Origin of the sequence: Ensifer sp. LC163, from assembly GCF_001695855.1 — a bacterium.
In the GTDB taxonomy this organism is placed as follows: domain Bacteria; phylum Pseudomonadota; class Alphaproteobacteria; order Rhizobiales; family Rhizobiaceae; genus Ensifer.
This window is the reverse complement of the sequence record NZ_MBSS01000023.1, coordinates 287,204-401,877: the sequence shown is the minus strand read 5'-3', so window position 1 is coordinate 401,877 and position 114,674 is coordinate 287,204. Positions and strand designations below refer to the sequence as shown.

Genomic DNA, 114,674 nt, shown 5'->3' with positions numbered 1-114,674 from the left:
CATCCCGCGGCGCTCTTAACCGCCAACGTCTGAACAGGGCAGAGCGACGCGTGGAAAGCCGAACCGACACCGGCGGCTTGAAACAACTTTTCAGATCACTTTTCGCCTTGGCCCTTATCAAGGGTCGGCCGATGGTCCACATATGTCTCGGCGTTTCGAGGCCAGGCTTCTCCGGAGCTTCCGCTTCGAGAGCAGCAAGGCCGCCAAAACAGAGTGGAGAATTGCGATGCAGACTTCATCCGAGGCAATGGCCGGACCGCTGGATGACAGTGGCGCCCGTCCCATCGAAAGTAAGGGTATTCTCGACTGGCTGGTCACCGAGACCCGCGACCAGCGCTTCATCGACAATATCTTCGTGGATCTGTGCGAACGACTGGTCGAGGCCGGCGTTCCGCTTGCACGAGCCACCCTGCATTTCCGGATCCATCACCCGCAGTGGCTCGGCGCCCGTATCCTTTGGCGCAAGGGCCTGACCGAGGCCGATATCCGCATGTTCGACTATGGCGTCGAAGACACGACGCAGTATCTCAATAGCCCGCTATACGCCGTCAACAACGGCGCCAGCCAGGTTCGCAAGAACCTCGAGGCGGCAGCCGACGATGAGGTGCCGAACTCGCTCTATGACGAGCTGCGCGCCGACGGTCTTACCGACTACATCGCCTTGCCGCTGGAACACACGCTCGGCAAGCGCCATGTGGCGACCTTCGCCAGCGACCGAAAGGGCGGCTTCGAGGCAGCACATATCGAGGTTCTCACCGGTCTGTTGCCGGTTCTGGCCCTTGTCAGCGAAATCCGGCTGAAGAACCGGATGGCGCGAACGCTGCTGGAAACCTATGTCGGGCCGCATGCAAGCGAGCAGATCCTTGCCGGCGCGACGACGCGTGGGAGCGGTGTAACCGTCAGTGCCGCGATCCTGATCTGCGACCTTCGCGACTTTACCAAGCTGTCCGACCTCTGGCCGCGCGATGATGTGATCGAGTTACTCAACGGCTATTTCGATGCCATGTCCGAGCCGATCGAGCGACATGGCGGCGAGATCCTCAAATTCATGGGCGATGGCCTGCTGGCGATTTTTCCGCTCAGCAATCCGCAGGCCTGCGAAAACCTGCTGCAGGCAATCGGCGAGGCGGAGGCCGCAATCGCTGCGCTGAACCAGGAAAACCTGGCAAGAGGACGCGAAGCCCTGGGCTACGGCATCGGCGTTAACGTCGGCGATGTGATGTACGGCAATATCGGCTCCCGCCGTCGACTCGACTTCACGGTGATCGGACCGGCCGTCAACATCGCTTCACGTCTGGAAAACCTGACCAAGCAGGCGAAGCGCCCGGTGCTGCTGTCACGCGCCTTCGTCGAGTTGGCGGGACGCACGCGCGACATGGAGCATCTGGGCGCTTTTCCGGTGAAGGGTCTCGATGACCCGATCGAGGTCTTCGCATTTTCGTCGGGCACCGCGCAGGCGGCGGAATGATCGGATTGGACCTCGATCCTCGATAACCGGACGGCCTTCCCCTTGGGAAGGCCGCAGCCACTCACTTCAGTCGATCGTCCGCCCAGCGCGCGACGGTCTGCGCCATCGTTTTGAGATGATCCGCAGCCGAATAGCCGGAGATCGTCTTGCGCGGTTTGAGATCGTGGTCGCCATCCTCGAGCCATAGGAGTTCTATCGCGTCGGACAACAGGTATCCGGGAACCTCTCCACGCGTGCCGAATTCGTCGCGCGTGCCCTGGCAAATCAGCGTTGGCGTCTTCAGTTCCTCGAGATGTTTGGTGCGCAGCTGGTCGGGCTTTCCCGGTGGGTGGAAGGGATAGCCAAGGCAAAGCAAGCCGACGATTTTCTCTTCGGCATAGAGCTCGTCGGCAATCATGCTGGCGACGCGTCCACCCATCGATTTGCCGCCGATCAGCAAGGGGCCGGTCGCGTCAAGGGCCGCCACCGCGGCCCTGAACTCAGGATTTAGCGTTTCCGCGCGCGGTGGCGGTTTGCGGCCTCCCGACCGACGCGCGGCCATGTAGCCGAATTCGAACCGGGCGACACGAAAGCCTTCAGCAGCAAGCGCTTTGGCAGAGGCCGCCATGGAGGCCGAATCCATCGGCGCCCCGGCGCCATGCGCCAGCAAGATGGTTACGGGCGCGTTCTGTGGCCCATCGAACAGCATGGTCTTCTCCATCTCGCTACCTTCTGGCCGAACCGCCACCAAATTGCAGAACTCCTCAAGGAGCACGCGCTTCACCGGAGGATTTCGAATACCCTCAGCAAGAAGCACAAACGGCAAACCGATCCGGCGGCTTGCGGCGACGCGTCGTCGTGCCTCCCCTAACCGCTCGACGCATGCATCTAACCAAGCGGACTTGGCGCGAATTGCGCCACCAATTCATGCCGATCACCCGGATAGGTCAATCTGACATGGGTAACCGGGGCGCGGCCGCTCCAGGTGCGCCGCTCGATGACGAGACAAGCCGCCCCTGTCGAAATGTCGAGTGCCTGCGCTGCACTGCGCCCTGCCGAAACGGCCCGGATGCGATGCTCGGCCGTGCTCCACGGCACCTTTCCCAGCAGCCAGGAACCGGGCGCCGACGTCTCGAAAAGCTCCGTCTCTGCCTCGGGAACGGCCGCCAGGCTGATAAGCCGCTCCTCGAAACAGAAGGGCCGGCCGCCTGCGAAATGCCGGCAGCTGACCTCAAGCAGTCTTGCAGACGGCGGCAGGTCAAGCCGACCGGCATCCCTTCCCTCGGCCTTGCGGATGCTGCGCTCATCCAGATGGAAACTGTAATCCAGCCCAAGGGACTGAACCTCCAGTTTGACATCGTGGATTTCCATGACCGCCGACTGCACATGCGGAAAGGTGACGTAGCTCCCGGACTTCCGTCGACGCTCGATCAGTCCACGTTTGACCAAATCCGTCAGCGCCTTGTTCACAGTCATGCGCGAGCAACCATATTGCTCGGTCAACTCGTGCTCGAACGGGATACGGTGGCCAGGCGGCCACGCGCCGGAGAGAATATGACCTTCCACATCCCCGAGGATTCTCTGGTGCAACGAAAGCGACTGAGGCTGGTTGCCCGTTTCGTCGGCTGGCTGATCGCTCGGAATGTTGGCACCCTCAATGGTTTGCTGTTGTCGGCAAGCTTAAACATTTCCCAGCTTCGCGACAGCCCTCCCCTCACCCTTTCCTGTTTTTCCACCAAAGCTTCCCAGCCGTCGGATCACCACGGGAACGCCGCCGCTTGCGTAATCAGCGCCAGCGCTTGTGGCCACGGACCCAAGTCCTCGCAATGCACCTGACGGCCGCGTGAAGGGCACTTGCCGGGTTCCACCCAACCGCCAACCTCGCTCCAGCGGCAGCCACCGCCCGACACCGGCCGGTGGCTGCTCCGCGGTCCCACGCCGGGCGTCGCCTGCCGGCGACCATCTAACACATTGTATTTTATGGAATTTTTTTCCGCTTCGAATCTCGTTTCGAGGCGGAATGTTCGTTGCGTCGCCGAGCTGGCTCAAGATCGTTCTTGAGCAGGAAACGCGTATGGGCAGTTGACAGCTGTCAACGTTGACGGCCCAGCGTATCGGCGCGCTGCAAAGAGCGGCGCCACAGGCCACTGCTTCACGCCAAGCAGACACAACTAAGCCAAGTCCAACGGCATGCCGGACGAAGTTGCGCAGCGGTTTTGGGATAACGACTTGTCCAAAAACAAGAGCTTAATGCGCAGCAAGCGTGATCTGAAAGATCGCGACGCGTTTGCCGTGGAAGCGAGGTTCGCTTCAGACCATACGCCGCGGTGGCGTCAACCACCGCGCGTCTTTGGCGGCAGCGTTCGTATCAGTAAAACAGATGCCAAGGCGTTAGAAAGGCGCGAGCCCATTCCTGGTCGCGCTCCCGTTCGAGATCGTTCGCCGGCTCACGAGGCGTCAATTCGATGCGCGGCTTAACCGACTGTACGACGGCCTTCGGCGCTGGTGGCTCGAGGTAACCAAGTGTCATCCCGCCGAGATAGAACATGCTGCATCCCTTCCAGTCCGCCCGACACCATCGTCGTTGCACCACGATCTTGCCACAATTCACCTCCCTGTCAATAGTACACTAAATCCATATTCTAATAGTGATCATCTGGAGCCGGTGGGCGAGGCAGCCGAGGCAACGTCCTTTGCCGCGTCATCTCCAAAAGAAGCACGCGTGCCGCTCGCGAGGCGTTACATTTTTGGTGTTGGAATCGCATCCCCATGACAACAGTCTGGTCGGCCATCACATGAGTTGTCCGCGGACAACTGGTGCCGGCTGCGCACCCTCCCCGCTCATCGAGGCGACAAGACAGCCGTTCGGCTATCCATTTGTACATTCACGCCGAATCGGATCATAGTGCATCTGCGCATATTGCCCCGATATGACAATTTTTGCGCAGTTTTTGGAGAACTCGATGTTGCAGCAGAAAATTCAGGGCCTCGATGTGCAGGAGCATTTGCCAACGCTCCTGGCTGCCGATGCCTTGGAACTCGCGCACCAACTCCAGCAGCATCAGAAGAAAATCTTCCCGCCGCAAGCACAAAAGACATTACGCCTTTTCAGCCCAGCTGAGGCGGCAGCCTTCATCGGGATCGCGGAAGGCTACTTACGCCAGATCGCATCGGAGGGTCATGGCCCCGAGCCGTTGTCAAACGGGCGCCGCATGTATGCGATCTCCGACATCGAGCGCATTCGCCGCGTTCTGGACGAAGGCGGCAAGTCGGGAAAATACATTCCGCATCGTCGCGGCGACGAGAGGCTGCAGGTCATCTCGGTGATGAACTTCAAGGGCGGATCGGCGAAGACGACGACCTCGGCGCATCTTGCACAATATCTCGCGCTTCGAGGCTACCGGACGCTGGCGATCGATCTCGACCCGCAGGCGTCGCTTTCGGCCCTGTTCGGTCATCAGCCAGAGATGGACGTCGGCGAAGCGGAAACGCTCTACGGCGCCATTCGCTACGAAAACCCGCGACCGATCGCAGAGATTGTCCGTTCCACCCATCTGCCCAACCTGCATCTGATCCCCGGCAACCTCGAACTCATGGAGTTCGAGCACGAAACGCCGAAGGCCATGACCAGTGGCTCGGCGGAAACCATGTTTTTCGCGCGTATCGGCGATGTGCTTGCCGATATCGAGAGCTTTTACGACATCGTCATCATCGATTGCCCGCCGCAGCTCGGCTTTCTCACCATGTCGGCGCTGTGCGCGGCGACATCGGTGCTGATCACCGTGCACCCGCAGATGCTCGACGTCATGTCCATGTCCCAGTTTCTCTCAATGACCAGCGAGTTGATGCGCGTCGTCGAGAATGCCGGCGGCCGCACGAGCTACGACTGGATGCGCTACCTCGTCACCCGGTTCGAGCCGAATGACGGCCCGCAAAGCCAGATGACCGGTTTCATGCGGTCGATCTTCGGCAATCGCATGCTGCACAACGCCATGGTCAAATCGACGGCCGTGTCCGACGCCGGCGTGACAAAGCAAACACTCTATGAGGTGGAACGCTCGCAATTTGTCCGCGGCACCTACGACCGCGCGATGGATTCCCTGACGCTCGTCAATGGCGAGATCGAGGAACTCCTGCGCAAAGTGTGGGGAAGGAAGTAAGCCTTGGCCCGCAAGAACCTGATCGGTGTTTCAGACAGCCATGCCACAGACGGCGAGGATGATCGTCCGCTTGCCGGACGGCCAATCGTTGGTCTCAATCCCGGCCAACGGCCATTGAGCCCGATCGGCGGCATCACTCGATCCCTGTCAAACATTACGCAGAAAGTGGAGCGCGCTCAGGAGCTGGAACGCCAGCTCGCCGAGGGCCTGGCAATTATCGAGCTCGATCCAGCGCTCGTCGATGCTTCCTTCGTCGCAGATCGCCTTGGCGTCGCAGCCGACGCCGAGCAGTCGCTTCTTCAACAGATCCGGGATCACGGACAACAGGTGCCTATCCTGGTTCGACCCCATCCAAGCGAAGACGGGCGCTACCAGGTCGCTTACGGTCACCGTCGTCTTGCCGCCACGCGTGAGCTTGGCAGCAAAGTCAGGGCTGTCGTTCGTGACCTCAGCGACGAACAGCTGGTGATCTCGCAAGGGCAGGAAAATAACGCCCGCACGGACTTGTCTTTCATCGAGCGGTCGCTGTTTGCCACCCGTCTCGAAGACCGCGAATTCTCGCGTGATGTCATCATGTCGGCGCTGGGCGTCGACAAGGCGGCCCTGTCGAAGATGATTGCCATTGTCCGCCGGCTGCCGGTCGTCGTTATTGAGGCGATCGGCGCCGCACCCTCCATCGGGCGGCGGCGCTGGACGGAACTCGCTGATCTCATGGGAAACGATGACAAGCTCGCCGGGGCCCATGAGTTTGTGCGTCGATCCGAATTTCGGGCCCGGGAGAGCGATCAACGGTTTGAGACGCTGTTTTCCTTCCTGAGCACCGTCAAGGCCGGGAGCCAGGCAGTCGCTTGGGTAGCGCCGGATGATACGCGCCCCGTGCGCATCCGAGAAACAAACAGCGAAACCACGCTTTCCTTCAGCAAGAAGGCCGCGCCGGGTTTTGCAGATTTCGTGAGGCAGAGGCTCAAATCTCTGTACCTCGAATTTCAAGAGGAAACAGGAGACTAACAGAGCAAAAGAAAAAGGCTTCCGAACGACTAGCGCTGCGGAAACCCTTCTCTCGTGTAGCAACTAGAGAATCCCATTTCCGCGAATCACTGTCAAGCGTTTTTAGCGTCGTTTCGGCGAACGGACTTCTTTTGCCTTTGAAAAGGTAAAGAGAGATGGAGCGTGGAAATGTGACGACGCCCTTTGGGCGGCGCGCGATGACGCTTGGCATGTTCGCAAGCCAAGTCACCGCGAGCGAAATCGATTCGCATCAGCAGATCGATAAATGGAAACTGTTTCGTACCGTCTGCGAAGCAAAGGCTGTCGTCGGCGTGTCCGATCGGGCCTTAGCCGTGCTGAATGCGCTGCTCAGCTTCTACCCGAAGGTGGAGCTGACCTCCGGCAAAGGTTTGGTGGTATTCCCTTCAAACAACCAACTCGCGCTGCGCACCCATGGGATGGCGGGCACGACGCTGCGCCGGCATCTGGCAGCATTGGTGGACGCGGGCCTCATCCTTCGCAAGGATAGTCCCAATGGCAAGCGTTATGCACGCAGGGACAGCAAGGGCTCGATCGGCGATGCCTTCGGGTTCGATCTGTCGCCGCTGCTTGCACGCGCCCATGAACTGCAAACGGCCGCAGCCGCAGTCGCACTGGCCCGTCAGGAGGCGCAACTCGCTCGCGAGCGTCTCAGCCTTTGCCGTCGCGATCTAACCAAACTCATCGACGTGCTGCGCGAAACCGATGGAACTTCTGACTGGAGTGACTTTCAAAGTCGTTATCTGCTCGCCGTCGACATTCTTCCAAGAAAGCCTGGACTTGCTGAAATCGAGCCTGTGCTCAAGCAGCTCGACGCCTTGCGCGTGGAAGTGCTCAACCAATTGGAAAAACAGCTAAATCTTTCGAAAACGGCCACCAATGATAGCCAAAATGGTTGCCACATACAGAGTTCACATCCAGACTCTTCTACTGAATCTGAACCGGGCTTTGGAAGTGAAGCGGTGGCGAGTTTGAGCACGAGCCGGAGCAGCAGTGTCCCCGTTGTGCAGCCAAATCATCGGGAGGCAATTACAACGGATGCTGCCTCTCGAGCAGAAATGCCGAAGCTGATGCCGGGTGAAATGCGTCAATCTACCCAAGCTTTCCCGCTCTCGACCGTGCTGAAAGCTTGCCCTGACATCGTCGATTATGGCCCGGGCGGTAAGGTGCAGTCCTGGCGCGATCTGATGCTGGCTGCCGTTGTGGTCCGCTCGATGCTCAATGTCAGCCAGGGAGCGCATGATGAAGCCTGCAGGGTACTCGGTCCAGAAGTGGCCGCGGCCGTGCTCGCATGTATTCTGCAGCGCTCGCCGTACATCACGTCCGCCGGTGGTTACCTACGGGATCTGACACGGCGGTCTCTTCGACAGGAATTTGCAGTTGGACCCATGATCATGGCGCTGTTGCGAGCCAATACCGGGGATCTTGCGTTAGCCAGCTGACCTACTGCATGTTTCCATAAATCGTAGTCCATTTATGGACAAAAACATGCAGCAATTCAAAGTGCTACAGCGACCTTTGCGCGTCTGAGAAGACGCGCGGCGCTATAGGACAACTCGACTGTTTCGACGGACGTTGACAGCTGTCAACTGCGGCTGGCTGCGAGCATCCGTCAGCAATCAAGGCCGAGTGAGATGCAGCGAGCCGGACTGATGCCGAGCTCCGCCGGGAGAGAGCTGAGCACGGCACCTCGATCAGCGTTGACTACCACGATAGGATTTGCCTGCCTGTGGTGAGGACAGGGTGATCCCGGCAAGCCGTTGTTCCTGGCGAGTGCCAATCATGTAGTGCAAGCCAAATGGCCAATAATTTCCTCCACCGCGTTTCCCCGCTCAGAACAACAAATTAACGGCTTAACTGCGTGACGTTTTAATCCTCGTCTAACCAGCAACCTTCGCCGAAGGGCAACTCTCATAGGGAACGATCATCTCTCCGCAGATGCATGCAAAGTGGGAGTTGTTCTTGTCAAATTGCGCGATGCGATGCGGAGCATCGGGTGCTGAGTTGACAGCTGTCAACAGACAGCGCGCCTGGGTATGCCCTTCTTCGGTCGCCTTCTAGGCTTGGCTGGGCGCACGCGGTGTGTCGTTCTGCGAACGACCGAGATGTTGACAGCTGTCAACTTATGAAGGGATCTTGCGCGGCGCCTGAAAATCGCGCACCTGTTCGATTGAACAGCAGGCATGGATACAAGCTTCGATGGGCCACATCGCCGGTCGGGCTATATGGTAACAACCTAGTTTACGGGGTTGGCCGACACAGCCAGGATTGCTGCCATGCAGCTTCCGCCAGCGTCTTCAGCATCGGGAACGCAGGCAAGCTGGTGGCGATGGTGGGCGATATGTCCGATTCTTGGCGGTATACGGTCTGCCGACTTACCTGGGCGCCGTCACTACCGACTGCGACCCCTCAACGTTGGGCATGCCTGTCTTCGGGTAAGAGGCGCCCTGATCCCGTTTGTCAGAGGCTGGTAGCATCACGGGACCGACCCGTGATTATCTCGATCATTGGCTCTTTGGCTAGGCAGGTGGCGCGCTTCTTGCCAGATCGGGTGAATGCCTCGGCGATCACACCGAGGCATTGCGCGTAAGGATCAGGCGGGGGATGAATATGCGCCGGGGCCGATGACGACAGTGCAGGTCACGGGGCGGCGTCGTGCCTGTGCTTCGGTCGGCCAGAGGAGGGCGGGGTGCCGTGGCGGTGGCATCGCCAAGGCTAGTATCCAATTGCAGCATCGATGCTGGTTGACAGCTGTCAACACGTGGGCCTCGGTCGGCATCCGACCTGCGATGCCATGCGGGTTATGGCTTCTTCCAGGACGTGTTGTCCTGGTCGCGATGCTGCCTGGCCTGACTATGGTCTTCGACGTCTAAAAGACTTCGCGGTCGCCTTTCGGCCTGTTATCGGAATGGAAAGGAAATGTTGCTATGTTGGTGACGCCGGCCTTCATGCGTTGCGAATGGCCCTCAAGAGCGTACAATGGCGTGGTCAATTTCGTCGATTCGCGCCCATTTTGCGCTCAGTTGACACGCGGAGAAGGCCAGTTTGGTCCTCCATATTGACCGATGCAGAAACCCGACGACAATCACCGCGGTATCCGCTAAAACGACACCTCTCATGTGTCGGAAGGAAAGCATGTTTTTTCTTCCGTTTGCCAGAAATAGCGTGTGATTGTAATGCGATACGACATCCCGGATTTGCTCCTGCAGACGCTGTTTTCCGCGACGATCGAAGTTGAAGATCGCCTTGCGCGGCTGGATGAGCGCGCCGGTCGCCATCCCGTTGCCGAGGGCTTTCGCGAGCGTGGTCAGTTCTTCGATGCGGCCGGTGCCCTCTGGGTCGCCGGCGAGTTGGTTCATGTCGAGGACCTGGTGCTGCATGACGCGCATATGGACGCACGTGCGCCGACGCATGAGTTGACGATTGCGCACGCAGTCTTGCGCGCCCGCCGGAGGATCTGGCTTTCTGACCCGGATTGGGCGCTGTCGACCGCCGGCCTCGCTGTCCTTCGCGGAGAACAGGGGGGTGGAGACACACCACCCACGGAGATCGACCGGGACGTTTCCTCCGGGGCTGCGGATGAGGACGATGTCGTCGCTGACGGCGATGACGACGACAACCCGCTTTCCCTCGAGTTCGCGGAGATCGACGCGGCGATCGCGCGATCGCAGCGTTTGCTGGATGAACAAACCGGTGAGTTCGGCGACAGTGGGTTTGGCGGGCTGGAGCGCCCGTCCGCCTCAGAGCCCAAGGGGCAACTGGGGTTGCTTTTCGATGACGAATGGGACGAGGGCGCGCGGCTCGACGCGTGGCGATCCTTGATCTCGACGGCGGATCGACTGCCGGCCTGTCTCGGTGCCGCGATCCTCTTCGATGCCTGGGAGCAGATCGAGCCGCTTCGCAGGCAGCATTGGCTGGGCGGATTGCTCGTTGGCGCCTACCTGCGCGCGCGCGGCAAGGTGACGTCGCATTTGCTCTGCTTCCATACCGGCCTGAAGACAATCCGCCACGAGCGGCGTCGAGCGAAGGATCAGGAGGTGCGGCTTAGGGCGTTTCTGGAGGGCCTGGCTCTGACTGGCGAACTCGGCCTCAAGGAACTGGATCGACTGTTTCTTGCCAAGACCCAGATGGAAATGCGCGTGCGCGACCGTCGTTCAAACAGCAGCCTGCCAAGCCTGATCGAGCTTCTGCTGTCCCGGCCGATCGTTTCCGCCGGACTGGTGGCACGCCATGTCGGCGTCACCCAACGGGGTGCACTCAATCTGGTTCGGGAACTCGGGGCCAAGGAAATGACGGGCAGGGGGCGTTACCGCGGCTGGGGCATATTGTAGCCGGTCGCGCACTGAGGCGATTGACAGATACGCTGCCAATGCGCCGTCGCGCGTTGCGCCACTTGGCGATGCGACTCAACCTGTGCCGAGCGTCAAATATGACGCGCAAAGGACGCTGTAACGCTTGAAATCTGTTGCATAATTCTCTCCTCAGATCGTTTCCGATTTAAGGAATTATGCAGTAGCCCAGCAGGTTACGGATCGTCCGCATGAAAGCGCGCGCACCCACCTCGATCAGTGCGTCGGGAAAATCATAGTCCGGATTGTGCAGGCGAGGATGGTTCTCACCTGCCCCGAGAAAGAACATGGCCGAGGGGGCGACACGGCCGAAGAGGCCGAAATCTTCCGACGCTTTCATCGGCAGCGCCGTCGGGCCCGCATCCTGGCTGATCCCTTCCTCGCGAAGGGCGCGACGCAGTTCGTCGACGGTCAACGGTGCATTGCTGCAATGATGGAAGATGTCTTCGTAGCTGATTGACGGCGTGAGCCGACTTGCGGTCGCGTGTTTGTGGACCAACACTTCGGCGCGCTGCATCAGGTCGCCCATGCGGTCGTCGGTCAGGGTCCGCAGTGTTGCCCAGATCTCGGCATGGCTGGGGCTGATGCCGAAGGCGGGTTCGCCGAGGCGGGCATGGGTAACGGTAACGAGGGTGAAATCAGCATCCAGTGAGCCACCGCTGCCAAGCCCGGTCAGATCAGCCAGGAGGTGGGCCATGGCGAAAGTCGGCGCTATGCCGTCTTCGGGGCAGGACGCATGTGCCGTCTTGCCGGAGAGCGTGATCTTCATGCCGCGCGACGCGCAATTGACCGGCCCTTCGGCCAAGGCGACGTGACCGAGCGGCAGGCCGGGAAAGTTATGCAGCGAGAACACGAAGTCAGGCTTCAGCGTCGCGAATTTCGCGTCAGCCAATACGGCCGCGGCACCGGCGCCGTTCTCTTCGGCGGGTTGGAAAAGCAGGATTGTCCGTCCGCGTGCCGGCCTTTTGTGGGCGAGCCCTTTGGCCAGAGCCATCAGGATTGCCGTGTGGCCGTCATGTCCGCAGAGATGTCCCTTGCCGGCGATTTCGGATCGGTGGGGTACGGTGGAAAGCTCCTCGATCGGCAACGCGTCGAGTTCGGCGCGGATCATCACCGTCGGACCGTCGGCCGTTCCCTGATAGATGGCAGCAACCCCGTGCCCGCCCAGGCCGGTGACGATCGCGTCCGGTTCGCTCGACTGCAGCGCCCGTGTCACCATCGCGGCTGTCTCGATCTCTTCGCCCGAAAGCTCCGGCTTGCGGTGAAGCTCGCGCCGAAACGTGATGATCTCGTCCAGTTCGCCACCATTCAAAAACATGCCCAACATCCCACAGCAGAAAGTTTGCCCGCGGCGCGCCGCCGATCGAGCTTTGATATTGGCAGGGAATGTGAAGGCGCGCTCCGGCTGTGTCCAGCTACTAAAATACAAAAGACGGGAGATGTTCGCGTCGCTACAGCGCCGCGCGTCGTACCAGACGCGCAAAGGTCGCTGTAGCACTTTGAATGCTGCATGTTTTCATCCTTAAATCGGATAGGATTTAAGGAAACAGGCAGTAGCGCGGCTGGTGCCGCCTGCAGGTCGGTCGACGTTCTCCACCGCCCTGGAGGACAGGCGGTGGAGACAACGCGGCGAACCTCCGGACTTTGCATTACCTTGACAAGGCGGCGTCCGTCGTCAGGCGCACCAGCATCTTGCCGTGGTTTGCGCCCTTGAAGAGGTCGATGAAGGCGGACGGTGCATTTTCGAGGCCATCGGCCACGGTTTCGCGGATCTTGACCTGTCCTGCTTTCAGCCAACCGATCATATCGCGATTGAAATCCGCCGACAGGTCGAAATGGTCGGCGCCGATGAGACCTTGCAAACGAATGCGTTTTTCGATGGCGGCGAAGATGTTCGATGGCCCTGCCTGCGGCTGTTCGGCATTGTAACCGGAGATCATTCCGCAGAGCACAAACCGCGCATTGACATTGGCGATCGCTAGCGCGGCTTCCAGATGGTTGCCGCCGACATTGTCGAAGTAGATGTCGATGCCTTCCGGGGCCGCCTGCGCCAGCGCCGCAACCAGATCCGGCGTTTCGCGGTAGTTGATGACGGCGTCGACGCCGACCTCGTCGATGAGCCACTTCGCCTTGTCGGCTGAACCAACCGAGGCAACGACACGCAAGCCTTTGCTCTTGGCGATCTGGGCGACGATGCTGCCGACCGCGCCGCTCGCCGCGGAAACGAAGATCGTTTCGCCCGCCTTGACCTCGGCGATCCGCATGAGCCCGGCATAGGCGGTGAGACCGGGAAAGCCGAGTGCGCTCAGATAGGTCTGCGGCGCGATGTCCGTGCCGGTGATCCTGGTTGCGTCACTTGCTGTGACGATGGCGTGATCGCGCCAGCCGGAGAAATGTACCACCCGATCACCAATGGAAAATGCCGGATCGTTCGAACGTTCGACGACGCCGACGGCGGCACCTTCCAGCGCTTCGCCGAGCTTGAAGGGAGGGATATAGGTTTCGCGATCGACCATGCGGCCACGCATATAGGGGTCGACCGACATCCAGGTGTTTCGCACAAGCAGCTGGCCGGGCGAGGGCGCTGCCAATGTCGTCTCGACAAGATCAAAATTATCGGGGGTCGGCAGGCCATGCGGCCGGCTCTTCAGGCGGATTTCGCGCGTGGTGGTGCTCATTGTCATTCCTTTCGTAAGGGAGGTTGATTGGGGAAGGAGGATCAGGAAGCCGTGGTGCGAATGCGGGTGCTGTATCCTGCGCCGAGCCCTTGCCCGAGTTCTACAGCGCCGCGCGTCAAATATGACGCGCAAAGGACGCTGTAAGGCTTTAAACTTGCTGCATAATTTTGTCCTTAAATCGGATCCGATTTAAGGAATTATGCAGTAAGGCGGTCGCGAGGTTGCGCAGATGGGCCGATCCCTCGCTGCGATAGAGCGCCAGATCTGCTTCCGCCATCCGAGGGTCGAAAGCCTCGCCAAAAAGATCGGCTCGTTCGACGGCCGGCGTGGCATGGCTTTGCATGCCTGCCAGGTAGCGCTCTGCCAGTGACGCTGCGAAGGAGCGGTTGCCCGGATCGGCTGTTACGACGAGAACATGCATGGCGATCTCCTGTCTGCTGTATGACAGCTATACAACCAGCCAGTGAATCGATAAAAAAGTTCGATTTTTCGATCAAAATGATCGAATGGATAGATGTATGTTGCCACGTATTTCCCTGGATCAATGGAAGGCGCTGGTCGCGGTCGTGGAGGCCGGAGGCTTCGCACAGGCGGCCGAAGCGCTGCACAAATCGCAATCGACGATCAGCTACGCGATCCGGCAGATTGAGGAGCGTCTGGGTGTTTCGGTGTTCGAGATCGAGGGCCGCAAGGCCCTGCTCACGCGCCAGGGCCATGTTCTCTACCGGCGCGGCAAATCGCTCGTCGATGAAGCGCTGAGGCTTGAGCGGGCGGCGAGGAACCTCGCCAAGGGTCAGGAGCAGGAACTCCGCCTCGCGGTCGAGGGGCTGTTTCCCACCTGGCTCCTGCTGCGCTGTCTGGATCAGTTCGGGGCCGAATACCCGGAGACGCGCATCGAGTTCTTCGAAACGGTCATGGGCGGCACGGACGAACTGTTGCTCTCAGGCGCCGTCGACCTTGCCATCTGCGCCGATACTCTTCCGGCAGGCCATAGGGGCGAGGTGCTGATGCGCTATCGGGCGATCGCGGCCGCCGCCCCGTTCCATCCGCTGCATCAGATCGGCCGCGAGCTGGCGATGGAAGATCTGAAGGGGCATCGCCATCTCGTCATCCGCGACAGCGGGCTGCAACGGGTGCGCCATAGTGTCTGGAACGTGACCGAGCAGAGGCTCACGGTCAGCCACAAATCGACATCCATCCGCGCCGCCTGCATGGGCATGGGCTTTGCCTGGTATCCGGAAGACTGGATCCGCGAAGAACTGGCCGCGGGCCAGCTCAAGCCCCTGCCGCTTCGGGAAGGGGCGGAGCGGTGGGGCGCGATGTATCTGGTCTATCCCGACCCCGATGGGGCCGGACCGGGTGCCCGCCGGTTGGGAGATATCATCGGGCACGAGGCGAAGAGCGTCGTCTGAGACACGGCCCCACGCTGGATAGCTATCTGCGCGCGCCGCCAACCAGCGAGATCGAACGCGCGGCAGCGGTCACCAGCGAGGCGAAGCGTTCTTCGGTTTCTTCCGGCGTGTAGCGGCTGCGGGATACCGCGATGTTGATCGCGCCGTAGGGCGTGCCGTTGGCGTCCAGCACCGGCGCGGCGATCGACAGGTCGCCGTGGAAGTATTCCTCGAATGCGGTGGCGTAGCCCTTGGTCGCGGATTGCTTCAGCTTTTTCTTCAGCGCGTCGATGTCCCATGTCGTATGGGGCGTAAACGGATAGAGATCCGACTTTTCCAGGATCGCGTGCGCGACGTCCTCCGGCAGGCACGAGAGGATGGCGATGCCCGGCGCCGTACAATAGGCCGGCAGCCGAGTGCCGGTGATGACGTCGTTGTTGAGCACGTGACGGCTCATGAAGCGCGATACGAACACAATGTCCGTATCGTCGAGCACGGTCAGGTTGACCGTTTCTTCGGTCGCTTTGCTTAAGTGCAGGAGATAGGGCATGCCGCGTTCGACGAAGCCGCTGGCGCGCGTGTAGTGGTAACCGAAATCGAGCGCCTTGACCGTCAGCTCAAAGCGCTTGGTGTCAGGATTCTTGCCGAGATAACCGAGCTTGGCGAGCGTGTGCGTGAAGCGCTGGGCGGCGCTCATGTCGAGCCCCGTTTCTTCCGCTATCTGTGACAGGCTGAGGTTCGGGCGGCGGCCATCGAAGGCTCTGAGAACCCTGAAGGCTTTCTCGACCGATTGCACCAGCAAGGGATCGCGGTCTTCTCCCGACGTTTCGCGTTCGTCTGCTGCAGCCTTGTTCGCCTTGCGCGCCATGTATCCCCGATTCCCGCGGTTTCCCACATATCGATAACAGAATCGCCAAGCATCGGAAAAGGTGCTTGACAGCTAAAATAAACATAATCACACTATGACATAACAATTATCGCATTGCAATAGTTGTTTGATTGCAACGGAGAAAATCATGGACCGCTTCATCCTGACAGAACGGCGTGGCGAGGTCGGCGTCATCACGCTGAACCGCCCCGAAATCCTCAATGCCTGGCACAGCCCGATGCGCCAGCAACTGGTTGCTGCCTTCAAGACTTTCGAAGAAGACGAGGCGGTCCGCGCCATTATCCTCACCGGCGCCGGCGACCGTGCGTTTAGTGCGGGACAGGATCTGAACGAGACCCGCACGTTCGACGCCGCCCGTGGCCAGGAGTGGGTGGGCGAATGGGAGCGGCTCTATGATGCGATGCGCGCGCTGTCGAAGCCGTTGATCGCCGCGCTGAACGGCGTCGCGGCCGGTTCCGCGTTTCAGGTGGCACTTCTCTGCGATTTCCGCATCGCTCATCCGGGCGTGCGCATGGGGCAACCGGAAATCAACTCCGGCATCGCCAGCACCACGGGTCCGTGGATGATGCGCGAGATGATCGGCCTTTCCCGCACCATCGACCTGACGCTCAGCGGCCGTCTGATGCAGTCGGATGAATGCCACGCCATCGGCATCATCAACCGCGTCGTGCCGCAGGAACGCGTCATGGACGAAGCGCTCTCGCTCGCGCGCGAACTCGCCGCCAAGCCGCCGGTCGCCATGCGGCTTGACAAACAGCGCTTCAGGGAGATGACAGAGGCTGGTTTCCGCGACTGCCTCGAAGCCGGCGCTCGCATCCAGCGCGAAGCCTACGCCTCCGGCGAACCGGCGCGGATGATGGAACAGTTTCTCGCACGGCGTGCAGCAAGCAAGGCCTGACGAAGGTCAAGCCGCTTATGGGAGGCGGCATGCAATCCAAAACAAGAGGGTAGAACAATGACCAACAACAAACGAATTCTGATTGACCGCCGCAGCCTGCTGAAAATCGGCGGAGGCCTTGGCGTTGCCCTGGCCGCGCCTGCCGTGTTCACACGATCGGCCTTTGCCGCCGAAGCGCTGACCGTCGCCGATCCCGGCGGCCCCTACAGCCCCGGCTACCGCAAGGCATTCTACGACCCCTTCGAACAGGCGACCGGCATCAAGGTCATCAATGTCGCCCGCGATGCCGAACCGACCGCGCAGTTCCGGGCGATGGCCGAGACCCAGTCCTATAGCTGGGACGTCTGCACGCTAACGCTTTCGGCTCGCGACATTCTGGAAAAGCGCGACCTGCTTGAGCCGATCAACCTGCCGGCAGCCGATGTGCCCGGGTTGATGCCCGATGCCCTGACTGAACTGTGGCTCGGCGTCGATGTCTATTCCACCATCATGGCCTATCGCACCGACCGCTTCGACGCGGCCAAGGGCCCGAGTTCCTGGGCCGATTTCTGGAATGTCGAGAAATTCCCCGGCCGTCGCGCCCTGCGCAAGAACCCGATCGATACGTTGGAGCAGGCGCTGCTTGCCGATGGCGTGCCGCTCGCCGAACTCTACCCGCTCGACATCGAGCGCGCCTATGCCAGCCTCGAAAAGATCAAGCCGCATGTCGATGTCTGGTGGACCGGCGGCGCGCAGTCGAGCCAGTTGATCCAGAGCGGCGAAGTCGACCTGATCGCCCTGTGGAACGCCCGGGCTCAGGCGGTCATCGATGGCGGTGCGCCGGTCAAGATCGGCTGGAACCAGGGGCTCTACTCGATCGAGGGATGGGGCATTCCCAAGGGGTCGCCGCGCGCCGACATCGCCCGGCAGTTCGTCAGGTTCTGCGCCGACCCGAAGCAGCAGGCGCTCTTTACCGAATTCCTCGCCTACGGTCCGACGAACCTGAGGGCCTATGAGCATATCCCGGCAGAACGCGCCGCGGCTCTCCCGACTTCCGAGGCCAATCTGAAGGTCATGACCATTGCGCGGGAAGACTGGTGGAGCGCCAACCGTTCCGAAATGACCGAGCGGTTCAACGCCTGGATCCTGGGTTAAGGGGAAATCTGATGCTCGCGAAGCCCGAACAAGCCACTCGCCCCAAACTTCTCGTCGATGGATTGGCCAAGAGCTACGGCGCCACCGTTGCTCTGAAACCCACTCACGTCGCCGTCCAGACCGGCGAGTTCCTGACGCTTCTCGGGCCTTCGGGTTCCGGCAAGACCACATTGCTACAGATGATCAGCGGGCTGGTCCTGCCGACTGAGGGCCGCCTGTTCATCGACGGCAGCAACGAGACGAACACGCCGGTGCACAAGCGCGACATCGGCCTGGTGTTCCAGCACTACGCCCTGTTCCCGCACCTGACGGTGGCCGAGAACATCGGCTTTCCCCTGAAGATGCGGGGAAAAAGCACGGCCGAGATCGACAGGCAGGTCAACGGCGCCCTGGACATGGTTCAGCTCGGCCATCTGGCCGGGCGGTTCCCGCGCGAGCTTTCGGGCGGGCAGCAGCAGCGCGTGGCGCTTGCCCGCTGCTTCGTCTACCAGCCATCGATTATTCTGATGGACGAGCCGCTCGGAGCACTCGACAAGAAGCTTCGCGAGCACATGCAGTTCGAGATCAAGCGGCTGCACCGGCAGACCGGCGCGACGATCATCTATGTGACGCATGATCAGGAGGAGGCGCTGGCGCTCTCCGACCGCATCTGCCTTATGAACCACGCCATGGTCGAGCAGATCGGTCCGCCGCAGGAAATCTACGCCCGGCCGCGCACCGCCTTTGCCGCCGATTTCATCGGCATCTCCAACATCTTCCGCGGTCGGGTCGAGCTCGGCTCGGGCGGTGCCGCACACCTTTCGACCGCAAGCGGCCGTTACCGGATCGATGGCGCCAGCCTTTCCAACAATGCCGAGATGGCACTGGTCGTGCGGCCGGAGCATCTCGAGCTCGGCTCGACCGGTGCAAACGAAATCAGCGGTCGTGTTGCCGAGGTCGTCTATGCCGGATCGGAAACCCGCCTGCTCGTCGACATCGCGGCCGAACAGATGGTCACCGTGCGTGTCCTTCCCGGCAAGCTGCTGCCGAGCCTCGGCGAAAACATCACGCTGAGCTGGGCGCCCGAAGCGGCTGTTCTGGTGACGCCATGAACGCCACGGCTGTTACCACCACGCGTGCTCACCGCCCCGACCGCTTCCGCCTTGGGCCGCTTTGGCTGGCGGCCCCCGGCATCGCCTTTCTCCTGATTTTCTTCCTTGTCCCCGTCGCAAGGCTGATGGGCCTCAGCCTGGAGGATGCGGACACCGGAGCCATGACCGCCAGCCACTATTCCAGGATTTTTGAGACGGACGTCTATTTCCGTGTCCTGTTGATCACGTTCCGCATCGCCGGGCTGACGACGCTCTTCTCCCTGCTGCTCGGCTATCCCCTGGCCTACTGGCTGTCGCGCCTGCCGGACCGGACGCGCGGCACCATGATCCTGCTCGTCATGGTTCCGTTCTGGACGAGCTACCTCGTCAAGAGTTTTGCCTGGGTCATCGTGCTGGGCCGCACCGGCATCATCAACCAGATCGGTCTTGGAACCGGCGTGCTCAGCCAGCCGCTCGAGCTATTGCACAACGAACTCGGCGTGATGATCGGCATGATCCATGCCATGGTTCCGCTTGCCATCCTCACCATGCTGCCCGTGATGACCGGCATCGATCGCCGGCTGACGCAGGCGTCGGGGACGCTGGGCGCGACGCCTGCAAAGGGCTTCTGGCTCGTCTATTTCCCGCTTTCGCTTCCGGGTGCTGCGGCTGCCGGCCTGCTGACGTTCATATCCTCGCTCGGCTTCTTCATCGTTCCGGCGCTGCTTGGCGGACGCCAGCAGACGATGCTCGCGCAGCTGATCATCGTGCAGGTTCAGGAGATCCTGAACTGGGCTTTCGCCGGGGCTCTCGCCGCCATGATGCTGGCGGCGGCACTGGTGACGTGCTGGCTTTACGACCGGGTGTTCGGTCTCTCCAGCCTGTCGGGCGAACCGTCCGACGGCAAGGCCGGCGGCACGGGTTTCCTACGCGCCCTTGGCCTAGCGATCCTCGATCGGGTGGCAAGCGTCAGCAGCGCCATTTCGGCCGGCAGCCACCGGCTGCTGGGGGCCGCGGTTTCAAGCCGCATGCTCGGCATCTACAGCCTCCTGATGTTCGCCTTTCTGATGCTGCCGACGCTTGTCGTCCTGCCGATCGCCTTTACCAGTTCGCAGTTCCTCGAGTTCCCGCCGCCGGGTTATGGCCTGGAATGGTTCAGGACCTACTTCACCTCGGATCTCTGGGTTGCGGCAACGATCCGCTCGTTCGGCGTCGCCTTCGCGACGGCCATCGTTGCAACGGTGATCGGTGGCTTTGCGGCGCTGGCGCTTGCCCGCTCGCGCTCGCGCTGGCGGGGCGTCATCTTTGCCTTTTTCCTGGCGCCGATGATCGTGCCGCGCATCGTCATCGCCGTCGGCCTGTTCTATCTCTTCGCCCAGATGGGACTGGTCGCCACCGACGTCGGTCTGGTGATCGGCCACACGGTGCTGGCGCTGCCCTTCGCCTTCGTCGCCATCGCCGCGGTCCTGAAGAGCTATGACTGGCGGCTCGATCAGGCGGCCGCGACGCTCGGAGCAAACCGCGTCCAGGCGCTGCGCTTCGTCACGGTGCCGCTGATCAAGAGCGGCCTGACGGCGGCGTTCCTCTTTGCCTTCATCACCTCGTTCGATGAGCTGACCGTGGCAATTTTCGTCAGCGGCGGCGTCAAGACGACCCTGCCGAAGCAGATGTGGGATGACATGATCCTTCAGCTCAACCCGACGCTCGCGGCGGTTTCGGTCGTCGTCTTCATCGTCGTGACAACCCTTCTCCTGGCGGCGGAAAAACTCCGCCGCTCCTCCTGACACACCATCCGAGATCCTCCCATGACCGTATCTCTCGAAGGCTTCCTCGGAAGCTTCACGACCAAGGCTGCCCGCAAACCGGAACAGGTGTTCGCCCGTTTCAACGGCGAACCGATCACCTTTGCGACCCTCGACGCGATGTCGGGCGCGCTTGCCGCGGATCTCCGCCAGCGCGGGCTGAAAGCCGGCGATCGCGTTGCCGTCATGATGCGCAATTCGCGCCTCTCGCTTGCCGTCCTGTTCGGCCTTGCCAAGGCCGGTGTCGTCTGGGTGCCGCTCAATGCGCAACTGCGCGGCGAGGGCCTGCGCTACATCCTGGAACATTGCGAGCCGGGCGCCGTCATCTGCGACGCCGAGCTTGCCGAAACCATCGCCGAAAGCGGTGCCGCTCTGCCTGCGGCCGGGTTGATTCTCGCGGGTCAACAAACCGGCCCGACGTCGCTGGAAACAATCCTGACTTCAGGTGCCGCCTTCAACGAAGAGCCGCCCGCCGCCGACGATCTGTTTGCGATCATGTACACTTCCGGGACGACAGGCCGGCCGAAGGGCGTGCTGGTCACCCACGGCATGATCCGGCTCGCCGGCGAGGCGGTGCGCACCCTTTCGGTGGCGGGCCCGGGCGATGTCTTCTTCGTCTGGGAGCCGCTCTACCATATCGGTGGCGCGCAGCTCATCGTGCTGCCGATCATCGAGGACCTGTCGCTCGCCATGGTCGACCGGTTCAGCGCCAGCCGCTTCTGGGACCAGGTGCGCAGCTACGGCGCCACCCACATCCACTATCTCGGCGGCATCCTGCAGATCCTGCTGAAGCAGCCGGAAAGCGAGCTCGACCGCAAGCATCCGGTGCGTGTCGCCTGGGGCGGCGGTTGCCCGAAGGAGGTTTGGCCGCTGTTCAAGGAGCGCTTCGGCGTCGAGATGCGCGAATGCTACGGCATGACGGAGGCCTCCAGCATCACCACCTGCAACACCACCGATGTCGTCGGCGCCGTCGGGCGGCCGATGCCCTGGTTCTCGGTCGATATCCTCGATGAAAAGGGCGAACCGGTGCCGGTTGGCGACAAGGGCGAGATCGTCGTGCGTTCCTCGCTCAAGGGCGCGCTGTTCCAGGGATATCTGCGCAATCCCGAAGCGACGGAAAAGACCCTTCGCAGCGGCGCGCTTCACACCGGCGATTGCGGTTCCTTCGATGCCGACGGCAATCTCTGGTTCCATGGCCGGTTGACCGACAGCGTCCGGTGCAAGGGCGAGAACGTTTCCGCCTGGGAGGTCGAGCATGTTGCCGCCGCCTACCCGGCGGTCGAGGATTGCGCCATGATCGGCGTCGCCGCCGATGTCGGCGAGCAGGACATCAAGCTCTTCGTCAAGCCCAAGCCGGGCAGCGCCATCGATCCGATCGACCTGTCGGGATGGCTGGCGCATCGGCTCGCGCCCTACCAGAACCCGCGCTACATTGCCGTTGTCGACGACTTCGAACGCACGCCGAGCCAGCGCATCATGAAACACCGGCTGCCCGTCGGTCTTACCGATTGCTGGGATCGGCTGGCGCGGCAATAAACCGTCACCAATGAGAGGAGACGCGCAGATGCAACAGTCCGGAGACATCCTGCTTGTCGGCTGCGGCAACATGGGCTTCGCCCTGCTCGAAGGCTGGCTCGAGCGGGCCGATCTTCCTGCGAGCCGCATTCACGTGGTCGAGCCGGCGGAACCTCTGCGCGGCCGCGCGGCCGCGCGTGGCGCCACGGTTTACGCCGATGCAGCCGGCTTGCCGGAGGCGTTACGGCCACGCGCCGTCATTATCGCCGTCAAGCCGCAGATCGTCGGCTCGATTCTTGCGACTTACCGCCGGCTCAGTGGCACCGCCGTGTTCGTCAGCATCGCCGCCGGCGTGCCGATCTCGACCTTCGAGGCCACACTGGGCGCGACCGCGATCGTGCGCGCCATGCCAAACATGCCGGCGTCCATCGGCATGGGGGTGACTGCCGCCTTTGGCAACGTCCAAACCGGCGAAGTGCAAGCAGGCTGTGTGACAGATCTCTTGGCGGCCGTCGGCAGTGTTCATTGGCTGGCGGAGGAGAGGCTTGTCGATGCGGCAACGGCGATATCCGGTTCGGGGCCGGCCTATCTCTTTCATTTTATCGAGTGTTTGACCGACGCGGGAGTTGCTGTCGGCCTACCGGCGGAGACCGCTCTTGCCCTGGCAAAGCAGACGGTCAATGGCGCCGCCGCTCTCGCGGCGACAAGCGCGTTTTCTCCGGCAGAATTGCGCCAGCAGGTGACCAGCCCGAACGGCACCACGGCTGCTGCCCTCGAAGTGCTCACGGCCGAGCCAGGCTTGGCCGATCTGGTGAAGCGGGCCGCCGCGGCTGCGCATCGCCGGGCGTTGGAACTCGCCGCGACCGGCTGACCGCCGGTCGGAGATGTATCAGCGTCAGGGCGCGGTAAACGATGCGTCGCGCACACCCGGAATATGAAAGGTCTGCTGGAAATAGGACCGCAGCGCCTGCATCGGCGGCGTGAATTCCGCGCCACGCCGCCAGGCCAGGCCGACATCCATGGCCGGGACGGGGTCACGCACGTTGATCGTCTCGATGCGCCGGCCCTCGAGCGACCAGGGGCGGTGTACCATGTCGGACAGAATGGCCACGCCCTGGCCGTTGGCGACCAGCGAGCGCACCGCCTCGACCGACGACGTTCGGAGAATGACGCGCGGCTGGTAGGTCGATGTGCTCCAGTATTTCAGCGAAGAATGCGCCGCTTCGTCGACCGTCAGCATGATGTAGGGCTCCTCCGAGATCTCGCGAAAGCCGACGCTGTCGCGCTGAAGCAGCGGATGCTGGGCCGGCACCCAGAGCCGGCGCGTCGAGCTCATCAGCTTTTCGGTCGTCAGTGCCGGGTTGAGGATGTTCGAGGTCAAAAGCACCGCCATGTCGTAGCGGTTGGTGAGCAGGCCTTCCTCGATCGATTCCCGCTTGAGTTCGAACAGCTGCAGCTCGAGTTTCGGAAACAGGCGTCGCAGCCGCTCGATGTGCTGCGGCAGGAAATAGCCGATGACGGTATAGGTGGCGGCGATCGCCAGCGTGCCTTCGACGGCGCTGCTGACGACGTTCAGGTGGGTCGCCTCGTCCACCTTCTTCAGGATCTCGTAGGCGTGCGACAGGAACTGCCGTCCTGCCATCGTCAGGTCCATGCCGCTTGGCGTGCGCAGGAACAGATTGGTGCCGACGATGCGCTCCAGCTCCTTGATCGCCGTGGTCACCGCCGACTGGGAGATCGAAAGATCGACCGCCGCCTGCGATATCTGGCCAAGTTCAGCCGTTGCGACGAAATAGCGAAGCTGGCGAAGGCTGATCGACATAGCGCATCTCCCATCTGATTTTTTTATACCTTGACTGAGAAAATCAGAAAGTCTGCCGCGTCTTTGAGCAGCCAACTGGTCATCCCTCAGGCATTGCAGCGTAAACCACTCTAAAGACGCTAATTTTTGCCGGAGTTTTTTGCAACTGCGAATTCTGAAATTCAGATACGTGATATGTGAAAATAGAATTTTTCAAATGCTCTGTTTCGCCCTAGCGTTCTCTGGAGGTCAGGGTTGCCGGGAGAGCAATCTCCAGGAGAGCGACCTGCAACAGAGGGATGAGGCATTGCTCGACGTCGTCGACATCAATTGCGACATGGGAGAAGCGTTCGGCCGCTGGCGCATCGGCGACACCGACGATGCGGCACTGATGCCGCTGATCAGTTCTGCCAATATCGCTGCCGGCTTCCATGGCGGCGATCCCAACCTGATGGATGAAACGGTTCGGCTCGCGGCCGAACATGGCGTCGGCATCGGCGCCCATCCCGGCTACCGCGATCTGCAGGGTTTCGGCCGCCGCAAGATTGCGGGCACCGCCCGCGAGCTTGTCAACGATATCGTCTACCAGGTCGGCGCAATCCGCGAATTCGCCCGCCGTCACGGCGCGCCCCTGCAACATGTGAAGCCGCACGGTGCGCTCTACATGGAGATGGCGGTCAATCGCGAACTCTCCCAGATCTTCATGCAATATATGCGAACGGTCGCGCCGAACGCCTTTGTCTTCTGCATGGCCGGTTCGGCGACGGAGCTTGCCGCCGAGGAGGTTGGCCAGCCGGTTATCCGCGAGTTCTATGCCGATCGCGACTATGACGATAGCGGCTCGATCGTCTTTACCCGCGATGCCGGCCGGCCGGATGCCACGGCAATCGCGCGCAAGGTCGTCCGCGCCTGTCGGGAAGGACGCGTGCGCACGGTCACGGGCGCCGACGTCGAGGTCCCGTTCGAATCCATCTGTTTTCATTCCGATACGCTGGGCGCGCTCGATATCGTGCGCCTCATGCGGGAGGCGCTGAGTGCCGAGGGTATCCGCATCGCTCCCGTCTCTCAGGTCAAAACCAAATAACATAGCGGAGGCAACCATGAGCAAGCACGAAATCCGATCGCCCCTTCCAGGAACCTTCTATCGCTCGTCTGCTCCGGATGTCCCGCCGTTCAAAACGGATGGCGATGCCGTTTCCTCCAGCGACGCCATCGGCCTGATCGAAGTCATGAAGACCTTTCAGGAGATCCAGGCCGGCGTGGCCGGCGGCGGCATCCGCTTTCTCGTCGACAACGAAGAGCCCGTGATGGCCGGCCAGGTGATCGCCGAGGTCGACCAATGACGATCCGTTCGGTTCTCGTTGCCAATCGCGGCGAAATCGCCGTCCGCATCATCCGCGCCGCCAAGGCGCTCGGTATCCGCACTGTCCAGGTCTACAGTGCCGCCGACGCCGATATGCTGGCGGTCAAGCTCGCCGACGAGGCGATCGAGATCGGACCGCCGGCGCCGAAGAAATCCTATCTCGACATCGCGGCGGTGATCTCGGTTGCCAAGCGCGCCAATGTCGATGCTGTTCATCCCGGGTACGGCTTCCTGTCGGAGAACGGCGATTTCGCCGATGCGGTGGTCGCCGCCGGCCTCATCTTCATCGGCCCGTCCGGCGATGCGATCCGCCTGTTGGGCGACAAGGTTGCCGCCCGCGCCGTCGCCGAGAAGGCCGGCGTGCCGACGGTGCCGGGCAGCGACGGCCGCATCTCCAGCCTTGCCGGCGCACTTGAGGTGACCGAGCGCACCGGCTTTCCGGTGATGATCAAGGCGGCAGCCGGCGGCGGCGGCCGTGGCATCCGCATCGTCAACACTGCGGCCGAACTGGAGACCCAGTTTCCCCAGGCGTCCGCCGAGGCGCTGGCATCCTTCGGCGATGGCGGCCTCTATCTGGAAAAGGTCATCACCCGCGCCCGCCACGTTGAGGTCCAGATTCTCGGTGACGGCAACAATGTCGTGCATTGCTTCGAGCGCGAATGCTCGCTGCAGCGGCGCCGGCAGAAGGTTTGGGAAGAGGCGCCATCGTTCCTGCTTCCGCCTGAAGTGCGGCAGAAGCTCTGCGACAGCGCCGTGGCGCTGGCGCGCTCCGTCGGCTACCGCGGGGCGGGCACGGTGGAATACCTTTACGACGACGAGACCCGCCAGTTCTATTTCATCGAGGTCAACACCCGTATCCAGGTGGAGCACCCGGTGACCGAGATGATCACCGGCATCGATCTGGTCGAGGAGATGTTCCGCATTGCCGCCGGCGCCTCGCTCTCGGTTCGCCAGGCCGACATCGCCGTCAAGGGCCATGCCATCGAATGCCGGATCAATGCCGAGGATCCTGCGCGTGGGTTTATGCCGGCGCCGGGCAGGATCGAACGGCTCGAGGTGCCTGAAGGCAAGGGCATCCGTTTCGATACGATGCTCTACGAGGGCTACGTCATCCCACCGTTCTACGATTCATTGCTCGGCAAGCTGATCGTTTGGGGTGAGGACCGGGCGGCCTGTCTGGTCCGTCTCTCGCAGGCGCTGGCGCAGCTGAAGATCGAAGGCGTGCCGACGACGATCCCGTTGCATCGGGCGTTGGCTGCAGACCGGCAGATCGCCACGGGTGCCTTCCATACCCGCTTTCTCGAGACATGGCTTGAAACTGAATTTGCCGCCGATGGCGGCCGTGCCGCGGAGGTCGCGTGATGCCGACACGATATACGTTCGGAGGCGACGAGCACCTGTTCGTCGAATGCAGCGACGAGATGTCGTTGGAAGCCTTCTTCAAGAGCCTCTCCATGGCCAACGGCGTCAAGGAGAGCGGCATCAAGGGCATCACCGAAATCTGCCCGGCCAATGCGTCCTTCCAGATCAAGTTCGATCCGGACCTGATCAAGCCGGATGACGTGCTGAGGGAAGTCCGGGCGATCGAGGGCGCAGCCGAGCGGGCCGAACCCGTCATCCGCACCCGCATCGTCGAAATCCCGGTCTTCTACAACGACCCCTGGACGCACGAGACGCTGATGCGTTTTCGCGAGCGCCACCAGGAACCGTCCGGAACCGATCTCGACTATGCCACCCGGATCAACGGCTACGTCGACGTCGACGATTTCGTCGCCGCCCATTCCGGATCGCCCTGGTTCGTATCGATGGTCGGATTCGTTGCCGGCCTGCCGTTCATGTACCAGATGGTCGAGCGGCAACGGCAGATCCAGGTGCCGAAATATCTCCGCCCACGCACGGACACGCCGCGGCTGACCGTCGGCCATGGCGGCTGCTTCGGCTGCATCTATTCCGTTCGCGGTGCCGGCGGCTACCAGATGTTCGGCATCACGCCGATGCCGATCTTCGACCCGACGCAGACCACCAGCTATCTCCGCAATTTCATGGTGTTCTTCCGGCCGGGCGATGTCGTCAAGTTCAAGCCGATCGACCGGGATGCCTATGATCAGGCGGTCGAGGATGTCGACAAGGGGCGCTTCAGCCCGCCGGTCCGCGAGGTCAGCTTCGATCTGCGTGAATTCCAGAAGGATATCACTGGCTACAACACCCGGCTGGAGGGCATGATCAATGGCCATTAAGGTGCTGCATCACGGTCTTGCGACCACCGTCCAGGACCTTGGCCGTCCCGGCTACTTCCATCTCGGCATTCCGCTCGGCGGGGCGATGGATCGCTACGCGATGCGCGCCGCCAATCTGCTGGTTGGAAACGATGAGGGCGCGGCCGGCCTGGAGGCGGTGTTCCTCGGGCCCAAGCTCGAATTTACCGAAGACACGGTGGTTGCCGTCACCGGTGCCGATATGCCGGCGAGGGTTGATGGGGTGGAGCAACCGGGGTGGACAGCTTTCCCTGTTCGCGCCGGGCAGACCCTGACCTTCGATTTCCTCAAGTCCGGCGCCCGCATCTATATCGCCGTTGCAGGCGGTATCGATGTGCCGGTGGCACTCGGCAGCCGCTCGACCTACCCGATCGGCGCGCTCGGTGGCTACAAGGGCCGGCCGCTTGCGGCCGGCGATGAACTGCCGATCGGTGCCGGCAACGGTTCCGGTGAGGGCCGCTCGGTCGGCGAGCCCCTGCGGCGCCTGCCAGCGGCACCCGTGGCGCTGCGTGTCCTGCCCGGTCTCTACTGGGATCGCTTGGCCGACGCGGCAAAGCAGAGCTTCTTTGCCGACGAATGGAAAGTGGCGCCCGAAGCAGATCGCATGGGTTACCGCTTCCGCGGCGGCCGCAAACTCTCCTTCATCGAGCGCCAGCAGCCGTTCGGTGCCGGTTCCGACCCGTCCAACATCGTCGACAGTTGCTACCCCTATGGCTCGATCCAGGTTCCCGGCGGAACCGAGCCGATCATCCTGCATCGCGATGCGGTTTCGGGCGGCGGCTACTTCATGCTCGGAACCGTGATTTCTGCCGACATGGACCTGATCGGGCAGATGCAGCCGCATACGCCGACCCGGTTCGTCGAGGTGACGATGGATGAGGCGCTGGCGGCGCGGGCTGAGGAAAACGCCCGGCTGGAAGCGCTGCGCACATCGCTGAGCTGACGGGTTCCGGGGAAACGGAGGGCAAGATGAAGCGCGGGCAAAAGGATAAGGGACCAACAGCCGCGCTCAGCCACCTGAGCCGGCTATGCAACGATGCCGGGCGTTTTTACCTATTCGACGACGCGCGTCAGATAGGCGGCGGTGACGCTCGGGCCTGGAATGATCGCGACGATCTTCATCTGCGCGATCGTCCGGTTCATCGAGGCGTCGATGTGGTTCTCCAGCATCGCTGCCGCCGCCGCGGTCGCACCGCGCGTCATCAGCTCCACGATCAGTCGGATTTCCGCAATCACCGCCGGGTCGCCGGGCAGGCCGAGCTGGCGCAGCAGCCGCTCGGTCGCCGTCACCGGCAGCAGGTTGTTGCGGATCAGTTCGCGCAGCCGTTCGTTCGGCAAGGCCAGCACGCAGCACTCGGTAAACTGCGTGCGGATGTCCTCGAGGTCTTGCCAGGCGTCCGCCGATTGCGCGCTGTCGAGCTCGCTGAGCCGGTTGAACAGGGCGGCAAGCCGGTCCCGGTCGATACGGCTCGCGCCAAGCGCAAGCGCCTGCGGCTCAAGCAGCCGGCGCAGCATGAAATGGTCCTTGACGGTCTGGGCCGTCAGCGGGCCGGCAATCCAGTGCGAACTTTGGTTCTTGCGCACCAGCCCGCGCTCGCGCAACCGGGTGAGCACGTCGCGCACCACCGTGCGGCTGACGCTGAAGTGGTTGGCGAGTTCGTTTTCGATGATGCGGTACTGACCGAAGATCACGCAGCCGGCCACGTCGTTCTCGATTTCGGTGTAGATGCGCTCCCAGGACGAGCGGCTTTGCAGCGCTTCGTCGGCATGTTGCGGGATGGTGAGCCCGAGCGACTTGATGTCGGTCCGGTTGGGCTCGATCGCGCGGCCCGGCGGCCCGACGAGATAGCCGCGCCCCTTGAAGCGGTGGACGAGGCCGTCGCTTTCCAATTGCAACAGCGCCCGCTGAACCGGCGCGCGCGATATCTGCAGGATCTCGGCAATCGGCCCCTCGAGCAGGACAAGTCCGGGCGGCAGAATGCCATCGGCGATATTGCTGCGCAGAACGTCCTCGGCAATTTCGTAGCGGCGCTGGGTATTCTGGCCGAGGCGTGGCTCGCTCATGCGATCGGGCGTCTTCCGTTTGGCTGGCAATTTTGTCCTCTTTCTTTACGCCACTTGCCGGGGAATGTGACAGCTGAAAATAAATGCATTTTGCATACCAGTTGGCAAATTAAATGTGCGTTTGTTCATCGCTTTTGGTGTCGAAGAGCGGAATGCAGAACGTCGGATGACGGAATCGGTGATGAATTGGTCGCTGCCCTCCTGCTGCTACACGGAAGGGTGGAGTTGATTGATGCCCCGGATTGCACGGCGTTACCGACCAAGGGATATACTTTGTGATCTGGAACGGCGTCAGTAGCGCGCGAGTGCGTGATGGCGCATTTCGCGATGACCTAAAAGACGAATAAAAGTCTATTGCATACAAAAATCATTCATGTCATTGTTCGTGACATGCAAGCGCTCAGAAGAAGCGTGCAGGTGGAACTTATTTTTTGAACCGCAAAGGACCTTCATCCCCGACGCGCATATGACCATGCGCGAACGCAATCGCCTGTCCGTTCGGATGCCTCCTCGGCTCCGGCGAAGGCGAAGCTTTGGGTGGTGGGTGTCTGGACGGCAAACTGGCAGGAAACCAATGTCGACGGTCCTTCAGCTCAAGAACATCACCAAAACCTACGGCGACATGCGCGCGCTCAACGGCATCGATCTCGCTTTGCCCGGCGACGCCTATATCTCGCTTCTCGGGCCGAGCGGATCCGGCAAGACGACGCTCTTAAGGGTCATTGCCGGTTTCGAACAACCGGATGGCGGCGCGATCCTGTTTGATGGCAAGCGCATCGACACTATGGCGCCGGATAAGCGCGGCATCGGCTTCGTCTTCCAGAACTTCGCGCTTTTCCCGCATCTTTCCGTCGCGCAAAACATCGCCTTCGGCCTGGAAAACAGGGATGTCGAGCCGTCGACCGACCGGCGTCTCATCGACGCGAAGGTGCGCGACATCATCAGCCTCGTCGGCCTTTCCGGTCTCGAAGGTCGCGCGGTCACCCAGATCTCCGGCGGCCAGCGCCAGCGCGTCGCCTTGGCGCGCACGCTGGTTACCGAACCGCGCATGGTGCTTCTCGATGAGCCGCTCGGCGCGCTCGACGCCAATCTGCGCGCCCGGATGCGGGCGGAACTCAGGGCAATCCGGGAGCGCTGCGGCGTCACCTTCCTGCATGTCACCGGCAGCGAGGCCGAGGCGCTGGCCATGGGCGACACCGTGCTGGTGCTGGAAAGCGGCCGCATCGCCCAATCGGCGGATTCCGACACCGTCTACAATCGCCCGGCGTCGCCGGCCGTTGCCCGCTTTCTCAATTGCTACAACCTCTTTCCAGGGCGGATCGAAGGCGGCGCCTTCGTCGGCGGCGTCGGCCGGTTTGCGCTTGGCCCCGCGGTGACGGCGCGCTCGGCGTCGCCCGCCTATGCGATCCGCTACGACCGGGTTTCCGTCCGGCCGCGCGACGCCGCCATCACTGAGGATGAGATCCGGATCGAGGCGAATTTCGTCGCCAGCGAATATTCCGGTGCCGCGGTCAATTCCTTCTTCGCGCTCGATGACGGCCGGGTTTTCGAGGTCGAAAGCCATCTCAGCCACGCAGCGCCCGAGACCTATGCCGAACAGGGCCGCTACGCGCTCGTTTGGAAGCGGGAGGATGCCCTTGTCTATGCCTGAAACCGCTTTTGCAAAACCCGGCGCTAAGGCGCCGCACCGTTCCCGCCCGGAGAATGAGAGATGAGCATGATGGCCGTTGCGGAGCAGACGGAAACAGAGACCGTCGCCGAGAAGAAATCACCGGGAAAGGCGCTTTGGCTGCTTGCCCCCGGCGTCATCTGGATGACCCTCTTCCTCGTCCTGCCCATCCTGATGATGGTCTACGTGTCCTTCTGGACGCAGACGACCTTCACGATCGAACCGACACTGACGCTGAAAAGCTGGATCACATTCTTCACCAGCGACACCTATCTGGGTGCCTTGTGGACGACGGTGCGCATCTGGCTGATCGTTCTCGTCGCCACCGTGCTGGTCGGCTATCCCGCTGCTCTTTTCGTCGGGCTGTTCGTCAAGAACAAGGCGCTGCAGACGGTGCTTCTGGTGCTTTGCGTCATCCCCTTCTGGACGTCGTTCCTGATCCGCGTCCTTGCCTGGCGGCCGATGCTCGGCAAGGAAGGTGCGATCAACATGATCCTGATGAACCTCGGCATCACCGACGCCCCGATCGAAGTGCTGCTGTTTTCCGAACTGTCGGTCATCATCGGCATGACCCAGATCTACTGCGTCTTCATGGTCGGCCCGATCGCGTTCATGCTCGGCCGCATCGACACCTCCATCATCGAGGCCGCCCAGGATCTCGGCGCCGGCTTCTGGCGCATTTTCCGCACGATCATCCTGCCGTTGTCGATGCCGGGCGTGGTCGTCGGTGCGATCTTCGTCTCGGTCATGGTTCTCGGTGAATTCGCAACTTCGGCCGCGCTCTCCGGCCGCAAGGTCAACCTGCTCGGAAACATCATCGTCACCCAGGTCGGTTCGCTGAAATGGGCCTTCGCGGCGGTCGCGGGCGTCGTCCTTACCATCCTGATGGGCGCGGTCGTAGCCGCACTCCTGAGGGTCGTCGATCTCAGGAAGGAGCTCTGATCATGAATGCCAGCGGCATGAAACTCAGCCTCGGCGCCTATACCGCGCTCTTCCTCGTCTTTCTCTATGGCCCGCTCGTCGTGCTTGCCATCCTGTCCTTCCAGACGGGGCCGGAAGGCGGGCCGCAGTTCCCGATCATCGAGTGGTCGACCTATTGGTACAAGCACCTCTTCGGCCTGACGCCGCCGTCGCGCATCGCGCCGCTGCCGATCGAGCAGGCGCTGGTCCGCTCGCTCGGGCTTGCGGTGATGACCATGATCGTCTCGACGGTGCTGGGCGTCACGGCAGCGCAAGCCTTCCGCCGCAAGTTCCGTGGCTCGGGTGTGGTCTTCTACCTCATCGTCCTCGGCATGATGGTGCCGGGCGTGCTCGTCGGTCTCGGCATGGCGCTCGTTGCCAACACGCTCGGCATCGACCGCCATTGGTGGAGCACCGCCTTCGTTCTCCACGTGGTCTACACCTTCCCCTTTGCCTTCCTGGTGATGCTGGCAATCTTCAACCGCTTCGACCCCAGCATGGAGGAGGCGTCCTGGTCGCTCGGCGTCACGCCGGCGCGCACCTTCCGCAAGGTGACCTTCCCGCTGATCTTCCCCGGCGTGCTCTCCGCCATGCTCTTTGCCTTCACGCTCTCCTATGACGAGTTTTCCCGCACGCTTTTCGCCTCGGGTCGCGACCTGACGCTGCCTCTGGCGATCTACGGCACCTTCTCCGTCGAAGTGCATCCGAACGTCTTTGCCTTCGGCGTGCTGACGACGCTGTTCTCCTTTGCGCTGCTTGGCACCTATGCGGCGCTGATGATGCTTTCCGTGCGTCGTGCCAAGCGCATCGCGATCCAGGAGGAGGCGTGATGGCCGGCTCTGCTCTTGGCTCTGCGATCGTCACCGGCGCCGGTTCCGGCATCGGCCGGGCCATCGCGTTGCGGCTGGCGGCTGATGGTTATGCCGTCGTCGTCAACGACCTGTCGCCGGAACGCTGCCAGGCGGTTGCAGGCGAGATCGCTGCTGCCGGCGGCGTGGCAACAGCGATATCAGGCGACGTTTCGAGCGAAGCCGATGTCAAGGCGACGGCGGAAAGGGCGGCGCAGCTGCGTGGCCCCGTGGTGCTGCTCGTCAACAATGCCGGCATCGCGCATCAGGCGCTGTTCGAAAATCTCGAGGTCGCCGATTTCGACCGGATGTTTGCGGTGCATGTGCGCGGTACCTTCCTGATGACCAAGGCGGTGCTGCCGGCCATGCTTGCCCGGGGCGAGGGCGTGATCGTCAACATGGCCTCGCAGCTCGGCCAGATCGGCGGCGTCGAGCTCGTTCATTATTCGTCCGCCAAGGCCGCGATCATCGGCATGACCAAGGCGCTCGCCCGCGAGGTTTCGAGCCGCGGCGTGCGCGTCAATGCGGTCGCGCCCGGTCCGATCAATACGCCGCTGGTCATGGGGCTTTCCGAGGATTGGCGAGCAGCCAAGAAGGCGCAGCTGCCGCTCGGGCGCTTCGGCGAGCCGGACGAAATCGCCGCGACCGTTTCATTCCTGGCTTCGCCATCGGCGAGCCTGTTCGTCGGCCAGACGCTCGGCCCCAACTCCGGCGACGTGATGCTCTGACAGGAAAGATGGAAATGACAAATCCTCCCAAGACGTCCCGCATTGTCATCGTCACCGGTGCCGGCATCGGCATCGGTCAGGCGACCGCCAGGGCCTTTGCCGCGAAGGGCGATCATGTCGTCGTCACCGATATTCTCGAGCGCGAAGCATCAGCCACGGTCGATGCCATCCAAGAGGCCGGCGGCTCTGCCGAGTTTGCCTATTACGACGTCCGCTCGACGTCGGCGACCGACGCGCTGGTTACTGACCTGGAAAAGCGGCACGGCCACATCGACGTCGTCGTCGCCAATGCCGGCATTGCCCATCGCACGCCGCTTGCCGAGCTGACCGACGACAAATGGGACCTGACCTTCGATATCGACCTCAAGGGCATTTTCCGTCTCGCGCGCGCCGTCGCGCCCGGCATGCGCCGGCGCGGCGAAGGCAGCATCATCGCGCTCTCCTCGATCATGGGCGTTGCCTATGGCTGGGACGAGCATGTGCACTACTCCGCCGCCAAGTCCGGTGTGGTCGGTCTGGTGCGTGGGCTTGCGGTCGAGCTTGCCGGCGACGGGGTTCGCGTCAACGGCGTTGCGCCCGGCTACATCCGCACGGCGCAATTGCTTTCAAAGGAAAACTCGCTGGGACCTGATGGTGCCGAGGCGGCTGCCGATTTCATCCCGATGAAAAGGCTCGGGACGCCGGAGGACATCGCCGACGTCATCGCGTTCCTGGCGTCCGACAGCGCGAGATACATGACCGGCCAGGTGCTGGTCGTGGATGGAGGCCTCCTGGTGGGGCGGTACTGAAGCTGCACTACGCGGCGAAGAAACAAGGGGCGCGTGTCAAACGGGCTCCGGGGAACAACAACAACTGGAGAAGAGACAATGCCAAATCTGGAACTCAATCGCCGCTCCCTCCTCAAACGGTCCGCCGGGATGATGGCGCTTGCAATGGGGGGCGGCACGCCGTTCCTGTCGTCGCGCGCCGCCTTCGCGCAGGTCGCCGATCTCGCGGGCCAGCAGTTGCGCACCATCGGCCTCTCGGTCACCGTCCAGGAGCGCATCCTCGAGCAGTTCAAGGCGGCTGCCGGCGTCGGCGGTACCTCCGGAACGGCGGCGACCTTCCCGGACGCCCAGACGAAGATCCTCTCCGGCTCCAAGGATTATGATTGCTGGGAAATCATTGCCGAGCGCCTGCCGTCGATCGTCATGACCAACAATGTCGAGCCCATCCCGGCCTCGGCGCTGAAGAACTGGGCCAACATCCGCGATACCTTCACGACCCCCAGCGACAAGTGGGATCGTGGCGCCCAGATCATCGGCCAGATCTGGACCGACGAAAGCCAGACGGCGCTGAACATGGTGCCGGCCGTCTATAACTACGATTCGATCGGCTACAATCCGGATGTGCTGTCGGCCGAGGAAGCCAACAGCTGGACCGCGATCTTTGATCCGAAGTGGAAGGGCAAGTCCGGCATCAACACCGACCCGCTGATCGCGATCGGCCAGGCGATCATGGCGATGAACTCGCTCGGTCTTTCCGACGTCAAGAACCCCGGCAATGCGACGGCGGCCGAAATCGACGAGGCTGCAGCCTTCCTGATTTCCAAGAAGAAAGAGGGCCAGTTCCGCGCGCTTTGGGGCGATTTCGGCGAACTCGTCAATCTCATGGCTTCGGGCGAGATGGTGGTCTGCGATGCCTGGCAGCCGGCCGTCATGGCGGTCAAGGCGCAGGGTAAGCCGTGCCGCTACGCCGTGCCGAAGGAAGGCTATCGCGGCTGGGCGATCGGCCCGGCGATGATTGCCGGAACGGCCAACAAGGAGGCGGTCATCGCCTATGCCGACTACTGGCTCTCGGGCGAGCCGGGCATCACCGTTTCCGAGCAGGGCTATTACTCGCCATCGACCAACATCAAGAACGTCATGGCGCCGGAGAAATATGCCTTCTGGTATGAGGGCAAGCCCTGGGTCGGCGCCGAAGAGCGCGGTATCAAGGAGGGCGACCTGCGCGACGGCGGCTCGCTCGAAGAGCGCGCCAAGAACGTCGCCTACTGGCACCAGTGGCCGGACGAATACGACCATCTGATCCAGAAGTGGGACGAATTCCTCAACGCCTGATCGGACATGCCGGGAGGCAGGCGCTTCCCGGCATCTTTAGACATCGTGCGTGGCCCTTGCACAAACGACCGTGCGGTCGGGGCCACGCGCCCGATACCAGCGATTTCAGCAAGCTCCGGAGAGCCACGATGATCTTCGACCTCGAACTCAACAATGTCGGCAAGGTCTACGACAACGGCACGCCCGCCGTGATCGATTTCAACCTGTCGGTTTCCAAGGGCGAGTTCATCGCGTTCCTCGGTCCCTCCGGCTGCGGCAAGACGACGACGCTGCGCATGATCGCTGGCTTCGAGTCGATCTCCTCCGGCGAGATGCTGATCAAGGGCAAACGCATGAACGACATCCGGCCGGAACATCGGCCGACGTCGATGATCTTCCAGAGCTACGCGCTCTTCCCCCATATGACCGTGCGCCGCAATGTCGGCTACGGGCTCGACGTCAAGGGCATGGCGAAAGCCGAGCGCGACGCCAAGGTCGACCGTATCCTGGCGACGCTCGGGCTCGAGGACATCGCCGAGAAGAAGCCGGACAGGCTCTCCGGCGGCCAGCGCCAGCGCATCGCGCTGGCCCGCGGGCTCGTCGTCGAGCCGGACATTCTTCTGCTCGACGAACCGCTTGGGGCACTTGACGCCAACCTGCGCAAGGCGATCCAGAACGAGCTGAAACTGCTGCAGAAAACGCTCGGCGTCACCTTCGTCTTCGTGACCCATGCGCAGTCGGAGGCGCTGGCGCTCTCCGACCGCATCGTGGTGATGAACCAGGGCAAGGTCGAGCAGATCAGTCCGCCGCACCAGCTCTACACCCGGCCGAACACCGCCTTCGTCGCCCAGTTCATCGGCAACAACACGATCTTCCAGGGCGAAGTCGATGGTGCCTCCGACGACCGGACGCTCGTTTCGACGCCGCTCGGCCAGCTTTGCGGCCGGCCGAACGGCGTGCTTTCCACGCGGTCGCGGGTCAATGTCGTCATTCCGGCCGAAGCGATCGAGGTGCACCCGGCCGCCCGGGTGTCGCGTGACCAGATTGCACAGACGGTCGGTGGCAATGTCGTCAGCGCCAGCGTGCGTCGTTTCGACGTCGTCGGCCACGTGTCCCACCTGACGGCGGCGCTTGGCGACGGGCGCACCGTCTCGCTCGAAGCCCATGTCGACAAGTACCAGCCAGACGCCTTCCCCGTCGGCGCCGACATTCTTCTCAGCTGGCAGCCGGGCGAAGCCACCGTCATTCCAGCATGATCACTGGAGCGGGATGAGGAAAAGTGTGTGCGGTTTTCCGCCCGCATCCCGCTCTGACTTATGAGCAGAAAACACGAAGGAGACATACATGGCCAAGGAAATCCTCTGCAGCTTCGGCATCGACGTCGACGCGGTCGCCGGCTGGCTCGGTTCCTATGGGGGCGAGGATTCGCCTGATGACATTTCGCGCGGCCTTTTTGCCGGCGAGGTCGGCAGCCCGCGCTTGCTGAAGCTGTTCGAGCGCTTCGGCATCAAGACCACCTGGTTCATCCCCGGCCATTCGATCGAGACCTTCCCGGAACAGATGCAGGCCGTCGCCGATGCCGGTCACGAGATCGGCATTCATGGCTATACCCATGAGAACCCGATCGCCATGACACGCGAGCAGGAAACGGAGGTCCTCGACAAGTGCATCGATCTGGTCACCAAGCTTTCGGGCAAGCGCCCGACCGGCTATGTCGCTCCGTGGTGGGAGTTTTCCAATGTCACCAACGAGCTCTTGCTCGAGCGCGGGATCAAGTACGACCACTCGCTGATGCACAACGACTTCACGCCCTATTATGTCCGCGTCGGCGACAAGTGGACCAAGATCGATTATTCCAAGAAACCCTCCGACTGGATGGTGCCGCTGCAGCGCGGCAAGGAGACCGATCTGATCGAAATTCCGGCCTCCTGGTACCTCGACGACCTGCCGCCGATGATGTTCATCAAGAAGTCGCCGAACAGCCACGGCTTCGTCAATCCGCATGACATCGAACAGATCTGGCGCGACCAGTTCGACTGGGTCTATCGCGAGATGGACTATGCGGTGTTTCCGATTACCATCCACCCTGATGTTGCCGGGCGCCCGCAGGTGCTGATGATGTTGGAGCGGCTCTATGCCCACATGATCAAGCATCCGGGCGTGAAGTTCGTGACGATGAACGAGATAGCCGACGATTTCGCCAAGCGCTTTCCGCGCAAGAAGTGATCCACCGACAGGGGCGGTTTGACCGCCCCGTCTATCAGACAGGTTGGATGAACGATGTGCTCTCTCTGCGGTGTCCTTGGAGGCAACGAACACTGGGCCGATGCCGTGGCGCGGCCGGGTGTCTACACCCGCAATGTCGAGCGCATCGATCGCAGGCGCGAACGCGCCAACCGCGTGCGGATCGCCAATGCGATGCTGGCGCGTTTCGGCCTGACCATCTCGGATTGGCAGGGTGCATCCTTCGTGTTGTCGACGCGTACGGGAAAAAGCGAGATCATCGAAGATCTGGGCCATCTCTGGCCCGCCGCCGAACGGCTTTGCGGCCGCGCCTGCGACCCGCTCGATCCGGCGCTGATTGACGCCGCGGAGGCCGCGATCGATGACTGAACCGCAAGTCCCATTGTTGACCCCGATCAACCTGCTCACGGGCTTTCTCGGCTCCGGCAAGACGACGCTGCTTGCGCGCCTGCTCGCTGATCCCGCGCTTTCGGACGCCGCCGTTCTCATCAACGAGTTCGGGGAAGTGGGGCTCGACCATCATCTGGTCGAGCGCATCGACGACACGATGGTGCTCTTACAATCGGGCTGTCTCTGCTGCACGGTGCGCGGCGAGCTTGCCGATGCGATCAAGGATCTGCATTCGAAGCGGGAACGCGGGCTGGTCCCGCCCTTTCGCCGCATCGTCGTCGAAAGCACCGGACTTGCCGACCCGTTCCCGGTGCTGTCGACGATCAAATCCGACCCGGTTCTGCGCCACCATTTTCGCCCCGGCAACGTGATCACCACCGTCGATGCAGTCAACGGGCCCGGCCAACTCGGCACCTATGTCGAATCCAACCGCCAGGTAGCCGTTGCCGATAGGCTGGTCGTCACCAAGGCCGATCTGACGCCCGCGGCCGATATCGCCAGTCTTGGCGAGAAACTGCGCACCATCAATCCGGATGCGCCGCTTCTGACGGCGACCGATCCGTCCTTCGTTGTCGCCGACCTCGTCGATGAGAACCTCAGCCTGCGTGCAGCGGCACTGCAATCGACAAGCGGCTTCTACTGTGAGGCGCCGGTTCAACTGGCAACGGCGGGAGGTGCCGCGCATCAGTCGGCGGTGACATCCTTCGTGATGACGGTGGAGCGTGCCATAGACTGGACGGCCTTCGGTATCTGGCTAACGATGCTGTTGAACCGCCACGGCGAAAAGGTGCTGCGCGTGAAGGGCATTCTCAATATTGCCGGCGAGGAGCGGCCGGTCGCCATTCATGGCGTTCAGCATCTGGTGCACACGCCGGTGCACATGGAGCGGTGGCCGGACGAGGATCGTCGCTCGCACATCGTGTTTATCGTTGACGGTCTGGACGTTGGCCTGCTGAAACGATCGTTCGAGGCATTCGCCCTCGACCAGTCGCCAGTCGAAACGGCGGCCGTCCCGAAACGCAGTCTGCAGGAACATCAGTCGTTTTCATGAGCAAACACCAGCCTGACCAAGCGACAATAGCGACACCGTCCCTTCATCTCTCCGGTCGCCCACGTCTGCGCGTGCTCGGCACGGCGATCTCGCTGCTCGAAGAGTTGCGGGTCCGCGCCGAGGCGGATCTCGGCATCGATGTCGTGTTCGACAACAACGACTTCCTGACGACCCAGCACAAGGCGGCACAGGAGCCTGATAGTTACGACATCTACGACCAGTGTTTCCATAACCTCGATATCGTCTGGTACTGGCGGGCGATCCAGCCGATCGATATCGCGCGTATCGCGCTTTGGGACGAGATCAACGATCTGACGAAGACGGGCCATATCGGCCCGAATGCCCGCCTCGGGCAGGGGGATGCGCCGGTCAAGAAGCTGTTCGTGCAGCCCAATCTCGAGCTGGGTGACACGCCGTCAAGCACGATCTCGATGTTGCCGACGACGCATAATTTCGACAGCTTCGCCTATCGAACCGATGTTGCGCCCAATACGGTGTCGATGAACAGCTGGGCGGCGCTGCTCGACGAGCGCTGGGCCGGGCGCGCGGCCCTCGTCGACGAGCCGGCGATCGGCATCTTCGATGCCGCCCTTGCCGCACAGGCATCCGGGCTCATGTCGTTCGACAACATCGGCAGCATGACGGTCGACGAGATCGACCGGCTGATCGGGCTCTTGGAGGAGCGCAAGAAGAACGGCTATTTCCGCGCCTTCTGGCGCACGGCGGAGGATGCGGCGCGGTTGATGGTGCGCGGCGAGACCGATATCCAGAGCATGTGGTCGACCGGCATCAGCATCCTCAACGGCCAGGGCGTTCCGGTGGAACAAGCGGTGCCGGCCGAGGGCTATCGCGCCTGGCATGGCGGGTTGTGTCTGGCGCGGCATCTGTCAGGCCGCATGCGCGACGTCGCCTATGACTATCTCAACTGGTGGATCTCCGGCTGGCCGGGCGCGGTCGTGGCGCGGCAGGGTTATTACATCTCAACCCCGGAGCGCTCGCGGCAATTCATGTCGGTGGCCGAGTGGGACTATTGGTATGGCGGCCTGCCTGCGGCATGCGACCTGCCGGGACCGGATGGCACCATGCGTATTCGGGCCGGATCGGTCAGGAGCGGCGGCTCCTATTGGCAGCGCGCCAACTGCATCGCGGTCTGGAACACCACCATGGACGAGCACAATTACCTGGTTCGCCGCTGGATGCAGCTGGTCGAGAGATAGTGGGAAACGGGGATGACGCAGAATCTTGCTGGACGGTCGATCGCGCAGCTTTCGGTACTCGTGCAATCCGGTGCGCTCGATCCACGCGATCTGGCAGGCTGGACGCTTGAGCGGATCCGCAGCCACGACGACCAGGTCATCTTCACCACGGTCCTGCCGGAGCGGGCGATGCGCGAAGCGGACGCTTCCGCGAAACGTGTTGCAGCCGGCCGCCCGCTCGGTCTTCTCGACGGGATTCCCGTCGCCTGGAAGGACCTGTTTGCCATCGCAGGCATCCCGACGACGGCCGGGTCGGTGGTTCTGAAGGACGCGCCGGTAGCGCAAGCGGACGCGGCGGTAGTGGCGGCACTCGCCAGCGCCGGCATGGTCAGTGTCGGGCGGGTCAACATGAGCGAGTTCGCTTTCTCCGGGCTCGGCATCAACCCGCATTACGGCACGCCGCGCAATCCGCGCGCGCAGGATGTCGATCGATTGCCGGGCGGCTCGTCGTCCGGCTCCGGCGTTGCTGTCGCCGCCGACCTCGTGCCGGTGTCGATCGGCACGGATACGGGCGGGTCCATCCGCATCCCTGCCGCCTTCAACGGCATCGTCGGCTACAAGGCGACGCGGGGTCGCTATTCCATGCGCGGTGTCTTTCCGTTGGCCAAGAGCCTCGATTCGCTCGGCCCGCTCTGCCGGACGGTGCAGGATGCCGTCTGGGTCGACGCCGCAATGCGCGGCCTGCCGGCGCCGGAGATCCGACGCGGCAGTCTCGACTGCCTGTCGATCGTGGTGCCGACAACGGTGGTTTTCGACGGTGCCGAAGACGGTGTCGTCTCAAGCTTCGAAGCCGCGCTCGGTCGGCTGGAACGGGTTGGCGCCCATGTGCGCCGCCAGCCGTTTCCGGCGTTCGAACGCATCTTCGAGGCCCTGGCGCGGCATGGGCCGCTGGTCACGGCCGAGGCCTTCGCGCTGCATCGCGAGCGGCTGGAAGGCCCGCAGGCCGCATCGATGGACCAGCGCGTCGTGGCACGGGCACGGCTTGGGCGAGGGATCAGCCTTTCCGACTATGTCGAGACGCTTGAGTTACGCGAGGCACTGATCGCCGAGATCGCCGCCAATATCGGGCCAAACGAGCTTATCGCCTATCCCACCGTCGCGCATGTGGCGCCTCCCACTGCGCCGCTTCTCACTGACGATGCTTTGTTCGTCGAAACCAACGCCAAAACCTTGCGAAACACATCGATCGGCAACTTCCTCGACTGGTGCGGCGTCTCGCTGCCCTGCGGCCACGGGGCCGCCGGCATGCCCGTTGGCCTGCTCCTTTCCGCCCAGCCGCATCACGACGCGCATCTCTTGTCGATGGCGCTTGCGGCGGAAGCGGTCGTCCGTGCCGATTGAAGGGCTGGTCGCCCCGACACTACGCCCACCGACAAGAGCGAGCGCACTTTGCGACTAGCCGAGGCGGGAAAGGCGTAGTCTACTGCTCGGCGACCTTCCGGAAACGCCGGTCGCAAAGGCCCTGAAGAGGCTGCGACGTTCAAGGCGACCGGTCGGGAAAAATGGGCCGCGATCGGCCGTCGCCTCGGCAACACGGGAACAGCCGAAGCGAACGGACGGCGGACTGGATGGGAGCTTCGCATGGACGTGAGTTATTCCACGGCAGGCACGGTTGCGTTCGAGCGCAAGCGCTATTGGGACGAAGCGGTATCGAGCACCTACTTCCCGCTCGACCTGCGCTTCCAGAACTCGGCGGAATTCTCCGGTGAGCTGAACGTCTGGGATCTCGGCGCGGTGTCGCTGTCGCGGCTTGAATCCGACGGCCTGCTCTATCGCCGGCAGAAGCGGCACCTGCTGCACGAACGCGAAGAAAGCTACCTGATCACGGTGCCGGAGACGGCGGAGATCAGTTTCGAGCAGAGCGGCAAGGCAGTGCGCTGCAAGCCGGGCGCCTTCCTCGTCGAGCGCAGCCATCTGCCTTACGAATTCAGTTACGCGGCCAAGAACACGCTTTGGGTGCTGAAGGTGCCGATCGCCACGCTGCGGCCGCGTGTCGGCCTTCCCGAACGTATCGCGTCGCTGAGCTTCGATTCGACCCGGGGCACCGGCGCGTTGTTCGTCGATATGATCCGGCTGATCGCGCCGCGGCTCGTCGAGATGGATGCTCCCGCCCGCGACATGACGGGCAAACATCTGGTCGATATTCTTGCGATGTCGCTCAGCTCCGACGAGCGCATGCTGACGTCGGATGCCGGCTCGGTGCAGGTCGGCCACCTGCATCGCGTCGAGAGTTACATCCGTGCCAACCTGGCCCGGGCCGATCTCGGGCCGCAGACGATCGCCGATGCCTGCGGCATCTCGGTGCGCTACCTGCATCAGCTGATGAAGCGGCAGGGCACTTCCGTGTGCCACTGGATCCGTGTCCAGCGGCTTTTGCGCTGCGACGAGATGCTGCGCGATCCGTCCTGCCGCAAGCTGGTTTCGGAAATCGCCTATGCGCTTGGCTTCAGCGACCATGCGCAGTTGAGCCGCCACTACAGGGCCCATTTCGGCTACAGCCCGACAGAAGCGCGCGAGCGCTACAATCTGACGAGCCCGAGCGGACCCGGCTGAGCCGGGCGACAGACAACTCCAGACAGACATCAGGTGATCGCACGCCCGTCCGGGCGAAGGGCGAAGCCTTGCCCGATTTTGAACGGATACCCGCTTTTCAACGGATGAAAGACAGGAGAGGGATTTTGCAGAACCTTCGCGTTGCGGTCGATGTCGGTGGCACCTTTACCGACATCTGCATCATGGACGAGACCACGGGCCGGATCCGGGTCGAAAAGACGTCGTCCTCCGCCGACCCGATCGACGGGATCATGTCCGGGGTAGAGAAAGCCGGTATCGACCTGTCGAAGGTGGCGCTGTTTTCGCACGGCACCACCGTTGCCACCAACGCCCTGATCACAAGGCGCCTGCCGCGCACGGCGATGGTTTGTACCCGCGGCTTCCGCGATGTGATCGAGATCCGTCGCGCCAACAAGGAAGACCTCTGGGATACCTACAAGGATGTGGTGCCGCCCTATGTGCCGCGGCGCGACCGGCTGGTGGTCTCCGAGCGCGTCGATGCGCAAGGCGGGATCGTCGCCACGCTCGACGAGGACGAGGCCCGCGAGGTCGCGCGCATTCTCAAGCGCCGCAAGGTCGCGGCCGTCGCCGTCTGCTTCATGAACGCCTTCATGAACGGAGCGAACGAGCGCCGGATGAAGGAGATCCTGATGGAGGTGATGCCCGGCGTGCCGGTGTCGACCTCGTCCGAAGTCCTGCCCGAGATCTTCGAACATGAGCGTTTCTCGACGACCGTTGCCAACGCGGCGCTCAGCCCCGTCGTCGTCGACTATACATCGCGGCTCGGCAAGCGGCTGCAGCAGGACGGCTATGAGCGCGACCTTCTGTTGCTGCACACCGGCGGCGGGGTGATGACGCCCAAGAGCGTCGAGGACTTTGCCGCCCGTCTTGCCGGTTCCGGCATCGCCGCCGGCGCGATCGCCAGCAAATATATCGCCGAGCTTTGTGGCTTCAAAAATTCCATCGGCCTCGATATGGGCGGCACGTCGACCGACGTGTCGCTCGCCTATGACGGCCAGTCGCGCATCACCAAGGACTGGTTCATCGAGTTCGGCTATCCGATCCGTTTCTCCTCGATCGAGGTTCTGACGATCGGCGCCGGCGGCGGGTCGCTTGCCTGGACCGATGAGGCCGGATCGCTGCGCAACGGGCCGCAATCGGCCGGCGCCAATCCGGGCCCGGCCTGCTACTCCAAGGGCAACCGGCAGCCGACCAATACTGATGCCAATGTCGTGCTCGGCCGACTCGGCACCAGCCTTGCCGGGGGCAAGATCACGCTCGACGCGGGCCTTGCGCTTGAGGCGGTGCGCGAGGGTGTGGCCGAGCCGTTCGGGCTCGAGCCGCATGCGGCCGCCGATGCCATCATCCGCGTCGCCAATGCCAACATGTCGGACGCGGTGCGGCTGATCTCGATCAGCCGTGGTTATGATCCGCGCGACTTCGCGCTCGTCGCCTTCGGCGGTGCAGGCGCGCTGCATGGCGCGGCGATTGCCCGCGAACTGTCGATCCCCGCCGTCATCGTTCCGCCGAACCCCGGCGTCACTTCGGCACTCGGCTGCCTGCTCGTCGACATGCAGCACGACTTCTCGGAAAGCTACCTGAAGCCGGCCGCCGACGCCGACGCGACGGCGATCGAGGAGGCGTTCCTCCGCCTCGAACAGGAAGCGTCCGAGCGGCTTGCCCATGAAGGTGTCGCGGCCAAGGACGTGGTGCTCCAGCGCAGCATCGACATGATGTATCTCGGGCAGTGGCGATCTCTGGCCGTCTCGGCGCCTGCGCCGGTCGCCGACATCGCGCCGCTGGTCGAGGCCTTCCACCGCGAACATCAGCGTGAATACAATTTCCGTCGCGACGAGACGCCGGTCAGCCTGTTCCGCATCAACTTGAAGGCGGTCGGCATGGTGCCGAAGGCGTCGCTGGCACGCCACGAGCCGACGGCGCTCACCCCCGAGCCGAAGACGCGGCGGAGCGTCTGGTTTGCAGCCGACGCGGCGCTCGATACGCCCGTCTACTCCCGCGAAACTCTGCCTGCCGGCTTCGTCTTCAAGGGACCCGCCATCGTCGAGCAGCTCGATTCCACCGTTGTCGTTCCGCCGGGAACGACCGCGGAGGTGGACACCTATCTCAACATCATCATCCGTATCGAAGGTGAAGCGAATGTCTGAACAGCAAAACCTTGACCCGGTGACCTTCGAGGTCCTGAAGAACTCCTTCATCACCAGCGTCGATCAGATGGCCGAGCAGATCCTGAGAACCTGCTACTCCTTCGTCATCTACAACAGAGACTTCTCCAGCGCCCTTCACGATGCCGAAGGCAATTCGGCCGCGCAAGGCAACCAGGATATCGCGGTCCATGTCGGTACGCTGCATTTCACCTGCAAGGACGTCATCCGCGCCTTTGACGGCGATATGCATCCGGGCGACGTCTACGCGATCAACGACCCCTATGCCGGCGGCACCCATTTCAACGACGTTCGGCTCATCCGGCCGATTTTCGTCGACGGCAGGATCATTGCCTTCAGCCAGTCGAACGGACATTGGTCGGATCTCGGCGGCAGTGTGCCCGGCTCCTTCGATGTCGCCGCCAAGGAGATGTTCAGGGAGGGTATGCGCATCACGCCGATCCGGCTCTACGACAAGGGGCGATTCTGCAAGGACGTCGCCCATCTGATCGCCTCCAACACCCGCGACCCCGCCTCGATCATCGGCGACATTCACGCCCAGGCGCAGGCGACCCAGGTCTGCGAGCGCGAGATCCTGCGGCTCGTCGGAAAATACGGCGAGGGCACGGTGAAGCAGGGGCTTGGCGCCGTGCAGGATTATGTCGAGCGGGCCATGCGCCAGCGCATCGCCGCACTGCCCGACGGCGAATGGGAGACGCAGGACTTCATCGACCGCGACCCGGCCGGCAACGAGGGCATGATCCCGATCAAGGTCAAGCTGACGATCAAGGGCGACCGGGCGATCTACGACTTTACCGGCAGCCACCCGACCATCGGCTCGATCTACAATTCGGCCTTTGGCGCGACCTTCTCGGCGGTTGCGGCCGGGATGAAGACCTTCTTTCCCGACCTGCCGCTCAACAGCGGCTTCTACCGGGTGTTCGAAATCATCGCGCCGGAAGGCTCGATCGTCGATGCCAAGTGGCCGGTCGCCGTCACCGGTTTCCTCATGCCCTTCGAGAAGATCATGAACGCGATCTACGAGATCTGGTCGAAGATCATCCCGGAGCGCGCCATCGCCTGCGCCTTCAACCTCGAATATCTTTTGACCGGCGGACGCGACGCACGGGCAGCGGAAAAGCCGATCTTCATGTTCTACGACTGGCTGCCCGGCGGTTGGGGCGGGCGCAACGGCATGGACGGCTGCAACGTGACGACCGCCTGCTTTGGAACCGGCTTGATGGCCCAGCCGGTCGAGGGGCAGGAGCGCGCAAACCCGATCCTGACCACCGAGTTCGAGGTGCTGACGGATTCGGCCGGCCCCGGGAAATGGCGCGGCGGCGCCGGAGTGCTCAAGACCTCCCGCATGCTCGAAGCCGAAAACACGGTCATTTCCTATATCTGCGATCGAGAGCGCGCCATCGTCTGGGGCATCGAGGGCGGCTTGCCCTCCATGCCGCATGGGCTGACGCTGACGCGCGAAAAGACTGGCGAAAAGGAATGGCTCGGCGCCACCTTCTCCGATGTCGCAATCGAAGCCGGGGACGTTTTCTCGCGTCCGACGGCCGGCGGCGGCGGCTTCGGCGATCCGCTCGAGCGCGATCCGCAACGGGTTCTTGCCGATGTGATCGACGATTACGTCTCGGTCGAGCGGGCGGCGAAGGACTACGGCGTCGTCATCGACCCCGTCGATCCCGAAATCTGCGCTTACGAGATCGATGCCGCCGCGACGGCCGAGTTGAGGCGACAGATCCGAACCGAGCGCCTGGGGTGGTTGGAGACGGATCCGGCTGAGGTTTCAGAGAAATTCAAGGCCGGCGAGATCGATGCGCTCGATGCCGTGCGCCGCCATGCGGTGATCCTCGACTGGGACACGGGCGACCTGCTGCCCGCGTCAACCGAACAGTTCCGCGACATGTATCGCAAACGGTCGGCCGCCGCCTGGCAGTAAGGGTGGAAACGATTGGTGGGTGGGCGGCTCGCCCACCCGAAATTGGGGGTAGGTATGACAGACATCACGATCGTCGCCGCGGGAGAAGCGGACAGGCCCGCATGGAACGAACTTCATGCGGGATTTGCCGCCTTCTATGGGGTTCAGCAGACCGACGAGATGCGGGATCGGGTGTGGGGCTGGATCCGCGACGGTGAGCTCGAATGCCGGCTGGCGTTCGATCGCTCTGGCCGCCCGATCGGGCTGACCCATTTTCGCGAATACATAAGGCCACTGATGGCGGCACGCGGCGGTTTTCTCGACGATCTCTTCGTTGCGCCCGAGGCCCGCGGCAGTGGCGCGGCACCCGCCCTGATCCGCGCCGTCGCTGACATTGGGCGCGAACGCGGCTGGTCCGTCATCCGCTGGATCACGCGCGACAACAATTACAGGGCCCGCGGCCTTTACGATCAACTGGCCACCAGAACGGATTGGCTGACTTATGATATTGCCCTGTGAGCACGCATCAGAGTGATCACGCATCAGACCGGGAGACGCCGATGACCGCACAGCCTAATTCCACCGAAGCGCGGGACATGGCCTACCATCTCCATTCCTATACCAACCCGCGGCGGCTGGAGCGAGAGGGGCCGCTGATCATCGACCGGGGTGAGGGCATCCACGTCTTCGACAGCAGCGGCAAGCGCTATATCGAGGGCATGGCCGGGCTTTGGAGCGTGGCGGTCGGCTTCGGCGAGAAACGGCTGGTCGAGGCGGCGCGCAGCCAGATGGAGAGGCTGCCCTACTATCATACCTTCTCGCAGAAATCGCACGGGCCGGTCGCCGATCTGGCGGAGAAGCTGATCACCATGGCGCCGGTGCCGATGTCCAAGGCCTATTTCGCCAACTCCGGATCCGAAGCGAACGATACCGCGATCAAGCTGGTCTGGTATCGTTCCAACGCGCTTGGCAAGCCGGAGAAGAAAAAGATCATTTCGCGCATCAAGGGCTATCATGGTGTCACAGCGTTGAGCGCCAGCCTGACGGGCCTGCCCAACAACCATCGCTCCTTCGATCTGCCGTTTCCCAACATCCTGCACACGACCTGCCCGCACTACCGCACCGGTGCAGAACCCGGGCAGGACGAGCTTGCCTTTTCGCGCTGCTGCGCCGAAGAGCTGGAGGCCCTCATCCTCGAGGAGGGACCGGAGACGATCGCTGCCTTCATCGGCGAGCCGGTGATGGGCGCCGGCGGCGTCATCGTTCCGCCGGAGGGCTATTGGGCGGCCATCCAGGACGTGCTGCGGAAATACGACATCCTGCTGATTGCCGACGAAGTGATCTGCGGTTTCGGGCGCACCGGCAACATGTTCGGATCTGAGACCTTCGGCATGCGGCCGGATATCATGACGCTTTCCAAGCAGCTGTCCTCGTCCTATCAGCCGATCGCTGCCCTTGTCATCAACGACACCGTCTATGAGCCGCTCGCCAATGAGGCGAACCGGATCGGAGCGCTCGGGCATGGATTTACGGCCAGCGGACATCCGGTCGCCGCTGCCGTGTCGCTCGAAAACCTTGAAATCATCGAGGAAAAGGACCTGGTCGGCAACGTCCGCCGTCTTGCGCCCCAATTCCTTGGCCGGCTCAACGCGCTCGAACGGCATCCGCTTGCGGTCGAAGCGCGGGGCGTCGGCCTCATCGGCGCGCTCGAACTCGAGCCGGCGGATGGTGCTGCCGCCGGGGCGACGGGCGCGCGGGCTGCTGCGATCCTGCAGAAGAATGGCCTGATCTGCCGCAATATCGGCGACTCGATCGCCTTTTGCCCACCGATGATCATCACGGCGGCGGAGATCGACGAGATGTTTGATATCGTCGAGGCGAGCCTTGGCGAGCTCGGCCGGCAGGCGGCGGCATAAGTATCCCGGTGCCGGGCTCGCATCATAGTGCGGGCTTCCGGTACACCGGGCCGTCGGCGCCTTCACGGCGGCGATAAACGGCGACCTCCGCGACAATCCAGTTGGGAACGGAGCAAAGAAAGGAGATGGCGCCGTATCCGTCTTCAATGGGGACAGGCAGGAAATCGGGCAGGATGAGGTCGAGGCGCACCGTGACCGCGACGAAGGTCAACGCGAAGGAGCGGATCATCCACGCCCTGTGAGCGACAAATCGGCGTTGAAAGACGGAGATTGACACGCCTTCGATCCTTGACATTAATAAGTCAAGTTGCTTGACTTATTAATGAAATTGAAACCTGGAGGGGAGGTCGTGATGTCGGCAGTTGAGCAGCGTTTCGGTTAGGTTGTCGGCGGGATCATGGCCACCTAGTTCCAACGTCACAGGTTTCCCAATGGATTATCTCGTCAATCTATCGCTGCTTCGACCAAAGCCCGACCTCGACCAGCGGATGGATGCCGCCGGGGTGACGATCAGGCGCGCTCTGGCGCCCGAGTTCGAACGGGTGACCGGCTGGGTGCGGCAGAAATTCGGGTCCGGTTGGGCCGGTGAGACCGCCGTCGCATTCGCCCGCCAGCCGCCAACCTGCTTTCTCGCCACGCGCGACGGAAACCTCATCGGCTTTGCCTGCCACGAGTCGATCGCGCGAGGCTTCTTCGGTCCGACCGGCGTCGATGAAGCGGCCCGCGGCGAAGGTATCGGGCATGCTTTGCTGCTTGCTTCTTTGTTCGACTTGAAGACGATGGGCTACGCCTATGCCATCATCGGCGACGTCGGACCGTCGGAGTTCTACGAGCGGACCGTCGGCGCCATGCCAATCCCCAATTCCGCGCCCGGCATCTATGCCGGCATGCTCAAGATCGACGACTAAACCTCCTGGAGATGATGATGACGATCGCCACCAAACCGGAATTTCGGCTGGAAACGCTCTGGACGCCGGCAAAGACGGATACCCAAGCGGTTTATTCGCTGACACTGACGAACGCCTCCGATCGCCCGCTGAAGGGTTTTCGCCTTTGCGTCTCCGGGCCAGCACGCATCGACCCCGCAGCGGTCGTCGAAGGCGGGACATTATTGAGCCGGCTTTCCAACCATTCCGAGTTCGCGCCGCCGGCTGAGCTGGTGCTTCAGCCGGGCAGCGCGTGGACAGTGAAAGCGCATGGAATGAGTTTCGAGCCGCAGCACTGGACCGATGGCGCCAACTCCGCCTATCTCGTTCTTGCCGACGGCAGCACCGCGCCAATCTCGGTCTTGCCGTCGCGCGCCCACGGCGACAATGCCGAACTGAAACGCGGTGCTGTCATCTATCCCGTACCGAAGGTCGCACCCGTCGCCGTTTCGGTCGTGCCCTGGCCGCAGGACGTGTCCGTCTCCGGCCGTATGACACCGCCGCTCGGGCTCGATCTTGCGCCGGAAGGGGCGGAAGCCGGGGCCGCAGCACTTGCCTTTGCCGAGCTGACGGGCAGCCTGTTTCCGGTCGAAGGCATTGTCCGGCCGGTGGCGGAAGGTGGCCTTCCGGCAACCCTCTCACTCTCCGGCGATCTTGCGGAGGAAGCCTATGTCATCCGCTTCTCGCCAGCGGGAGTGGCGGTGACCGGCGGCACGCGCACCGGCCTCCTCTACGGCCTGATCACGCTCGGGCAGATCCTGCGCGGCGCGAGGCTTCACCCCGGCACATTCCTGTTTCCGGCCGGCGGCGAGATCCGGGACGAGCCCGCGCTCGGCTGGCGCGGCACCCATCTCGACGTTGCCCGGCAGTTCTACAGCACTGCCGAGGTCTCCCGGTTCCTGCGGCTGATGGCCTGGAACAAACTCAACCGCTTCCACTGGCATCTGTCGGATGACGAAGCCTGGCGGATCGAGATCGACGCCTATCCGGCGCTGACCGATATCGGCGCCTGGCGCGGTCATGGCCGCAAGATCCCGCCGCTGCTCGGCTCCGGCCCGCAGGTCACTGGCGGCTACTACACCAAGGCTGCCGTTCGCGAGATCGTCGCCTTGGCGCAGACCCTCGGCATCGAGGTGATGCCGGAGATCGATGTCCCCGGACATTCCTTTGCCATGCTGCAGGCCATTCCCGAGCTGCGCGATCCCAACGAAGCCGGCAGCTATTATTCCGTGCAGGGTTTCCCGGACAATTGCCTCAACCCGGCGCGCGAAGAAACCTATCGGGTGCTCGAGGTCGTCTTCGACGAACTGATCGAACTCTTCCCGTCGAAGATCATCCATGTCGGTGCCGACGAGGTGCCGCTCGGCGCCTGGTCGGGTTCGCCGCAGGCGCTCGAGCGGTTGCGCGCCATGGCCGGCGATGAGATGGCGGCGACCCACGCTCGACGGCTGAATGTCGTCACCAACACCCATGGGGCCGACGAGATCGACGGATCGGGGGCGGCGGTGCTGCAGGCGGAGTTCCTCGCCCGTGTCCAGGGGTTCCTCGCAAGCCGCGGCTGCGTTACCGGCGGCTGGCAGGAGGCCGCCCATGGCAACGTCATCGACAAGGAAAAATCGCTGCTCTTCGGTTGGCGAACGGTCGAGGCCAATGCGGAGCTTGCCGGCGAAGGCTACGATATCGTCGTTTGCCCGGGCCAGGTCTACTATCTCGACATGGCCAACAGCCCGGCCTGGTCCGAGCCCGGCGCCAGCTGGGCGGGGTGGTCGGATCCGGAAAAACTGTACCTGTTCGATCCGATCGAAGGCTGGACCGACAGCCAGAAGAAGCATCTGCGCGGGCTGCAGTGCTGCATCTGGTCCGAGCCGATGACCGATCGAGGGGTGTTCGATCGCCTGGTGTTCCCGCGGCTGTCGGCTCTGGCCGAAACCGGCTGGACCCGCCCGGAGCGCAAGAATTTCAAACGCTTCGAGGCATTGGTCGGGCTGATGCCGGTTCTCTACGGCTTCTATTCCGAGCAGTAATCCTGTGGCTGAACGGGGCGTCAAAGCGACTTGATGCCTCGTTCCCCGTGCATTTTTGGGTGGGCAGACGCCGCGAATCAGCGTTTGCCGCCGAGCCGCTACCCGTGACATAAGGGCGCCGCAACGTTTCGGGCCCCTAAAATATGATTCGTATCGAGAATATCAGCAAGCAGCTCAGCCACCGGATTCTCTTCATCGAGGCATCCGCAGCCCTCAACAAGGGCGAGAAGGTCGGCCTTGTCGGCCCCAATGGTGCGGGCAAGACGTCGCTCTTCCGGATGATCACCGGGGAAGAGATGCCGGACGAGGGCCAGGTCGCCGTCGATAAGGGCGTGACGATCGGTTACTTCAACCAGGATGTCGGCGAGATGTCGGGCGGCAGCGCTGTGGCTGAGGTGATGAACGGTGCCGGTCCGGTGAGCACCGTTGCCGCCGAACTGCACGAGCTTGAAGCCGCCATGGTCGATCCCGATCGTCTCGATGAGATGGACGCGATCATCGAGCGCTACGGCGAGGTGCAGGCACGCTACGAGGAACTCGACGGCTACGCGCTGGAGGGTCGCGCGCGGGAAGTGCTGGCTGGCTTGAGCTTCTCCCAGGAGATGATGGACGGCGACGTCGGCGCGCTTTCGGGCGGCTGGAAGATGCGCGTCGCGCTCGCCCGCATCCTGCTGATGCGCCCCGATGTGATGCTGCTCGACGAACCGAGCAACCACCTGGATCTCGAAAGCCTGATCTGGCTTGAAGCCTTCCTCAAGGGTTATGAAGGCGCGCTGCTGATGACCTCGCACGATCGCGAGTTCATGAACCGGATCATCACCAAGGTGGTCGAGATCGACGGCGGCTCGCTCAACAGCTATTCCGGCGACTACGGGTTCTATGAGCAGCAGCGGGCGCAGAACGAAAAGCACCAGCTGGCCCAGTTCGAACGCCAGCAGGCGATGCTCGCCAAGGAGATCAAGTTCATCGAGCGCTTCAAGGCGCGCGCTTCGCACGCAGCCCAGGTGCAAAGCCGGGTCAAGAAACTCGAAAAGATCGACCGGGTCGAGCCGCCGAAGCGCCGGCAGACCGTGTCGTTCGAGTTCCGGCCGGCGCCGCGGTCGGGCGAAGACGTCGTCAACCTCAAGAACGTGCACAAGAAATACGGCGAGCGCAGCATCTATGAGGGCCTGGACTTTATGGTACGCCGCCGCGAGCGCTGGTGCATCATGGGCATCAACGGCGCCGGCAAGTCCACGCTTTTGAAGCTGGTGACGGGCTCGACCGATCCGGACGAGGGCAGCGTTGCGCTCGGAGCCAGCGTGAAGATGGGCTACTTCGCCCAGCACGCCATGGATCTGCTCGATGGCGAGCGCACGGTGTTCCAGTCGCTGGAAGATACGTTCCCGCAGGCAGGCCAGGGGCCGCTCCGGGCGCTTGCCGGCTGCTTCGGCTTTTCCGGCGACGACGTCGAGAAGCGCTGCCGTGTGCTTTCGGGCGGCGAGAAGGCGCGGCTGGTGATGGCGATGATGCTGTTCGATCCGCCGAACCTGCTGGTGCTCGACGAGCCCACCAACCACCTCGATCTCGACACCAAGGAAATGCTGATCAAGGCGTTGGCGCAGTACGAAGGCACGATGTTGTTCGTCTCGCACGACCGCCATTTCCTGGCGGCGCTGTCCAATCGCGTCCTGGAATTGACGCCCGACGGCGTGCATCAATATGGCGGTGGCTATACCGAATATGTCGCGCGCACCGGCCAGGAGGCGCCGGGCCTGCGCAGCTAATTTCGATCGGTCGCGGTTCTGCCGCGACCGATGCCTGTAACGACAAGAGCCGAAGCACGTCACGTGCTTCGGCTCTTGTCGTTTTTCGATGCTCTATCCCGAAATGGCAGCGCCGGTTCGGGCGAACGGCGTCAGGCGCGCTCTTCCCAGACCTTCGCCAGCTCGACCAGCGTCTTGACGGCCCGCTCCATGTCCTGGCGGCTCACCCATTCCAGCGGCGAATGAAAGGCATGGCCGCCGGCGAAGATGTTGGGGCAGGGCAGACCCATGAACGACAGGCGCGAGCCGTCGGTGCCGCCGCGGATGCTGCCGCGCACCGGCGTCATGCCGGCGCGGCGCACCGCCTCGAGCGCATTGTCGGCAATCTCGGGATTGCGGGCAAGGATCGCCTTCATGTTGCGATACTGCTGCTTGACCTCGAAGGTGTAGGAAGAGCCGGGATAGGCGGCGATCACTTGCCTGACGATGCCCTCGATCATGGCCTCTTTGGTCGCCAGGCTCTCGTCCTCGAAATCGCGGACGATCAGGCTGAGGCTGGCTTTTTCCATCGTGCCGGTCACGCCGGTCGGGTGAATGAATCCTTCGCGGCCTTCAGTACTTTCAGGGGCGATGTCCCTCGGCAGGCGGTCGATGATGGCGCCGGCGATCTTGATGGCGTTCTCCATCTTGCCCTTGGCAAAGCCCGGATGGATGGCGACGCCTGATATGGTGATCTCGACACCGTCGGCGGAGAAGGTCTCGTCTTCGATATGGCCGGCAGTTTCGCCGTCGATGGTGTAGCCGAACTGGGCGCCGAGCTTCTTGAGGTCGACCGTGTCGGCGCCGCGACCGACTTCTTCGTCGGGGGTGAACAGGATACGGATGGTGCCGTGCCTGACATCAGGATTGTCCATCAGGAACTGTGCCGCCGACATGATCTCGGCAACGCCGGCCTTATCGTCCGCACCCAAAAGCGTGGTGCCGTCGGTTGTGATGATGTCATTGCCGATCTGGTCGAGCAGAACCGGGTGCTCGCTGACGCGAATGACCTGCTGCGGATCGCCGGTGAGCCGGATGTCGCCGCCCTGGTAGTTCCTGACGATCTGCGGCTTGACATTGGTGCCGGTAAAATCGGGTGCCGTGTCCATGTGCGAGCAGAAGCAGATGACCGGGACCGGCTTGTCGACGTTTGACGGAATGGTTGCATAGACATAGCCGTATTCGTCGAGATGCGCGTCCGATACGCCCATCGCCAGCAGCTCTTCGACCAGAAGCCGGCCGAGGGTCTTCTGTTTCTCGGTTGTGGGCTGGGTCTTCGATTTGGCATCCGATTGGGTGTCGATAACGACGTAGCGAAGAAAGCGGTCGATAACAGTGTCGGTCATGGGCAAAGCGTCCAATATATCTGCGTCAACGATAGTCCCGCTATAGCCTTCGCCGGTGCCGCCGTGAATGGACTTTTCGCCGCGCCGACGGGTTTTGTCGACGCGGCAGAGGTCGATCGGGTCGCTGGAACCGCTATTCGGGCCTATCGACCTGACTTGTTCGGCGCGATGCGCCTATCAGCCGCCGGTCGCTGGTTGGCGGCGTCGGTCACAACGATTTTGCGGTCGAACACTCGAGTGCGGTTTCCGCCTTGGCGCGCAGGCCGAAGACGAGCAGGCTTGCTGCGGCCGAGAGCCAGACGCCGATCGCGCCGTAGAGCATGACCCAGCCAAAACCGTCCCGCAGCGCCGTCTGGATGACGGTTTCCGACAGGCCGTCGTCGGACGACAGCATGCCGCCGGCCGAGATTTTCTCGGCGAGCGTGCGCAGCCCGGTGTCGGCTGTCTGCCCGAAAAGCGAGCTTTGCAGCGAAGACAGGACGCCTTCGACCAGGATCAGGCCCATGAGCGCAATGTTGATCGCCAGCGAAATCATCCGTGCGCTGGTGTCGATGCCCGAGGCCATGCCGGCGCGCTCAGCGGCGACCGCGCCGGTCGCGGCGTTGGTGACTGTCGTGTTGGTGAAGCCGAGGCCGATACCCGCCACCACGCATCCCGGCAGCATCGTCAGCCAGCTGGCGTTGGCGACGCTGCTGCCGATCTTCATCATGAGGAAGCCGAGACCGATGGTGAACAGCCCGGCCGGGATGACGATCCCGGGACGAAGGCGAAGCATCAGGCGCTCGGCAAAGGGCGGGACCACGAGCGGGGGAAGCGTGTAGGCCAGCAGTGCGATGCTCGCGGTCACGCCGTCATAGCCGAGTCCTGCCTGAAACCAGATCGGCAGATAGATCATGAACGGCCAGAAGCTGATGTTCATGCCCATCGAACCGAACAGCGCGCCGGAGAAGCTGCGGATGCGGAACGCCGAAAAATCGAACATCGGCCGGGCGCTGACTTTTTCGGCAATGACGAAGCCGATCAGGCTGACGATGGCAATGCCGAGGATCGACAGTGCGGTCGGGCTGGTAAAGCCGAGTTCAGGGCCTTGTGTGATAAAATAAGCGAGGCAGAAGACCGCGGCCGACAACGTCACGATGCCGGCGATGTCGAGGCTCTCGGCTTCAGGGTCACGCGACTCCTGTACGCCCGCGAGCGCAAGCGCCATCGTGATGCCTGAAAGCACGACGTGGACCAGAAACACCCATTCCCAGCTTAACAGCGCGACGGTCGCGCCACCGACGATCGGACCAAAGCCGAGCCCGATGCCGAAGATGATGCCCCACCAGCTGAACGCGATCCCGCGCTGGCGGCCGGATTGGAACTGGTGCGACAGGACGGCGATCTGGCAGATGAGCATCACGCCGCCGGCCATGCCCTGGATGAAGCGAGCGACGATCAATACCGAGGTGTTGTCGGTCAATCCGCAGATCAGCGAGGCGATGCCGAAGGCGATGATACCAACGACGAAGACGCGCTTGCGGCCGTAGCGATCGGCCAGTGTTCCGGCCGCCATCAGAACCGCCGTGACGGCGATGGTATAGGCGTTCATGATCCATTGCAGCTGCTTGAAATCTGCGCCCAGCACCTGCTCCAGCGTCGGCAGGATTGCCGGAATGCTCGAAATCTCCAGGCCGAACATCAGCGAGGACAGGCAGACGGCTGCTAGTGCCAGCGCACTGCGGCGGGTTATGGGTTCGTTCATGCTCATGGTCTTTCGATGCTGCGGCGGGTCGCGTGGAAATCCGGGTAAGGCCTTTCGACACGCTCCGCCCGAATTGATATCGCTTGGGGACCGGGGCACCATAGTCGGGCCTTGATCACAACTGAATTGTATGCGTAGCTATTTCAGAGATAACAAAATCGGATGATTGGAATGACGACGCTGGATGTGGACGCGGTTCAGGCATTTGTCGCGATTGCCGATTTCCAGAGTTTTACCCGCGCGGCGGAGTTCCTCGGCAGCACGCAAGGGGCGATCAGCGTCAAGTTGAAACGGCTCGAAGATCGGCTCGGGGTCAGGCTGCTCGAGCGGACGCCGAGACAGGTCCGGCTTTCGGCACAGGGCGCCGTCTTCATCGAGGGCGCGCGCGAATTCCTTGCCGCCCATGAGCGAGCCCTGGCCGGGCTGTCGTCCACGCGTCGCCGCTTCGGCCTTGGCATCGCCGCCCATGTCGCCGGGCCCGAAGTGCCGACCTTGCTGGCGCGTCTTTATGCCCATGACCCGGGATTGTGCATCGAGGTCAGGCTCGAGACATCGCGAAACCTGCTTGGCGCCTTTGATCGTGGCGAGCTCGATGCCGTCATCATCCGCCGCGACGAGGACCGGCGCGACGGCGAGACGCTTGGACCGGAACACTTCGGCTGGTTCGCTTCACCGGGCTTCGCACGCGCGCCGGGTGAACCGCTTCGCTTGGCGGCGCTTGCGCCGCTCTGCGGCGTGCGCGATATCGCCACCCGCGCGCTCGATGCGGCTGGCGTTCCCTGGGTCGAGGTGTTCGTCGGCGTGTCGACTGCCGTCAACGCGGCAGTTTCGGCGGGGCTCGCCGTTGCCCCCTTCTCATGCCGCCTTGCACCCTCCGATACGGTCGAAGTCAGCAAGCGGTTCGGCCTGCCGCCGCTTCCGTCCTCGGAGATCGTTCTGCATTCGACCTTGACCGATGCGCGATCCCGCAAGGCCCTGCAAACCCTTGCCGCCGCCTTTAGGGAGCGGCATTCGGCTTCGAGCGAAACCGAGACGTCGGCGCAAAAGACGTGGCCGAAGATCGAGCTGTCAGCGTCCTGAATGCCGCGGGCGCGGCACATGGATGTCCTGCCCGCTGCCGTTGCTTAGTCTGAGGCGCAGTTCCCTAAAACAAAAGCGATTCCGGGGACGCCGTGCGGGGATGTTTAGCGCGCGGCGCCTACGCGCCGTTGTTCCAAACCGATCCTGCGCGCCGGCGCCGCGGGCGCCTTGACCCAGCCTTGGCCGGTCGGCGGCTTTCTATCGGGTCTGCTGGCGCTCGGTCCCTTCAGCCAGCGAATGATGGCCTCGAAGCCGTGCTTGGCGAGGCGTTTCGTGATCCGCAGACTGTCGTCGTCGAGATCGCAGGCGACGCCGATTTCCTTCCAGTCGAGCTTGTTGCCGGTCTGGGGTGGCATCGTACGCCGGGTCACGAAGTCCAGCATGTAGTGACGGAGGTTTTCGTAGTCGTGCTTGGGAAGGGCGCGGGCGAGCCGGAGCTCGCAAAACGATTCAATCTTTTGATGAAAACTGTGAACCGGGGCAGTCAATGGGGGCATGTCACTTGCAACTCATACGTGGTTAACCGGCGAGACGCCGGGGTACGGGCAGCTAAGTGAATCGCGTTAATGAAGCGTTTCGCTAGCTGGGTGCTCATCGACGGCCGCGCCGAGGAGCCTGTAAAAAAATGGCGGAAGCCCAATCACTTCGTGATGATTGGGCCTCGCTTCTGCCTCTGTAGACCGTTCGATATGACGGCTTACTGAGATAGTCGGCTCTGTTCGCTTAGGAGAAGGTCAACGCGCGGTCGCCGTCCGCATCCCTGATGCGGGTGGGAAGCCCGATCCGGTTGAGGATGTCGAGGAACGGGCGCGGCGGCAGCTCCTCGACGTTGACCATCCGCTTCACATCCCATTCGCCCGAAGCGATCAGCATGGCGGCGGCGACCGGCGGCACGCCGGCGGTGTAGGAAATGCCCTGCGAACCCACTTCTTCGAAGGCTTCCCGGTGGTCGGCGACGTTGTAGATGAAGACTTCGCGTTCCTCGCCGTCCTTCACGCCCTTGACGAAATCGCCGATGCAGGTCTTGCCCTGATAGTTCGGCGCCAGCGAAGACGGATCCGGCAGGACCGCCTTGACCACCTTCAACGGGACGACCTCGAGACCTTCGGCCGTTTTCACCGGCTGTTCCGACAGCAGGCCGAGGTTTTTCAAGACGGTGAAGACGTTGATGTAGTGATCGCCAAAACCCATCCAGAAGCGGACGTCGGCGCCGTCCATGTGCTTGGCCAGCGAATGAACTTCGTCGTGGCCGGTCATATAGGCCTTGCATTTGCCGACGACCGGCAGGTCGTATTCCTTGCCGATCTCGAACATCGAATTGGTCTGCCACTGGCCGTTCTGCCAGGAATAGACGACGCCGGTAAATTCGCGGAAGTTGATCTCCGGGTCGAAGTTGGTGGCGAAATATTTGCCGTGGCTGCCGGCATTGATGTCGACGATGTCGACGGCGGTGACCTTGTCGAAATACTGATCCTTGGCGAGGCGCGCATAGGCGTTGACCACGCCGGGGTCGAAGCCGATGCCGAGAATGGCGGTGATGCCCTTCTCCTTGCATTCCTGCGCACGCTTCCATTCGTAGTTGCCGTACCAAGGCGGCGTCTCGCAGATCTTTTTCGGATCCTCGTGGATCGCGGTGTCCATGTAGGCAGCACCCGTATCCATGCAGGCGCGCAGCACCGACATGTTGACGAAGGCGGAGCCGACATTGATGACGATGCCGGCCTTGGTCTTTTCGATCAGCGCCTTTGTCGCCTCGACATCCATGGCGTCGAGCGCCTGGGCTTCGAGCGTCACATCGGTCTTGAGGCTCTTCTTTTCGCGGATCGAGTCGACGATCGCGCGGCACTTTTCGACCGTTCTGGATGCGATATGGATGTCTCCCAGTACATCGCAGTTCTGTGCGCACTTGTGCGCCACGACCTGAGCCACGCCACCGGCGCCGATGATGAGAACGTTCTTTTTCATTTCGGGGGATTTCTCCTTTTCCCTTGGGGACGTGACGGGCCTGGAGCGCCGTGCGTTCAGAAGAACGCACTAAGGACGCTCCAGCCCTTTGATTCCAAAGCATCTTGTCCGCCTTCAGTGGCATCACTTGAAGGCGGGATGCTCTAGGAGAGGCTCTGTTCGTAGTCGGCGAAGGTGAATTCGCGGACAAGCCTGACGCTGCCGTCAAGGTCCCGGATGGCGATCGAAGGCATGCCGACGCCGTTGAACCAGTTCTTCTTGACCATGGTGTAGCCGGCCGCGTCCTGGAACGAGACGCGGTCGCCGACCTCAAGCGGCTCGGGAAAGCGGAACTCGCCGAAGATATCGCCAGCCAGGCAGGACTTGCCGCAGATCATGACGCTGTGCGGCCCTGCATTCGGCTCGACCTTTGCGCTTTCGCGGTAGATCAGCAGGTCGAGCATGTGCGCCTCGATCGAGCTGTCGACGATGGCGAGATCCTTGCCGTTGTTGAGCGTGTCGAGAACGGTGGTCTCGAGCGTCGTGCTCCTGGTGATCGCGGCTTCGCCCGGCTCGAGGTAGACCTGAACGCCATGGCGGCCCGAAAAGGCTTTCAGGCGCTCGCAGAAGGCATCGACCGGATAATCGTCGCCGGTGAAGTGAATGCCGCCGCCGAGGCTGATCCACTCGGCGCAGGCAAGCAACGCGCCGAACTTTTCCTCGATCTCCGACAGCATCCGGTCGAACAGGCCAAAATCCTTGTTCTCGCAATTGTTGTGGATCATGAAGCCGTTGATGCGGTCCATGACCGCCTCGACCCTGGCCGCATCCCATTCGCCAAGCCGGCTGAAGGGGCGGGCGGGATCGGCGAGGTCGAAACTGGACGAGCTCATGCCCGGGTTGAGGCGCAGGCCGCGTGCAATGCCCGATGCCTTGTCAGTGAAGCGATCGAGCTGGCCGATCGAGTTGAAGATGATCTTGTCGGCATGGCCGATCACCTCGTCGATTTCGCCGTCGCCATAGGCGACGCTGTAGGCGTGGGTTTCGCCGCCGAATTTCTCGCGCCCGAGCCGCACCTCGTAGAGCGAGGAAGAGGTCGTGCCATCCATGTATTCGCGCATCAGATCGAACACCGACCAGGTGGCGAAACATTTGAGCGCGAGCAGCGCCTTGGCGCCTGATCGTTCGCGCACATAGGCAATCTTCTCCATGTTGCGAAGCAGCTTTGCCTTGTCGATCAGATAATAGGGGGTCTGGATCATGATGTGCCTTGTGTCTTCAAAAGCTTGCGCTGTCGGTGGAAAGGAGGAGGGTTATCTGACGGTCAGCCCGAGCGCCCGCCGTTTCATGACGCGGGCGGCAAGCGAGATATTGACCGAGCGTTTAGAGCGGTAGTTCGTGGCCAATGTCGCCGCGCTGCCTGCTTCGGCCATCAGGGTTTCCGTGGGCAAGCGCTCGGGAGCGTGAGGGCCGCTTGACGCCGACGTCGGGCGGAACAGCTCGTCCCTCGTCGAGCCCAACCAGATCAACTCGTGCTCGGCCGGCCGCCTGAGAAAGCCGGCAGCCTCCAGAAAATGCGCTTGAGCGGCTGCGTCCTGCGGGTCGAGAAGAAGGCGCTCTTGGCTGGCGTGGATCGCGGCCGCGATCCCGTGCGAACCATGCTTCGGTTTCCGCCACAGCAGAAATCGCGCGTCGATCAGGTCGATATATTCGTCGACCGCGGCGACGGGCAGACTTTCTTCGGCAAACGGCCCGAAGAACTGGAAGGGATCCGCATGGGCCGGTTCCCAGCTTGCGCTATTGTCCTGAGAAGCTTCGGGCTCGAAGTCGACAACGCGGGCGACCGACACGACGACTTGCGGCCAGTTGGAAAGCGCCTGCTCGGCCACGCGAAGCGTCAGGCCGGCGTGGCGCCAGAGGGCGTGGATGATGGCGAGGCTGACACGCGCCGTCGAGCACAGTTCGAAGCGCTCAGGTTTGCCCGCGCTGGCCGAGCGTCGTGCGCTCATCAGCATGTCGCAATCGAACAGTTCGCCGAGCGCTGCCCGGCTTTCTCCGAATGCGGTTACGATGTCGAACTCGGTGAACAGGCCCGAGCGCCAGCTGTCAGTTTGCGGGATATTTTTCATTTACGCTGTCGAGAACTAAGGGCCTGCTCGCTATCAGGAAGTCCGCTGGAGGCGGTACGAGCCGGCAATCGATTTCATCGTCTCAGCTAGAAGGGAGATAGCTGGGATGGAGTGACATGCCCCGGACGCGTACGACAAAAGCCGCGGCCGGGTTACGATCCCGCTTTGAGGCGCACGGGTTCTCGAAGGGCATATGAAGTCACGATCAGCATGCCACTATCGTAAATGCGACGGAGCATATGTCAAGGCGATGGGCCCGATGCGCTGAGCCGTCGCAGTCTCCAGGTGCTTCCGTCGTCGGTGCCAGCGGCTTCTGTTCGGCTCAGCCAAGCAAGATCGCCGACCGCGGCGCAGTCGCCGAATTGAACGGAACCACGGCGAACCCCGCGCTGTCCGTCACCCGGGTCCAAAGGCGGTTTCAAGCCGGGGCGCCTTCCACAGAGCCAACACAGGCGATGCCTTCCCGAGTAGGAAAAAATCCCGGCGGCTACCCGAATATTGGAAGAGCGATCCCACTCCGGCTTTGGTTCTGGTTTTGCATTGATTGAGAACCGGGCGCGGAGCTGTCACATTATCAGGGTCGCTTGATGTGCAGCCATCCTCCCGGCTGCGATAGCGATGTTCCCTCTGGAGGCTATACCTCTCACCTTGAGGCCGCCGTCTGAATGGTGGCCTTTTTCTTTTCAACGTCTCGACTGCTGGCAAAACCACACCCGAAAAGGGGCGGACTTGCGGACTCGAAATCGCCGTGGTAACGTTCCCACGAGTTCATGCCATGGGAGAGCGTGTCTGATGCAGCGGAGGCGACCGACGATCATTGACGTCGCGCGCAAGGCAGGGGTGTCCAAGAGCACCGCCGGCCGGGCACTCTCCGGCGCGTCCAATGTTACGGATGAGGCGCGAGAGCGGGTTCTCGATGCTGCCCGTGCCGTCGGCTATGAGCGCAACGATCTCGCCGTCGGCATGCGATCCGGCCGTACCGGTCTGCTCGGCCTTGTCATTCCAGACATCACCAACCCGTTCTGGGCCGAGGTGGCGCGCGGCGCGCAGGACCGCGCCGCCGAAAACGGGACCTCGCTCCTGGTGTTTTCTTCCGATTGGGATCACAGCCGCGAAGCCAGCCATCTCCGGGCCCTGCGGCAGGCGCGGGTCGATGGCGCCATCATCAATCCGGTCGCCGACAATTTCGACGATCTCGACCGGTTCGGGCTGCCCTTCGTGCTGATCGGCTCGAGTGCCGAGCGTTTTCCGGCGACCTCCAGCGTCGGTTCCGATATCGCCCAGGCCGTACGGCTCGGCATGGACCACTTGGTTTCCAAGGGGCATCATGCACCGGCACTGATCCTGGGGCCGAAGTCGCGCATCGCGCGCGCCCGGTTTCTGCGGACCTTCCATGAGCATTGCGTCGATCGCGACATCGACCCGGCGGCATTGCCGATGGAGGATGGCGAATACACCGTTGAAGGTGGGCGCACGGCGATGATGCGGCTCCTGCAACGCGACCGGGTCGGCCATCTCGCTGTATTCGCCGCCAACGATCTCATGGCGCTCGGCGCCATGGTCGCCGTGCGCGAAGCCGGGTTGCGCTGCCCTGAGGATGTCTCGATCCTGGGGTTCGACGGCATTCCCGCCGGGGCGTTTTCCTGGCCGGGACTGACGACGGTCGCCAAGCCCGGGCGGGAGATCGGCGTGCGCGCCGTCGACTGCCTGTTCGACGAAATCGCCGGCCGCCCCGAGCATGGCCGGGTGTTCATGCCATGCCGGCTTATCGAGCGCGGCTCGTTGGCCGATCTGTCGCTCAACCAGCCCAGACGCGCAGCCAGCTCCGGGAGGGGGTAAGGGAATGACCAATCGCGAGGAGGCGATGATTTCGCCTAAGTTTGGGAACGTTCCCAAATCGAGCGCACGCCGCAGGCTGGGACGCCTCGCGCTCGCCGCCGATGGCTGGCGTCGCTGGTGGCCCTATTACGTCATGATGGCGCCGGGCATCCTGTTCTTCCTCGTCTTCCATTACCTGCCGATCTGGGAAGCGCGCATCGCCTTCGAACAGGTCAGGATCGTCCCGCCCAACATCTGGGTGGGCATCAAGCATTTCCAGGTGCTGTTCTCCTCGCCGGTGTTCTGGCAGGTGCTGGCCAATACGCTGATCATCTCGGCGATGAAGATGGTGTTCTTCCTGCCGGTGCCGATCATCGTCGCGCTGTTGCTGAACGAGGTCCGCGGCGGTTCGCTGCGCAAGTTCATCCAGTCGGCGATTTACCTGCCGCATTTCCTGTCCTGGGTGGTGATCGCCGGCATCTTCATCGCCGCGCTGTCGCCGACCGACGGTGCCGTCAACAATCTCATGGGCATGGCCGGCATGGCGCCGCGGTCGTTCATGACCGATACCGGCGCCATCCGCTGGGTGCTCGTTTTTACCGAAATCTGGCGTTCGGCCGGTTGGGACAGCCTGCTCTATCTCGCCGCCATCATCGCCATCGACCAGCAGCTTTATGATGCCGCCGAGATCGACGGCGCCAACCGCTGGCAGAAGATCCGCCACGTCACCCTGCCGGGCATCGTGCCGACGATTGCGACGCTGTTCATCCTCAATGCCGGCATGTTCCTCAACGCCGACCTCAACCAGGTGATCAACCTCTCCAACGACGTGGTGCGCAGCAAGATCGATATCGTCGACACCTATGTCTACCGCATCGGGTTGCAGACCGGCGAGTATTCGCTGGCAACGGCGGCCGGCCTGTTCAAGGCCGTGCTCGGCACGATGATGATCGTGATCGCCCACTTCGTCTCCAAGCGCCTGACCGGAAAGGGAGTCTGGTAATGGCCCTGTCGCGCAAGACTCCGCTCGAACGCATCGAATATGCGATCATCGTTTCGACGCTGCTGCTGCTCGTCGTCGTCACGGTCCAGCCGATCCTGAACCTTCTGGCCATCTCGCTTTCGGAACCCGGCAAGGTGCCGGGCATGAGCGGCTTGACGATCGTGCCGGACGGGCTTTCGTTTGAGGTCTGGAGCGTTCTGCTGCAGCACCCCAATGTGCAGCGTGGCATCTTCAACTCGATCTTCATCACCGCCGTCAGCACCGTGATCGGCGTCGTCGGCACCGCGTTGATGGCCTGGGGCCTTTCGCGACCGGGTCTGCCCGGCCGCAAGGCGTTGTTCATCCTCGTACTCGTCACCATCGTCTTCGAGCCGGGCATCATTCCCGATTACTTCGTCAACAAGCGCTTGGGCCTGCTCGACAGCTACTGGTCGGTGATCCTCTTCAAGGCGGTCAATGCCTGGTACCTGATCATCCTCATCCGCTTCTTCGAGGAGATCCCGAAGGAGCTGCTGGAAGCCGCCGAACTCGATGGTGCCAACCCTTTCCAGGTCTTCTGGCATCTGGTCCTGCCGCTGGCCAAGCCGGCGCTCGCGACCATCTCGCTGTTCTACCTCGTTTTTCACTGGAACGAGTTCTTCCGCGCGATGATCTACCTGAACGACCAGGAGAAATGGCCGCTGCAGGTGGTGCTGCGCCAGTTCGTCATCGACGGCGACAAGGTCGCGATCGTCGGTGCCAACAACGCCAGCAACAACACCGGCGCCAGCCAGATCAACCTGCGCGCGCTCAAGGCCGGCATGATCCTTCTGACCATCGTGCCGATCCTCGCGATCTACCCGCTGATCCTGAAATTCTTCACCAAGGGAACCATGAGCGGCGCGCTCAAGGGCTGAACACGACAGGAATTCAAACAAAGAAGCCTATCTAAACGGAGGAGACGAAATGCTTAGAAAAATGGTCCTGCTGGCATCGACAGCCCTGGCGCTCAGCCTCGGCGCGGCCGCCCCGACAATGGCCGAACCGATCAAGATCCGGGTGGTGTCCAAGGACTTCACCCCATCCAATCCTGACGACGTCAAGCACCTGCAGCGCATTGAGGACGCGCTCAGGGCGCAGGGCACCGATCTCGACATCGAACTCGTCGACCTGCCGTCTTCCGGCTACGCCGACAAATTGTCGGTCATGCTGCTGTCGGGCGACATTCCGGACCTGATCTATTTCCAGGGCGGCGACGCCAAGATGGTCGAGCAGGGCGTGCTTGAAGACCTCGGCCCGATGCTTGCCGACACGAAATATCTCAAAGACGCGCTGTGGCCGCACAATGTCGAGCGGCTGAAGAACTATCCCTACCTGCTCTATGTCTATCCCGTGCGTGGTCCCCAGCCGGTGATCCGCAAGGACTGGCTGGAAAAGACCGGCCTCAAGGCGCCTGAAACCGTCGAAGACTACGTCACCCTGTTCAAGGCCATCAAGGACGGCGATCTCGACGGCAACGGCGTCGCCGACAGCTACGGCGTGACCACCGCCGACAACACAAACGAGCTCGATTCTATCTTCAACCAGGCATTCGGCATCACCGGCACCTGGATGAAGAACGCAGGCGGCGAGTGGGTGCATGCGCGCGTCACCGCTGAGGAGAAGGACAAGATCGCCTTCTACGCCTCGCTGCGCGAACAGGGCCTCTACGATCCAGAGTACATCACCACCAAGTTCGACGTGAAGGAAGACAAGTTCTACACCGGCAAGGCAGGGGTGATCTTCGGCTCCTCCGGCGAGGTCATCGACATCTATGGCGGCAAGATGCGCCAGGTCCATCCGGGCGCCGAGCTCGTGCTTCTGGCGCCGCCGAAGGGACCGGGAGGCCAGGGCCTCGCCGCCGTCGACGTCTCCAAGGAATCGCGCGGCCTGGCGATCTCGACCATCTCCGAGCACAAGGCCGAAGTGATGAAGCTGCTGGACTTCATGGCAAGTCCCGAAGGCCAGATGTTCGACCGCCTCGGCTTCGAGGGCCAGGAATACACCAAGGACGGCGATGCCTATAAGGTCACCGACAAGATCGCCACCTGGTACGCCCGCTTCATGGTTGCGGCCAACTGGACCCCGCCCGTCGTCTGGCAGTCGCAAGCAGCCCAGCAGTCGCTGGCGACGATCCAGGAAGACTTCAAGCCGGACAACACCTTCGTATGGCCGGCCGACTACGCCGCCGATCTCGATGCGACCGAAAACGTCTATCGGTCCTGGGTCTACAAGTTCATTTCCGGCGCCGCCAAGATGGATCAGTGGGACCAGTATGTCGCGGAGTGGGAAGCGGCCGGCGGCAAACGTCTCAATGACTATGCAAGGACGGTTCTAGATGCAGAAAAGTAGCGTTCAAGGGCTCTCCCTGAAGGGGAGGGTCCGCGCGCTCATCCATGGCGTCGCTCTCGGCGACGCCATGGGGGCGCCGGTCGAAAAACTGTCGGCCGCCGAGATCGCGGCGCGATATGGGCGGGTGACGTCGCTTAACACCGAGTGGCACAAGATGTCGCTCGACGCCACGGCCCGCAACGGCCGGGTGCGCGGCAACGGCATTGTCACCGACGACACGCTGATGACGCTCTGCCTGATGGATATCTATGGCGAGGTCGGCAGGCATCTCGATGCCTGGGACATGGCCGACGGCATGGTCAAACAGATCGCCTGGGTGTCGCGCTACGTGCCGGAACTGCAGCGCGAAGCGATGCTGATCGAGCGGCTGTTCTATCCGGAAAAATGGATCTTCCAGCGCCATCAGCTGGCATCTTGCGATCCGCGCCAGGGCGGCATCGGCAACATGGTCAATTGCGGCGCGGCGATGTATGTGGCGCCGATCGGTGTCGTCAACGCCTGCGATCCGAAGGCTGCCTATGACGAGGCGATCGCGTTCGCCTCCGGCCACCAGGAAAGTTTTGGCCTCGAAGCAGCAGGCGTTTTCGCCGCCGCGGTTGCCGCCGCCTTCATTCCGGCCACCGATATCGAAGGCGTGATCGGTACCGTTCTGGCGCTGGCCAAGGACGGCACGCGCAACGCCATTGCCGACATCGCCGAAGTGGCCCGCAAGCTCAAGGCACAGGGCGCCGACTATGCGACGGTTGTCGCCGCTTTCCATGCGGCCATCGCGCCCTATTCTCCCATGGGCGACGACGTCAACCACACCGCTGCCAAGGCCGGACGGCTGACTGGCGCCTATCAGCCCAACCGCCTCGGCTCGATCGAAGAACTGCCCTTGGCGCTCGGATTTTGCCTGTTCAACGACGGCGATTTCCGCCGCTCGATCGAGGACGGCATCAATTCCGGCCGCGATACGGATTCCATCGGCGTCATGGCCGGTGCGATCCTCGGCGCGATGCACGGCGAAGGCGTCATCGACGCTGCCGACTGCGCCTTGCTCGACCAGGTCAACAGGCTCGACCTCACCGTCTCCGCCGATCGGTTCACCGAAACGGCAACAGCCATCCTGGCCGCCGACCAGGCGACCGCCGACAGGCGGGCCAGCTTCCGCGCCGCCCTCACATTTTGATTGATAACGAAAGACGCATGATGCCCAAGCTCAGCAAAGAGATGATTTACGAGAAGATCTATGCCGGTTTCATCGGCAAGGCCATTGGCGTTCGCCTTGGCGCGCCGGTCGAGCCGACGATCTGGAGCTATGAGCGCATCCAGAAGACCTACGGGGAAGTCACTCAGTACCTGCGCGATTTCAAGAATTTCGCCGCAGACGACGACACCAATGGCCCGGTCTATTTCATCCGCGCGCTGCGCGACTACGGGCTCAAGGCCAGCGCCGCCGACGTCGGCAAGACCTGGGTGAACTATGCCGCCGAAGAGCACGGCATGTACTGGTGGGGCGGCTTCGGCGTCTCGACCGAACACACCGCCTATCGCAACCTGCGCGCCGGCATTCCGGCACCGCAATCCGGCTCGATCGCTCAGAACGGCGCGACGGTCGCCGAGCAGATCGGCGGCCAGATCTTCATCGACAGCTGGGGCTGGGTGCATCCGGGCGAGCCGCAAAAGGCGGCCGACGCCTCCGCCCGCGCGGCAAGTGTTGCTCACGACGGCGACGGGCTGAACGGCGCCCGCTTCTGCGCCGCCGCCATCGCCAAGGCATTCGAGGCGACGTCGATCGCCGAGGTGATCGCCGCTGCCATGGCGACCATCGACGCGAAATCGACCTATGCCCGCGTGGCGCAGGCCGTCATCGACTTCCACAAGGCCAACCCCGGCAACTGGCGGGCCTGCCGCGACATGCTGACCGCTGAATGGGGCTATGACCGCTATCCCGGCGTCTGCCACATCATCCCGAATGCCGGCGTCACGGTTATGGCGATCCTCTATGGCGAAGGCGATCTGCCGCGCACGGCCGAGATCGCGACCATGGCCGGCTGGGACACCGACTGCAATGCCGGCAATGCGGGCGCCATTGTCGGCACGTTCCAGGGGCTCCAGCCGAACTGGGACAAATACCGCAAACCCATCAACGACTTCATCGTTGCCTCCGGCATCGTCGGCTCGATCAACATCGTCGACATCCCGTCCTTTGCCCGGGAACTGACGGTGCTTGCGCTGCAACTGCGCGGCGACGACGTGCCGGCCCTTTGGCTGGAAGACTTCACCCGCCGCGGCGTCCGTTTCGATTTCGACCTGCCCGGTTCGACCCATGGTTTCCGCACCGAGGGCTTCAACCAGATCAGCCTCAAGGGCTCGAGCGAAAGGCAGACCGAAGGATCGCGCGGTTCGCTCGAAATCCAGCTCGATCGGCTCGAGCGCGGCCAGGGCGGACGGATCTTTTGGAAGCCGTTCTATCGCCGCTCCGATTTCGACGACGAGCGTTATCGCCCGATGTTCTCGCCGCTCGTCGATGCTGGCCAGAAGGTGTCGTTCAAGCTGTGGCTCGACCCGTGGAACGGTGACGGAAACCTGCGCGTCGCGCCCTATATCCGCCGGGCGATGTCTGGCGCGATCGAGGAGACCGGCGCGTGGCACCTGCCCAATCATGAAGGCTGGCAGGACTATGGATTTACCGTACCTGAGGGCGTGGAGGCGATCGACGAGATCGGCATTCAGGTCGAATATTTCGGCCGACTGAAATTCCTCGGCCGCCTGTTCCTCGCCGATTTCAAGGTGGAAGGCCCGGGCAAGGCCGTCATCGATCCCAAGGCGGAAGTGCAGGAGTGGGGCGCGATCTCGCGCTTTACCTGGAACCGTGGCCACTGGACCCTGCAGGATGGCCATATTCACGCCCATACGGCCAATGATGCCGATATGTGGACGGGCCATTACTACGCCCGCGACGTCAAGGTCCTGGCGGATGTCCGGCCGCTCGCCGGCCCGTCGCAACTTGTTACGGCCCGCGTGCAGGGCACGAGCCGGTTCTATGCCGCAGGCTTCGACGGCGACGACGTGGTTATCCTCAAGGAGGATTTCGGCACCACCGTTCTCGCGCGTGCCCCGTTCAAGCGCGAGAACGGAAAGGACTACGGTTTCGCGTTTTCCGTTGAGGGCAATGCCTTGTCCTTCGCGATCGACGGCAAGCCGCTGATCGAGGCAAGCGACGACCAGTTTGCCTATGGCATGGCCGGCCTTCGCCTCGGTGCGCTCGGTCGCATGAGCGTCGGAACGATCGAGATTGTCGAGACCGCCTGAGCGGCTTTGATCCCGCCTGCCGGTCCGTGAAACGGGCCGGTGGGCGAGCAAGGAGCGCATCGGCCTATCAAGTGGGAGGAGAGACCATGTCCGAGATTGAACTGCGGAGTGTGGGCAAGAGCTACGGCAGCCTGTCGGTGCTCGATGATATTTCGCTGGACATGGGCAGCGGCGAATTCGTGGTCCTGGTCGGCCCGTCCGGCTGCGGGAAGTCGACGCTGCTGCGGATGATTGCTGGGCTGGAAGACATCAGCGCCGGCGAAATCACCATCGGTGGCCGCATCGTCAACGACATGCCGGCCAAGGAGCGCGACCTTGCGATGGTGTTCCAGAGCTACGCGCTCTATCCGCACATGAAGGTCGCCGACAACATGAGCTTCGCGCTGAAGCTTGCGGGCGTTTCGAAGACCGAGATCAATCGTCGCGTCAACGAGGCCGCCGATATTCTAGGGCTCGAGCATCTGCTCGAACGGCTTCCGCGCGAGCTGTCGGGCGGCCAGCGTCAGCGCGTGGCCATGGGGCGCGCCATCGTCCGCGATCCCCGCGCCTTCCTCTTCGACGAGCCGCTTTCCAACCTCGACGCCAAACTCCGGGTGAAGATGCGCGGCGAGATCAAGAAGCTGCACCAGCGCCTGGGCAAGACGACCATCTATGTCACCCACGACCAGACGGAAGCCATGACCATGGCCGACAAGATCGTGGTTCTGAACGGCGGCAAGATCGAGCAGATGGGGCCACCGCTGGACCTCTACAGAAATCCTCAGAACCTGTTCGTCGCCAGTTTCATCGGATCGCCCGAGATCAACTTGCATCGCGGCGAGATCGACGGCCAGATGCTGCGGCTTGCCGATGGCGCCCGTCTGCCGTTGCCGCCCGGTCATGGGCTCGCAGAGGGTCGCAAGGTGGTCTATGGGATACGTCCGCAGCATATCCATCCTGCCGACAGCGGCATCGCCGCCGAGGTCGTGCTGGTCGAGCCGACCGGGGAGGCGCAGGAGGTGATGCTGCGGGTTGGGGCCACCGATTTCACCATGGTTCTCGGCGAAAGCGCGCTGTTGCAATCGGGCGCAAACGTGACGATCGGCTTCGACACCGCCAACTTGCTACTGTTCGACGACAAGACGGGCGGACGCATCCAATGAGCGAATTTGCCAGAAAACACTGGGACCCGAGCGCCGAAGGCCCTCTCGAAGGGATTAGGGTTCTCGACCTTTCGCGTCTGGTCGCCGGCAACATGCTGTCGCTGCAGCTTGCCGATTTCGGCGCCGACGTGATCAAGATCGAACCGCCGGCCGGCGACCCGCTGCGCGAGTGGAAAGACGAAGGGCTGTCGCTGTTCTGGAAGACCTACGGGCGCAACAAACGTTCGGTGGTCCTCAACCTGCGCGAAACGGCTGACCGCGAGGCGCTCTGGGCGCTGGTGGCGAGTGCCGACGTCCTCATCGAGAATTTTCGCCCGGGTACCTTGGAGCAAATGGGTTTTGGCCCGGAGGCGCTCTTGGCGCGCAATCCCGATCTCGTCGTCGTGCGCATTTCCGGCTTCGGCCAGACCGGGCCCTATGCGGCATTTCCCGGCTTCGGAACCATCGTCGAAGGCATGAGCGGCTATGCGTACCGCACCGGCTTTCCCGATCGGGAGCCTGTCTTGCCGCCGCTGGCGCTCGCCGACATGATCGCCGGTGTCTACGGCATGTCGGCGACGATGACGGCGCTCTTTGCGCGCCAACAGGGCAGGGCGCGCGGGCAGGTCATCGACCTGTCGCTGCTGGAGCCGATCTTTTCCGTGCTTGGCCCCGAGGCCGGTATCTATGCGCTCAACGGCACGGTCAAGGAGCGCATCGGCAGCGCCTCGAACACCGCCTGCCCGCGCAACGTCTACCGATGCGCCGATGGCAAATACGTCGCGCTCTCCGGTTCGACGCCGGCCGTCGCCCGGCGGATATTCGAGATCATCGGCCGCGCCGACATGAACGACGATCCACGCTTCCGCTCCAACAGCGAGCGCCTCAAACACCGCGATCTGGTTGATGAGGCGATCGGCGCCTGGTTTGCCGTCCGTTCTCATGACGAAGCGCTTGCCATCATGCGCGACAGTGGCGCAACGGTCGGGCCAATCTACAATATTGCCGACGCCACTGACGACGCGCATTTCGCCGAGCGCGAGGTCATCGTGTCGCTGGACGATGCGGAGCACGGGGCGCTGCCGATGCACAATATCGTGCCGCGCATGTCCGAAACACCGGGGCGCTTCCGGCGCCCGGCGCCGGCGCTTGGGGAGCATACGGCCGAGGTGCTGGCAGAGGTGGAGCTTTCCCCGGCGACGGTCGCTGCGGTCGTTGCAGCGACTGCCCGATAAGGCTGCGACACGACTGCATAATTCCTTTAGTCGGAATCGACTTAAGGATAAAATTATGCAGCAAGTTCAAAGTGCTACAGCGTCCTTTGCGCGTCATATTTGACGCGCGGCGCTGTAGGCGGGCTGAAGGTCGCCTCGAAAGACGAGATGGATTTTGTTGCCATCGGGATCGCGCAGATATGCGCCGTAGTAGCCGTCTCCATAATGCGGGCGTGGACCGGGAGCGCCCTCGTCCGTACCGCCGGCAGCGAGGCCCGCAGCGTAGGCTCGGTCGACCGCCGCAGAAGCCGGCGCGAGAAAGGCGACCATGCTGCCGTTTCCGACGCTGGCGGGTTTCCTGTCGAACGGTTCATAGACGTAAAAGCGGGGCAATGCCTGACCCGGCGCGATCCAGCAGGACGATGCCGGCCCGCCATCGGGAGAAACTGGCCGCTGGACGAGGCCGAGAGGTTCGAGAACGGCGTCATAGAAGAGGGTGGCGCGGCCGAGGTCGCTGCAGCCGACCGTGACGTGGCTGAACATGCTCATGCCCTGCCGACCGTTGGCGCATCACCCGCCAGTATCCCGCCCGCAAGGTCCAGATCGACGTTCCGGCCGGATAGCGTGACGGCAAATGTTCTGCCTTCGAGCGGTATCTTGCCGGCGAGCACGGCCGCCAACGCCACGGCGCTTCCCGGCTCTAGTGCGAGGCCGAATTCGCTGAAGGCGACGCGCATCGCCTCCTTTGCCTCGTCATCCGTGACAGCGAACGTGCCGGCCAAATCAGGCTTGATGATCTCGAAGGGGATCTCTGCCATATAGAGCCCGCTGATGGCATCGCAGATCGAATGGCCGCCTGGTGCCAGGTTGATGCGGTTGCCGGCGGCGAGCGATTTTGCCATCTTCTCGAAACCGACGGCCTCGACGCCATAGACCTTGGTGGCCGGAGACATCTTGCTCAGGCCCAGCAGGCAACCGGCGGTCAGTCCACCACCGGAGCAGCAGGTAAGCAGCACGTCGATCCGGGCGTTCAGCTTTGCGGCTTGCTTGGCCATTTCAAGCGCGACGGTGCCGGCGCCGGCAACCACCCAGAAATCGTCGGCCGGCGGAATAAGCACCCGATTCTCGCGTTCGGTGATTTTGGCGGCAACGTCGGCGAGGTCCTTCATCGGAACCATGACGACGCGTGCCCCATAGGCCGCGATCCGTTCGACCTTTGCCGCCGGTGCGGTCTCAGGTACGACAACCACGGCTGATGTGCCCATCAGGCCGGCGCAATAGGCAATCGCAAGGCCGTGATTTCCGGAAGAGCGGGCAACGACGCCACGGCGCCGCTCGTCGTCGGTCAGCGACCCGACCCTGTTGACCGCCCCACGCAGCTTGAACGAACCGGTGACCTGCAAGTTTTCAGCCTTGAGCAGCAACCGGCCTCCATATTTCCGGTTGAGGTAGGACGATTCCAGCAGCGGCGTCTCGATGCAGTAGCTGCCGATCAGCCGAGCGGCGGCTTCGACGTCTTGCAACGTCGGCAAGGAAGGTGCGGAGGAGGCGGGAAAGGTCATGAGATGATCCGGTGCTGCAATTTGATTTACAAATGCACCGATGGCATAAGAGTGCAATTGATATATTGCCCTCGGAGCATTTGAGATGCTGGATTACCGCGCCGTCGCCGACGCCGTTGCCGCCGAGATCGCCTCCGGAAAACTGCCGGCCGGTGCGCGACTTCAGCCGCAGCGAGCCTTTGCCTATCAAAGAGGAATAGCGGTCTCGACCGCGAGCCGCGTCTATGCCGAACTTGTCCGCCGCGGTCTGGTTGTCGGCGAAGTCGGGCGCGGAACCTTCGTCAGGACACCGGACCGGCCGCAGTCCACGCGGATCAGCGAGATCGCCGACGCGCCGATCGATTTGCAACTGGCGACGTCGGGTTCCCTGGAGCAGGCGGCCCTGATGGCGCCGGCGTTCGAGAGCCTGGCCAACCCGGCAGTGCTCCTTGGCGCCATGGACGCTCTCGGTCCCTTCGGGCCAAAGGGAGCAGGCGCGATCGTTTCGCACTACCTCGGGCACGATCACTGGACCCCCAGGCCCGATGGCATCCTCTTTGCCGGTGGTGGGCGTCAGGCGATCGCGTGCGTGATGGCGGCCCTTTGCAAGCCCGGCGATCGCGTCGGCGTCGAGCCGCTGACCTACCCTTCGATCATCCGTATGGCGGCGCGGCTCGGCTTGCAGCTCGTGGCACTTGAGGTCGACAATGACGGTGTCGATATCGCGGCCCTTGCCAGGGCGCATCGCACCAAGCCGCTTGACGCGATCTACATCCAGCCGACGATCCATAACCCGCTCGGCTTCTCGATGTCGCACGCGCGGCGGGCTGCTCTCGCCGAAGTGCTTGAAGAGACCGGGATCTTCTGCATCGAGGACGCGGCCTTTGCCTTCCTTTCCGACGCGACACCGCTTGCGGCCTATGCGCCGGAGCAGGTCATCTATGTTAACAGCATGCAAAAGCGACTTGGGCCGGGCATCGGTGTCGGGTTGGTCGTCGCGCCGCCGTCGACCAAGGATCGCATTGCCGCTGTGATGCGCGCCGGTGGCTGGATGGCGTCGTCGTTATCCATGCGCCTGGTGTTATCGTGGATCTCGGACGGCACAGCCGCCCGTATCACCAGCCTGAAGCGGAAGGACGCGGGCGATCGGCAGTTGCTGGCGGCGCGAATCCTCGGCCGCGCGCCGCCGCCGGCAGGTAGCAACGCGTTTTATGTCTGGCTCGAACTCCCCGAGGCATGGAATGCCGAGGCGTTCGTATCGGCCGCCGCTTTGCAAGGTGTCGCCATCACGCCTGCTGGCGTGTTTGGTGCCATCCCAGGGCGTGCGCCAAACGCGGTGCGGGTCGCGATCTCCGCTCCGCCGCTCAAGGACCTGGAGCGCGGGCTTCACGTGATCCGATCCCTGCTGGCCTCCGTCCCCGGCGACGCTGAGATCGAATGACGGAGAATTGACGCAACCGGCCGCAGGGCCGTGCGCGCTTCATCCAGGCATCATCGGTCCCTCAGCGAACCGTGATCCCGCTGACACCACCGCTCCCACCATGACGAAATGCGGCTCGCGTCAGCCGACAAACAGCGCGCGCAGCCGGGCAAACAGGCCGCTGCGTTCGCCAGTCAGAATTGACCGGACGAGCTTAGCTGCCGTCTCGGCGTTCACCGTTGCACCGAAGTGGCAATAGCAGATCACGCCGTGTAGCTGCCAGTCGCGTAGTTCGAAGAACCGGAGCGCCTCGCCGTAGGTGTCGTCTTCCATGCCGGCGGCACGCAGCATGGGGTCGTCGAATGCCACGGAGATTGGCGAGCCGTCGTTGCGCAGGGTATCGCGCACGGTGGCCGGCTGGTGCTCGGTTTCATAGAGCGTCGCCAGATGTCGGGTCGGGCTCTGCTCAAGAAGCGCCGCCCAGCGCTCAAGACGTTCCCTGCGAGACATGCTCAGCGGCCGATAGTCCGGTTCGATCTGTGCAAAGACCTGCAATTGCTCGCGTGTATGGTGCTTCATTGTCGCCTCCATTTGGACGATTGATGCTCTGCGCCAGCCCATTTTTCCCTGTGGGAAAGCGTGACTCTTGTTGGGTGCGAAGTCCAATCACGATGACGCTTTGCCCTGCGCTTCCAAGCCGACGCCGCGGCAAATCATCCACAGGCAACGCGCCTGCTCCCGGCTGAAGATCCAGATTTTGACATCTTGTGGGATCACTCAAATTGCATTGTGACGGAGGCATTCATGAAAACGAAAGCGCGCGATCGCGAACTCATCGACGTGATGAGACGATACTTTGTGGCAAAGGCTGAACTCACCGCGCTGCGTGCGTTGCTGGAGCAGGCCAGGCGCGTCACCGGCGAGGACATCGGCAGCTTTTACGATCCGCGCACCAATACCAGCCACGCCGATCACATCCTGCGCTCCCATGCGCTCAACGCCGAGATGCGTTCGCTGATGGATCGAGCCGAAGCCTGGGGGAAGCAAGAGGTTGCGGTGCTGGCAAGAGATGTCGTGACAGGAGATCAGGAGTCCGAACCGTTGCCAGCGGATGAGCCGGCCGCATCTGATCCGGATTGAAATTGGATTGAGGGCAGGACGGCGCCGTCGGTTCATGCCTTGCGATCCGCACGTGTGCCTGCTGTTGCCCGCGCCAGGCACCCAAGCCTCGCCTGGGTGGCCCTCGATGATATCGCAAAAAGCGCTCACCGCACTCAATTGGTCCTTATCGTCTCCTGCCGCGCGCCGTTCTCGACGATCACTCAATCAGCGTCGATCGGATGATGCGTGCCGCTGTTGTCGCGCTGACGGTGGTTCCGAAGTGACAATAGCAGATGACCTCGTGCAGTTGAGCGTCGCTCAGTTCGAAGAACCGCTTTGCTTCGCCGTAAGTGTCGCTCTGCAATCCGGCGGAGCGCAGCGCCGCATCCGCGAACGCGACCGAGATCGGCGAATTGTCGCTGCGCAACATGGCGCGGACCTCGACGGGCCTGTACTCGGTTTCGAAGATTGTTGAGAGAAGCTGCTGCGGTATCAGCTCGAGACGTTCCGCCCAGCGTTCAAGACGTTGATTGCGAGACATGCTTGCTGGCCGCAGGTCCTGTTCAACCTGCGCAACGGCCAGCAGTTGCTCGCGCGTTCGGTGCTTCATTGTCGCCTCCATTCAGACGATAGATGCTTTGCGCCAGCCCTTTTTTTTGTCGTGACTCCACAAGGCTGCGAAGTCCAATCACGATGGCGTTTCTCAGGCGCAAGCGTCATGCCGGTGCAGGCTGGTACGAGGTCACGACCCCTTGTCCTTCGGCGATGCCCAGCTGATCTCCGTGCGAGTTCAACGGATCGTGAGGTCAGGGGTGGTTCCGCAGCAGATCTGAAGAGCGGAGCGAAGTGCCAATCCCGGTGCACACGGCACTTGTGTCATTCGAAGAGGTTTTTCAGTCTTTGCGGGGTCGTTTGGAATAAAGTCTGCAATTGAAAGTAGAATAAGCTGCAAATGCTCGGGGAATATCTGTCGGTAAACTATCACAGGTTTCGACTATCGATGTAAATTCCTGGTTGAATTCTGGAAGCCCTTGATACAAACTCTGTCGAGCAATCGTTTGTCCAAAGTGCTTCCCGACTATCGCCCGAAAGGCTTAGACGCTGCCGTTGAGTTTTTCTGCGCGGGGGACGCTGATCAATATTGGCGCAACCGCCTAAAGGTACAAATGGCTTTCTTTTTGCAAACCTTTGGCGGTCTGAAGCTTGTTGATCCGGAAGGACGACAGGTCGCCTATCCCGAAAAAGGTTTGTTACTTCTCGCTTATTTGCTGACGACCAGAGAAGGAGCCGAACACCGGACGGCGATGGCCGCATTCCTGTGGGGCAACGAAGACAGTGCCGTTTCTCTCGTGAACATGCGCAAGATGATCTCGAGGATCAGGCTCCGCCAGAAGGAACTCGGAGTGCAGTTCCTGTCCTTTACTGACAGTATGATCCTGGTTGATCGAGTATCCCTATTGTCGGATATGGTTTGGACCATCGATGGGGACGTTGCCGAGCCTTTGGCCCAGCTCGGCAACCTTGCGACGCTGATGCATCGCTCTTTCCTTGGGCAGGTCGGCTGTCAGAGCGGTGAATTTTATGGCTGGGTTGCCGAGCAGAAGGACCGCCAAAACGCTCTACTCAAGGCTTTGTTGAGAAAGGCGTCGCGCTCGGCGCGGTCGGAGGAAGATGCCGAAGTTCTGAAGGACGCGGGGATCCTGCTGCTCGGAGTCGAACACGCGGATTCGGACACGCTGCAATTGCTTGTCGAAGTCTTTCACGCCGAAGATCAAGTCGATCATCTCAGCAAGATTGTCGAGAGGCGAAGCCGTGCGCTTGCACGCGGCGTCGATCTCGTGAACGCTACGGCGAACAGAAGCATGCGGGAAACGGCGCCGGGCGCCGGGGTGAACGCTCGTCCCGCGAGCATGTCGGAACTCGGCTCCCAGGCCGGATCTGCAGAGGTCCGCCAACAGACGGTTCCTCGTCTGGTGCTGCTGCCCCCGAGCGACCACGCCGGGCACCCGGACAGCCGTTTCATCGCAAACGCCTTGATCGAGGACATCACGATCGGATTTTGCGCCTTCAACAGCCTTCAGGTGATTGCGCATCATTCTGCCGTCCAGATAGGTCATCAGTTCGAGGGCCGGACCGATTTCTTCGAGCGTCATTCTCTCAGCTATATCCTCGATAGCCGGTTCAACAATCACGATCGCGACGGCACGTTGTTCGTTCAGCTCGTCTTCTTTCCTGACAACGAGGTTGTGTGGGCGGAACGGTTCAGTCTGAACCATCCGGACCTTGTCGGTACCCGACACGTGATCGCGCGAAACATCGCGCTTTCGGTTTCAAGCGAGATCGAACGGCATGAGGCGGCGCGCATCTATCGCGAACTGAACCCGGCTGCGTATCATAGTTATCTCGTTGGAAGGCGACACTTGAACCGGCTCACGCTTCCGGATCTGCGGCGCGCGCGCAAGGAGATGAAGGCCGCGCTGCATGCGAGCGCCGATTTTGCGCCGGCTCTGAGTTCGATCGCCAGGACCTACTCCAAGGAATGGCTGCTGACGGCACGTGGCGATATCGAACTGCTGAAGTCGGCCGAGGTGTTCGCGATGCGTGCCATCGATGCCCGTCGGAATCTGGCTGACGGCTATCGCGAGTTCGGCGTGGCCAAGCTGCTGCAGGGGGGCTTCGATGAAAGCGCCGAAGCGATGGAGCTGGCCGAGACGCTTGGTCCCCACCACGCGGATATCATCGCCGACCATGCCGATACTCTCGTGCATTGTTCACTTCCCGGCAAGGCGTTGCAAAAGATCGAACGCGCGATCGAGCTCAATCCTTTGAGCCCGGACTCCTATCTTTGGACCGCTGCGGGAGCGAACTACGCGCTCAGCGAATTCGAGACCTCGCTCGACTTCATCGGGCGGATGGCCGATCCGAGCCTGGCGGACAGGCTGTCGGCTGCAAACTGGGCCATGTTGGGCCAGCGGGACAAGGCGCGTGTCTTCGTTCGCCGAGTGCGCGAAGCCAACCCCAATTTCGATCTGGACACATGGCTTGCCGCCGTTCCCAGCAAGGAACAATGGCACAAGGACCTCTATCGAGAAGGCTTGAAGAGGGCGGGATTTTAAACCGGGCAAATCCATAGCAAGAGGGGAAAACGGATGGCCAAAGTTGTTGTCATAGGTATCGAAGGCGAAGAGGGTCTTTGGGTTGTCGATCTGGATGCTCGCAGCGTCGAGCCACTTGAAGCACCGAAGGCAGGCGGACTGAAGACAGTTGCCGATTTGCGCGCGGCAGGGGTGAGCGTGATCAAGGGTGCGGACGTGGCGTTGGTCGTCAAGTCGGCCGCCGCCGCATCATCGGGGCACTACGAGGGGTAGGGCGTCAGAACGTCATTGTAGCGATTTTGAATAGACCCTGAGCCTCGCGGCCTGTTCGTAGCCGCTTGCCTTGTAATATTCTGCAGCGGCGCCCTGACCTTGCGACAAAAGCCATGCGCTCGAGAAACCGGCGTTCCGGGCTTCAGCCTCGAGCAGTTTGAGCAGCTGTTTCCCAATGCCTCTGGCCTGGTGAGATGGAAGCACCGCGATCTCAGGTATATACAGGCCTCGGCCTGAAGCCGACGTATGAGGAAGGCCGATGGCAAACCCATACAACCTGCCATCCTCGAGTGCCCCGACGCCGAGCCAGCCCGGAGTGGTCGACAACTCGCCCATGCGCGCCGCCGCCCTGTCAAACGTCCACTCCTCATTCCAAGGCGGCTCACTATATGCCTTGACGATAATGGTAGCCGCCTGCAACGCGTGGTCCTGATTTATCCGCTGGAAGATGACCGGCATCCAAGCTCCGCTGCGTAACGTGCTGTTAAGGCAGAAATCACAGTCACTCAGTATTCCAATCGCGGGCCGAGAACAACTCTACGGTATCGCTGGTCGTAATCGAAACGCACTGATTGAAGCGCGAATGCTGCCGGCAAGTTTTGCATTCGGAATGGATCGGTCATGATTTTGGTCTACCGACCTTCGCGGTCCTGCTTCGCTGACGCTATCGATGAAAGCAGTGCAAAAACGCGGAAGGCCGATGCGAGGCGCAGGTCCCCGAACTGCAACAACCCGAGGCATCCGGCGGATGGCCAGCAAAAGAAGCAAGAAAGCCGGCGAGGTGCCGGCTTTCTCTGGATGTGAAGGCGATCATGCCGTCTGGAGCACAGCGGCCGGTTCCGGGTCCTCTATGGACTTGCCGGCATTGTAGACGGTCTCATCGAGAATGCCTTCGCGTTTGGAAACGATCGTCGGCACCAGTGCCTGACCGGCGACGTTGACGGCGGTGCGGCCCATGTCGAGGATCGGGTCGATGGCAAGCAGCAGGCCCACACCCTCGAGCGGAAGGCCAAGCGTCGATAAGGTGAGCGTTAGCATGACTGTCGCCCCGGTCAGGCCGGCGGTCGCTGCCGAGCCGAGCACGGAGACGAAGATGATCAGCACATATTCCTGCAGCCCAAGCGGCACGCCGAAGAACTGGGCGATGAAAATCGCCGAGATCGCCGGGTAGATCGCAGCGCAACCATCCATCTTGGTCGTTGCACCGAGCGGGACTGCAAAGGCCGCAAACTCGCGCGGCACGCCGAGGCTCTTTTCCGTCACGGTTTCGGTGACGGGCAGGGTGCCGACCGAAGAGCGCGACACGAAAGCAAGCTGGATCGCCGGCCAGGCACCGGCGAAGAAGCGCGACGGCTTCAGGCCGTGCGCGATCAGCAGTGCCGGATAGACGACAAAGAGCACGATGGCGAGGCCGATATAGACTGCCGCGGCATACCAGCCGAGCTGCGCGAGCGTTCCCCAGCCATATTGCGCCACGGCGCGGCCGAGCAGGCCGATGGTGCCGATCGGCGTCAGGCGAATGACCCACCACAGGATCTTGCGGACGATGGCGAGAAGCGACTGGTTGAAGGCGAGGAAGGGCTTGGCCGCTTCGCCCGCCTTCAGTGCGGCTGCACCGAAGGCGATGGAAACGACGAGGATCTGCAGCACGTTGAAATTCAGCGATGTGCTGGCGCTTCCGTCCGTCAGCTTGGTGCTTGCCTCAAGGCCCAGCATGTTGGCGGGCACCAGGCCCTTGAGGAAATCAAGCCAGGAGCCGGCATAGGATGGCGCCTTGGCAGCCTCCTGCGACACGGCCGAGCCGATGCCCGGCTGAATGATAAGGCCGAGCGCGATGCCGATGATAACCGCAATGAGCGACGTGATCGCGAACCAGAGGAGCGTCTGCCAGACCAATTTCGCCGCATTCTGGAGCGTCGCCAGATTGGCGATGGACGCGACGATCGCCGTAAAGACGAGCGGTGGGACCAGGGCGCGCAAAAGCTGCACGAAGATGGAGCCGATGGTCTGGAGCGTCACGGTCAGCCAGTTGGGGTTGCCGGCCGCATCGGCACCCATATTTCGGGCGATGAGGCCGAGCAGCAGCCCGATGACCATGGCTGCCAGAACTTGAAAGCCGAACGACAGGAAAAACGGCTTCGACGGGGATTTGGTAGTAGCTTGGGACAAGATTCACACTCGATTGATGGCAGGCGAGGAGCGTTCGCAGAGAGCTTCCGCAACTGGCGCAATCTAGTCAAGCTTGCTGCCTGGGATAAGCAATGCTTTGACACGTGGCCCACCATAGGTGGAATAATTTTCCTGCGCGTAGCGGTCGCCGGTCCGCGCTCTTCCGCGCCGGCACAATCCAGCCGCCGTTCGAATGAGGCGGTTTCGCTGTTTACCGCCAACCCAGTGCGGGAGCGACATTCTTCAGAATAGCTTCGATGACGTGGGCGTTGTAGTCGACGCCGAGCTGATTGGGGACGGTCAAGAGCAGCGTGTCCGCCTCGGCCACGGCTTCGTCGCCGGCGAGTTGCCTGACGAGCACGTCAGGCTCGGCCGCATAGGACCGTCCGAAGATCGCCCTCGTGTTCTCGTCGATGAAGCCGATCGTATCCTGTTCCTTGCCGCTTCGGCCGAAATAAGCGCGGTCGCGATCATCGACGATCGCAAAGATGCTGCGGCTGACGGAAACCCTCGGCGTGCGCGCGTGGCCCGCTTCCTTCCACGCCTGCCGGTAGGCGCGGATCTGTGCGGCCTGCTGGACGTGAAACGGCTCTCCGGTCTCGTCGTCCTTCAGCGTCGAACTCTGCAGGTTCATGCCGAGCTTGGCCGCCCAGACGGCGGTGGCGTTCGAGCTGGATCCCCACCAGATGCGGTCGCGCAACCCTTCGGAATGGGGCTCGAGGCGCAGCAGGCCTGGCGGGTTCGGGAACATCGGGCGCGGGTTCGGCTGGGCGAAACCGTTGCCTTTCAGTGCTTCGAGAAACACTTCGGTGTGGCTGCGGCCCATATCCGCATCCGATGCGCCGTCCTGCGGCTGGTAGCCGAAATATCGCCAGCCGTCGATCACCTGTTCGGGCGACCCGCGGCTGAGGCCGAGCTGCAAACGGGAGCCGGAGATCAGGTCGGCGGCACCGGCGTCTTCGGCCATGTAAAGCGGGTTCTCGTAGCGCATGTCGATGACCGCCGTGCCGAACTCGATGCGCTTCGTCTTGGCACCGACGGCGGCCAGCAGCGGGAACGGGGAAGCCAGCTGCCGGGCAAAGTGGTGGACGCGGAAATAGGCGCCATCAGCGCCGAGCTCCTCGGCGGCAACCGCAAGATCGATGGACTGCAGCAGCGCATCGCCCGCCGAGCGGGTTTGCGACTGGGAGGAGGGGGTCCAATGGCCGAAGGAAAGGAATCCGATTTTCTTCACGAGAGCGCCCTGAGAATGTGTCATTGCTACTCTCCTAGATGGCATAAGACAGGCTCGGGCGACAGGCGTTGAAGGCCGAACGCTGTGTTTCCGATCTGCTCACGTAGAATAGTCACAAACCTGACCTTGGAGCTCTTCACCAAGCCGCCAGGGCGGCGGGCTTCTTCCTGAACTGTCGGCGATAGCTCGCGGGCGAGATCGAGAAGGCCCGGGTGAAATGCTGGCGCAGCGATACCGTGGAGCCGAAGCCGGCCATCTCGGCGATGCGGCCGATCGAGCAGGAGCCGGTTTCCAGCAGGCGCTGCGCGGTCGCCAGCCGTTGGTTGAGACGCCGTTGCGTGAGGTGGTTCCGGTCGCCTTCCTGACATGCCGGGTGAAACTGCACAGGCTCATTCCGGCCCGCGCCGCCAGCCTTTCGAGAGACAGTGGCTCGCCCAGATGCTCGATGGCCCAACCGATCGCTGCGCCGACGCGCGGTCGCCGACATGAACGGCGCCGGTTTGTTATCAGGAGCGCAGTTGGCGGCCGAGACTCTGGGTCGTGGCCGCCAACTGGCAGGTCCTTCATCTCAGCCGGCTTGGAGCGCCATCCTGCGGGAGACCGCGACGAGTGAAGCGCCCAGCAAGGCGGCCAGTGACGCGAACAGGAAGACGCCGGCGGGGCCCTGGAGCTCGACAATGAGGCCGCCGAGGATTGCCCCGGTCGAGATGGCGATCTGGAATGTCGTCAATGTCGCTGCACCCGCACCCTCCGCCTCGTCGCCGGCGGCCCGGCTGATGAAGGACTGGACGCTGACCGGAAGCGCACCGAAGGCGAAGCCCCAGGCTGCCGTGGCAGCGGCGGCAATGGCCGGCAGCATGCCGGCTACGGCGAGCAGGAGTGCCGTGGCGGCGATGCCAACGGCCGCCAGTGTCATGGACAGGCGCGTATTGCGCTCTGCCAGGAAGCCGCCGGCGATATTGCCGAAGAAGCCGCCGATACCGAACGCAAGCAGGATCGCGGTGATCATTTCGACGTCGAAACGCGGCACCTGTTCGAGAAAGGGGCGGATGTAGGTGAAGCCGGCAAAGTGGCCGGTGACCACCAGCAGGATCGTGGCAAGCCCAAGCCGGATCGCCGGGCGTCTCAGCACTCTTGCGATCGTGCCAAGGCCGGTGGTCCCGATCGGCGGCAGGGATGGAACGGTCAGGGCCTGGACGACAAAGGTTATCACCCCGACTGCGGCTGCAAGCAGGAACGCATAACGCCAGCCGAGCGTCGCGCCGATCCAGGCGCCGACGGGTGCGGCGCAAACCGTCGCGATCGAGACGCCTGACATCACGATTGCCATGGCGCGAGGCATCAACCTGCCCGGAACCAGCCGCATGGCCAGCGCCAGCGACATGGCCCAGAAACCGCCGAGCGCAACGCCGAGCAAGACGCGGGCCGCAAGCAGGAACGGAAGGTTCGGTGCGAAGCCCGCCATCAGGCTCGAGACGACCAGCAGGCCAGTCAGGGCCAGAAGAACCGTGCGCCGGTCGAACCGTCCCGTGTAGACAACGATCGCCGGGCCGGCGACCGCCGCGACGACCGCAGTCGTGGTCACCGATTGTCCGGCCGCTCCGACACTGACCCCGAGGTCCGCCGACATCGGGGTCAGCAGGCTTGCCGGCAGAAATTCTGCCGTCACCAGGCCAAAAACCCCGAGCGAAAGGGAAACGACAGCGCCCCAGCGGGCATTGCTCTGCTCATTAGTCGGGGCACCTGATTTCGTCACGACGCCATCCATGTTTTTTATCTCCGCTACTGTTGATGGCGAAGGTAGGCATGACCGTTCGGAGTTTCTATGCTAGAAAATCCAAAAGACTATGCCGTTCGTCCAAACTTGCGGAGCGCCCCATGAGCGATGCATTGACCGAGATTTTGCGCGGGCTGAGGCTCGACGGCGTCGAATACGGGCGTTGCCAACCCTGTGCGCCCTGGGCGACGGCTTACCCGGCGCAGGAGCCCGCACGCTTCCATTTTCTCGCGGCAGGCTCGGCCCATCTTCAGACACCGGATGGCGAATGGATCGAGCTCGCCCAGGGCGATGCGGTGCTATTGCCCAGGGGTGATGCGCATGTGCTTGCCAGCAAGCCGGGCATCCCTGCGGTTTCGATAAGCGACCTGCCGAGGCGGCAGCTGTGCGACGGCATCATCGACGTGCAATGCCCATCGACAGACAGCAAGAACCTCATCTTCTTTGCGGTGATGCGGTTCAATGTCGATCGTCTGCATCCGCTGCTGCAATTGATGCCCGCCGTCATGCGCACCAGCGACCTTGCGTCGAGCGAACCGTCGATCCCGCCGCTGCTCGATGCCATGATGCGGGAAGCAGAAATGCAGCGCGTCGGCTCGGGCGGCATTCTCGCGCGGCTCGCCGATGTGCTCACCGCTACGCTCATTCGAACCTGGGTGGAGCATGGCTGCGGCACGGCGACCGGCTGGCTTGCGGCCGTTCGCAACCCGGAACTCGGACGTGTCCTTGCAGCCATCCATCTCGAACCTGCAAGGGATTGGACAGTGCCCGAACTGGCAAAGCTCATGGGGGCGTCGCGATCGGGTTTCGCCCAGCGTTTTGTCGACACCGTGGGCGAGACGCCGGCCCGCTATGTCGCGCGCATGCGGATGCACCAGGCGCATCAATGGCTGCAGGAAGGGCAGCGGGTGGCCCTTGTCGCGGGCCGCCTCGGCTACGATTCGGAAGCTTCTTTCAGCCGTGCGTTCCGCAAGATCATCGGGGCGCCGCCAAGCCATTATCGAAGCAGGAATTCGGCCCAGAATTCGCGCTTGCCTTCAGCCGGCTCCGCCGCCCTCGGGGAGGTCGGGCATGATCATTGACGGCCGAACCGAATCAAGCATCGCGGGTTGCTGCCATGCGCGTTGACGTCAGCCATCATATCGATGCTTCGGCGCCCGACGCGGAAGGCTTTTACGACTATCACTACGAGTATGACATCTATCGATTTTCGGAAGGGGGAAAGGCCTATGTCGTTCGGTCCTACATTGAGGAGGGAGATCGAGCGGCGATAGTGTCGTGTCTGGATGGCGAGACCAGCCGTCTGCTCGGCCCGGCAGACTTGACCGATCCTCTTCTCATTGAAGCCGTGGCCTATTTGCGCGGGGTGGGCAAGACGACGCTCGACTGGCTCACCGCCGACGGCTATGTGCCGCTGGAGCCGAGGGCAGCGCCGACGCGCGAATGATCAAGGCACGATTGGCTACAGCGCCGCGCATCAAATATGATGCGCGAAGGACGCTGTAACACTTTAAACTTGCTGCATAATTTATCCTTAAATCGATTTCGATTTAAGGAATTATGCAGTCGGCGGCCCCACCTGGCCTCCCGGCATAGACCACTGCCGTCGGCCAGCGGCGGTCAACACAGATGCGACCTAGGCCGCCTGTGGCAGCGGTCCGACATAGAGCGAGCGCGGACGGATCAGGCGACCTCTAAGCGCCTGCTCGCGTGCATGGGCGATCCAGCCGATGGTGCGACCGATGGCGAAGACACCGGTGAAGGCATCTCTCGGGAAGCCCAATGCATCGAGCAACAGTGCCGTATAGAATTCAACATTGACGTCGAGAGGCCGGTCCGGCTTGCGCTCCTTCAGGATCGCCAGTGCTGCCAGCTCGACCGCATTTGCAAGCTTGATGCGTTCGCGATCGACTTGATCGGCGTCGATCAGGGGCCGCAAAGCATACCTCAGCGCATCGGCGCGGGGATCCCGGACGCGGTAAACCCTATGGCCGAAGCCCATCAGGCGTTCGCCCCGATCAAGCGCTTGGTTGAGCCATGCTTTCGCGTTGTCCTGACTTCCTATCGCATCCAGCATGTCCAGCACCGGTCCAGGCGCGCCGCCATGGAGCGGCCCTTTCAGGGCGCCGATCGCGCCGAGTACCGACGAGGTAAGGCCGGCTTTGGTGGAGGCGATCACCCTTGACGCAAAAGTCGAAGCGTTGAGGCCGTGATCCGAAATCGTCACGAGATAGGTATCGAGCGCTTTCACCTTTTCCTTGCTCGGTCTCCCCCCCCCAAGCATAGCGAGAATGTCCGCCGATTGGGAGAGCGATGGCGATGGAGCAACCGGCTCGTCGCCATTCTTCAGGCGCAGGATTGCCGGCAGAAAGACGGCCGGTGCCGCAAGCAGGCCGAGCGCGGCCTCAAGATCGTCACCGTCCGGCAGGCGGGCGGTGAGCGCGCGCATGATGTCCACTGGCGGCAATCCCAGCATATCGTCGTCGATGGCCCGGATGTGCGCGAAGACCTCTGTTCGTGCTTGTCCCAGGCGCCGGCGCAGATTTTCCTTTTCGAGGTTTCCTTCGATCAGGCCGTCGAGCAAGAGGGCCGCGACATCCTCATAGCTGGCGTATTCGGCAAGATGGTCGAGCGACACGCCGCGGATAACCAATCGGCCTGCCTCGCCGTCCACGTCGGAGAGCTGCGTTTCAGCGGCGACGACGTCTTCAAGTCCGTTTTTCATAAGCGTTTCTCCTTTACGCGGGAGAATGGTCCAGCTTAGATGTATTGACGTCAATCTTGATAAATTTGATCAATATGAACGCACTCTGGATAACCGCTGAGGAGGCGCTCAGCCAGCTCGGCACCAAACCGCAGACGCTTTATGCGAATGTGAGCCGCGGGCGCATACGCGCCAAGCCTGATCCGCTCGACTCGCGCCGCAGCCTTTATCACGCCGACGACGTGAGGCGGCTTGCGGAACGGCATGCCGGCCGCCCGCGCACGTCGGCCGTCGCGGCCGAGGCGATCCGCTGGGGCGACCCCGTCTTGCCGACGACGATATCCAGCATTGCCGACGGACGGCTATCCTATCGCGGCCATGATGCGGTCGAGCTCGCCGTCACGGCCGAGCTGGAGGAGGTCGCCGCGCTGCTCTGGCAAACCCAAGTGGTCGCTGTCCACGCCGCCGGCTGCGACTTGGCGGATCGATCGCGGCTGGCGGCGACTTTGATGAGCCTTGCCGCCCGTGTGGCCGAGGACCTGCCCGCTCTTGGTCGTGCGTCGCCTATTTTGAGGATTGAGGCCGCCGATGTGTTGTCGACAGTGGCGGCAGCATTGGCACCGTGGCCGGAACCGCTGCCGCTGCATCGGCGGTTGGCACTCGGATGGGCGCGGCCAGAAGCGACGGAGCCTATCCGAAAGGCGCTGGTGTTGGCGGCGGAGCACGAACTCAATGTTTCCGCGTTTGCGGCGCGCGTGACGGCCTCGTCCGGCGCCGCTCTTTCGGCCGCAGTTCTTTCCGGGCTGGCGACATTGACCGGCCCTCGCCATGGCGGTGCCTGGCTCAGCGTCACGCAGCTTGCAGAGCGGACGAACGCAGTCGGCGCACGCGAGGCGATACGCGGCATGCTGTCCTCTGAAGGGGCTGTTCGCGCCTTCGGCCATCGGCTGTATCCCCACGGTGACCCGCGCGCCAAGGCGATCATGGCAAGTTTCGAGGCTCCGCCGCTCTACGGCCTGTTGGCCGAAGCAGGCGAAGAACTTCTGGGAGAGCCGGTCAATATCGATTTCGCACTGGCGTCGCTCGCGGCCACGTTCCGGCTGCCTGACGAAGCGCCGCTGGTGATCTTTGCGCTTTCGCGTACCGTCGGTTGGCTTGCCCATGCGATGGAGCAGGTGGAGAGCGGCCACATGATCCGTCCGCGAGCGCGTTACTCCGGACAATGAAATAACAGGCGAGCGCACCGTTTGGACGGTCATCTGCCGACGGTCACCCGCTCTACTGGGATGCAGCGCGAATGCGATCGCCATTCCGAACCCTTTACTCTCCAACACTGGGCTCTCGGTTAAATTCCACGGCGCGTCGTCAGCTGGCCGGCGCATGTCATGCATTAGCCGCATGGCGGACATGATTTGCTAATGTTCGCACGGAACTCCATATGTTGCCTAACACCTGACGTCGAACGCGATGCCAGCGCCGCAGCGAGCCTGCCGGGCGCGAAGGAGGCGATATGAACGGGATTCCGAAGACGCTTGAAGAAATGAGCTTGCGCGAGCGGTGCGGCATGCTCGAGACGGTGGCCTGTGCGCTCGATGCCATCGCCGAAGAGGCCGACGATCTGGGCGACACGCGCTTCGCCACCCACTCGAAATGTGTGGCGGGTACGATCCGCGGATACACGGACAACCTTGCAGAACATGATCTCAAGCCGGCCGAGTTGCTCCTCGAATTGGGAATAAATCTTGTGCATCTGTCTTCAACGCGGTCCGGCCGCGCGGCGACCGCTGTCATGAACAGCACTTCGGAGGTGCGCCAGTAGACGTTCTGGGCGGTGCCTTCGTTGGCTTGCAAAGGGCTTTGACAGCGTCAACGAATGCGCGCTGTGCCAACAGTCTTCCTTCGAGGACGGTTTCTGCGTTTCTAGGGCGCCGGTTCGCCGCTCCGGATCGATTGGCGTCCATGCGATGCGAGTGTATCCGCGCGTTCGTTGCCGACTATCCCGGAGTGGCCCTTGCACCATGCGACGGTCAGGAGAGGGGCGCGGGATAGTTGAAGATCGATTGCCATCCAAAGGTCGCGATTGGCTATCGCTCGGCTTCGGGCCTTTGCATTCGGGACGATCTTTCTCCAGCCGTTGTTCTTCCAGATCTGACGCCAGCTGTTGCAGCCCTTGACTGTGTAGGCAGAGTCGGACCAGACGACCGCCGGCTGCCCAGAAGCATTGCTGTTGATCCACAGCGCTGCCTTGAGCAACGCGGTCAGCTCCATTGTGTTGTCGGCGGAGCCTTGCGCGCCACCAAACGCGGCCGCTATTTCCGCGCCATCGTGATAGACGACAAATGCCCATCCGCCTTTGCCGGAGATCGGTTCATGCGAACCATCCGTGAAGACGTGAAGGCCCGGGGAGGAAGGCTGCCCCTCGGCGGTGTTCGTGGGGGAGTTGAGCGTGGTGGAAATGCCGTTCATCTCGCTGGTCTGTCCCTTCCGTGCAACTTTACCCATGTCTGCCAGCCGATCCGGAATGTTGCGCGCTGGCGCTGGCAGCGCTCATAGATACCAGCGCCGGGCGATCGTTATCGGGGCATCGAGGTCAGCGACGATGATGACCCTCCGGTTCAGCCCGTCTCGTGAAGCTTAGGCGCCAGCAGGGCAAAGAGCACGTCCAGCATCACATACATCGGCGCGCGGCCGGTGGGCACGATGAGCGGTCTCGCCGATGTGCGGTAGGCATTGAGATTGATGTTCTCGTCGGCCAGTGAGGCGACGATGGAGCCGCCGGGGGAGATGGCAACGATGCGCGCCCCCGACTTCTTGGCGATCTCGATGTTGGAGATCAGGTAGCTGGTACGACCTGAGAAGGAGAGGACGAACAGCACATCTGAAGGGGACAGGCGGGCGGCCGAGACCATCTGCAAGGTCGGATCGGCATAGGCGACGCTGGCGATCCCGAGAGAGGCCATGCGATGCTGGGCCTCTCCTGCCAGAAAGCCGGATCCACCATAGCCATAGATGTCGATCCGGCGAGCCTTCGCCAGAAGATCGACAGCGCGGCGCAGGGAATCGAGGTCGAGGTCGTGCCGCGCCTCCCGCAATGCCTCTGCCGCGCGATTAAAGATGTCGTCCACCATGCCGGAGAACGGATCGGTTCCGTTTTCGGCGACGGTTGCCGTGGACTGGCGAACGGCAAGCTGCTGGGCGAGCTTCAGACGGAAATCCGGAAATCCGTCGCAATCGAGCCGCCGGCAGAAACGGATGATCGATGGCTCGCTGACCTTGGCGACGCGCGCCGCATCGGTGATCGACCAGGTGATGGCCGTGCTCGGCGTGTCGAGGATCGCTTCCGCGATCCTGCGCTCGGCGGGCGTGAACTGGGCCAGGGATTGCCTGATCAGATCCAGCATGGAACCCGTCGTTCTGACGTCTTGGATGCTCGTGTCATAAAGCGCCTTTCGCAATTGGACTACAACTTGCCATCTGCCATCAGCTTCGCCAGGCAGGACGATTGATAGTCAAAACCGGCGTGCGCGACAACGAGCCTTTTCACGGCTCCAAGCGCTTGCTCGCTCGGATCGATGCGCTGTCCGTTTGCGTCTTGAGCGATGATCTGACCGGAGGCTGCCACAACCAGTTGAAGGCCGGCGGCGATGTCCCAGGCGCTGAACTTGGACTCGTAGGCGACCGCCACCCGCCCGACGGCGACATAGGCGAGGTGGAGCGCGCAGGAGCCCAATCGTCGAACGGCACGGAAGGAGTTGACGAGATCTGCATAGGCCTCGAGCGCCTCAAGGTCCGGCCGCTCGCCCTCATAAGGTGCGTTGCTCAGGACTTCGACGTGGCGATCGCTGCTTGCCCGCAGGAAGGGCGAAACGACGTCGCCATTCAGCGTCAGACGCCCGGCGTTCGCCATGAACAGTTCTTCCCGCATCGGATCGTAGACGATGCCGCAGACCGGCTCGCCGGCGTGATAGGCCGCGATCGAAACGCAGAAGAACGGGAGGCCGGAGGCGAAATTGCTGGTGCCGTCGATCGGGTCGATGATCCAGGTCGTCTCGCCTTCGCCCTGCCAGCCGCTTTCCTCGCCGAGAATGCGCGATAGCGGCAGCCGCGACCAGATGATGTCGCAGGCGGCCCGTTCGGCGGCCTTGTCGCAGGCCGTGACGATGTCGAAGAAGCCCGCCTTCTGCTCGGTCCGCAGCGTCTCCGGGCTTGCCTCGATGAAGCCCTTGCGCGCAACGGCGCCTGCAGCAAGCGCGGCTTCCTTGGCAACGCTGGTGATCGTCTCGTAGAGATTGCGGAGGATCGGTTGGTTGATGGTCATGCGGCTTTTCCCATGTCGGCGGCTTCATTGTGCGGCAGGATCCAGACCGGCTGGCTGTCGACGGACAGGCGCAGCATCTGGCCGACTTCGGCCACGCCCGTGCGGTAATAATCGCTATCGAGGAAGACGCATTCCTGGCCCTCCAGGTCGGTCAGGTATTCGACGTAGGCGCCCTGGAACACCACGCGCCGCACCTTCGCCTGCATCGCGCCGTTGGCATCGACACGGATATGTTCCGGGCGCACGACGCAGCGCACCTGTTCGCCGGGCCTGAACGCACGGTTGCCGCGCGGCAGCGTGAAGGCGACCGTGGAGGCAATGCGGATCGACACCGTGGATTCATCCAGCTTTTCGACGCGGCCCTGCAGGATGTTTGCCTTTCCCATGAATTCGGCGACGAAGCCGGTGCCGGGACGCGAATAGACGTTAAGCGGCGTGTCGTCCTGCTCGATGACGCCGTTGCGCATCACCACCACCCGGTCCGAAATCGCCATGGCCTCGCTCTGGTCGTGGGTGACGTAGAGGCTGGTGATGCCGAGGCGAAGCTGGATCGCGCGCAATTCGTCGCGCATGCGCTCGCGAAGCTGCGCGTCAAGGTTGGAGAGCGGCTCGTCGAACAGCAGCACCTTCGGTTGGGTGACGACGGCGCGGGCAAGGGCGACGCGCTGCTGCTGGCCGCCCGAGAGCCGTGACGGCGAGCGGTCGGCGTAGGTCTCGAGCGCCATCGTCGCAAGAACAGAGGAGACCCGGTCCTTCATCTCGTGCCGCGGCAGGTTGAGAAGCCGCACGCCGTACTCAACGTTTTCGCGCACCGTCATGTGCGGGAAGAGAGCGTAGCTCTGGAACACCATGCCGACATTGCGGGCATTGACGGGGACATTGGTGACATCGCGCCCGCCGATGGTAATGGCTCCCTCGGAGGGCGTTTCGAAACCGGCAAGCATGCGCAGCGTCGTCGTCTTGCCGCAGCCCGAGGGGCCAAGCAATGTCACCAGCGTACCTTCTTCGATGACGAGGTTGAGGCGATCGACCGCCAGGCCCGCGGCCGCACCGGAAACACCGGGGAAACGCTTGGAGATATTGGAGAAGATGACTTTCGACATGGGATTACCTCTTGGGCGATGTCGACGACAGGAGAAGTTGCATGAGCGCCAGGATGGCGAGCACGACGAAGACGAGGATGCTGCAGTAGGCCGCTGCGACGCCGATCTTGAGCGTCTCCACCTGTGACAGGATGGTCACCGTGATCAGCGTCCAGTTGGCCGAAACCAGGAAGATCACCGCGCTCAGTGTCGTCAGCGACCGCGTGAAGGCATAGGAAAGCGACGTGAACAGCGCCGGCTTGAGCAGCGGCAAGGTGATCTGGAAGAAGGTCCGCGTATTGGATGCGCCGAGCGTCATCGAAGCTTCTTCGATCGACTTGTCGATCTGGCGAAGCTGGTTTGAGCCCGCTTCGATGCCCACCTGAAGGTTCTTCACCACCATGGCGGCGACCACAATGAAAGCGGTGCCGGTCAGGAGCAGCGGCGGCGCGTTGAAGGTGCTGACATAGCCGATGCCGAGAATGGTGCCCGGCGCGGCGAAGGAGAGCAGCGTGCCCCAGCGCAAAAGGAAGCTGCCGGGAAACGCCTTCCGGACCAGGAGATAGGCGATCAGCATGCCGGCGACGGCCGTCACAGGCGTGGCGATACCCGCCAGCAGCAAGGAATTGGTGAGCGTCTGGAAGCCAGCCGTGAAGACCGTTGCGTAGTGGTCGGTCGTCAGCGTGTTGTCGATGCCCGGCAGCCGGGTGAAGGAGACGTAGATGACCGTCAGGTAGAACAGCAAGATCGCAAGGACGATGGCGTAGCAGAGCATCGAAAGCGGCAGCACCACGGCCGCGCCGGAAATACGGATCGTCTGAGCCGTCGGCTTGCCGGTCACGGTCACATAGCTTCGCTTGGCTACCCAGTAGCGATGGACAAGGAAGGCGGTGATCGAGGGAACCAGCATGAGGCTTGCGAGCAGCGCGCCGGAATGCAGGTCGAAGTAGCCGACCATCTGTGAATAGGCTTCGACGGCGAGCGTGTTGAAATTGCCGCCGATCAGCATGGGATTGCCGAAATCCTCGACCGATTTGACGAACACCAGCAAGGCCGAGCTCAGGATCGCCGGCGTGACGAGCGGCAGCGTCACCCGCGAGAAGGTGATCCAGCGCGAGGCGCCGAGGGAGGCGGAAGCATCCTCCAGCGCACTGTCGATCGATTGCAGCATGCCGCGGATGTTGAGATAGGCGATCGGCGTGAAGGCGAGCGACTGGATCAGGACCAGGCTGTGAAAGCCGTAGACGTTGGCGTTGCGGATGCCGAGCAGCTCACGGGTGATGAGGCCCGAGCGTCCGAACAGGATCACCACCGCGAGCGCCATGACGAAAGGCGGCGAGATGATCGGCAGCAGCGCCACGCCATGCACGAAGGTCTTGCCCGGCATGGTCGTGCGCGTGGCCGAGAAGGCAAGCACGAAGCCGGTCAGGGTGGCAATCACGGCCGAGGTTGCGCCGAGGAGCAGCGTATTGAACAACGATTCCCAGACGAAGGATTTCGTCAGCACCTCGGCGAGGGCTGCGAGATCGAAGCCGCGGTCGGTGACGACAGCCTGCTTCAGAACGGTGAAGATCGGCAAGGCCGCGAAGACGAGCACCGAGAGCGTGACGACGGCGAAAATGCCGAACAGCCACGGGTCGACGACGATCTTGCGCAGGAAGGCCGGCGATGCCCCCGTCCGCCCGGACGGGGTCGCTTGCGAGACGAGGGTCATGGCGAGGCTCCTTGCCGGCGTTACTTGGCGTCGGCCTTGTGGCGCACGTCGTTTTCGTAGCGCTCCAAGAGGCGCGCGCGATTTTCGCCGGCCCAGCTGAAGTTGTAATCGATCATCTTCACGTTGGAGAGGTCGATCTTGGCCGCCGGGTTCTTGTAGCCCGGCACGATTGGCCCGCGGAACGTCGCGCCAATGGCAGCCTGGCCCTTTTCCGTCAGCACCCAGTCGAGAAACGCGGCGGCAGCCTTCGACTGCTCCTCGGGCGCATTGGCGATGGCCGCCGCTGCATTCACCTCGAAGCCGGTGCCTTCTTCAGGAAAGGCGTAGCCGACCGGGTAGCCCTGCGCCAGGGCCGCCTCGATATCCTGGGTATAGGCCATGGCAAGCGCGATCTCGTTGTTGGCGACCATGCGCGACGGCGCGACGCCGGAGCGCGTGTACTGAACGACATTTTCGTCGATTTTCTTCATCAGCTCGAAGGCCGGCTCCTCGCCGAAAAGCTGAACCATGGAGGCAAGAGCGACATAAGCCGTTCCGGAAGAGGCCGGATGGGCAAGGGCGACGCTCTGCTGGAAGGCTGGATCCGCGAAGGATTTCCAGCTTGTCGGCGGCTTGGCGCCGGTTTCATCGAGAACGGCCTGGCTGTAGGCAAAGACGATCGGTGAGATGGAAATGGGGGTCCAGCGGCTCTCCTTGTCGATGTAGCGCTGGTCTATCTTGTCGATGCCGGCATTCTTGTGCGGTGCCAGGAGACCCTCATTGGCGGCCTGGATAAAGTTGTCGGCAGCGCCTGCCAGCCAGAGCCCAGCCTGGGGATTGCTCTTTTCCGCGCGAATGCGGGCGAGGATTTCACCAGCGCCGATGCGCACGAACTGCGCTTCGATGCCGGTGTCGTCCTTGAACGCCTTCAGGACGGAGGCGCAATCGTCTTCCGACATCGGGCAATAGACGGTCATTCCCCCGGCATGGGCGCTACCGGACGAGAAAACTGAGCATAGGGCAACAAGCGCTGAAGCCAGCGCGAAACGGCGTGACATATCGATTTCCTCCAACGATCGCATCGGCCTCTCCCGAGAACCCTTCCTGGGCCTTCGTGGTCTCACTCGCCGTGCGTGACCATCGTGATAATGAAGGAATCTACATTTGTCAAAATAAATGTAGCTTAGCTACATTTCCCACCGGGCACTTGAGGTAAGCGACAAAGAGTGTTTCCAGGCAGGACGATTTATCCGGCGGAAGCGTGTCGCCGAGCAGACATACGGCGCGGGCCGGCGATCCTATCGCCAGGCATAGAACGCCAGGCCAATGGCGACGGCCAAGGTGAGTGCGGCGAACAGCAGGTTCAGCGTGGATTGGTACTTGCTGAAACTATGGGCGGCGCGACAGCCCGCCAGCGCGCCGAGAGCCCCGCCGCCGACGAAGGAGAAGGCGAGTGGCCAATCGACCAGGCCGGAGAACGTGTAGCTTGCACCCGTGGTGAGACCGAAAGCGGAAATGGCGACCAGCGACGTGGCGATTGCGTTGATCGTCGGCATGCCGGTCGAAACCATCAGGCCCGGCACGATCAGGAAGCCGCCACCGATCCCGAAGAAGCCCGAAATGATGCCGGTTCCGGCTCCAAAGGAGAGCACTTTCGGCGCGTTTCTGGGCGTGCAGGTCGACGCCGGATCGCCAGCCAGGTGGCGTCGCTTCAGCATGGTGAGGCTGACAACGGCCATCAGCGCCGCGAACAACAGCAACAGCCGCTGGCCCTCCAGAGCCTTGCCGAGCGTCGCGCCGATCCATGCGCCACCGATACCGGTGATGCAGTACATTGTCGCACAGCGCCATTTCACCGTGCCGTGTCGCGCATGCACCGCCAGTCCCGAGAGCGCATTCGCTGCGACGGCGACGGCGCTCGTCCCGATCGCCACATGCACGTTGCTGACGCCGACGACATGGACGAGCAGCGGGACGGCCAGAATGGAGCCGCCACCGCCGAACAGCCCGAGGCTGAAGCCGACGAGACCGCCGCAGAGCGCTGCCAGGATGTATTGGACAAGATCCAGCGTCATGGTTCGGCACCGTGCCGGCGGGGAAACGATGGCGCCTGCGATGCGCCGAAGCCGGAAGACGGCCTGGGCGCAGAGTGTGCTCGTGAATGGAGCGGCGTCAGGACCATGCCGCACCTTGCAGGGCGTCGATGGGGAGTTTCAGGTAGCGCCGGCCGTTTTCCTCCGGCTCCGGAGGCCGACCGCCGTTGATGTTGACCTGCAAGGCATGGAGGATGAGCTTGGGCATCGGCAGCGTTCGGTCCCGTTCCTCGCGGAACGCGACGAACTCGCTTTCGCAGCCATAGCGCGTCAAATGGATGTTGTCCGCCTTCTGCCCGGCAACCGTGCTTTCCCAACGCGGCTCGCGTCCACCGGGCTGATAGTCATGGCCGACGAAGATACGGGTGTCGTCGGCCAGGGCCATGATGTCGCGGATGCTCGCCCAGAGCGCATTGGCGCTGCCGCCGGGGAAATCCGTGCGCGCGGTTCCGCTGTCCGGCATGAAGACCGTGTCGTGCACGAAGGCGGCGTCACCGACGAGATAGGTGATCGATGCCAGCGTATGGCCTGGAGAGAACATCACTCCGGCCTCGAGACTGCCAATCCGGAATGTGTCGCCGTGATTAAACAGCCGGTCCCATTGCGATCCGTCCGTTTGCAGGTTTGGCCAGTTGTAGATGTCGGCCCACAGTTTCTGGACATCGACGATGCGCGTGCCGATGGCCGTGGGCGCGCCGGTCTCAGCCTTCAGATAGGCGGCGGCGGAAAAGTGGTCTGCATGCGGATGGGTGTCCAGGATCCATTGGACGTCCAGGTCCTGGGCCCGCACGAAGTCGAGCAGCCGGTCGGCGTTGGCCGTCGCTATCGAGCCGGACTTCTCGTCGAAGTCGAGCACCGGATCGATGATCGCACAGGCCCGCGTTTTCGGATCGCTGATCACATATTGCACGGACCAGGTTCGCGGGTCGAAGAAAGCCGCAATGTCGGGCCTGGCCATGCCTCATGCCTCCGCTGCAAGTGCGGCGCGCGGGAAGAAGATCGCCCGCGCCGGGTCGAAATCATAGTGCCGCTCGTAGCTGGTCGCGTCGGCGGCGAGCCCGGCGACGGCGTCGAGGATGAACGCCACTTCCTCGTCTGCAAGCAGGACGCTGAAGTTCAGTCGAACAAAGCCCGGCTTCAGCATTTCCTGGCCTGCGAGGATGGCCTCGCGCAGGCGCTGCGACTGGTGATCGTCGATGCCCAGCAGCCGGTGCACATAGGGCCCGGCGCAGGCGCAGCCGCCGCGCGCCTGAATGCCGAAGCGATCGCTGAGCATGCGGGTCACGAGCTGCTGGTGGACATGACCGCCCTTGTCGTCCTTGACGCGGAAGGAAAAGATCGGCAGCCGCCTTGGTTCCAGAGGGCCAAGCAGTTCCAGCCGCTCGACGCCCCGCCATGCGGTGATTGCGCGGCGCGTCAACTCGGCATTTCTGGCCTGCATTGCCTCGGCGCCGATCGCCTCCTTGACGAGGAAGGCGAGGGCGGCTCTGATATCGCCGACGACGTTCGGCGTGCCCGCCTCCTCGCGCGCCTCAAGGCTGTTGCTGTAGTCGTGGCCGGTCGGCGAAACGAATTTGACGGTGCCGCCACCGGGCCAGGATGGCTTGGCGATGACAGCCGCGTCACGTCGCAGGATCAGCACACCTGACGTGCCGGGGCCGCCGATGAACTTGTGCGGAGAGATGACCACGGCGTCGATTGCGGTGTCTTTATCGGGCGACATGTCGATCGGCAGGTAGGGCCCTGCACCGGCATAGTCCCACACCATCTTTGCACCTGCGGCCTTCGCGATCCTGGTGACATCAGCAACGTCGGTGACGATGCCGGTGACATTGGAAGCAGCGGAGAAGGCGCAGACGACGAGATCGGCTGGCTGCCTTAGCGCTTCGCCCAGGGCGGCGAGGCCCGGTCCGCCAGTCGGACACTCGGCGATCTCGACCACCTCGGCGCCGCTTTCGCGCCAGGGCAGGATGTTGGAATGATGCTCATAGGGGCCGATCAGGATGCGAACGCGCCGGCCGGCGGCGACCGCGTCGTCAACCCCCAGCAGCTTCACCAGCCGATTGATGCCGGCAGTGGCGCCGGAGCCGGCGAAAATGACGGCGTGCTCGGGCCCTGCCCCACAGCAGGCGGCGATCGCCGCGCGCGCATCGCGGCGCAGCCTGGTCATGGAGCCGCCGCAGTAGGAAGCCTCGGTGTGGCTGTTAGCGTAGTAGGGTAGCACCTGTTCGAGAATGAAATGCTCGATCTGCATCAATGCTCGGCCCGAAGCGACATAGTCGGCATAGACGAGCTTCTTGACGCCGAACGGCCCCTCGATCTTTGTGTTCTTGCCGACCAGTCCGGCTCGCAGGGCCGCGATCGCGTTATCGCCAGCAAGGCTCTCCCGAAACGCATCGAGCGGACCGGTAAGGTGTGGCTGGCGTGGGCACGGCGTCGTCATCGTTTCCTCCCGGGGTCGGACAGACGATAAGTCTAATCGAGCCGTTGCATGGAAACCTCATCATTCTTATGCTTGTATGCGCCGCAATCGGGTCGTATGATCGCTGAAATGGAAAAAATCGACGAAATTGATATGCGGATCCTATCCTGCCTGCAAAAGGACGGCACGATCTCGCAGCGTGATTTGGCCGACCGTGTCGGCCTGTCGCAGAATGCCTGCTGGCGGCGCCTGCAGCGGCTGAACGCCAGCGGGCTCGTGCTTGGTACCCATGCCGCGGTCGACGTCGCAGCGCTCGGCTTCGACCTCACAGTGTTCGTGATGATCCGCACCCGCCACCATTCCAAGGAATGGGCCGACAGCTTCCGCAAGCATGTCGAGCGCCTGCCGGAGGTGACGGATCTGTACCGGATCGGCGGCGACTGGGATTATCTGATCAAGGTGGTGACACGCGGCATGGCCGGCTATGACGCCTTTTATCAGAAGCTGATCACCGATTTCGACCTGATGACGGTCACCGGTTTCTTCTCGATGGAAACCATCATCAGCAACCGCATGCCCGACCTGCGCGGTCTTACCCGGTAACGTGCACGTGGTGCTCCAGCGCGGCCGTTGCGCCGCAGTCTACGGGTCGAAGGGCGCACAGCATTTGTTGCCGACCGGTATCGCCGCCGCAAGAAAGGTGTCGAGGGCCGGATTCTGGTCCGAACGACGCCAGACAAGGCCGGTTTCCACCTCCGGTACACGGCCGGCCAGTGGCAAATAGGTCGCGCCGCGCCGCTGAAGGTTGGTCATCGATCGGGGGACCAAGGCGACCCCAAGGCCGGATGCGACCAGACCGACGATCGTCTGCATCTGGATGGCTTCCTGGTAGGTCGAGAATGCCATTCCGTGCTCGGCGAAATATCCCGAGACGATATCGTGAAAGGCCGGTGCGGCCCGCCGCGGAAAAACGATGAGGGGCGCCTTGAAGAAGTCGGCTGGCTCCAGAACACTTCCTGCAAAACCCACTCGCTGCTCCTCGATCCAGGCCGTGGGCACCGCGGCAACCAGCGGTTCCCGCAGTAGCGGCAGGTAGGAAAGGGTGGGATGAAGGGACGCCTGGTTGGGGGCAATGATCAGCCCGACATCGATCTCTTCATCGAGCAGCGCCTCTATCTGGATATCGCTGGTGGCTTCGCGCATCGTCAGTTCCACATGCGGATAGGCCGCGCGATAGCGGCTGACGATGTCGGGCAATACGCTATAGTCGGCCGTGCTGACGAAGGACAGACGCAGGTGCCCGATCTCGCCGCGTGACAGCCTTTTTGCGGTGTCGGCAAGGCCGTTCGCCCCGTCGAGCACCTGGCGGACGTGGACGAGCCACTGCCTGCCGACGGATGTCAGTTCCACGTTCCGCTTGGTACGTTTGAAGAGCTGCACCTTCAGCTCCTTCTCCAATGCGAGGATGGATTGACTGAGCGGCGGCTGCGTCATGTTGAGGCGGGAGGCCGCATGGCCGAAATGCAGTTCTTCGGCGACGGCGACGAACTGGCGAAGTTGCCTCAAATCCATGATCTGTCTCGATTGATATTCTCTGCGACTTATTTGTTCGAGAAAAGTATATTTCACAGTCGCCTTGAACGCCAGTACACTCGACCTCGAACCAACTGAGGGAGCAAGTCATGGCCTACAACGAACGCTCGAAACACATCACGCAAGGTGTCGCACGGTCCCCCAACCGGGCAATGTACTATGCGCTCGGCTACGAGAAGGCCGATTTCGCCAAGCCGATGATCGGCATTGCCAACGGTCATTCGACGATCACGCCCTGCAATGCCGGGCTGCAACCGCTGGCCGACGCCGCTGTCGCGGCAATCAAGGCTGCCGGCGCGAATCCGCAGATCTTCGGAACGCCGACGATTTCCGACGGCATGTCCATGGGCACCGAAGGGATGAAGTATTCGCTTGTGTCCCGCGAGGTCATCGCCGACTGCGTGGAAACCTCGGTGCAGGGCCAGTGGATGGACGGCGTCCTCGTCCTCGGCGGTTGCGACAGGAACATGCCGGGCGGCATGATCGGCATCCTTCGCGCCAATGTTCCGGCGATCTATGTCTATGGCGGCACGATCAAACCCGGCCACTGGAAGGGGCAGAGCCTTTCGGTCGTCTCCGCGTTCGAAGCCGTCGGCGCCTTCATGGCCGGCCGGATGAGCGAAGAGGATTTCGAAGGCATCGAACGCAATGCATGTCCGTCGACCGGCTCTTGTGGCGGCATGTATACGGCCAACACCATGAGTTCGTCCTTCGAGGCGCTCGGCATGTCGCTTCTTTATTCCTCCAACATGGCCAATCCTGACCAGGAAAAGCTGGATAGCGCCGCGCAATCGGCCCATGTCCTGGTCGAAGCCGTCAAGAAGGGCATCAAGCCCAGGGACATCGTCACGCGTAAGTCGATCGAAAATGCGGTCGCCCTGATCATGGCGACGGGCGGATCGACCAACGCGGTGCTGCATTATCTTGCCATCGCGCATGCGGCGGAAGTCGAGTGGACACTGGACGATTTCGAGCGCGTTCGCCGCAACGTCCCCGTCCTCTGTGATCTCAAGCCATCGGGCAGATACATGGCCGTCGACCTGCACCGGGCGGGCGGCGTGCCGCAGGTGTTGAAGATCCTTTTGAATGCGGGCCTTCTGCACCACGACTGTCTGACGATCACGGGCAGGACGATCGGGGAAGAGCTTGCAGCCGTTCCGGACCAGCCCCGCTCGGACCAGGACGTTATCCGGCCGTATGAAAGACCGATCTACCGCGAGGGCCACCTCGCTGTGCTGAAAGGGAACCTGGCCGAAGGCGGTGCCGTTGCCAAGATCAGCGGCTTGAAAAGCCCCGTGATGAGCGGGCCTGCGCGGGTGTTCGAGGACGAACAATCGGCGATGGATGCCATATTGTCGGATAGGATCAGGCCCGGCGATATCCTCGTGCTGCGCTATCTCGGGCCGAAGGGCGGCCCCGGCATGCCCGAGATGCTGGCGCCGACTTCGGCGATCATCGGCAGGGGCTTGGGCGACAGCGTCGGTCTCATCACCGACGGCCGCTTCTCGGGCGGAACCTGGGGCATGGTGGTTGGTCACGTCACGCCGGAGGCTTTCGAAGGGGGCACGATCGCGCTGGTGCAAGAGGGGGACCGGATCGTTATCGACGCCCATCGACAGTTGCTGCATCTCGACGTCGGCCCGGAAGAACTGGCAAGAAGGCGCGCCCACTGGCGACAGCCGGAGCCGCGCTACAAGCGCGGGGTACTGGCAAAGTTTGCAGCGCTGGCGCGCCCGGCCAATGAGGGCGCCGTCACCGGGTGATCTGGCTTTCCGGTCTTGGGCCAGCGGCCTGCTCTATCTGCGCGAAAAGGCCCGATCGTGTTGCTGCCGGCGCCTGCCGCCCTAGTTGGTGGCTGTGGTGATGGTGATATTGCGATCGTCAGTGCCAAGCCTCGTGTAGGGACAAGGCAGCAAAAGTCAGTCCGGAGATATTTCGCGAAGGACCAAGGCTATGGAAGAGACCGAAGCGCCGCGGGAGCCGCGCGCGATGTCGCGCCGCATGGCCATTGCCTATGCGATCGGCCTGCCGCTTTCGCTGCTGGCGTTGATCTTCGTGCCGGCCGGCACGATTGCCTGGCGCCCTGGTTGGATGTTCCTGGCGGTCCTGATCTTGAGTTTCGGCGCTTCCGCTCTGGTGCTTGCACGGGTCAATCCTGTGATCTTCCGCGCGCGCAGCCGGTTTCAGGCGGGCACGAAAAGCTGGGACATGGCTCTGCTTGCCGTCATCCTGCCGGCAATGGTTGCGGTGCTCCCGGTCGCAGCGCTTGATGCCGGGCGGTTCCATTGGTCGATCGTTCCGACCTGGGCGATGCTGTCGGGCTACGGCGCCATGCTGGCCGGCGTCGCGGTGACCGCCTGGGCGCAGGCGGTCAATCCGTTCTTCGAGCCGGGTGTGCGGATTCAATCCGAGCGGCATCACCGCGTGATCGATACCGGCCCCTATCGTTTCGTCCGTCACCCCGGCTACATCGCCGCTCTGTTCCTCTTCTTCGGCATGGCGCTTGCGCTCGGCTCGTTCTGGGCGCTCATTCCCGCAGCGCTGGCGGGGACGCTGCTCGTGCTGCGCACGTCGTGGGAAGATCGGCTGCTGCGGGCCGAGCTTTCCGGATATGAAGCCTATTCCCGTCGGGTTCGATGGAGGCTGGTTCCCGGCATCTGGTGACGCCGGCGATCTTTCATCCCCCAATTTTGTACCGGACACCCAGCATTAACCTGACTAGCAAACTCATGACTTTGCCCTCGGATCGCCGACGCTCGGGTCACGAGAAATCCCGCTCGGCATCATCACCGCTCTGATCAGCGTTCCCGTTTTCGCGGGCAATCGCGCCATTGGCCGAGCCTCGCCGCTCGACAGGCGGGTCGCACCCCTTTACATCGCTCGCCATGGAACTCCGCTTCAACCGCCCCGCCTTCGTATTCTCCATCCTGCTGTTCGTCGTCCTCGTCCTGCTGGCGACGGTCGGGGCCGGATGGGGCTGGATCCGCGGCTTTTCCGGTGATGTCCTTGCCGTGATGTGGGTTTACTGCATGCTCGCATCGGTGGTGACGGCTCGACCCCAACTGGTCGCCGGTATCGCATTCTCGCTTGGCGTGGCGGTCGAACTTGCACAGTACCTGGCGTCCAATTTCGGTGTCCGCGTTTCCAACCCCAATTTGAGGATTGTGCTCGGGGCGACGCCGGATTGGTGGGATGTGCTGGCCTATGCGCTGGGTGCCGTCCTCGTATTGGGCATGGCGATGCTCGGCCGCTTCCGGCAGCGCCGCACCGTTGCACTGCGCGCGCTTTGATTAGACGGGCGCGGGCGCAGGCGAAACCAGTTCCATTGCCCCGGTCACCAGGCGCGCGACACGAGCCGTATCCGGCACCTCGCCAAAGAGGATGCGGTACATGATGGGCGAGACGACGCGGTCCATGACGGCGTCGACATCCGGAAATGCTTCGCCGCGGCCTTCAGCGCGCGCCGCGATCACTTCGATCTGCTGTTTGGTGAAGTTGCAGCACTGATAGGCGCCGCTGCCGTCCTGCGCCGCCAGCACATCGCGTATCATAGCGCGCCCGGGTTTCGAGGACATCTCCTCCGCATATTGCTCGGCCCAGGCCAGCAGATCTCGGCCGCCAATCCCGGTATCGACCGGCTCCATGTCGGGTCTCAGCCGCTCGACTGCGACATCGGCCAACAGTTCCTGGATGTCGCCCCAACGGCGGTAGATGGTCGACGGCGTCACGCCCGCTTCCGCGGCGATCATCGGAATGGTGACCTCCGCGCGCTCCATTCTTGTCATCAGAGCCTGCACGGCCCCGTGCACCGATGCCTGTACCCTGGCGCTTCGTCCGCCCGGGCGTGGACCTTCCTTGCCTGCCATTCCAACTCTTCCTTCCGTCTGCAGCATATAGATCAGAAACTTTCACAGCACCATAAACGCAAATTATTTGCTTTTGTGGCTGTCCGCTCCTACATCGACTAAACGCAACGATTTAGCGTTAAGGATTATATAGATGTTCTCCTCTGCCAAATCCAGTGACAGTGGCGCTGCCGCCGCCAACCCCATCGCCTTCCACGCGGTCACGCTTGCCACATTCTTCGGCGCGTCGGCCGCACCCACGCCGCTTTACCGCATCTATCAGGAAAGCTTTGCAGCCTCGCCGGTCATGATGACGGGAATCTTCGCGGTCTATGCTTTCGCGCTTCTCATCGCGCTTTTGATCGCCGGTTCGATCTCCGACCACCTCGGCCGGAAGCCGGTGATTTTCGGTGCGCTGCTTCTCGAAATCGTGGCGATGATACTCTTCGTCGTTGCCGACGGACCGTCCTGGCTGATCGCGGCGCGCGTTGTTCAGGGGCTTGCCACCGGTATCGCCGGCGCCTCGATCGGCGCGTCGCTGGTTGATGTCGATCGCGCCCAGGGCCAGCTCGTCAATTCGCTCGCGCCGCTGATCGGCATGGCCGTTGGCGCCTTGGGGACCAGCGCACTCATTCAATACGGCCCATTTCCCCTTCACCTCGTCTACGGGCTGCTTCTGATCGGCTTTGCGTTGCAGGCAGTGGCGATATGGCTGACGCCGGAGACGGGCGGCAAACGCATCGGCGCGCTCTCCTCGCTCAAGCCGACGATCGCCATTCCGCCTCAGATCAAGCGGCCGCTCGCGCTGGTGACCCCGATCAACATCGCCAACTGGGCCCTTGGCGGCTTCTATCTCTCGCTGATGCCCTCGCTCGTCGCGTCCGTTACCGGCAGCAGGGCGCCGTTGACCGGTGGCGCAGTGGTTGCCGCGCTGATGGCGGCCGGTGCCTTCAGCGTCTTCCTGCGTCGCGCATACAGTCCTCGGGCAAACGTAACCTTCGGCGTCTCGGCCACGACCGCCGGCATGCTGGTCGTGGTTGCCGGCACTCACCTGGCGAATGTGCCAGTCATGACCCTCGGCACGCTACTCACCGGCGCCGGCTTCGGCACCAGCTTTCTCGGCATCATGGGGTCGATCATGCCGCTCGCCAAGGCGGAGGAGCGCGCCGGGTTGCTGTCCGCCTTCTACATCCAGAGCTATCTGGCCTTCAGCCTGCCGGCGATGGCAGCAGGGTTTCTTGCAAAGACGCTGGGCTATCAGGCGACCACCGACATTTACGCCGCCGTCATCATCGTCACCGCCGTTGGCGGACTCATCGCCAGCCGTGAGCGCCGGGCAGCGGTGTCGGCGGTTTCATGACCAATCATTGCAGGCGCGCTCAGCCACAAATCGAACGAAGAAAGCGCTTCTCTATGGAATAGAGCTTCATAACGCCCGTTATCCCTTCGGACGGGAGATGCCGGTTCGTTTTTCAAGAAGGAGTCATGGGCGTGAAGAACCACTGGAAACTGAGCACCGCCCTCATCGCCCGCGTTACCGCCTTTGCCGGCGTCGAAGCGCAGGCAAGGCAGAGCACCGCGCCCGGGCACGCATTCGGCAGGCTCGCGGGCGGGCACGACGACGGTACCATCATCGTTGCGGGTAAATGTCCGCCTTGATCGCGGCGTCATCCCGACGAAACGGGATCACCTGAACAAGCGGCGTGGGCAATGACGTCCGATGCGGGTCGAACCGCTCCCCCCCGAAAAAAAAGGGACGGTTCAGTTCTGGTCGAGCGCCCGTGTGAGGCTGAGCGCCACCAGCGTGCAGATTGCCCCGGAGATCAGATAGCCGCCGATGAAGACGATGCCGAAGCTGGTCGCAAGTCCAAGCGCCACCAGCGGCGCGAAGGCGGCGCCGACGAGCCATGCCAGATCCGAGGTCAGCGCTGCTCCGGTGTAGCGGTAATACTGGGTGAAGCGCGAGGAAACGGCGCCAGACGCCTGGCCGAAGGTGAGGCCGAGGACGCCGAAGCCGATCAGGATATAGGCGTCTTGTCCGGCCCCGCCGGCATCAAGAAGGAAGGGTGCGGAGAAACTGAAGATCGCGATCAGCGTCGCGCCGAACATCAGCTCGTTGCGGCGGCCGACGCGGTCGGCAATCACGCCCGACACGACAATGCCGATCGTGCCGACGGCTGCGCCTGCCACCTGAACCAGCAGGAACCGGGCGGCCGACTGTCCGCCGTTCAGGATGACCCAGCTCAGCGGGAAGATCGTCACCAGATGGAACATCGCAAAGCTCGCCAAGGGCACGAAGGCGCCGAGCACCACGTCCAGCGCGTGCTTGCTCAGCATCTCGAACACCGGCCGGGCCTGCAGTTCCTGTGCCTCCATCGCCGCGCCGAATTCCTTGCTGGCGACGATGCGCAGCCGCGCGAACAGCGCCACGACGTTGATCGCAAACGCCACGAAGAAGGGATAGCGCCAGCCCCAGGAGAGGAAATCATCCTCGGAAAGATTGGCAACGAAATAGCAGAAGATGATGCTGGCGAGCGCAAAGCCTATGGGTGCCCCGAGCTGCGGGATCATCGCATACCAGCCCCGGTGGTTCGGGGGCGCGTTGAGGTTGAGCAAGGATGCAAGCCCGTCCCATGCGCCGCCGAGCGCAAAGCCCTGTCCCAGTCGGAAAAGCGCCAGCAGCGCCACCGCCCAGTAGCCGATCGTCTCGTAGCCCGGAAGGAAGGCGATCGATGCCGTCGAGCCGCCGAGGATCACCAGGGCGATCGTCAGCTTGGTGCCGCGCCCGTAGTTGCGGTCGATCCACATGAAGACGAGGGAACCGACCGGACGGGCGATAAAGGCGAGCGGAAAGATCGCAAACGACATCAGCGTGGCAGCAACCGGGCTGGGTGCGAACGGGAAAATGAGTTTTGGAAAAACCAGGATCGAGCCGAGGCCGTAGACGAAGAAGTCGAAGAATTCCGACATGCGGCCGATGACCACGCCAATGGCTATGCTGCCCGGCGACAGCGGCTTGTCGTCATGGATGCGACGGGCGTCCCGCTCAAGGCCTGAAGACGTAGGATTGACGACCGAGCTCATAAATTCCTCCCGGCGATTTGTGCCGCCTCGTCGGAATGTTGATCAATCAACGTTCGAGATCAAGGAAAGCGGCGAAAAAAACGTGAACTCATCGGCATCTTCCAATGGTCGGCCGGCGAGGATGCCCTAGATTGGGCCTTTGCGGACGTCGCCGTCCACTCTGCTGCGATGCGACAGAATGCTGCAGTGCGACGAACAACCTCATTCCACCGAGCCCGATACGCGATTAGTGCCGACTAGACAAAACGCAAATGGAGCCCGAAATGCCCACTCCATTGAAGCTCGCCGGACGATCGGTCGTTCTTCTCTCTACCCTGGCCCTTGCCGGGTGCGACCTGGTCGTGATGTCGCCCTCCGGCGATATTGCGGCGCAGCAGAGAGATCTGATCGTCGTTTCGACGATCCTGATGCTGATCATTATCGTGCCGGTGCTTTTCCTGACGCTGTTCTTCGCCTGGCGCTACCGCCAGTCCAACACGGCGGCCAGATACGACCCGGAATGGCATCACTCGACCGGCTTGGAAGTCGTCATCTGGTCTGCGCCGCTGGCGATCATCATTGCGCTCGGCGCCATCACCTGGATCAGCACCCACAAGCTCGATCCCTACAGGCCGCTCGACCGGCTCGATGCCAATCGACCCGTTCCCGCCGATACAAAGCCTCTGACGGTCGAGGTCGTGGCGCTCGACTGGAAGTGGCTGTTCTTCTATCCGGATTACGGCATCGCCACCGTCAACGAGATGGCGGCACCCGTTGATGTGCCGATCAACTTCAAGATCACATCATCCTCGGTCATGAACTCCTTCTACGTGCCGGCACTGGCCGGCATGATCTATGCGATGCCCGGCATGCAGACCAAGCTGCACGCCGTCATCAACGAGAAAGGCGAATACGAAGGCCTGTCGTCCAACTATAGCGGCGACGGGTTCTCGCACATGCGCTTCAAGTTTCACGGGCTGGAGCAGGCGGGCTTCGACGATTGGGTCGCAAGGGTCAAGCAGAACGGCACCATGCTCAACCGCGACAGCTACCTGAAGCTCGAAAAGCCGAGCACCAAGGAACCGGTCCGTTACTACGCCAGCGTCGAGAACGGACTTTACGAGGCGGTGCTCAACATGTGCGTGCGCACCGGCCAGATATGCATGAACGACATGATGCACATCGACATGATGGGCGGTGCAGGCGTCGAAAGCCACGAGAACCGCGCCAAGCTCGAGCATGACAACCGCCATGCGGGGGAAACGGGCCATGCCGGCGAAGCGGCCCCGGGCGCCACCTTCCCGGCGACAGGCAATCCATCAAAGAGCGAAGAGCCGGCCGAAGGCTTCGACAACGAGCCGCAGTCGATGAACCGCGACATGCACAACATGCACGGGGACCAGAAGGCGCCCGCCGAGAACCAGGACGGCCCGGTGCCTGCGCAGTTGAACAACGCCGGCATCACAAAGCCCTGACGCCCGCATTTCAAGAGAATTTGGATAGCCCTATGTTCGGTAACACCAACCTCACACAATTCATCTTCGGGCGGCTCACCTTAGAAGCGATCCCCTATCACGAGCCGATCCTGGTGGCGACGTTCATCGCCGTGGCGATCGGTGGCCTCGCCATCCTGGCGCTGATCACCAAATACAGGCTCTGGGGCTACCTCTGGAACGAGTGGTTCACCAGCGTCGACCACAAGAAGATCGGCGTCATGTACGTGATCCTGGCGCTCGTCATGCTGATGCGCGGCTTTGCCGACGCGATCATGATGCGGCTGCAGCAGGCGATCGCCTTCAACGGCAATGAAGGCTATCTCAATCCGCATCATTACGACCAGATCTTCACCGCCCATGGCGTGATCATGATCTTCTTCATGGCCATGCCGTTCGTGACCGGCCTGATGAACTATGTCGTGCCGCTGCAGATCGGCGCCCGCGACGTCTCCTTTCCGTTCCTCAACAATTTCTCGTTCTGGATGACGACGGCTGGTGCCGTCATCATCATGATGTCGCTGTTTGTCGGCGAGTTCGCCCGCACCGGATGGCTCGCCTATCCGCCGCTTTCGGGCGCCGATTACAGTCCGGGCGTCGGCGTCGACTATTATATCTGGGGCCTGCAAGTGGCGGGTGTCGGCACGACGTTATCAGGCATCAACCTGATCGCGACCATCGTCAAATTACGCGCGCCGGGGATGACGCTGATGAAGATGCCGGTCTTCACCTGGACGTCGCTCTGCACCAACATCCTGATCGTTGCAACCTTCCCGATCCTGACGGCCACGCTCGCCTTGCTGTCGCTCGACCGCTACGCCGGCACCAATTTCTTCACCAATGACCTTGGTGGCAACCCGATGATGTATGTGAACCTCATCTGGATCTGGGGCCATCCGGAAGTCTATATCCTCATCCTGCCGGCCTTCGGCATCTTCTCGGAGGTCGTCGCCACCTTCTGCGGCAAGCGCCTCTTCGGCTACGCCTCCATGGTCTATGCGACCTGCGTGATCATGATCCTGTCCTATCTCGTCTGGTTGCACCACTTCTTCACCATGGGGTCGGGCGCATCGGTCAACGCCTTCTTCGGCATCACCACGATGATCATCTCGATCCCGACGGGGGCGAAGATGTTCAACTGGCTGTTCACCATGTATCGCGGCCGCATCCGCTACGAAGTGCCGATGCTGTGGACCGTCGGCTTCATGGTCACCTTCGTCATCGGCGGCATGACCGGCGTCATGCTGGCGATCCCGCCGGCCGATTTCGTGCTGCACAACTCGCTGTTCCTGATTGCCCACTTCCATAACGTCATCATCGGCGGCGTCGTCTTCGGCTTGATGGCGGGCCTCGTCTACTGGTGGCCGAAGGCCTTCGGCTACAAGCTGGATCCGTTCTGGGGCAAGATGAGCTTCTGGTTCTGGCAGATCGGCTTCTTCTTCGCCTTCATGCCGCTCTACGTGCTCGGCCTGATGGGCGTCACCCGCCGCGTGTCGCAGTTCGAGGATCCTTCGCTGCAGATCTGGTTCGTCATCGCCGCCTTCGGCGCCGTCCTGATCGCACTCGGGATCGCTTCCTTCGTCATCCAGCTTATCGTCAGCTACCTCAGGCGCGATCAGCTGCGCGACACGACCGGCGATCCGTGGCACGGCCGGACGCTGGAGTGGTCGACCTCCTCGCCGCCGCCGGAATACAACTTCGCCTTCACCCCGGTCGTGCACGATCACGATAGCTGGTACGACATGAAGAACCGCGGCTACGAGCGCCCGCTCGGCGGCTTCAAGCCGATCCATATGCCAAGGAACACCGGAACCGGCGTCATCCTGGCGGGGTTCAGCGGCGTGCTCGCCTTCGCGCTGATCTGGTACATCTGGTGGCTCGCGATCGTCTCGTTCGTTGCCATGCTGGCCGTGGCGATCGGGCATACGTTCAACTACAAGCGGGATTTCTACATCCCCGCAGCGACCGTGACGGCAACGGAAGACGCCCGTTCCGAACTTCTGGCGGAGCGGAGCTGAGATGACCAACAAGACCCAAGTTGAAGCAACCGAAGCGCCGCAGTTCTACCTTGAGGAGGAGCACCATCCCGAAGGCAGCACCATGCTCGGCTTCTGGATCTATCTGATGAGCGACTGCCTCATCTTCGCAGTCCTCTTTGCCACCCACGGCGTGCTCGGGCGCAATTATGCGGCCGGTCCGTCACCGGCCGATCTGTTCGATCTGTCGCTTGTTGCCTTCAACACGGCGATGCTTTTGTTCTCCTCGATCACCTATGGCTTTGCCATGCTCCAGATGGAGCGCAACGCCAGGATGGAGACGATCTTCTGGCTCGGCGTGACAGCCGTGTTCGGCCTGGCGTTCCTCGGCGTGGAACTCTACGAGTTCTATCACCTGATCCTTGAGGGGGCCGGCCCGACACGCAGCGCCTTCCTGTCGTCGTTCTTCACCCTGGTCGGCACGCACGGCCTGCACGTCACCTTCGGCATCATCTGGATCGTGACGATGATGGTGCAGGTCAAGATGCATGGCCTGATCCCCGAGAACCGCCGCCGGCTGATGTGCCTGTCGATGTTCTGGCACTTCCTCGACGTCATCTGGATCGGCGTCTTCTCCTTCGTCTATCTGATCGGAGCCATCGGATGAGCCCACAGCCACACAGCCTCGCCCATGAAGATACCAGCCAGGCCCATCATGGCCACAGCCACGGTCACCAAGCGGGCCACGGCTCGCTTAAGAGCTACATGATCGGCTTCGTGCTTTCCGTCGTCCTGACCGCCATTCCCTTCAGTCTGGTCATGAGCGGCGTGCTCGACAGCAAGATGATGACGGCCGTGCTCGTCATGGGCCTCGGTGCCATCCAGATCGTCGTGCACATGGTCTTTTTCCTGCACATGAACCCGCGCTCGGAAGGCGGCTGGACGATGATGGCGCTGATCTTCACCCTCATCATCGTCGGCATTGCGCTCGCCGGCTCGCTCTGGGTCATGCATCACCTCAACGTCAACATGATGCCCATGACGCACGAGATGATGAAGAACATGCCATGACGGCCCGTTGACGGGGGTGGCCATGAACGAGCGTGCGGCAGACATGAAGGCGGGCGCGCGGCCCTCGCGCTCCCGCCTCGTTCTCACCGTCGCCCTGTCGGCGCTGGCGGTGGTTTTCATCGCTCTCGGCTCCTGGCAGGTGCAGCGTCTCTTCTGGAAGCTCGACCTGATCGCCCGTGTGGACGCCCGCGTTCATGCCGAACCGGTGCCGGCGCCGCCCCCGCCGGGATGGCCCGGCATCAGCGCGGAAAAGGACGAATATCGTCGCGTGACCGCACAGGGCACCTTCGACCATGAACGGGAAGTGCTGGTTCAGGCGGTCACCGAACGCGGCGCCGGCTTCTGGGTGGTGACGCCGATCGTCCAGGCGGACCGTTCGACCATCCTGATCAATCGCGGCTTCGTCCCGTCGGATCGGCGCGATGCTGCCGGGCGCGCTCAAGGCGAGACGTCCGGTATCATCGATGTCACCGGCCTCTTGCGCATGTCCGAGCCGGGCGGCGGCTTCCTGCGCTCCAACGACCCGACAGGCGACCGGTGGTATTCCCGTGACGTCGTTGCGATTGCCAAGGCCAAAGGCCTGGCGAATGTCGCGCCCTACTTCATCGATGCCGACGCCACGCCCAATCCGGGTGGCCTGCCGGTTGGCGGTCTGACGGTGATCAGCTTTCGCAATAGCCACCTCGTCTATGCGGCAACCTGGTACGTGCTGGCGCTGATGAGCGCGGCGGGCATCTTCATCGTTTACCGCTCGCGAGTGGGTTGAGACCCTGGCGAGAGAGCGTCGGCCCGGATAGGTTTCACGACAACGGGCATCTCCCAGGTCCGATGGCCGCAGATACATACCCGGCTGAACAAACGCGCGTCGTGACCCATCAAACATAGGCATAAAGAGCTCCCATGCAGTCAGGCATCAGCATCGAACAGCCGGCACGATTGCCCGCGTCGGCGGGTTGCTCGCGCCGTCGATCCGCCCGATCATGGCGACAAGCTTCACGACTGCGCTCGGCGTCATTTCGGGCCCGCTGCTGCTTGCGGCACGGAGTGTCTTCCTGATCGGTGCGGAAACCCGCAATCAGGGTCTCGTGTGAGACCTGGGCTGAAGGCCGGAGAGAAAAGCCCCGGGCCGAAAGATTTTCCCGAGCTTTGGCTGTCTCCTTGTCGCCCTTCGTCTCCGTCGCAGCCGTTCCGTCAGTCTGCTTCCGGCGCGTTGCGGCCGGTGCATTCGTCGAGATAGCCACCGAGATGGCGCGCTCCACCATCCCGCCAACAGAGCCCGCTCGC

The 114,674-nt window shown here is 62.6% G+C and carries 106 protein-coding genes (2 of these 106 running past the window's edge); 67 read left to right on the top strand and 39 right to left on the bottom strand.

From position 1 onward, the window contains the following. Together BC360_RS20015 and BC360_RS20010 are read left to right on the top strand one after the other, a co-directional pair. Positions 1-33 carry the final stretch of a sensor histidine kinase gene (locus BC360_RS20015; protein ID WP_065796644.1) on the top strand. The gene continues 1,437 nt to the left of window position 1, outside the view, so only the last 33 of its 1,470 coding nucleotides appear in the window; the start codon falls outside the window, past its left edge; the stop codon is at positions 31-33. 193 nt (positions 34-226) lie between these two features. Beyond that, positions 227-1,468, top strand: coding sequence for an adenylate/guanylate cyclase domain-containing protein (locus tag BC360_RS20010; protein WP_065785152.1), 1,242 nt, complete (start codon positions 227-229; stop codon positions 1,466-1,468). Between the two features lie 61 nt (positions 1,469-1,529). Here BC360_RS20010 and BC360_RS20005 read toward each other — a convergent pair whose 3' ends face one another. Together BC360_RS20005 and hutC are read right to left on the bottom strand one after the other, a co-directional pair. Beyond that, positions 1,530-2,168 (bottom strand): alpha/beta fold hydrolase, encoded by a 639-nt coding sequence (locus BC360_RS20005; protein WP_065785286.1) that lies wholly within the window; start codon positions 2,166-2,168, stop codon positions 1,530-1,532. A 167-nt stretch (positions 2,169-2,335) separates the two neighbouring features. Next, a complete protein-coding gene (hutC, locus tag BC360_RS20000) occupies positions 2,336-3,091 on the bottom strand; it encodes a histidine utilization repressor (RefSeq protein ID WP_065785151.1) in 756 nt (251 codons plus the stop codon). On the opposite strand from hutC, the gene BC360_RS31735 reads away from it, so the two are divergent. Beyond that, positions 3,002-3,283 (top strand): hypothetical protein, encoded by a 282-nt coding sequence (locus tag BC360_RS31735; protein WP_139110116.1) that lies wholly within the window; start codon positions 3,002-3,004, stop codon positions 3,281-3,283. The genes hutC and BC360_RS31735 overlap by 90 nt on opposite strands. Before the next feature lie 532 nt (positions 3,284-3,815). On the opposite strand, the gene BC360_RS19995 is transcribed toward BC360_RS31735, so the two are convergent. Then, on the bottom strand, positions 3,816-3,995 hold the full coding sequence (locus BC360_RS19995) for a hypothetical protein (RefSeq protein WP_065796643.1): 180 nt from the start codon (positions 3,993-3,995) through the stop codon (positions 3,816-3,818). Between the two features lie 415 nt (positions 3,996-4,410). Between BC360_RS19995 and repA the strand changes: the two genes are divergently transcribed. The 4 genes from repA (at position 4,411) to BC360_RS19975 (ending at position 10,964) form a co-directional block, all read left to right on the top strand. Continuing rightward, positions 4,411-5,607: a plasmid partitioning protein RepA gene (gene repA / locus BC360_RS19990; RefSeq protein ID WP_065796642.1), complete on the top strand. Its 1,197-nt coding sequence runs from the start codon at positions 4,411-4,413 to the stop codon at positions 5,605-5,607. 3 nt (positions 5,608-5,610) lie between these two features. After that, positions 5,611-6,615: a plasmid partitioning protein RepB gene (repB, locus tag BC360_RS19985; RefSeq protein ID WP_065796641.1), complete on the top strand. Its 1,005-nt coding sequence runs from the start codon at positions 5,611-5,613 to the stop codon at positions 6,613-6,615. A 155-nt stretch (positions 6,616-6,770) separates the two neighbouring features. After that, positions 6,771-8,075 carry a plasmid replication protein RepC gene (gene repC, locus BC360_RS19980; protein ID WP_065785147.1) on the top strand — a complete coding sequence of 435 codons (1,305 nt, stop codon included), beginning with the start codon at positions 6,771-6,773 and terminating at the stop codon, positions 8,073-8,075. A gap of 1,734 nt (positions 8,076-9,809) precedes the next feature. Then, positions 9,810-10,964: an RHE_PE00001 family protein gene (locus BC360_RS19975; protein WP_065796640.1), complete on the top strand. Its 1,155-nt coding sequence runs from the start codon at positions 9,810-9,812 to the stop codon at positions 10,962-10,964. A 166-nt stretch (positions 10,965-11,130) separates the two neighbouring features. Here BC360_RS19975 and BC360_RS19970 read toward each other — a convergent pair whose 3' ends face one another. From BC360_RS19970 to BC360_RS19960, 3 genes are all read right to left on the bottom strand, one after another. Then, positions 11,131-12,300, bottom strand: a complete 1,170-nt coding sequence (locus BC360_RS19970) for an amidohydrolase (protein ID WP_065796749.1) — start codon at positions 12,298-12,300, stop codon at positions 11,131-11,133. Positions 12,301-12,631: 331 nt separating this feature from the next. Further along, complete coding sequence (locus BC360_RS19965) at positions 12,632-13,666, bottom strand: NADP-dependent oxidoreductase (RefSeq protein ID WP_413813753.1); 1,035 nt, start codon at positions 13,664-13,666, stop codon at positions 12,632-12,634. Between the two features lie 142 nt (positions 13,667-13,808). After that, complete coding sequence (locus tag BC360_RS19960; protein ID WP_065796638.1) at positions 13,809-14,081, bottom strand: NAD(P)H-dependent oxidoreductase; 273 nt, start codon at positions 14,079-14,081, stop codon at positions 13,809-13,811. 97 nt (positions 14,082-14,178) lie between these two features. On the opposite strand from BC360_RS19960, the gene BC360_RS19955 reads away from it, so the two are divergent. After that, on the top strand, positions 14,179-15,072 hold the full coding sequence (locus BC360_RS19955) for a LysR family transcriptional regulator (RefSeq protein ID WP_065796637.1): 894 nt from the start codon (positions 14,179-14,181) through the stop codon (positions 15,070-15,072). 22 nt (positions 15,073-15,094) lie between these two features. On the opposite strand, the gene BC360_RS19950 is transcribed toward BC360_RS19955, so the two are convergent. After that, positions 15,095-15,919, bottom strand: coding sequence for an IclR family transcriptional regulator (locus BC360_RS19950; RefSeq protein ID WP_065796636.1), 825 nt, complete (start codon positions 15,917-15,919; stop codon positions 15,095-15,097). Positions 15,920-16,067: 148 nt separating this feature from the next. On the opposite strand from BC360_RS19950, the gene BC360_RS19945 reads away from it, so the two are divergent. Genes BC360_RS19945 through proC form a run of 6 tightly spaced genes read left to right on the top strand, consistent with a single transcriptional unit; the run spans position 16,068 to position 23,230 of the window. Then, positions 16,068-16,838: an enoyl-CoA hydratase/isomerase family protein gene (locus BC360_RS19945; protein ID WP_065796635.1), complete on the top strand. Its 771-nt coding sequence runs from the start codon at positions 16,068-16,070 to the stop codon at positions 16,836-16,838. 57 nt (positions 16,839-16,895) lie between these two features. Further along, entirely contained in the window at positions 16,896-17,972 is a 1,077-nt protein-coding gene (locus BC360_RS19940) for a polyamine ABC transporter substrate-binding protein (RefSeq protein ID WP_065796634.1), read from the top strand. Positions 17,973-17,983: 11 nt separating this feature from the next. Further along, positions 17,984-19,063, top strand: coding sequence for an ABC transporter ATP-binding protein (locus tag BC360_RS19935; protein WP_065796633.1), 1,080 nt, complete (start codon positions 17,984-17,986; stop codon positions 19,061-19,063). Beyond that, positions 19,060-20,826, top strand: a complete 1,767-nt coding sequence (locus BC360_RS19930) for an ABC transporter permease subunit (protein ID WP_065796632.1) — start codon at positions 19,060-19,062, stop codon at positions 20,824-20,826. Before BC360_RS19935 ends, BC360_RS19930 begins: the two co-directional genes overlap by 4 nt. 21 nt (positions 20,827-20,847) lie before the next feature. After that, positions 20,848-22,380, top strand: coding sequence for an AMP-binding protein (locus BC360_RS19925; protein WP_065796631.1), 1,533 nt, complete (start codon positions 20,848-20,850; stop codon positions 22,378-22,380). A 28-nt stretch (positions 22,381-22,408) separates the two neighbouring features. Further along, complete coding sequence (gene proC, locus BC360_RS19920) at positions 22,409-23,230, top strand: pyrroline-5-carboxylate reductase (protein WP_065796630.1); 822 nt, start codon at positions 22,409-22,411, stop codon at positions 23,228-23,230. 24 nt (positions 23,231-23,254) lie between these two features. Here the strand turns inward: proC and BC360_RS19915 are convergent, their stop codons facing one another. Continuing rightward, positions 23,255-24,181, bottom strand: coding sequence for a LysR family transcriptional regulator (locus tag BC360_RS19915; protein WP_065796629.1), 927 nt, complete (start codon positions 24,179-24,181; stop codon positions 23,255-23,257). A gap of 286 nt (positions 24,182-24,467) precedes the next feature. Here BC360_RS19915 and BC360_RS19910 point away from each other — a divergent pair, with 286 nt between their 5' ends. Genes BC360_RS19910 through BC360_RS19890 form a run of 5 tightly spaced genes read left to right on the top strand, consistent with a single transcriptional unit; the run spans position 24,468 to position 28,721 of the window. Continuing rightward, positions 24,468-25,244, top strand: a complete 777-nt coding sequence (locus tag BC360_RS19910; RefSeq protein ID WP_065785137.1) for a 5-oxoprolinase subunit PxpA — start codon at positions 24,468-24,470, stop codon at positions 25,242-25,244. Between the two features lie 16 nt (positions 25,245-25,260). Continuing rightward, the gene (locus BC360_RS19905) at positions 25,261-25,503 is read left to right on the top strand and encodes an acetyl-CoA carboxylase (protein WP_065796628.1); all 243 of its coding nucleotides are present in this window, start codon (positions 25,261-25,263) and stop codon (positions 25,501-25,503) included. Next, positions 25,500-26,885 carry an acetyl-CoA carboxylase biotin carboxylase subunit gene (locus tag BC360_RS19900; RefSeq protein ID WP_065796627.1) on the top strand — a complete coding sequence of 462 codons (1,386 nt, stop codon included), beginning with the start codon at positions 25,500-25,502 and terminating at the stop codon, positions 26,883-26,885. Before BC360_RS19905 ends, BC360_RS19900 begins: the two co-directional genes overlap by 4 nt. Next, positions 26,885-27,760: a 5-oxoprolinase subunit B family protein gene (locus tag BC360_RS19895; RefSeq protein WP_065796626.1), complete on the top strand. Its 876-nt coding sequence runs from the start codon at positions 26,885-26,887 to the stop codon at positions 27,758-27,760. The genes BC360_RS19900 and BC360_RS19895 overlap by 1 nt, the downstream gene beginning before the upstream one ends. Further along, positions 27,750-28,721, top strand: a complete 972-nt coding sequence (locus BC360_RS19890; RefSeq protein WP_065796625.1) for a biotin-dependent carboxyltransferase family protein — start codon at positions 27,750-27,752, stop codon at positions 28,719-28,721. The genes BC360_RS19895 and BC360_RS19890 overlap by 11 nt, the downstream gene beginning before the upstream one ends. A gap of 110 nt (positions 28,722-28,831) precedes the next feature. On the opposite strand, the gene BC360_RS19885 is transcribed toward BC360_RS19890, so the two are convergent. Next, entirely contained in the window at positions 28,832-29,842 is a 1,011-nt protein-coding gene (locus BC360_RS19885; RefSeq protein WP_065785132.1) for a GntR family transcriptional regulator, read from the bottom strand. A gap of 574 nt (positions 29,843-30,416) precedes the next feature. On the opposite strand from BC360_RS19885, the gene BC360_RS19880 reads away from it, so the two are divergent. From BC360_RS19880 to BC360_RS19800, 17 genes are all read left to right on the top strand, one after another. Continuing rightward, on the top strand, positions 30,417-31,493 hold the full coding sequence (locus BC360_RS19880) for an ABC transporter ATP-binding protein (protein WP_065796624.1): 1,077 nt from the start codon (positions 30,417-30,419) through the stop codon (positions 31,491-31,493). 69 nt (positions 31,494-31,562) lie between these two features. Continuing rightward, positions 31,563-32,453 (top strand): ABC transporter permease, encoded by an 891-nt coding sequence (locus tag BC360_RS19875; RefSeq protein ID WP_413813756.1) that lies wholly within the window; start codon positions 31,563-31,565, stop codon positions 32,451-32,453. A 2-nt stretch (positions 32,454-32,455) separates the two neighbouring features. Further along, positions 32,456-33,301, top strand: coding sequence for an ABC transporter permease (locus tag BC360_RS19870; RefSeq protein WP_065796623.1), 846 nt, complete (start codon positions 32,456-32,458; stop codon positions 33,299-33,301). Then, positions 33,301-34,047 carry an SDR family NAD(P)-dependent oxidoreductase gene (locus BC360_RS19865; RefSeq protein ID WP_065796622.1) on the top strand — a complete coding sequence of 249 codons (747 nt, stop codon included), beginning with the start codon at positions 33,301-33,303 and terminating at the stop codon, positions 34,045-34,047. The genes BC360_RS19870 and BC360_RS19865 overlap by 1 nt, the downstream gene beginning before the upstream one ends. 14 nt (positions 34,048-34,061) lie before the next feature. Beyond that, positions 34,062-34,835 carry an SDR family NAD(P)-dependent oxidoreductase gene (locus BC360_RS19860; protein WP_065796748.1) on the top strand — a complete coding sequence of 258 codons (774 nt, stop codon included), beginning with the start codon at positions 34,062-34,064 and terminating at the stop codon, positions 34,833-34,835. Between the two features lie 78 nt (positions 34,836-34,913). Beyond that, a complete protein-coding gene (locus BC360_RS19855; protein WP_065796621.1) occupies positions 34,914-36,146 on the top strand; it encodes an ABC transporter substrate-binding protein in 1,233 nt (410 codons plus the stop codon). Positions 36,147-36,274: 128 nt separating this feature from the next. Then, positions 36,275-37,381 (top strand): ABC transporter ATP-binding protein, encoded by a 1,107-nt coding sequence (locus BC360_RS19850; protein WP_065796620.1) that lies wholly within the window; start codon positions 36,275-36,277, stop codon positions 37,379-37,381. Between the two features lie 88 nt (positions 37,382-37,469). Beyond that, complete coding sequence (locus BC360_RS19845; protein WP_065785125.1) at positions 37,470-38,351, top strand: polysaccharide deacetylase family protein; 882 nt, start codon at positions 37,470-37,472, stop codon at positions 38,349-38,351. A 54-nt stretch (positions 38,352-38,405) separates the two neighbouring features. After that, entirely contained in the window at positions 38,406-38,738 is a 333-nt protein-coding gene (locus tag BC360_RS19840) for a hypothetical protein (protein ID WP_065796619.1), read from the top strand. Next, positions 38,731-39,810 (top strand): CobW family GTP-binding protein, encoded by a 1,080-nt coding sequence (locus BC360_RS19835; protein WP_065796618.1) that lies wholly within the window; start codon positions 38,731-38,733, stop codon positions 39,808-39,810. The genes BC360_RS19840 and BC360_RS19835 overlap by 8 nt, the downstream gene beginning before the upstream one ends. Then, positions 39,807-41,027, top strand: coding sequence for an ABC transporter substrate-binding protein (locus BC360_RS19830; protein WP_065796617.1), 1,221 nt, complete (start codon positions 39,807-39,809; stop codon positions 41,025-41,027). The genes BC360_RS19835 and BC360_RS19830 overlap by 4 nt, the downstream gene beginning before the upstream one ends. Before the next feature lie 12 nt (positions 41,028-41,039). After that, on the top strand, positions 41,040-42,407 hold the full coding sequence (locus BC360_RS19825) for an amidase (protein ID WP_065796616.1): 1,368 nt from the start codon (positions 41,040-41,042) through the stop codon (positions 42,405-42,407). A 240-nt stretch (positions 42,408-42,647) separates the two neighbouring features. Further along, a complete protein-coding gene (locus tag BC360_RS19820) occupies positions 42,648-43,619 on the top strand; it encodes a helix-turn-helix domain-containing protein (RefSeq protein ID WP_065796615.1) in 972 nt (323 codons plus the stop codon). 125 nt (positions 43,620-43,744) lie between these two features. Continuing rightward, positions 43,745-45,784: a hydantoinase/oxoprolinase family protein gene (locus tag BC360_RS19815; RefSeq protein ID WP_065796614.1), complete on the top strand. Its 2,040-nt coding sequence runs from the start codon at positions 43,745-43,747 to the stop codon at positions 45,782-45,784. Next, the gene (locus BC360_RS19810; protein WP_065796613.1) at positions 45,777-47,732 is read left to right on the top strand and encodes a hydantoinase B/oxoprolinase family protein; all 1,956 of its coding nucleotides are present in this window, start codon (positions 45,777-45,779) and stop codon (positions 47,730-47,732) included. The genes BC360_RS19815 and BC360_RS19810 overlap by 8 nt, the downstream gene beginning before the upstream one ends. Positions 47,733-47,786: 54 nt before the next feature. Further along, positions 47,787-48,230 carry a GNAT family N-acetyltransferase gene (locus tag BC360_RS19805; protein ID WP_065796612.1) on the top strand — a complete coding sequence of 148 codons (444 nt, stop codon included), beginning with the start codon at positions 47,787-47,789 and terminating at the stop codon, positions 48,228-48,230. 41 nt (positions 48,231-48,271) lie between these two features. Next, positions 48,272-49,627, top strand: coding sequence for an aspartate aminotransferase family protein (locus BC360_RS19800; RefSeq protein WP_065796611.1), 1,356 nt, complete (start codon positions 48,272-48,274; stop codon positions 49,625-49,627). A gap of 22 nt (positions 49,628-49,649) precedes the next feature. Here the strand turns inward: BC360_RS19800 and BC360_RS19795 are convergent, their stop codons facing one another. After that, on the bottom strand, positions 49,650-49,922 hold the full coding sequence (locus BC360_RS19795; protein WP_083222638.1) for a DUF2306 domain-containing protein: 273 nt from the start codon (positions 49,920-49,922) through the stop codon (positions 49,650-49,652). Positions 49,923-50,058: 136 nt separating this feature from the next. Here BC360_RS19795 and BC360_RS19790 point away from each other — a divergent pair, with 136 nt between their 5' ends. The 3 genes from BC360_RS19790 to abc-f all read left to right on the top strand — a co-directional run bounded on the left by BC360_RS19790 (position 50,059) and on the right by abc-f (position 54,343). Beyond that, positions 50,059-50,535, top strand: coding sequence for a GNAT family N-acetyltransferase (locus BC360_RS19790; RefSeq protein ID WP_065796610.1), 477 nt, complete (start codon positions 50,059-50,061; stop codon positions 50,533-50,535). Positions 50,536-50,546: 11 nt separating this feature from the next. Beyond that, the gene (locus BC360_RS19785; protein WP_413813752.1) at positions 50,547-52,577 is read left to right on the top strand and encodes a beta-N-acetylhexosaminidase; all 2,031 of its coding nucleotides are present in this window, start codon (positions 50,547-50,549) and stop codon (positions 52,575-52,577) included. 143 nt (positions 52,578-52,720) lie between these two features. Next, complete coding sequence (abc-f, locus tag BC360_RS19780) at positions 52,721-54,343, top strand: ribosomal protection-like ABC-F family protein (RefSeq protein WP_065796608.1); 1,623 nt, start codon at positions 52,721-52,723, stop codon at positions 54,341-54,343. 131 nt (positions 54,344-54,474) lie between these two features. Here abc-f and pepT read toward each other — a convergent pair whose 3' ends face one another. After that, positions 54,475-55,707, bottom strand: a complete 1,233-nt coding sequence (pepT, locus tag BC360_RS19775) for a peptidase T (protein WP_065796607.1) — start codon at positions 55,705-55,707, stop codon at positions 54,475-54,477. A 208-nt stretch (positions 55,708-55,915) separates the two neighbouring features. Then, a complete protein-coding gene (locus BC360_RS19770; RefSeq protein WP_065785283.1) occupies positions 55,916-57,451 on the bottom strand; it encodes an MFS transporter in 1,536 nt (511 codons plus the stop codon). 171 nt (positions 57,452-57,622) lie between these two features. Between BC360_RS19770 and BC360_RS19765 the strand changes: the two genes are divergently transcribed. Then, the gene (locus BC360_RS19765; protein ID WP_065785110.1) at positions 57,623-58,531 is read left to right on the top strand and encodes a LysR family transcriptional regulator; all 909 of its coding nucleotides are present in this window, start codon (positions 57,623-57,625) and stop codon (positions 58,529-58,531) included. Between the two features lie 104 nt (positions 58,532-58,635). Here BC360_RS19765 and BC360_RS19760 read toward each other — a convergent pair whose 3' ends face one another. From BC360_RS19760 to BC360_RS19745, 4 genes are all read right to left on the bottom strand, one after another. Beyond that, entirely contained in the window at positions 58,636-59,028 is a 393-nt protein-coding gene (locus BC360_RS19760) for a hypothetical protein (protein ID WP_139110113.1), read from the bottom strand. A gap of 226 nt (positions 59,029-59,254) precedes the next feature. Further along, positions 59,255-60,496 (bottom strand): saccharopine dehydrogenase family protein, encoded by a 1,242-nt coding sequence (locus BC360_RS19755; protein ID WP_065796606.1) that lies wholly within the window; start codon positions 60,494-60,496, stop codon positions 59,255-59,257. A gap of 143 nt (positions 60,497-60,639) precedes the next feature. Next, entirely contained in the window at positions 60,640-61,737 is a 1,098-nt protein-coding gene (locus BC360_RS19750) for a carboxynorspermidine decarboxylase (protein WP_065796605.1), read from the bottom strand. 51 nt (positions 61,738-61,788) lie between these two features. Then, positions 61,789-62,604, bottom strand: coding sequence for a hypothetical protein (locus BC360_RS19745; RefSeq protein ID WP_065796604.1), 816 nt, complete (start codon positions 62,602-62,604; stop codon positions 61,789-61,791). Positions 62,605-63,396: 792 nt separating this feature from the next. Here BC360_RS19745 and BC360_RS19740 point away from each other — a divergent pair. The 8 genes from BC360_RS19740 to BC360_RS19705 all read left to right on the top strand — a co-directional run bounded on the left by BC360_RS19740 (position 63,397) and on the right by BC360_RS19705 (position 73,448). Further along, complete coding sequence (locus BC360_RS19740; RefSeq protein ID WP_065796603.1) at positions 63,397-64,443, top strand: LacI family DNA-binding transcriptional regulator; 1,047 nt, start codon at positions 63,397-63,399, stop codon at positions 64,441-64,443. 4 nt (positions 64,444-64,447) lie between these two features. After that, positions 64,448-65,425 (top strand): ABC transporter permease, encoded by a 978-nt coding sequence (locus BC360_RS19735; RefSeq protein ID WP_065796602.1) that lies wholly within the window; start codon positions 64,448-64,450, stop codon positions 65,423-65,425. Beyond that, positions 65,425-66,321 carry a carbohydrate ABC transporter permease gene (locus tag BC360_RS19730; protein WP_065796601.1) on the top strand — a complete coding sequence of 299 codons (897 nt, stop codon included), beginning with the start codon at positions 65,425-65,427 and terminating at the stop codon, positions 66,319-66,321. Before BC360_RS19735 ends, BC360_RS19730 begins: the two co-directional genes overlap by 1 nt. 49 nt (positions 66,322-66,370) lie before the next feature. Then, positions 66,371-67,795, top strand: a complete 1,425-nt coding sequence (locus BC360_RS19725; protein WP_244512789.1) for an extracellular solute-binding protein — start codon at positions 66,371-66,373, stop codon at positions 67,793-67,795. Further along, a complete protein-coding gene (locus BC360_RS19720) occupies positions 67,782-68,966 on the top strand; it encodes an ADP-ribosylglycohydrolase family protein (RefSeq protein ID WP_065796599.1) in 1,185 nt (394 codons plus the stop codon). The genes BC360_RS19725 and BC360_RS19720 overlap by 14 nt, the downstream gene beginning before the upstream one ends. A gap of 17 nt (positions 68,967-68,983) precedes the next feature. After that, positions 68,984-71,092 carry an ADP-ribosylglycohydrolase family protein gene (locus BC360_RS19715; protein WP_244512787.1) on the top strand — a complete coding sequence of 703 codons (2,109 nt, stop codon included), beginning with the start codon at positions 68,984-68,986 and terminating at the stop codon, positions 71,090-71,092. Positions 71,093-71,178: 86 nt separating this feature from the next. Further along, positions 71,179-72,234 (top strand): ABC transporter ATP-binding protein, encoded by a 1,056-nt coding sequence (locus tag BC360_RS19710; protein WP_065796598.1) that lies wholly within the window; start codon positions 71,179-71,181, stop codon positions 72,232-72,234. After that, positions 72,231-73,448 carry a CaiB/BaiF CoA transferase family protein gene (locus BC360_RS19705; protein ID WP_065796597.1) on the top strand — a complete coding sequence of 406 codons (1,218 nt, stop codon included), beginning with the start codon at positions 72,231-72,233 and terminating at the stop codon, positions 73,446-73,448. The genes BC360_RS19710 and BC360_RS19705 overlap by 4 nt, the downstream gene beginning before the upstream one ends. 93 nt (positions 73,449-73,541) lie before the next feature. Here BC360_RS19705 and BC360_RS19700 read toward each other — a convergent pair whose 3' ends face one another. Together BC360_RS19700 and BC360_RS19695 are read right to left on the bottom strand one after the other, a co-directional pair. Further along, positions 73,542-73,970 carry a VOC family protein gene (locus BC360_RS19700; RefSeq protein WP_065796596.1) on the bottom strand — a complete coding sequence of 143 codons (429 nt, stop codon included), beginning with the start codon at positions 73,968-73,970 and terminating at the stop codon, positions 73,542-73,544. A 2-nt stretch (positions 73,971-73,972) separates the two neighbouring features. Continuing rightward, positions 73,973-74,989: a threonine/serine dehydratase gene (locus tag BC360_RS19695; RefSeq protein ID WP_065796595.1), complete on the bottom strand. Its 1,017-nt coding sequence runs from the start codon at positions 74,987-74,989 to the stop codon at positions 73,973-73,975. Positions 74,990-75,074: 85 nt separating this feature from the next. Between BC360_RS19695 and BC360_RS19690 the strand changes: the two genes are divergently transcribed. Further along, positions 75,075-76,409, top strand: coding sequence for a PLP-dependent aminotransferase family protein (locus tag BC360_RS19690; RefSeq protein WP_065796594.1), 1,335 nt, complete (start codon positions 75,075-75,077; stop codon positions 76,407-76,409). Positions 76,410-76,529: 120 nt separating this feature from the next. On the opposite strand, the gene BC360_RS19685 is transcribed toward BC360_RS19690, so the two are convergent. Next, the gene (locus BC360_RS19685) at positions 76,530-76,967 is read right to left on the bottom strand and encodes a hypothetical protein (RefSeq protein ID WP_065785280.1); all 438 of its coding nucleotides are present in this window, start codon (positions 76,965-76,967) and stop codon (positions 76,530-76,532) included. 225 nt (positions 76,968-77,192) lie between these two features. Here BC360_RS19685 and BC360_RS19680 point away from each other — a divergent pair, with 225 nt between their 5' ends. Further along, a complete protein-coding gene (locus BC360_RS19680; protein WP_065785096.1) occupies positions 77,193-77,528 on the top strand; it encodes a hypothetical protein in 336 nt (111 codons plus the stop codon). Between the two features lie 178 nt (positions 77,529-77,706). Here BC360_RS19680 and BC360_RS19675 read toward each other — a convergent pair whose 3' ends face one another. After that, positions 77,707-78,099, bottom strand: coding sequence for a hypothetical protein (locus BC360_RS19675; RefSeq protein WP_065796593.1), 393 nt, complete (start codon positions 78,097-78,099; stop codon positions 77,707-77,709). Between the two features lie 556 nt (positions 78,100-78,655). Here BC360_RS19675 and BC360_RS19670 point away from each other — a divergent pair. Further along, positions 78,656-80,605 carry a hypothetical protein gene (locus BC360_RS19670; RefSeq protein ID WP_065796592.1) on the top strand — a complete coding sequence of 650 codons (1,950 nt, stop codon included), beginning with the start codon at positions 78,656-78,658 and terminating at the stop codon, positions 80,603-80,605. A 33-nt stretch (positions 80,606-80,638) separates the two neighbouring features. Next, the gene (locus BC360_RS19665) at positions 80,639-80,857 is read left to right on the top strand and encodes a hypothetical protein (protein ID WP_065785093.1); all 219 of its coding nucleotides are present in this window, start codon (positions 80,639-80,641) and stop codon (positions 80,855-80,857) included. Between the two features lie 12 nt (positions 80,858-80,869). Here the strand turns inward: BC360_RS19665 and BC360_RS19660 are convergent, their stop codons facing one another. The 5 genes from BC360_RS19660 to BC360_RS19640 form a co-directional block, all read right to left on the bottom strand. Then, a complete protein-coding gene (locus tag BC360_RS19660) occupies positions 80,870-81,316 on the bottom strand; it encodes a GNAT family N-acetyltransferase (protein ID WP_065796591.1) in 447 nt (148 codons plus the stop codon). A 351-nt stretch (positions 81,317-81,667) separates the two neighbouring features. After that, on the bottom strand, positions 81,668-83,026 hold the full coding sequence (locus BC360_RS19655; protein WP_065785091.1) for a dicarboxylate/amino acid:cation symporter: 1,359 nt from the start codon (positions 83,024-83,026) through the stop codon (positions 81,668-81,670). 211 nt (positions 83,027-83,237) lie between these two features. Continuing rightward, on the bottom strand, positions 83,238-84,260 hold the full coding sequence (locus BC360_RS19650; RefSeq protein ID WP_065796746.1) for an LLM class flavin-dependent oxidoreductase: 1,023 nt from the start codon (positions 84,258-84,260) through the stop codon (positions 83,238-83,240). Between the two features lie 136 nt (positions 84,261-84,396). Further along, entirely contained in the window at positions 84,397-84,645 is a 249-nt protein-coding gene (locus tag BC360_RS32550; RefSeq protein WP_065785090.1) for a helix-turn-helix domain-containing protein, read from the bottom strand. A 183-nt stretch (positions 84,646-84,828) separates the two neighbouring features. Further along, positions 84,829-86,028 carry an MFS transporter gene (locus tag BC360_RS19640; protein WP_065796590.1) on the bottom strand — a complete coding sequence of 400 codons (1,200 nt, stop codon included), beginning with the start codon at positions 86,026-86,028 and terminating at the stop codon, positions 84,829-84,831. A gap of 110 nt (positions 86,029-86,138) precedes the next feature. On the opposite strand from BC360_RS19640, the gene BC360_RS19635 reads away from it, so the two are divergent. Together BC360_RS19635 and BC360_RS19630 are read left to right on the top strand one after the other, a co-directional pair. Continuing rightward, on the top strand, positions 86,139-87,119 hold the full coding sequence (locus BC360_RS19635) for an AraC family transcriptional regulator (protein ID WP_065785088.1): 981 nt from the start codon (positions 86,139-86,141) through the stop codon (positions 87,117-87,119). A gap of 35 nt (positions 87,120-87,154) precedes the next feature. Continuing rightward, positions 87,155-87,484 (top strand): hypothetical protein, encoded by a 330-nt coding sequence (locus BC360_RS19630; protein ID WP_065793356.1) that lies wholly within the window; start codon positions 87,155-87,157, stop codon positions 87,482-87,484. A 189-nt stretch (positions 87,485-87,673) separates the two neighbouring features. Here BC360_RS19630 and BC360_RS19625 read toward each other — a convergent pair whose 3' ends face one another. Then, complete coding sequence (locus tag BC360_RS19625; RefSeq protein WP_065796589.1) at positions 87,674-88,762, bottom strand: citrate synthase/methylcitrate synthase; 1,089 nt, start codon at positions 88,760-88,762, stop codon at positions 87,674-87,676. Positions 88,763-88,836: 74 nt separating this feature from the next. Here BC360_RS19625 and BC360_RS19620 point away from each other — a divergent pair, with 74 nt between their 5' ends. Beyond that, positions 88,837-89,967, top strand: coding sequence for a citrate synthase (locus BC360_RS19620; protein ID WP_065785277.1), 1,131 nt, complete (start codon positions 88,837-88,839; stop codon positions 89,965-89,967). 284 nt (positions 89,968-90,251) lie between these two features. Further along, positions 90,252-90,560, top strand: a complete 309-nt coding sequence (locus BC360_RS19615) for a hypothetical protein (RefSeq protein ID WP_065796588.1) — start codon at positions 90,252-90,254, stop codon at positions 90,558-90,560. A 101-nt stretch (positions 90,561-90,661) separates the two neighbouring features. On the opposite strand, the gene BC360_RS19610 is transcribed toward BC360_RS19615, so the two are convergent. The 9 genes from BC360_RS19610 to BC360_RS19570 form a co-directional block, all read right to left on the bottom strand. Further along, positions 90,662-91,207 carry a ribonuclease H family protein gene (locus BC360_RS19610; RefSeq protein ID WP_065796587.1) on the bottom strand — a complete coding sequence of 182 codons (546 nt, stop codon included), beginning with the start codon at positions 91,205-91,207 and terminating at the stop codon, positions 90,662-90,664. Positions 91,208-91,356: 149 nt separating this feature from the next. Beyond that, entirely contained in the window at positions 91,357-92,142 is a 786-nt protein-coding gene (locus BC360_RS19605; protein ID WP_083222657.1) for a MurR/RpiR family transcriptional regulator, read from the bottom strand. 59 nt (positions 92,143-92,201) lie between these two features. After that, positions 92,202-93,059, bottom strand: coding sequence for an inositol monophosphatase family protein (locus BC360_RS19600; RefSeq protein WP_065796585.1), 858 nt, complete (start codon positions 93,057-93,059; stop codon positions 92,202-92,204). Then, the gene (locus tag BC360_RS19595) at positions 93,056-94,162 is read right to left on the bottom strand and encodes an ABC transporter ATP-binding protein (protein WP_065796584.1); all 1,107 of its coding nucleotides are present in this window, start codon (positions 94,160-94,162) and stop codon (positions 93,056-93,058) included. Before BC360_RS19595 ends, BC360_RS19600 begins: the two co-directional genes overlap by 4 nt. A gap of 4 nt (positions 94,163-94,166) precedes the next feature. Next, a complete protein-coding gene (locus tag BC360_RS19590; protein ID WP_065796583.1) occupies positions 94,167-95,855 on the bottom strand; it encodes an ABC transporter permease in 1,689 nt (562 codons plus the stop codon). A 20-nt stretch (positions 95,856-95,875) separates the two neighbouring features. Continuing rightward, positions 95,876-96,892, bottom strand: a complete 1,017-nt coding sequence (locus tag BC360_RS19585; protein WP_083222656.1) for an ABC transporter substrate-binding protein — start codon at positions 96,890-96,892, stop codon at positions 95,876-95,878. Between the two features lie 240 nt (positions 96,893-97,132). Next, positions 97,133-97,909 (bottom strand): sulfite exporter TauE/SafE family protein, encoded by a 777-nt coding sequence (locus tag BC360_RS19580; protein ID WP_065796745.1) that lies wholly within the window; start codon positions 97,907-97,909, stop codon positions 97,133-97,135. Positions 97,910-98,006: 97 nt separating this feature from the next. Next, positions 98,007-98,828, bottom strand: coding sequence for an MBL fold metallo-hydrolase (locus tag BC360_RS19575; protein ID WP_244512786.1), 822 nt, complete (start codon positions 98,826-98,828; stop codon positions 98,007-98,009). 60 nt (positions 98,829-98,888) lie between these two features. Beyond that, positions 98,889-100,370: an aminotransferase class V-fold PLP-dependent enzyme gene (locus BC360_RS19570; RefSeq protein ID WP_065796580.1), complete on the bottom strand. Its 1,482-nt coding sequence runs from the start codon at positions 100,368-100,370 to the stop codon at positions 98,889-98,891. Positions 100,371-100,466: 96 nt separating this feature from the next. Here BC360_RS19570 and BC360_RS19565 point away from each other — a divergent pair, with 96 nt between their 5' ends. After that, entirely contained in the window at positions 100,467-100,952 is a 486-nt protein-coding gene (locus BC360_RS19565) for an Lrp/AsnC family transcriptional regulator (protein WP_065785276.1), read from the top strand. 39 nt (positions 100,953-100,991) lie between these two features. On the opposite strand, the gene BC360_RS19560 is transcribed toward BC360_RS19565, so the two are convergent. Further along, positions 100,992-101,921: a LysR family transcriptional regulator gene (locus BC360_RS19560; protein ID WP_065796579.1), complete on the bottom strand. Its 930-nt coding sequence runs from the start codon at positions 101,919-101,921 to the stop codon at positions 100,992-100,994. 110 nt (positions 101,922-102,031) lie between these two features. Here BC360_RS19560 and ilvD point away from each other — a divergent pair, with 110 nt between their 5' ends. The 3 genes from ilvD (at position 102,032) to BC360_RS19545 (ending at position 105,232) form a co-directional block, all read left to right on the top strand. Further along, a complete protein-coding gene (ilvD, locus tag BC360_RS19555; protein WP_065796578.1) occupies positions 102,032-103,705 on the top strand; it encodes a dihydroxy-acid dehydratase in 1,674 nt (557 codons plus the stop codon). 190 nt (positions 103,706-103,895) lie between these two features. Next, positions 103,896-104,606, top strand: coding sequence for a methyltransferase family protein (locus BC360_RS19550; RefSeq protein WP_202618642.1), 711 nt, complete (start codon positions 103,896-103,898; stop codon positions 104,604-104,606). 167 nt (positions 104,607-104,773) lie between these two features. Then, positions 104,774-105,232 carry a DUF2809 domain-containing protein gene (locus BC360_RS19545; protein ID WP_244512784.1) on the top strand — a complete coding sequence of 153 codons (459 nt, stop codon included), beginning with the start codon at positions 104,774-104,776 and terminating at the stop codon, positions 105,230-105,232. Here the strand turns inward: BC360_RS19545 and BC360_RS19540 are convergent, their stop codons facing one another. Then, entirely contained in the window at positions 105,233-105,808 is a 576-nt protein-coding gene (locus BC360_RS19540) for a TetR/AcrR family transcriptional regulator (RefSeq protein WP_065796576.1), read from the bottom strand. It lies immediately after the preceding gene. Between the two features lie 133 nt (positions 105,809-105,941). On the opposite strand from BC360_RS19540, the gene BC360_RS19535 reads away from it, so the two are divergent. Together BC360_RS19535 and BC360_RS32190 are read left to right on the top strand one after the other, a co-directional pair. Next, entirely contained in the window at positions 105,942-107,147 is a 1,206-nt protein-coding gene (locus BC360_RS19535; protein ID WP_065796575.1) for an MFS transporter, read from the top strand. A gap of 125 nt (positions 107,148-107,272) precedes the next feature. Next, positions 107,273-107,446, top strand: coding sequence for a hypothetical protein (locus BC360_RS32190; RefSeq protein ID WP_161491386.1), 174 nt, complete (start codon positions 107,273-107,275; stop codon positions 107,444-107,446). Positions 107,447-107,548: 102 nt separating this feature from the next. Here BC360_RS32190 and BC360_RS19530 read toward each other — a convergent pair whose 3' ends face one another. After that, a complete protein-coding gene (locus BC360_RS19530) occupies positions 107,549-108,871 on the bottom strand; it encodes an MFS transporter (protein ID WP_065796574.1) in 1,323 nt (440 codons plus the stop codon). Positions 108,872-109,134: 263 nt separating this feature from the next. On the opposite strand from BC360_RS19530, the gene cyoA reads away from it, so the two are divergent. The 5 genes from cyoA to BC360_RS19505 are packed head-to-tail and all read left to right on the top strand — an operon-like array spanning position 109,135 to position 114,156. Beyond that, entirely contained in the window at positions 109,135-110,325 is a 1,191-nt protein-coding gene (cyoA, locus tag BC360_RS19525) for a ubiquinol oxidase subunit II (RefSeq protein WP_065796573.1), read from the top strand. Between the two features lie 32 nt (positions 110,326-110,357). Continuing rightward, positions 110,358-112,361, top strand: a complete 2,004-nt coding sequence (cyoB, locus tag BC360_RS19520) for a cytochrome o ubiquinol oxidase subunit I (RefSeq protein WP_065796572.1) — start codon at positions 110,358-110,360, stop codon at positions 112,359-112,361. 1 nt (position 112,362) lies between these two features. Then, entirely contained in the window at positions 112,363-112,986 is a 624-nt protein-coding gene (gene cyoC / locus BC360_RS19515; protein ID WP_065785068.1) for a cytochrome o ubiquinol oxidase subunit III, read from the top strand. Further along, positions 112,983-113,390 (top strand): cytochrome o ubiquinol oxidase subunit IV, encoded by a 408-nt coding sequence (gene cyoD, locus BC360_RS19510; RefSeq protein ID WP_065796571.1) that lies wholly within the window; start codon positions 112,983-112,985, stop codon positions 113,388-113,390. Before cyoC ends, cyoD begins: the two co-directional genes overlap by 4 nt. A gap of 22 nt (positions 113,391-113,412) precedes the next feature. Beyond that, positions 113,413-114,156, top strand: a complete 744-nt coding sequence (locus tag BC360_RS19505; protein WP_083222637.1) for an SURF1 family protein — start codon at positions 113,413-113,415, stop codon at positions 114,154-114,156. 425 nt (positions 114,157-114,581) lie between these two features. Here the strand turns inward: BC360_RS19505 and BC360_RS32985 are convergent, their stop codons facing one another. After that, positions 114,582-114,674 carry the 3' portion of a hypothetical protein gene (locus tag BC360_RS32985; protein ID WP_274533935.1) on the bottom strand. The gene runs 39 nt beyond the window's last position, so 93 of the gene's 132 nt are visible here — the last part of the coding sequence; its start codon lies off the right edge, out of view — the gene reads right to left on this strand; the stop codon is at positions 114,582-114,584.

Coding starts and splice junctions, on each gene's coding strand:
- BC360_RS19915 (WP_065796629.1), bottom strand. CDS start 24,181: ATGTCGATCAGCCTTCGCCAGCTTCGCTATTTCGTCGCAACGGCTGAA.
- repA (WP_065796642.1), top strand. CDS start 4,411: ATGTTGCAGCAGAAAATTCAGGGCCTCGATGTGCAGGAGCATTTGCCA.
- BC360_RS19735 (WP_065796602.1), top strand. CDS start 64,448: ATGACCAATCGCGAGGAGGCGATGATTTCGCCTAAGTTTGGGAACGTT.
- BC360_RS19605 (WP_083222657.1), bottom strand. CDS start 92,142: ATGCTGGATCTGATCAGGCAATCCCTGGCCCAGTTCACGCCCGCCGAG.
- pepT (WP_065796607.1), bottom strand. CDS start 55,707: ATGACCGACACTGTTATCGACCGCTTTCTTCGCTACGTCGTTATCGAC.
- BC360_RS19670 (WP_065796592.1), top strand. CDS start 78,656: ATGGCTTTCTTTTTGCAAACCTTTGGCGGTCTGAAGCTTGTTGATCCG.
- BC360_RS19695 (WP_065796595.1), bottom strand. CDS start 74,989: ATGACCTTTCCCGCCTCCTCCGCACCTTCCTTGCCGACGTTGCAAGAC.
- BC360_RS19620 (WP_065785277.1), top strand. CDS start 88,837: ATGAACGCACTCTGGATAACCGCTGAGGAGGCGCTCAGCCAGCTCGGC.
- BC360_RS19660 (WP_065796591.1), bottom strand. CDS start 81,316: ATGCCGGTCATCTTCCAGCGGATAAATCAGGACCACGCGTTGCAGGCG.
- cyoB (WP_065796572.1), top strand. CDS start 110,358: ATGTTCGGTAACACCAACCTCACACAATTCATCTTCGGGCGGCTCACC.
- BC360_RS19740 (WP_065796603.1), top strand. CDS start 63,397: ATGCAGCGGAGGCGACCGACGATCATTGACGTCGCGCGCAAGGCAGGG.
- BC360_RS19995 (WP_065796643.1), bottom strand. CDS start 3,995: ATGTTCTATCTCGGCGGGATGACACTTGGTTACCTCGAGCCACCAGCG.
- BC360_RS19550 (WP_202618642.1), top strand. CDS start 103,896: ATGGAAGAGACCGAAGCGCCGCGGGAGCCGCGCGCGATGTCGCGCCGC.
- BC360_RS19790 (WP_065796610.1), top strand. CDS start 50,059: ATGGATTATCTCGTCAATCTATCGCTGCTTCGACCAAAGCCCGACCTC.
- BC360_RS19535 (WP_065796575.1), top strand. CDS start 105,942: ATGTTCTCCTCTGCCAAATCCAGTGACAGTGGCGCTGCCGCCGCCAAC.
- BC360_RS19570 (WP_065796580.1), bottom strand. CDS start 100,370: ATGACGACGCCGTGCCCACGCCAGCCACACCTTACCGGTCCGCTCGAT.
- BC360_RS20010 (WP_065785152.1), top strand. CDS start 227: ATGCAGACTTCATCCGAGGCAATGGCCGGACCGCTGGATGACAGTGGC.
- BC360_RS19835 (WP_065796618.1), top strand. CDS start 38,731: ATGACTGAACCGCAAGTCCCATTGTTGACCCCGATCAACCTGCTCACG.
- BC360_RS19685 (WP_065785280.1), bottom strand. CDS start 76,967: ATGAAGCACCATACACGCGAGCAATTGCAGGTCTTTGCACAGATCGAA.
- BC360_RS19565 (WP_065785276.1), top strand. CDS start 100,467: ATGATCGCTGAAATGGAAAAAATCGACGAAATTGATATGCGGATCCTA.
- BC360_RS19690 (WP_065796594.1), top strand. CDS start 75,075: ATGCTGGATTACCGCGCCGTCGCCGACGCCGTTGCCGCCGAGATCGCC.
- BC360_RS19935 (WP_065796633.1), top strand. CDS start 17,984: ATGCTCGCGAAGCCCGAACAAGCCACTCGCCCCAAACTTCTCGTCGAT.
- BC360_RS19840 (WP_065796619.1), top strand. CDS start 38,406: ATGTGCTCTCTCTGCGGTGTCCTTGGAGGCAACGAACACTGGGCCGAT.
- BC360_RS31735 (WP_139110116.1), top strand. CDS start 3,002: ATGACCTTCCACATCCCCGAGGATTCTCTGGTGCAACGAAAGCGACTG.
- BC360_RS19625 (WP_065796589.1), bottom strand. CDS start 88,762: ATGAAAAACGGACTTGAAGACGTCGTCGCCGCTGAAACGCAGCTCTCC.
- BC360_RS19925 (WP_065796631.1), top strand. CDS start 20,848: ATGACCGTATCTCTCGAAGGCTTCCTCGGAAGCTTCACGACCAAGGCT.
- BC360_RS19560 (WP_065796579.1), bottom strand. CDS start 101,921: ATGGATTTGAGGCAACTTCGCCAGTTCGTCGCCGTCGCCGAAGAACTG.
- BC360_RS19830 (WP_065796617.1), top strand. CDS start 39,807: ATGAGCAAACACCAGCCTGACCAAGCGACAATAGCGACACCGTCCCTT.
- BC360_RS19960 (WP_065796638.1), bottom strand. CDS start 14,081: ATGCATGTTCTCGTCGTAACAGCCGATCCGGGCAACCGCTCCTTCGCA.
- BC360_RS19895 (WP_065796626.1), top strand. CDS start 26,885: ATGCCGACACGATATACGTTCGGAGGCGACGAGCACCTGTTCGTCGAA.
- cyoD (WP_065796571.1), top strand. CDS start 112,983: ATGAGCCCACAGCCACACAGCCTCGCCCATGAAGATACCAGCCAGGCC.
- BC360_RS19860 (WP_065796748.1), top strand. CDS start 34,062: ATGACAAATCCTCCCAAGACGTCCCGCATTGTCATCGTCACCGGTGCC.
- BC360_RS19600 (WP_065796585.1), bottom strand. CDS start 93,059: ATGACCATCAACCAACCGATCCTCCGCAATCTCTACGAGACGATCACC.
- BC360_RS19720 (WP_065796599.1), top strand. CDS start 67,782: ATGCAGAAAAGTAGCGTTCAAGGGCTCTCCCTGAAGGGGAGGGTCCGC.
- BC360_RS19945 (WP_065796635.1), top strand. CDS start 16,068: ATGGACCGCTTCATCCTGACAGAACGGCGTGGCGAGGTCGGCGTCATC.
- BC360_RS19675 (WP_065796593.1), bottom strand. CDS start 78,099: ATGAAGCACCGAACGCGCGAGCAACTGCTGGCCGTTGCGCAGGTTGAA.
- BC360_RS19705 (WP_065796597.1), top strand. CDS start 72,231: ATGAGCGAATTTGCCAGAAAACACTGGGACCCGAGCGCCGAAGGCCCT.
- BC360_RS19630 (WP_065793356.1), top strand. CDS start 87,155: ATGCGCGTTGACGTCAGCCATCATATCGATGCTTCGGCGCCCGACGCG.
- BC360_RS19680 (WP_065785096.1), top strand. CDS start 77,193: ATGAAAACGAAAGCGCGCGATCGCGAACTCATCGACGTGATGAGACGA.
- BC360_RS19795 (WP_083222638.1), bottom strand. CDS start 49,922: ATGTCAAGGATCGAAGGCGTGTCAATCTCCGTCTTTCAACGCCGATTT.
- BC360_RS19810 (WP_065796613.1), top strand. CDS start 45,777: ATGTCTGAACAGCAAAACCTTGACCCGGTGACCTTCGAGGTCCTGAAG.
- BC360_RS19765 (WP_065785110.1), top strand. CDS start 57,623: ATGACGACGCTGGATGTGGACGCGGTTCAGGCATTTGTCGCGATTGCC.
- BC360_RS19820 (WP_065796615.1), top strand. CDS start 42,648: ATGGACGTGAGTTATTCCACGGCAGGCACGGTTGCGTTCGAGCGCAAG.
- BC360_RS19755 (WP_065796606.1), bottom strand. CDS start 60,496: ATGAAAAAGAACGTTCTCATCATCGGCGCCGGTGGCGTGGCTCAGGTC.
- BC360_RS19760 (WP_139110113.1), bottom strand. CDS start 59,028: ATGCCCCCATTGACTGCCCCGGTTCACAGTTTTCATCAAAAGATTGAA.
- BC360_RS19710 (WP_065796598.1), top strand. CDS start 71,179: ATGTCCGAGATTGAACTGCGGAGTGTGGGCAAGAGCTACGGCAGCCTG.
- BC360_RS19785 (WP_413813752.1), top strand. CDS start 50,547: ATGATGATGACGATCGCCACCAAACCGGAATTTCGGCTGGAAACGCTC.
- BC360_RS32190 (WP_161491386.1), top strand. CDS start 107,273: ATGGGCGTGAAGAACCACTGGAAACTGAGCACCGCCCTCATCGCCCGC.
- BC360_RS19930 (WP_065796632.1), top strand. CDS start 19,060: ATGAACGCCACGGCTGTTACCACCACGCGTGCTCACCGCCCCGACCGC.
- BC360_RS19770 (WP_065785283.1), bottom strand. CDS start 57,451: ATGAACGAACCCATAACCCGCCGCAGTGCGCTGGCACTAGCAGCCGTC.
- BC360_RS19825 (WP_065796616.1), top strand. CDS start 41,040: ATGACGCAGAATCTTGCTGGACGGTCGATCGCGCAGCTTTCGGTACTC.
- BC360_RS19965 (WP_413813753.1), bottom strand. CDS start 13,666: ATGACAATGAGCACCACCACGCGCGAAATCCGCCTGAAGAGCCGGCCG.
- BC360_RS19725 (WP_244512789.1), top strand. CDS start 66,371: ATGCTTAGAAAAATGGTCCTGCTGGCATCGACAGCCCTGGCGCTCAGC.
- BC360_RS20005 (WP_065785286.1), bottom strand. CDS start 2,168: ATGGAGAAGACCATGCTGTTCGATGGGCCACAGAACGCGCCCGTAACC.
- BC360_RS19880 (WP_065796624.1), top strand. CDS start 30,417: ATGTCGACGGTCCTTCAGCTCAAGAACATCACCAAAACCTACGGCGAC.
- BC360_RS19610 (WP_065796587.1), bottom strand. CDS start 91,207: ATGAACGGCATTTCCACCACGCTCAACTCCCCCACGAACACCGCCGAG.
- BC360_RS19730 (WP_065796601.1), top strand. CDS start 65,425: ATGGCCCTGTCGCGCAAGACTCCGCTCGAACGCATCGAATATGCGATC.
- BC360_RS19885 (WP_065785132.1), bottom strand. CDS start 29,842: ATGAGCGAGCCACGCCTCGGCCAGAATACCCAGCGCCGCTACGAAATT.
- BC360_RS19970 (WP_065796749.1), bottom strand. CDS start 12,300: ATGTTTTTGAATGGTGGCGAACTGGACGAGATCATCACGTTTCGGCGC.
- BC360_RS19595 (WP_065796584.1), bottom strand. CDS start 94,162: ATGTCGAAAGTCATCTTCTCCAATATCTCCAAGCGTTTCCCCGGTGTT.
- BC360_RS19580 (WP_065796745.1), bottom strand. CDS start 97,909: ATGACGCTGGATCTTGTCCAATACATCCTGGCAGCGCTCTGCGGCGGT.
- BC360_RS19845 (WP_065785125.1), top strand. CDS start 37,470: ATGGCCAAGGAAATCCTCTGCAGCTTCGGCATCGACGTCGACGCGGTC.
- BC360_RS19540 (WP_065796576.1), bottom strand. CDS start 105,808: ATGGCAGGCAAGGAAGGTCCACGCCCGGGCGGACGAAGCGCCAGGGTA.
- BC360_RS19855 (WP_065796621.1), top strand. CDS start 34,914: ATGCCAAATCTGGAACTCAATCGCCGCTCCCTCCTCAAACGGTCCGCC.
- BC360_RS19950 (WP_065796636.1), bottom strand. CDS start 15,919: ATGGCGCGCAAGGCGAACAAGGCTGCAGCAGACGAACGCGAAACGTCG.
- BC360_RS19905 (WP_065796628.1), top strand. CDS start 25,261: ATGAGCAAGCACGAAATCCGATCGCCCCTTCCAGGAACCTTCTATCGC.
- BC360_RS19590 (WP_065796583.1), bottom strand. CDS start 95,855: ATGACCCTCGTCTCGCAAGCGACCCCGTCCGGGCGGACGGGGGCATCG.
- BC360_RS19700 (WP_065796596.1), bottom strand. CDS start 73,970: ATGTTCAGCCACGTCACGGTCGGCTGCAGCGACCTCGGCCGCGCCACC.
- BC360_RS19900 (WP_065796627.1), top strand. CDS start 25,500: ATGACGATCCGTTCGGTTCTCGTTGCCAATCGCGGCGAAATCGCCGTC.
- BC360_RS19940 (WP_065796634.1), top strand. CDS start 16,896: ATGACCAACAACAAACGAATTCTGATTGACCGCCGCAGCCTGCTGAAA.
- cyoA (WP_065796573.1), top strand. CDS start 109,135: ATGCCCACTCCATTGAAGCTCGCCGGACGATCGGTCGTTCTTCTCTCT.
- abc-f (WP_065796608.1), top strand. CDS start 52,721: ATGATTCGTATCGAGAATATCAGCAAGCAGCTCAGCCACCGGATTCTC.
- BC360_RS19850 (WP_065796620.1), top strand. CDS start 36,275: ATGATCTTCGACCTCGAACTCAACAATGTCGGCAAGGTCTACGACAAC.
- BC360_RS19530 (WP_065796574.1), bottom strand. CDS start 108,871: ATGAGCTCGGTCGTCAATCCTACGTCTTCAGGCCTTGAGCGGGACGCC.
- BC360_RS19745 (WP_065796604.1), bottom strand. CDS start 62,604: ATGAAAAATATCCCGCAAACTGACAGCTGGCGCTCGGGCCTGTTCACC.
- BC360_RS19715 (WP_244512787.1), top strand. CDS start 68,984: ATGATGCCCAAGCTCAGCAAAGAGATGATTTACGAGAAGATCTATGCC.
- BC360_RS19865 (WP_065796622.1), top strand. CDS start 33,301: ATGGCCGGCTCTGCTCTTGGCTCTGCGATCGTCACCGGCGCCGGTTCC.
- BC360_RS19615 (WP_065796588.1), top strand. CDS start 90,252: ATGAACGGGATTCCGAAGACGCTTGAAGAAATGAGCTTGCGCGAGCGG.
- BC360_RS19875 (WP_413813756.1), top strand. CDS start 31,563: ATGGCCGTTGCGGAGCAGACGGAAACAGAGACCGTCGCCGAGAAGAAA.
- BC360_RS19955 (WP_065796637.1), top strand. CDS start 14,179: ATGTTGCCACGTATTTCCCTGGATCAATGGAAGGCGCTGGTCGCGGTC.
- BC360_RS19585 (WP_083222656.1), bottom strand. CDS start 96,892: ATGTCACGCCGTTTCGCGCTGGCTTCAGCGCTTGTTGCCCTATGCTCA.
- repC (WP_065785147.1), top strand. CDS start 6,771: ATGGAGCGTGGAAATGTGACGACGCCCTTTGGGCGGCGCGCGATGACG.
- BC360_RS19975 (WP_065796640.1), top strand. CDS start 9,810: ATGCGATACGACATCCCGGATTTGCTCCTGCAGACGCTGTTTTCCGCG.
- BC360_RS19890 (WP_065796625.1), top strand. CDS start 27,750: ATGGCCATTAAGGTGCTGCATCACGGTCTTGCGACCACCGTCCAGGAC.
- BC360_RS19750 (WP_065796605.1), bottom strand. CDS start 61,737: ATGATCCAGACCCCCTATTATCTGATCGACAAGGCAAAGCTGCTTCGC.
- BC360_RS19665 (WP_065785093.1), top strand. CDS start 80,639: ATGGCCAAAGTTGTTGTCATAGGTATCGAAGGCGAAGAGGGTCTTTGG.
- BC360_RS19640 (WP_065796590.1), bottom strand. CDS start 86,028: ATGGATGGCGTCGTGACGAAATCAGGTGCCCCGACTAATGAGCAGAGC.
- cyoC (WP_065785068.1), top strand. CDS start 112,363: ATGACCAACAAGACCCAAGTTGAAGCAACCGAAGCGCCGCAGTTCTAC.
- ilvD (WP_065796578.1), top strand. CDS start 102,032: ATGGCCTACAACGAACGCTCGAAACACATCACGCAAGGTGTCGCACGG.
- BC360_RS19635 (WP_065785088.1), top strand. CDS start 86,139: ATGAGCGATGCATTGACCGAGATTTTGCGCGGGCTGAGGCTCGACGGC.
- proC (WP_065796630.1), top strand. CDS start 22,409: ATGCAACAGTCCGGAGACATCCTGCTTGTCGGCTGCGGCAACATGGGC.
- BC360_RS19870 (WP_065796623.1), top strand. CDS start 32,456: ATGAATGCCAGCGGCATGAAACTCAGCCTCGGCGCCTATACCGCGCTC.
- BC360_RS19800 (WP_065796611.1), top strand. CDS start 48,272: ATGACCGCACAGCCTAATTCCACCGAAGCGCGGGACATGGCCTACCAT.
- BC360_RS19805 (WP_065796612.1), top strand. CDS start 47,787: ATGACAGACATCACGATCGTCGCCGCGGGAGAAGCGGACAGGCCCGCA.
- BC360_RS19505 (WP_083222637.1), top strand. CDS start 113,413: ATGAACGAGCGTGCGGCAGACATGAAGGCGGGCGCGCGGCCCTCGCGC.